Source organism: Dyadobacter sp. AC419, assembly GCF_979253085.1.
Genome location: NZ_CEEDCD010000015.1, coordinates 282,672 through 398,014, shown reverse-complemented (window position 1 = coordinate 398,014; position 115,343 = coordinate 282,672). Strand labels below are relative to the sequence as shown.

General features: G+C 45.1%; 108 protein-coding genes, 5 pseudogenes and 1 riboswitch (2 of these 114 cut by a window edge). Of the genes and pseudogenes, 67 read left to right on the top strand and 46 right to left on the bottom strand.

The genetic code is table 11. The features are described from left to right. Nucleotides 1-487, top strand: the 3' portion of a protein-coding gene (locus AC0IYG_RS09285) for an RraA family protein (RefSeq protein WP_471710809.1). The gene continues 446 nt to the left of window position 1, outside the view; the window shows 487 of its 933 coding nt (coding positions 447-933); the start codon falls outside the window, past its left edge; it ends in the stop codon at nt 485-487. Between the two features lie 65 nt (nt 488-552). Beyond that, nucleotides 553-1,659, top strand: a complete 1,107-nt coding sequence (locus tag AC0IYG_RS09280) for a bile acid:sodium symporter family protein (protein ID WP_026629970.1) — start codon at nt 553-555, stop codon at nt 1,657-1,659. A gap of 1,024 nt (nt 1,660-2,683) precedes the next feature. Here the strand turns inward: AC0IYG_RS09280 and AC0IYG_RS09275 are convergent. After that, nucleotides 2,684-3,187, bottom strand: coding sequence for a GNAT family N-acetyltransferase (locus AC0IYG_RS09275; protein ID WP_026629968.1), 504 nt, complete (start codon nt 3,185-3,187; stop codon nt 2,684-2,686). A gap of 143 nt (nt 3,188-3,330) precedes the next feature. Beyond that, nucleotides 3,331-3,426, top strand: a riboswitch (TPP riboswitch). Between AC0IYG_RS09275 and thiS the strand changes: the two genes are divergently transcribed. The 10 genes and pseudogenes from thiS (at nt 3,386) to AC0IYG_RS09225 (ending at nt 14,371) form a co-directional block, all read left to right on the top strand. Beyond that, nucleotides 3,386-3,700, top strand: a complete 315-nt coding sequence (gene thiS / locus AC0IYG_RS09270; RefSeq protein WP_471710808.1) for a sulfur carrier protein ThiS — start codon at nt 3,386-3,388, stop codon at nt 3,698-3,700. Its footprint overlaps the riboswitch before it by 41 nt. Before the next feature lie 41 nt (nt 3,701-3,741). Continuing rightward, a complete protein-coding gene (gene thiC, locus AC0IYG_RS09265) occupies nt 3,742-5,622 on the top strand; it encodes a phosphomethylpyrimidine synthase ThiC (protein WP_471710807.1) in 1,881 nt (626 codons plus the stop codon). 1 nt (nt 5,623) lies between these two features. Next, on the top strand, nt 5,624-6,913 hold the full coding sequence (locus tag AC0IYG_RS09260; RefSeq protein WP_471710806.1) for a thiamine phosphate synthase: 1,290 nt from the start codon (nt 5,624-5,626) through the stop codon (nt 6,911-6,913). Beyond that, nucleotides 6,907-7,677, top strand: coding sequence for a HisA/HisF-related TIM barrel protein (locus AC0IYG_RS09255; protein ID WP_471710805.1), 771 nt, complete (start codon nt 6,907-6,909; stop codon nt 7,675-7,677). The genes AC0IYG_RS09260 and AC0IYG_RS09255 overlap by 7 nt, the downstream gene beginning before the upstream one ends. Then, nucleotides 7,667-8,779, top strand: a complete 1,113-nt coding sequence (gene thiH / locus AC0IYG_RS09250; protein WP_471710804.1) for a 2-iminoacetate synthase ThiH — start codon at nt 7,667-7,669, stop codon at nt 8,777-8,779. Before AC0IYG_RS09255 ends, thiH begins: the two co-directional genes overlap by 11 nt. Nucleotides 8,780-8,793: 14 nt before the next feature. Then, nucleotides 8,794-9,849 carry a molybdopterin-synthase adenylyltransferase MoeB gene (gene moeB, locus AC0IYG_RS09245; RefSeq protein WP_471710803.1) on the top strand — a complete coding sequence of 352 codons (1,056 nt, stop codon included), beginning with the start codon at nt 8,794-8,796 and terminating at the stop codon, nt 9,847-9,849. 105 nt (nt 9,850-9,954) lie between these two features. Continuing rightward, nucleotides 9,955-11,094: an ATP-binding protein gene (locus tag AC0IYG_RS09240; protein WP_471710802.1), complete on the top strand. Its 1,140-nt coding sequence runs from the start codon at nt 9,955-9,957 to the stop codon at nt 11,092-11,094. 28 nt (nt 11,095-11,122) lie between these two features. Further along, nucleotides 11,123-12,823, top strand: coding sequence for a GH39 family glycosyl hydrolase (locus AC0IYG_RS09235; RefSeq protein WP_471710801.1), 1,701 nt, complete (start codon nt 11,123-11,125; stop codon nt 12,821-12,823). 106 nt (nt 12,824-12,929) lie between these two features. Then, nucleotides 12,930-13,811, top strand: coding sequence for a sulfite exporter TauE/SafE family protein (locus AC0IYG_RS09230; RefSeq protein WP_471710800.1), 882 nt, complete (start codon nt 12,930-12,932; stop codon nt 13,809-13,811). Between the two features lie 90 nt (nt 13,812-13,901). Next, a pseudogene (locus AC0IYG_RS09225) lies at nt 13,902-14,371 on the top strand (NADH-quinone oxidoreductase subunit A). A gap of 28 nt (nt 14,372-14,399) precedes the next feature. On the opposite strand, the gene AC0IYG_RS09220 reads toward AC0IYG_RS09225, so the two are convergent. The 5 genes from AC0IYG_RS09220 to AC0IYG_RS09200 form a co-directional block, all read right to left on the bottom strand. Further along, entirely contained in the window at nt 14,400-14,747 is a 348-nt protein-coding gene (locus tag AC0IYG_RS09220) for a hypothetical protein (RefSeq protein WP_471710799.1), read from the bottom strand. Between the two features lie 125 nt (nt 14,748-14,872). Next, the gene (locus AC0IYG_RS09215) at nt 14,873-15,394 is read right to left on the bottom strand and encodes a hypothetical protein (RefSeq protein ID WP_471710798.1); all 522 of its coding nucleotides are present in this window, start codon (nt 15,392-15,394) and stop codon (nt 14,873-14,875) included. A gap of 132 nt (nt 15,395-15,526) precedes the next feature. Beyond that, complete coding sequence (locus tag AC0IYG_RS09210) at nt 15,527-15,988, bottom strand: hypothetical protein (RefSeq protein ID WP_471710797.1); 462 nt, start codon at nt 15,986-15,988, stop codon at nt 15,527-15,529. Between the two features lie 20 nt (nt 15,989-16,008). Continuing rightward, entirely contained in the window at nt 16,009-16,464 is a 456-nt protein-coding gene (locus tag AC0IYG_RS09205) for a hypothetical protein (protein ID WP_471710796.1), read from the bottom strand. Nucleotides 16,465-16,504: 40 nt separating this feature from the next. Further along, on the bottom strand, nt 16,505-17,749 hold the full coding sequence (locus tag AC0IYG_RS09200) for a Spi family protease inhibitor (protein WP_471710795.1): 1,245 nt from the start codon (nt 17,747-17,749) through the stop codon (nt 16,505-16,507). Nucleotides 17,750-17,988: 239 nt separating this feature from the next. Here AC0IYG_RS09200 and AC0IYG_RS09195 point away from each other — a divergent pair, with 239 nt between their 5' ends. Next, entirely contained in the window at nt 17,989-18,321 is a 333-nt protein-coding gene (locus tag AC0IYG_RS09195; protein WP_471710794.1) for a helix-turn-helix domain-containing protein, read from the top strand. Here AC0IYG_RS09195 and AC0IYG_RS09190 read toward each other — a convergent pair. Then, entirely contained in the window at nt 18,318-19,076 is a 759-nt protein-coding gene (locus tag AC0IYG_RS09190; protein WP_471710793.1) for a hypothetical protein, read from the bottom strand. The two genes, AC0IYG_RS09195 and AC0IYG_RS09190, sit on opposite strands and share 4 nt — an antisense overlap. 135 nt (nt 19,077-19,211) lie before the next feature. On the opposite strand from AC0IYG_RS09190, the gene nuoB reads away from it, so the two are divergent. The 5 genes from nuoB (at nt 19,212) to carB (ending at nt 26,992) form a co-directional block, all read left to right on the top strand. After that, nucleotides 19,212-19,736 (top strand): NADH-quinone oxidoreductase subunit NuoB, encoded by a 525-nt coding sequence (gene nuoB / locus AC0IYG_RS09185; RefSeq protein WP_471710888.1) that lies wholly within the window; start codon nt 19,212-19,214, stop codon nt 19,734-19,736. Between the two features lie 17 nt (nt 19,737-19,753). Further along, entirely contained in the window at nt 19,754-20,296 is a 543-nt protein-coding gene (locus AC0IYG_RS09180) for an NADH-quinone oxidoreductase subunit C (RefSeq protein ID WP_471710792.1), read from the top strand. Nucleotides 20,297-20,330: 34 nt separating this feature from the next. Continuing rightward, nucleotides 20,331-22,007, top strand: coding sequence for a hypothetical protein (locus AC0IYG_RS09175; RefSeq protein WP_471710791.1), 1,677 nt, complete (start codon nt 20,331-20,333; stop codon nt 22,005-22,007). A 104-nt stretch (nt 22,008-22,111) separates the two neighbouring features. Beyond that, nucleotides 22,112-23,953, top strand: a complete 1,842-nt coding sequence (locus AC0IYG_RS09170; RefSeq protein ID WP_471710790.1) for a BamA/TamA family outer membrane protein — start codon at nt 22,112-22,114, stop codon at nt 23,951-23,953. A 195-nt stretch (nt 23,954-24,148) separates the two neighbouring features. Continuing rightward, a complete protein-coding gene (carB, locus tag AC0IYG_RS09165; RefSeq protein ID WP_471710789.1) occupies nt 24,149-26,992 on the top strand; it encodes a carbamoyl-phosphate synthase large subunit in 2,844 nt (947 codons plus the stop codon). Between the two features lie 75 nt (nt 26,993-27,067). On the opposite strand, the gene AC0IYG_RS09160 is transcribed toward carB, so the two are convergent. From AC0IYG_RS09160 to bshA, 4 genes and pseudogenes are all read right to left on the bottom strand, one after another. Then, nucleotides 27,068-27,493, bottom strand: a complete 426-nt coding sequence (locus tag AC0IYG_RS09160) for a hypothetical protein (RefSeq protein ID WP_471710788.1) — start codon at nt 27,491-27,493, stop codon at nt 27,068-27,070. Between the two features lie 497 nt (nt 27,494-27,990). Next, on the bottom strand, nt 27,991-28,236 hold the full coding sequence (locus AC0IYG_RS09155; protein ID WP_471710787.1) for a DUF4834 domain-containing protein: 246 nt from the start codon (nt 28,234-28,236) through the stop codon (nt 27,991-27,993). A gap of 122 nt (nt 28,237-28,358) precedes the next feature. Further along, a complete protein-coding gene (locus AC0IYG_RS09150) occupies nt 28,359-29,690 on the bottom strand; it encodes an NAD(P)/FAD-dependent oxidoreductase (protein ID WP_471710786.1) in 1,332 nt (443 codons plus the stop codon). A gap of 49 nt (nt 29,691-29,739) precedes the next feature. Then, nucleotides 29,740-30,880 (bottom strand): annotated as a pseudogene (gene bshA, locus AC0IYG_RS09145) (N-acetyl-alpha-D-glucosaminyl L-malate synthase BshA). Nucleotides 30,881-31,061: 181 nt separating this feature from the next. Between bshA and AC0IYG_RS09140 the strand changes: the two are divergent. The 12 genes and pseudogenes from AC0IYG_RS09140 to AC0IYG_RS09085 all read left to right on the top strand — a co-directional run bounded on the left by AC0IYG_RS09140 (nt 31,062) and on the right by AC0IYG_RS09085 (nt 43,178). Then, nucleotides 31,062-31,943 (top strand): geranylgeranylglycerol-phosphate geranylgeranyltransferase, encoded by an 882-nt coding sequence (locus AC0IYG_RS09140; protein WP_471710785.1) that lies wholly within the window; start codon nt 31,062-31,064, stop codon nt 31,941-31,943. A gap of 101 nt (nt 31,944-32,044) precedes the next feature. Continuing rightward, complete coding sequence (locus AC0IYG_RS09135; protein ID WP_471710784.1) at nt 32,045-32,740, top strand: TapB family protein; 696 nt, start codon at nt 32,045-32,047, stop codon at nt 32,738-32,740. A gap of 127 nt (nt 32,741-32,867) precedes the next feature. Beyond that, nucleotides 32,868-33,440 (top strand): phosphoribosylglycinamide formyltransferase, encoded by a 573-nt coding sequence (purN, locus tag AC0IYG_RS09130; RefSeq protein ID WP_471710783.1) that lies wholly within the window; start codon nt 32,868-32,870, stop codon nt 33,438-33,440. 10 nt (nt 33,441-33,450) lie between these two features. Beyond that, entirely contained in the window at nt 33,451-34,368 is a 918-nt protein-coding gene (locus AC0IYG_RS09125) for a hypothetical protein (protein WP_471710782.1), read from the top strand. Nucleotides 34,369-34,397: 29 nt separating this feature from the next. Beyond that, a complete protein-coding gene (locus AC0IYG_RS09120) occupies nt 34,398-35,477 on the top strand; it encodes a hypothetical protein (RefSeq protein ID WP_471710781.1) in 1,080 nt (359 codons plus the stop codon). A gap of 187 nt (nt 35,478-35,664) precedes the next feature. Beyond that, a complete protein-coding gene (locus tag AC0IYG_RS09115; RefSeq protein WP_471710780.1) occupies nt 35,665-36,006 on the top strand; it encodes an outer membrane beta-barrel protein in 342 nt (113 codons plus the stop codon). A gap of 26 nt (nt 36,007-36,032) precedes the next feature. Next, a complete protein-coding gene (locus AC0IYG_RS09110; RefSeq protein ID WP_471710779.1) occupies nt 36,033-36,305 on the top strand; it encodes an outer membrane beta-barrel protein in 273 nt (90 codons plus the stop codon). A 144-nt stretch (nt 36,306-36,449) separates the two neighbouring features. Then, nucleotides 36,450-37,777, top strand: a pseudogene (locus tag AC0IYG_RS09105) (DEAD/DEAH box helicase). A 60-nt stretch (nt 37,778-37,837) separates the two neighbouring features. Continuing rightward, nucleotides 37,838-39,622 (top strand): ABC transporter ATP-binding protein, encoded by a 1,785-nt coding sequence (locus tag AC0IYG_RS09100; RefSeq protein WP_471710778.1) that lies wholly within the window; start codon nt 37,838-37,840, stop codon nt 39,620-39,622. A 141-nt stretch (nt 39,623-39,763) separates the two neighbouring features. After that, a complete protein-coding gene (locus tag AC0IYG_RS09095; RefSeq protein WP_471710777.1) occupies nt 39,764-41,344 on the top strand; it encodes a DUF4394 domain-containing protein in 1,581 nt (526 codons plus the stop codon). A 295-nt stretch (nt 41,345-41,639) separates the two neighbouring features. Continuing rightward, entirely contained in the window at nt 41,640-42,338 is a 699-nt protein-coding gene (locus tag AC0IYG_RS09090) for a ferritin-like domain-containing protein (protein ID WP_471710776.1), read from the top strand. 108 nt (nt 42,339-42,446) lie between these two features. Beyond that, the gene (locus tag AC0IYG_RS09085) at nt 42,447-43,178 is read left to right on the top strand and encodes a ferritin-like domain-containing protein (protein ID WP_471710775.1); all 732 of its coding nucleotides are present in this window, start codon (nt 42,447-42,449) and stop codon (nt 43,176-43,178) included. 95 nt (nt 43,179-43,273) lie between these two features. Here AC0IYG_RS09085 and hemA read toward each other — a convergent pair whose 3' ends face one another. Further along, nucleotides 43,274-44,533 carry a glutamyl-tRNA reductase gene (hemA, locus tag AC0IYG_RS09080; RefSeq protein ID WP_471710774.1) on the bottom strand — a complete coding sequence of 420 codons (1,260 nt, stop codon included), beginning with the start codon at nt 44,531-44,533 and terminating at the stop codon, nt 43,274-43,276. A gap of 205 nt (nt 44,534-44,738) precedes the next feature. Here hemA and AC0IYG_RS09075 point away from each other — a divergent pair, with 205 nt between their 5' ends. Continuing rightward, nucleotides 44,739-46,016, top strand: coding sequence for a sensor histidine kinase (locus tag AC0IYG_RS09075; RefSeq protein WP_471710773.1), 1,278 nt, complete (start codon nt 44,739-44,741; stop codon nt 46,014-46,016). Between the two features lie 79 nt (nt 46,017-46,095). On the opposite strand, the gene AC0IYG_RS09070 is transcribed toward AC0IYG_RS09075, so the two are convergent. Together AC0IYG_RS09070 and AC0IYG_RS09065 are read right to left on the bottom strand one after the other, a co-directional pair. Beyond that, nucleotides 46,096-46,557, bottom strand: a complete 462-nt coding sequence (locus AC0IYG_RS09070) for a hypothetical protein (RefSeq protein WP_471710772.1) — start codon at nt 46,555-46,557, stop codon at nt 46,096-46,098. Between the two features lie 29 nt (nt 46,558-46,586). Beyond that, entirely contained in the window at nt 46,587-47,114 is a 528-nt protein-coding gene (locus tag AC0IYG_RS09065) for a hypothetical protein (RefSeq protein WP_471710771.1), read from the bottom strand. Nucleotides 47,115-47,153: 39 nt separating this feature from the next. Between AC0IYG_RS09065 and AC0IYG_RS09060 the strand changes: the two are divergent. The 5 genes and pseudogenes from AC0IYG_RS09060 to gloA2 all read left to right on the top strand — a co-directional run bounded on the left by AC0IYG_RS09060 (nt 47,154) and on the right by gloA2 (nt 52,557). Next, nucleotides 47,154-48,210 (top strand): annotated as a pseudogene (locus tag AC0IYG_RS09060) (LuxE/PaaK family acyltransferase). Nucleotides 48,211-48,449: 239 nt separating this feature from the next. After that, nucleotides 48,450-49,049 (top strand): gluconate 2-dehydrogenase subunit 3 family protein, encoded by a 600-nt coding sequence (locus AC0IYG_RS09055; protein WP_471710770.1) that lies wholly within the window; start codon nt 48,450-48,452, stop codon nt 49,047-49,049. Nucleotides 49,050-49,118: 69 nt separating this feature from the next. Next, nucleotides 49,119-50,837: a GMC family oxidoreductase gene (locus AC0IYG_RS09050; RefSeq protein WP_471710769.1), complete on the top strand. Its 1,719-nt coding sequence runs from the start codon at nt 49,119-49,121 to the stop codon at nt 50,835-50,837. Nucleotides 50,838-50,938: 101 nt separating this feature from the next. Then, nucleotides 50,939-52,126 carry an acyltransferase family protein gene (locus AC0IYG_RS09045; protein WP_471710768.1) on the top strand — a complete coding sequence of 396 codons (1,188 nt, stop codon included), beginning with the start codon at nt 50,939-50,941 and terminating at the stop codon, nt 52,124-52,126. A 41-nt stretch (nt 52,127-52,167) separates the two neighbouring features. Continuing rightward, nucleotides 52,168-52,557, top strand: coding sequence for an SMU1112c/YaeR family gloxylase I-like metalloprotein (gloA2, locus tag AC0IYG_RS09040; protein WP_471710767.1), 390 nt, complete (start codon nt 52,168-52,170; stop codon nt 52,555-52,557). Nucleotides 52,558-52,566: 9 nt separating this feature from the next. On the opposite strand, the gene AC0IYG_RS09035 is transcribed toward gloA2, so the two are convergent. Continuing rightward, entirely contained in the window at nt 52,567-53,049 is a 483-nt protein-coding gene (locus AC0IYG_RS09035) for a hypothetical protein (RefSeq protein ID WP_471710766.1), read from the bottom strand. Between the two features lie 350 nt (nt 53,050-53,399). Here AC0IYG_RS09035 and AC0IYG_RS09030 point away from each other — a divergent pair, with 350 nt between their 5' ends. The 5 genes from AC0IYG_RS09030 (at nt 53,400) to AC0IYG_RS09010 (ending at nt 59,763) form a co-directional block, all read left to right on the top strand. After that, a complete protein-coding gene (locus tag AC0IYG_RS09030; protein WP_471710765.1) occupies nt 53,400-54,200 on the top strand; it encodes a peptidylprolyl isomerase in 801 nt (266 codons plus the stop codon). Further along, the gene (locus AC0IYG_RS09025) at nt 54,115-55,695 is read left to right on the top strand and encodes a peptidylprolyl isomerase (protein ID WP_471710764.1); all 1,581 of its coding nucleotides are present in this window, start codon (nt 54,115-54,117) and stop codon (nt 55,693-55,695) included. The genes AC0IYG_RS09030 and AC0IYG_RS09025 overlap by 86 nt, the downstream gene beginning before the upstream one ends. Nucleotides 55,696-55,768: 73 nt before the next feature. Next, the gene (locus tag AC0IYG_RS09020; RefSeq protein WP_471710763.1) at nt 55,769-57,142 is read left to right on the top strand and encodes a peptidylprolyl isomerase; all 1,374 of its coding nucleotides are present in this window, start codon (nt 55,769-55,771) and stop codon (nt 57,140-57,142) included. Between the two features lie 52 nt (nt 57,143-57,194). Continuing rightward, complete coding sequence (locus AC0IYG_RS09015; RefSeq protein WP_471710762.1) at nt 57,195-58,157, top strand: AAA family ATPase; 963 nt, start codon at nt 57,195-57,197, stop codon at nt 58,155-58,157. A 13-nt stretch (nt 58,158-58,170) separates the two neighbouring features. Beyond that, nucleotides 58,171-59,763: an aldehyde dehydrogenase (NADP(+)) gene (locus AC0IYG_RS09010; protein WP_471710761.1), complete on the top strand. Its 1,593-nt coding sequence runs from the start codon at nt 58,171-58,173 to the stop codon at nt 59,761-59,763. On the opposite strand, the gene truA is transcribed toward AC0IYG_RS09010, so the two are convergent. Next, nucleotides 59,720-60,493, bottom strand: coding sequence for a tRNA pseudouridine(38-40) synthase TruA (gene truA, locus AC0IYG_RS09005; protein WP_471710760.1), 774 nt, complete (start codon nt 60,491-60,493; stop codon nt 59,720-59,722). The two genes, AC0IYG_RS09010 and truA, sit on opposite strands and share 44 nt — an antisense overlap. Before the next feature lie 107 nt (nt 60,494-60,600). On the opposite strand from truA, the gene AC0IYG_RS09000 reads away from it, so the two are divergent. Next, complete coding sequence (locus AC0IYG_RS09000; RefSeq protein WP_471710759.1) at nt 60,601-62,268, top strand: glutamine--tRNA ligase/YqeY domain fusion protein; 1,668 nt, start codon at nt 60,601-60,603, stop codon at nt 62,266-62,268. Nucleotides 62,269-62,402: 134 nt separating this feature from the next. Here AC0IYG_RS09000 and AC0IYG_RS08995 read toward each other — a convergent pair whose 3' ends face one another. After that, nucleotides 62,403-62,723 (bottom strand): hypothetical protein, encoded by a 321-nt coding sequence (locus AC0IYG_RS08995; RefSeq protein WP_471710758.1) that lies wholly within the window; start codon nt 62,721-62,723, stop codon nt 62,403-62,405. Nucleotides 62,724-62,863: 140 nt separating this feature from the next. On the opposite strand from AC0IYG_RS08995, the gene AC0IYG_RS08990 reads away from it, so the two are divergent. Then, nucleotides 62,864-63,388, top strand: a complete 525-nt coding sequence (locus AC0IYG_RS08990) for a ferritin (protein ID WP_471710757.1) — start codon at nt 62,864-62,866, stop codon at nt 63,386-63,388. A 53-nt stretch (nt 63,389-63,441) separates the two neighbouring features. On the opposite strand, the gene AC0IYG_RS08985 is transcribed toward AC0IYG_RS08990, so the two are convergent. Beyond that, nucleotides 63,442-63,999, bottom strand: coding sequence for a GNAT family N-acetyltransferase (locus tag AC0IYG_RS08985; protein ID WP_471710756.1), 558 nt, complete (start codon nt 63,997-63,999; stop codon nt 63,442-63,444). Between the two features lie 191 nt (nt 64,000-64,190). Here AC0IYG_RS08985 and AC0IYG_RS08980 point away from each other — a divergent pair, with 191 nt between their 5' ends. The 4 genes from AC0IYG_RS08980 to AC0IYG_RS08965 all read left to right on the top strand — a co-directional run bounded on the left by AC0IYG_RS08980 (nt 64,191) and on the right by AC0IYG_RS08965 (nt 69,649). Beyond that, nucleotides 64,191-65,270 (top strand): T9SS type A sorting domain-containing protein, encoded by a 1,080-nt coding sequence (locus tag AC0IYG_RS08980; RefSeq protein WP_471710755.1) that lies wholly within the window; start codon nt 64,191-64,193, stop codon nt 65,268-65,270. A gap of 179 nt (nt 65,271-65,449) precedes the next feature. Next, nucleotides 65,450-67,690 (top strand): FUSC family protein, encoded by a 2,241-nt coding sequence (locus tag AC0IYG_RS08975; protein WP_471710754.1) that lies wholly within the window; start codon nt 65,450-65,452, stop codon nt 67,688-67,690. Between the two features lie 6 nt (nt 67,691-67,696). Beyond that, the gene (namA, locus tag AC0IYG_RS08970) at nt 67,697-68,770 is read left to right on the top strand and encodes an NADPH dehydrogenase NamA (RefSeq protein ID WP_471710753.1); all 1,074 of its coding nucleotides are present in this window, start codon (nt 67,697-67,699) and stop codon (nt 68,768-68,770) included. Nucleotides 68,771-68,776: 6 nt separating this feature from the next. After that, nucleotides 68,777-69,649 (top strand): DMT family transporter, encoded by an 873-nt coding sequence (locus AC0IYG_RS08965; protein ID WP_471710752.1) that lies wholly within the window; start codon nt 68,777-68,779, stop codon nt 69,647-69,649. A gap of 42 nt (nt 69,650-69,691) precedes the next feature. Here AC0IYG_RS08965 and AC0IYG_RS08960 read toward each other — a convergent pair whose 3' ends face one another. The 7 genes from AC0IYG_RS08960 to AC0IYG_RS08930 form a co-directional block, all read right to left on the bottom strand. Beyond that, nucleotides 69,692-70,867 (bottom strand): sensor histidine kinase, encoded by a 1,176-nt coding sequence (locus tag AC0IYG_RS08960; protein ID WP_471710751.1) that lies wholly within the window; start codon nt 70,865-70,867, stop codon nt 69,692-69,694. Then, complete coding sequence (locus tag AC0IYG_RS08955; RefSeq protein WP_471710750.1) at nt 70,822-71,754, bottom strand: PAS domain-containing protein; 933 nt, start codon at nt 71,752-71,754, stop codon at nt 70,822-70,824. Before AC0IYG_RS08955 ends, AC0IYG_RS08960 begins: the two co-directional genes overlap by 46 nt. 54 nt (nt 71,755-71,808) lie before the next feature. Next, on the bottom strand, nt 71,809-72,117 hold the full coding sequence (locus tag AC0IYG_RS08950) for a response regulator (protein WP_471710749.1): 309 nt from the start codon (nt 72,115-72,117) through the stop codon (nt 71,809-71,811). 9 nt (nt 72,118-72,126) lie between these two features. Further along, a complete protein-coding gene (locus AC0IYG_RS08945) occupies nt 72,127-72,261 on the bottom strand; it encodes a hypothetical protein (RefSeq protein WP_471710748.1) in 135 nt (44 codons plus the stop codon). 146 nt (nt 72,262-72,407) lie between these two features. Further along, nucleotides 72,408-72,683, bottom strand: coding sequence for an outer membrane beta-barrel protein (locus AC0IYG_RS08940; RefSeq protein WP_471710747.1), 276 nt, complete (start codon nt 72,681-72,683; stop codon nt 72,408-72,410). Further along, nucleotides 72,610-73,848 (bottom strand): outer membrane beta-barrel family protein, encoded by a 1,239-nt coding sequence (locus AC0IYG_RS08935; protein ID WP_471710887.1) that lies wholly within the window; start codon nt 73,846-73,848, stop codon nt 72,610-72,612. The genes AC0IYG_RS08940 and AC0IYG_RS08935 overlap by 74 nt, the downstream gene beginning before the upstream one ends. Beyond that, nucleotides 73,845-74,879 carry a TonB-dependent receptor gene (locus AC0IYG_RS08930; RefSeq protein WP_471710746.1) on the bottom strand — a complete coding sequence of 345 codons (1,035 nt, stop codon included), beginning with the start codon at nt 74,877-74,879 and terminating at the stop codon, nt 73,845-73,847. The genes AC0IYG_RS08935 and AC0IYG_RS08930 overlap by 4 nt, the downstream gene beginning before the upstream one ends. Before the next feature lie 224 nt (nt 74,880-75,103). Here AC0IYG_RS08930 and AC0IYG_RS08925 point away from each other — a divergent pair, with 224 nt between their 5' ends. Further along, the gene (locus AC0IYG_RS08925) at nt 75,104-76,432 is read left to right on the top strand and encodes an MATE family efflux transporter (RefSeq protein WP_471710745.1); all 1,329 of its coding nucleotides are present in this window, start codon (nt 75,104-75,106) and stop codon (nt 76,430-76,432) included. A 151-nt stretch (nt 76,433-76,583) separates the two neighbouring features. After that, nucleotides 76,584-78,210, top strand: a pseudogene (locus tag AC0IYG_RS08920) (NADP-dependent glyceraldehyde-3-phosphate dehydrogenase). A 91-nt stretch (nt 78,211-78,301) separates the two neighbouring features. On the opposite strand, the gene AC0IYG_RS08915 reads toward AC0IYG_RS08920, so the two are convergent. Further along, nucleotides 78,302-78,985 (bottom strand): HAD family hydrolase, encoded by a 684-nt coding sequence (locus AC0IYG_RS08915; protein ID WP_471710744.1) that lies wholly within the window; start codon nt 78,983-78,985, stop codon nt 78,302-78,304. A gap of 288 nt (nt 78,986-79,273) precedes the next feature. Here AC0IYG_RS08915 and AC0IYG_RS08910 point away from each other — a divergent pair, with 288 nt between their 5' ends. Both AC0IYG_RS08910 and AC0IYG_RS08905 read left to right on the top strand, forming a co-directional pair. Next, a complete protein-coding gene (locus AC0IYG_RS08910; RefSeq protein WP_471710743.1) occupies nt 79,274-80,425 on the top strand; it encodes a PAS domain-containing protein in 1,152 nt (383 codons plus the stop codon). Continuing rightward, nucleotides 80,394-81,875, top strand: coding sequence for a response regulator (locus tag AC0IYG_RS08905; protein ID WP_471710886.1), 1,482 nt, complete (start codon nt 80,394-80,396; stop codon nt 81,873-81,875). Before AC0IYG_RS08910 ends, AC0IYG_RS08905 begins: the two co-directional genes overlap by 32 nt. A 19-nt stretch (nt 81,876-81,894) precedes the next feature. Here AC0IYG_RS08905 and AC0IYG_RS08900 read toward each other — a convergent pair whose 3' ends face one another. The 3 genes from AC0IYG_RS08900 to AC0IYG_RS08890 all read right to left on the bottom strand — a co-directional run bounded on the left by AC0IYG_RS08900 (nt 81,895) and on the right by AC0IYG_RS08890 (nt 84,020). Next, a complete protein-coding gene (locus tag AC0IYG_RS08900; RefSeq protein WP_471710742.1) occupies nt 81,895-82,251 on the bottom strand; it encodes a hypothetical protein in 357 nt (118 codons plus the stop codon). Nucleotides 82,252-82,402: 151 nt separating this feature from the next. Next, nucleotides 82,403-82,891, bottom strand: coding sequence for a response regulator (locus AC0IYG_RS08895; RefSeq protein ID WP_471710741.1), 489 nt, complete (start codon nt 82,889-82,891; stop codon nt 82,403-82,405). A gap of 145 nt (nt 82,892-83,036) precedes the next feature. Beyond that, complete coding sequence (locus AC0IYG_RS08890) at nt 83,037-84,020, bottom strand: MBL fold metallo-hydrolase (RefSeq protein WP_471710740.1); 984 nt, start codon at nt 84,018-84,020, stop codon at nt 83,037-83,039. Nucleotides 84,021-84,214: 194 nt separating this feature from the next. On the opposite strand from AC0IYG_RS08890, the gene AC0IYG_RS08885 reads away from it, so the two are divergent. The 4 genes from AC0IYG_RS08885 to AC0IYG_RS08870 are packed head-to-tail and all read left to right on the top strand — an operon-like array spanning nt 84,215 to nt 87,682. Continuing rightward, nucleotides 84,215-85,843 carry an alpha-amylase family glycosyl hydrolase gene (locus tag AC0IYG_RS08885; RefSeq protein WP_471710739.1) on the top strand — a complete coding sequence of 543 codons (1,629 nt, stop codon included), beginning with the start codon at nt 84,215-84,217 and terminating at the stop codon, nt 85,841-85,843. 11 nt (nt 85,844-85,854) lie between these two features. Beyond that, entirely contained in the window at nt 85,855-86,370 is a 516-nt protein-coding gene (locus AC0IYG_RS08880; protein ID WP_471710738.1) for a CinA family protein, read from the top strand. Further along, on the top strand, nt 86,363-87,340 hold the full coding sequence (locus AC0IYG_RS08875; protein ID WP_471710737.1) for a TIGR03885 family FMN-dependent LLM class oxidoreductase: 978 nt from the start codon (nt 86,363-86,365) through the stop codon (nt 87,338-87,340). The genes AC0IYG_RS08880 and AC0IYG_RS08875 overlap by 8 nt, the downstream gene beginning before the upstream one ends. A gap of 54 nt (nt 87,341-87,394) precedes the next feature. Continuing rightward, nucleotides 87,395-87,682 (top strand): hypothetical protein, encoded by a 288-nt coding sequence (locus AC0IYG_RS08870; RefSeq protein WP_471710736.1) that lies wholly within the window; start codon nt 87,395-87,397, stop codon nt 87,680-87,682. 106 nt (nt 87,683-87,788) lie between these two features. Here AC0IYG_RS08870 and AC0IYG_RS08865 read toward each other — a convergent pair whose 3' ends face one another. The 8 genes from AC0IYG_RS08865 to AC0IYG_RS08830 form a co-directional block, all read right to left on the bottom strand. Continuing rightward, nucleotides 87,789-88,781: a chemotaxis protein CheB gene (locus AC0IYG_RS08865; protein ID WP_471710735.1), complete on the bottom strand. Its 993-nt coding sequence runs from the start codon at nt 88,779-88,781 to the stop codon at nt 87,789-87,791. A 143-nt stretch (nt 88,782-88,924) separates the two neighbouring features. Next, nucleotides 88,925-89,386 (bottom strand): PA2169 family four-helix-bundle protein, encoded by a 462-nt coding sequence (locus AC0IYG_RS08860; protein ID WP_471710734.1) that lies wholly within the window; start codon nt 89,384-89,386, stop codon nt 88,925-88,927. A 144-nt stretch (nt 89,387-89,530) separates the two neighbouring features. Beyond that, nucleotides 89,531-90,109, bottom strand: coding sequence for a Crp/Fnr family transcriptional regulator (locus tag AC0IYG_RS08855; protein WP_471710733.1), 579 nt, complete (start codon nt 90,107-90,109; stop codon nt 89,531-89,533). An 18-nt stretch (nt 90,110-90,127) separates the two neighbouring features. Further along, nucleotides 90,128-90,433 (bottom strand): response regulator receiver protein, encoded by a 306-nt coding sequence (locus AC0IYG_RS08850; RefSeq protein ID WP_471710732.1) that lies wholly within the window; start codon nt 90,431-90,433, stop codon nt 90,128-90,130. Beyond that, on the bottom strand, nt 90,421-91,143 hold the full coding sequence (locus tag AC0IYG_RS08845; RefSeq protein WP_471710731.1) for a pirin family protein: 723 nt from the start codon (nt 91,141-91,143) through the stop codon (nt 90,421-90,423). Before AC0IYG_RS08845 ends, AC0IYG_RS08850 begins: the two co-directional genes overlap by 13 nt. Nucleotides 91,144-91,168: 25 nt before the next feature. Next, entirely contained in the window at nt 91,169-91,795 is a 627-nt protein-coding gene (locus AC0IYG_RS08840) for an alpha/beta hydrolase (protein WP_471710730.1), read from the bottom strand. A 71-nt stretch (nt 91,796-91,866) separates the two neighbouring features. Further along, nucleotides 91,867-92,805, bottom strand: a complete 939-nt coding sequence (locus AC0IYG_RS08835) for a ring-cleaving dioxygenase (protein WP_471710729.1) — start codon at nt 92,803-92,805, stop codon at nt 91,867-91,869. A gap of 122 nt (nt 92,806-92,927) precedes the next feature. Further along, nucleotides 92,928-93,317 carry a DUF2958 domain-containing protein gene (locus tag AC0IYG_RS08830; RefSeq protein WP_471710728.1) on the bottom strand — a complete coding sequence of 130 codons (390 nt, stop codon included), beginning with the start codon at nt 93,315-93,317 and terminating at the stop codon, nt 92,928-92,930. Between the two features lie 136 nt (nt 93,318-93,453). Here AC0IYG_RS08830 and AC0IYG_RS08825 point away from each other — a divergent pair, with 136 nt between their 5' ends. After that, on the top strand, nt 93,454-95,448 hold the full coding sequence (locus AC0IYG_RS08825; protein WP_471710727.1) for a T9SS type A sorting domain-containing protein: 1,995 nt from the start codon (nt 93,454-93,456) through the stop codon (nt 95,446-95,448). 125 nt (nt 95,449-95,573) lie between these two features. Here the strand turns inward: AC0IYG_RS08825 and AC0IYG_RS08820 are convergent, their stop codons facing one another. Together AC0IYG_RS08820 and AC0IYG_RS08815 are read right to left on the bottom strand one after the other, a co-directional pair. Then, nucleotides 95,574-96,158 carry an aminotransferase class I/II-fold pyridoxal phosphate-dependent enzyme gene (locus AC0IYG_RS08820; protein WP_471710726.1) on the bottom strand — a complete coding sequence of 195 codons (585 nt, stop codon included), beginning with the start codon at nt 96,156-96,158 and terminating at the stop codon, nt 95,574-95,576. Further along, entirely contained in the window at nt 96,091-96,765 is a 675-nt protein-coding gene (locus AC0IYG_RS08815) for an aminotransferase class I/II-fold pyridoxal phosphate-dependent enzyme (RefSeq protein ID WP_471710725.1), read from the bottom strand. The genes AC0IYG_RS08820 and AC0IYG_RS08815 overlap by 68 nt, the downstream gene beginning before the upstream one ends. Nucleotides 96,766-97,134: 369 nt before the next feature. Here AC0IYG_RS08815 and ytxJ point away from each other — a divergent pair, with 369 nt between their 5' ends. Continuing rightward, complete coding sequence (gene ytxJ / locus AC0IYG_RS08810) at nt 97,135-97,467, top strand: bacillithiol system redox-active protein YtxJ (protein ID WP_471710724.1); 333 nt, start codon at nt 97,135-97,137, stop codon at nt 97,465-97,467. A gap of 108 nt (nt 97,468-97,575) precedes the next feature. Next, nucleotides 97,576-97,767 (top strand): hypothetical protein, encoded by a 192-nt coding sequence (locus tag AC0IYG_RS08805; RefSeq protein WP_471710723.1) that lies wholly within the window; start codon nt 97,576-97,578, stop codon nt 97,765-97,767. A 42-nt stretch (nt 97,768-97,809) separates the two neighbouring features. On the opposite strand, the gene AC0IYG_RS08800 is transcribed toward AC0IYG_RS08805, so the two are convergent. Then, entirely contained in the window at nt 97,810-99,420 is a 1,611-nt protein-coding gene (locus tag AC0IYG_RS08800) for an aminotransferase class V-fold PLP-dependent enzyme (RefSeq protein WP_471710722.1), read from the bottom strand. 338 nt (nt 99,421-99,758) lie between these two features. Between AC0IYG_RS08800 and AC0IYG_RS08795 the strand changes: the two genes are divergently transcribed. After that, the gene (locus AC0IYG_RS08795) at nt 99,759-101,150 is read left to right on the top strand and encodes a sensor histidine kinase (RefSeq protein ID WP_471710721.1); all 1,392 of its coding nucleotides are present in this window, start codon (nt 99,759-99,761) and stop codon (nt 101,148-101,150) included. Here AC0IYG_RS08795 and AC0IYG_RS08790 read toward each other — a convergent pair. Further along, on the bottom strand, nt 101,117-101,482 hold the full coding sequence (locus AC0IYG_RS08790; protein WP_471710720.1) for a DUF4406 domain-containing protein: 366 nt from the start codon (nt 101,480-101,482) through the stop codon (nt 101,117-101,119). The two genes, AC0IYG_RS08795 and AC0IYG_RS08790, sit on opposite strands and share 34 nt — an antisense overlap. A gap of 144 nt (nt 101,483-101,626) precedes the next feature. On the opposite strand from AC0IYG_RS08790, the gene AC0IYG_RS08785 reads away from it, so the two are divergent. From AC0IYG_RS08785 to AC0IYG_RS08750, 8 genes are all read left to right on the top strand, one after another. Beyond that, the gene (locus AC0IYG_RS08785) at nt 101,627-102,388 is read left to right on the top strand and encodes a DeoR/GlpR family DNA-binding transcription regulator (protein WP_471710719.1); all 762 of its coding nucleotides are present in this window, start codon (nt 101,627-101,629) and stop codon (nt 102,386-102,388) included. A gap of 244 nt (nt 102,389-102,632) precedes the next feature. After that, complete coding sequence (locus AC0IYG_RS08780) at nt 102,633-103,280, top strand: response regulator (RefSeq protein WP_471710718.1); 648 nt, start codon at nt 102,633-102,635, stop codon at nt 103,278-103,280. Nucleotides 103,281-103,445: 165 nt separating this feature from the next. After that, the gene (locus tag AC0IYG_RS08775) at nt 103,446-103,820 is read left to right on the top strand and encodes a response regulator (protein ID WP_471710717.1); all 375 of its coding nucleotides are present in this window, start codon (nt 103,446-103,448) and stop codon (nt 103,818-103,820) included. Nucleotides 103,821-103,959: 139 nt separating this feature from the next. Then, nucleotides 103,960-105,678: a circadian clock protein KaiC gene (kaiC, locus tag AC0IYG_RS08770; protein WP_471710716.1), complete on the top strand. Its 1,719-nt coding sequence runs from the start codon at nt 103,960-103,962 to the stop codon at nt 105,676-105,678. A gap of 24 nt (nt 105,679-105,702) precedes the next feature. Then, the gene (locus AC0IYG_RS08765; protein WP_471710715.1) at nt 105,703-106,002 is read left to right on the top strand and encodes a circadian clock KaiB family protein; all 300 of its coding nucleotides are present in this window, start codon (nt 105,703-105,705) and stop codon (nt 106,000-106,002) included. After that, the gene (locus AC0IYG_RS08760; RefSeq protein WP_471710714.1) at nt 105,999-106,322 is read left to right on the top strand and encodes a circadian clock KaiB family protein; all 324 of its coding nucleotides are present in this window, start codon (nt 105,999-106,001) and stop codon (nt 106,320-106,322) included. Before AC0IYG_RS08765 ends, AC0IYG_RS08760 begins: the two co-directional genes overlap by 4 nt. After that, nucleotides 106,319-107,608, top strand: coding sequence for a sensor histidine kinase (locus AC0IYG_RS08755; RefSeq protein ID WP_471710713.1), 1,290 nt, complete (start codon nt 106,319-106,321; stop codon nt 107,606-107,608). Before AC0IYG_RS08760 ends, AC0IYG_RS08755 begins: the two co-directional genes overlap by 4 nt. Before the next feature lie 108 nt (nt 107,609-107,716). Next, complete coding sequence (locus tag AC0IYG_RS08750) at nt 107,717-109,054, top strand: MutS-related protein (RefSeq protein WP_471710712.1); 1,338 nt, start codon at nt 107,717-107,719, stop codon at nt 109,052-109,054. A gap of 20 nt (nt 109,055-109,074) precedes the next feature. Here the strand turns inward: AC0IYG_RS08750 and AC0IYG_RS08745 are convergent, their stop codons facing one another. The 5 genes in view from AC0IYG_RS08745 to AC0IYG_RS08725 are tightly spaced (at most 33 nt apart) and all read right to left on the bottom strand, a layout consistent with a single transcriptional unit that may run on beyond the window. Next, nucleotides 109,075-110,748, bottom strand: a complete 1,674-nt coding sequence (locus tag AC0IYG_RS08745; protein ID WP_471710711.1) for a hypothetical protein — start codon at nt 110,746-110,748, stop codon at nt 109,075-109,077. Between the two features lie 33 nt (nt 110,749-110,781). After that, complete coding sequence (locus AC0IYG_RS08740) at nt 110,782-112,998, bottom strand: hypothetical protein (protein WP_471710710.1); 2,217 nt, start codon at nt 112,996-112,998, stop codon at nt 110,782-110,784. Next, nucleotides 112,991-114,112 (bottom strand): BatA domain-containing protein, encoded by a 1,122-nt coding sequence (locus tag AC0IYG_RS08735; RefSeq protein ID WP_471710709.1) that lies wholly within the window; start codon nt 114,110-114,112, stop codon nt 112,991-112,993. The genes AC0IYG_RS08740 and AC0IYG_RS08735 overlap by 8 nt, the downstream gene beginning before the upstream one ends. Next, entirely contained in the window at nt 114,112-115,020 is a 909-nt protein-coding gene (locus AC0IYG_RS08730; RefSeq protein WP_471710708.1) for a DUF58 domain-containing protein, read from the bottom strand. Before AC0IYG_RS08730 ends, AC0IYG_RS08735 begins: the two co-directional genes overlap by 1 nt. A 4-nt stretch (nt 115,021-115,024) precedes the next feature. Then, nucleotides 115,025-115,343, bottom strand: the 3' portion of a protein-coding gene (locus AC0IYG_RS08725) for an AAA family ATPase (protein WP_471710707.1). Its footprint extends 668 nt past the window's final position; the window shows 319 of its 987 coding nt (coding positions 669-987); its start codon lies beyond the right edge, outside the window; it ends in the stop codon at nt 115,025-115,027.

Sequence of the window (115,343 nt, the reverse complement as noted above, 5' to 3'; positions counted from 1 at the left end):
CAGCGGCACATTGATCGGCGACAATCTGGGAACTTCTATTTTTACCAAATCAGGCAACGGCGTCGTCTTCGACGCATCCGTTCGTGACTTGGAAGGACTTTCTAAAATCGAGGGTTTCAATGCATTTGTAAGGGATTTTGACCCATCATTTCTAAAAGACGTTTTCCTGACTGGCATTAATACACCAATCCGCATTGGTCGCGCCATTGTTTTGCCAGGAGACATTGTGCTTGCCAAGAAAGAAGGCGTGATCTTCATTCCCGCGCACATGGCCGAAAAAGTGATTCTAACGGCAGAATTCCTGACATTAAGGGACAAATTCGCCCTTCAAATGCTCAGAGAAGGCAAATTCACCCCAGGCCAGATCGACAACCAATGGACCGACCAACTTAAAGAAGCATTCCTGAAATGGCTGGACAGCAATCCAAAGGAAATACCGATGAAACGCGCCGAACTAGACGAATACATGAAGAAAAGAACCTGGTAACCTCCTTAGTGAAGTGCCAGGGCACTTTTGCGTTCTTTTTTCAATAGCATTATAACTACAATTATATGAATGTTTACAAGCTACTCGCTGGTGTTGCAGGTTTGTGTCTTCTCGTTGCGCTTTTCCTGGCGCTCTCGGGAAACCTGCCGCAAGCCGGTCCCTTCTTTATTGCGTTTTTTCTGGCGCTGGCCGTTAGTTTCAGAGGGTTCGAAAAGCTGAAAGGCTTTACTTACACAACCGTCATTTTCGCCGCAGTAACCACCGCACTTTATTATCCGCAGCATTTCCAAACCGTAAACGGCTTCAAGCTAGCCGCATTAATTACGCCTTTGATCCAGATTATCATGTTCGGAATGGGGACGTCAATGAGCTTCGGGGATTTTGTAGGAGTTGTAAAAATGCCAAAAGGCGTGCTGATTGGCGTAGTAAGCCATTTTATCATCATGCCTACCATTGGTTTTACATTAGCCAACCTAAGCGGCTTCCCACCCGAAATTGCAGCCGGAATTATCCTCATAGGCTGCTCGCCAAACGGAATGGCCTCAAATGTTATTTCCTATCTGGCCAAAGCAAACCTAGCATTATCGATCACCATCACGGCGATCTCCACAATGCTCGCTCCTATTGTGACACCACTGTTAATGAGCGCATTAGCAGGTGCATTCGTTCAAATTGACACCTTGCACATGATGTGGGACATCATTAAAATGGTCATCATCCCAATCGGCGCCGGACTATTATTCAACAAGTTTTTCAGCGGCAAAGCCAAGTGGCTCGACGATGCCATGCCGATCGTTTCCATGGCCGGAATTGCCTTCATCATCGTCATCATCACAGCCGCAGGCCGCGACAGCCTCCTCACCATCGGACCAACATTGCTGCTACTCGTGCTGATTCACAATTTATCGGGATACACATTAGGCTACTGGTCCGGCCGCCTCTTCAAAATGAGCGAACGAGACTGCCGCACCATCGCCATCGAAGTAGGCATGCAAAACGGCGGCTTAGCGTCAGGCATAGCCAAAGAAATGGGAAAAATGGCCACCGTTGGACTTGCGCCAGCGATTTTCGGACCATTAATGAACATTACCGGATCAATTTTAGCATCGTGGTGGCAAGGCAAACCGACCGGCGATGAAGAGACGTACGTGGAGACCGGAAGGGCACATTAAAAGCAAATCCCAGAGGGATGACATATTGGTGCCTGCCGCGCGGTAGGAAAAAAGGGAGATGTGAAAATGTAAATCCCGGAGGGATGTAATATAGGTAGCAAACCACGAACGGATCTAAAAATGTAAATCCCGGAGGGATGTAACAACGTGCATGCTGTTACATCCCTCCGGGATTTACATTTTATAGAAGCCATTCATTTGCTACGGATATGGTGTTCCTCCGGGACCATATAATACTTCATTTATGATGTAGCTCGGCTCTCGTGTTATTATTTGGTTAATCGCTGAACGGCACCACCTTGTGAAGCTGTTCAAATTTAAAGATCAAAATAATTTGTCTCAATTGCACAGTGTCTGTCTGAAAACTTTGCTTGTCAACAATTTTTCGATTTCTCAAAATTTCAACTATACCACTCTTTGACTAATCTTTTGAGTTCATAATCTCTGAAAGCGTTAACAAGTCACTTTTGAATCCAAGCCGGCTATCTCTAATATAAGCTAAACTGTAAGACTGGCCGATAATCACATATGCCGACATAATAACAATCGTCACCAGGACAACTGATAACGTAAAGAAAGCTGCATTCCAAGGGCCCATGTATATAATTGATTAGAATTCAGCATGAGTAACGTCATATGACAACAATTAAATAAAGAGAATTGAAACGAAAGAATTGAGTTTTTAAGAGGTTAATATCAATATATTAACGGTGAAAAAGCTGACTAAGGAATAATAAATGTGTGAGGCGGGAGCGCATTGACAGTCTAGTAAAACGCCAATCTCGGAGGGATACAATATTTGGTAGCCGCAAGGCGGTTAAAAATAATTTACGCCTAGCAAAAAGCAAATCCCGGAGGGATGTAACGACGTGCACGCTGTTACATCCCTCCGGGGTTTTTTATATCGGACATGTTTTCCGATGGCTACCAATATTATATCCCTCCGGGATTTCTATTTTTTGTATCTTTTTGGATTCCTACCGCGCGGCGGCCACCAATGTTACATCGCTCCGCGATTTATTCCTCAATCTTCCTCCAACAACAACTGCATAAACACCAAATCCAACCACTGGTCAAACTTATATCCAACTTCCTTCAAATAACCCTTTTCAACAAACCCATATTTTTTGTGAAATTCAATGCTGCCGCGGTTGGCGGCGTCTATGCCGGCGATCATGCTGTGCAGGCCGGATTCTCGGGCGCGCTGGATTAAACTGCCTAACAGCTTCCCTCCCACGCCAAGTCCTCTTGATTTTTCATCAAGGTAAATCGAATGTTCTACGCTGAATTTGTATCCGATTTTTGGGCGGAAAATGTTATAGGAGCCGTATCCGATCACTTTCCCTTCCCTTTCCGCGACAATTACGGGCATGCCGTCATTGAACATTTTCTCAAACCATTCCCTTTGCTCGTCCAGCGTCCGGGGTTCGTAATCGTAAATGGCGGTGGTGTTGAGAATGGCGTGATTAATAATTTCCAACAGGGAGGGCAAATCCTTGGGAGCAGCGCTTCTGATAATAAGATCCATCAAAATAACGTAGGTTCGATATAATTGGTAAATACGACCTTAAAGTTACCCGATAATTCTTAAAATAAAAGTGATCCCATTTAGCCAATTGCCGCTCTTTTGTACGGTTAATTTTTGAAAATACATTTTTTCAGATAGCTTTGTCCAAACTTTAGGGGTGTCCCGATATGCGGACTGAGATAATACCCTTTGAACCTGATGCAGTTAGTACTGCCGAAGGGAAAAGTAAGAGATACTGCTATTGTATCTCAATGTATCTTTCCAAAAAAAGGTCCATTCCTGAAGTTTTTCTCAAAAACGTTATTCGGAATGGAAATTATCATCAACGGTCAAGCACGCGAATTTTCTGAACCGCTCTCGGTCCAGCAGTTATTATCTGATCTTTTTCCAGCACAGGTCAAAGGAGTTGCAGTCGCTGTAAATCAGTCTGTTATTCCCAAATCTGCATGGGCCGTTCACCCGCTGCAACCGCACGACCAGGTGATGCTGATCACCGCCACACAAGGCGGCTAGCCTCCATTCCGCCCATTTGTTTATCCTTAATCCAACATTTTATGAAGACTGAAAAAACGCCACAGAGCGGCAGTGTGACCACGGATCCATTTCCGAATTCAAGGAAAATTTATGTAAAAGGAAGCCTGCATAATGTGTCCGTGGCCATGCGTGAAATTGCATTGACGGACACGCGTTTGCATGGAAGAGCTGGTCAGGTGGAGAAGAATGCACCTTTGACGGTCTACGATACAAGCGGCCCGTTCACGGATCCGAATGTTGAAATTGATGTAAAAAAAGGACTTCCTGCTTTGCGTGCGGAGTGGATCCAGCCGCGGCAGGATGTGGAGCAACTGGAAAGCATCAGCTCTGATTATGGTCGGCAGCGAATGGCAGATCCGTCGCTCGAACCATTGCGTTTTGCGCACATTACCAAACCGTTCCGTGCCAAGCCGGGTGCGAATGTCTCCCAATTGCATTACGCCAAAAAGGGAATCATCACAGCTGAAATGGAATACATTGCAATCCGTGAAAACCAGCGTATCCAGGAAAATCTGTTGGAATTAAATGGCAAAGCTGGTTCGCTTTCGCATCAGCATCGCGGCCATAGCTTTGGCGCGAATACGCCGGTTAACTTCATCACGCCAGAATTTGTGCGCTCGGAAGTGGCGGCGGGCCGCGCGGTGATCCCGGTTAACATTAACCACCCGGAAAGCGAGCCGATGATCATTGGGCGCAACTTTTTGGTAAAAATCAATGCGAACATTGGTAACTCCGCGGTGTCTTCCACCATTGAGGAAGAAGTCGAAAAAGCCGTTTGGGCCTGCCGCTGGGGCGCTGACACAATCATGGATCTTTCCACTGGCAAGAACATTCACGAAACCCGCGAGTGGATCATCCGCAATTCACCCGTCCCAATCGGCACCGTTCCGATTTACCAGGCTTTGGAAAAAGTGAATGGAAAAGCTGAAGATCTGACCTGGGAACTGTTCCGCGACACGCTCATTGAGCAGGCCGAGCAAGGCGTGGATTATTTCACAATTCACGCTGGCGTGTTGCTGCGTTACATTCCGCTTACTGCCAAAAGGATCACAGGAATTGTTTCCCGAGGTGGTTCTATCATGGCTAAATGGTGCTTGGCGCATCACAAGGAAAACTTCCTTTACACGCATTTTGAGGAGATTTGTGAGATTATGAAGGCTTATGACGTTGCCTTTTCGCTGGGCGATGGCTTGCGTCCGGGCTGCATTGCCGATGCTAATGATGCGGCACAATTTTCAGAGCTGGAAACTTTGGGTGAGCTGACCAAAATCGCCTGGAAGCATGATGTTCAGACCATAATCGAAGGTCCTGGTCACGTGCCCATGCATTTGATAAAGGAAAATATGGAGAAGCAACTGGAACATTGCCAGGAAGCGCCATTTTATACATTAGGGCCTTTAACAACCGACATTGCACCTGGTTATGATCACATTACGTCGGCAATTGGTGCAGCCATGATCGGCTGGTTCGGGACGGCAATGCTTTGTTATGTGACGCCGAAAGAGCATTTGGGACTGCCTAACAAAAAGGACGTTAAGGACGGTGTGATCACTTATAAAATCGCCGCCCACGCCGCTGACCTCGCAAAAGGTCACCCGGGAGCGCAATATCGCGACAATGCATTGAGCAAAGCCCGTTTTGAATTCCGCTGGGAAGATCAATTCAACTTGTCTCTCGATCCGGAAACGGCCAAATCCTTCCACGACGAAACATTACCAGCCGAAGGTGCCAAAATCGCGCATTTCTGCTCCATGTGCGGGCCCAATTTCTGCTCCATGAAAATCACGCAGGACGTGCGCGATTATGCAGATGAGCATGGCTTGAATGAGGACGCAATTGCAGAAGGCATGGAGGAAAAGTCGCGGGAGTTCGCGAGTCTGGGCAGTCAGATTTACTTATAATATGGAACTGATCGCGATTTCGCATCCTGAATTTCTTCCGAACGAAGCCGAGCGTATAAACGCTTTGTTTCGTGCTGGATTAATACGCCTGCATATCAGGAAACTGCATTGTAATGTCGCTGACCTGAGTCAACTAATCGGAGAAATTGGCCCTGCTTTTCATGCCAACATTGCCTTGCATTCACATCATGAACTTGCGGCAGAATTTGGCATCACCAGGCTTCACTTTCCGGAAAAGCTAAGGCAAGAGACGCCGGATTTTATGTTGGGGAAGTTGAGAAATGCTGGCTTCAAGCTTAGCACTTCGATTCATGATATTAATGCGCTTAACGGACTTTCTAAGGCTTTTGATTACACATTCTTCGGGCCGGTTTTTGACAGCATTTCCAAGAAAGATTATCAGCGGGTTATTAATGATGATTTCTATTTGAAAGAAGAACAAAAAACTGTCAAAGTGATCGCTATTGGAGGAATTGATCATTCCAATATCGATAAACTCAAAAAAATGAACTTCGACGGCGCAGCCCTGCTAGGAGCAATCTGGCACTCAGAATCTCCATTTCCAAACTTTGCCGTTGGCTTAAGCCAACGGCAATTGAGATTAGAATCAGATTTGGATTTGAATTCAGATTTAGATTTAGATTTAGATTTCAATTCAGATTTGAAAAAAATTGAAAGGCTGCATTTTATTTCTAATCAAACATTGGAAATGAGCCATTTGGACAGCATTAACCTGGCATTGAAAGCCGGCTGCCGGTGGATCCAATTGCGGGTTAAAGATCAAGAGGAAAATCAAGTTCTTGGCATTGCAAAAGCTGCAAAATTACTTTGTGATAACTATTCTGCAAAGTTGATTATCAACGATTTCCCAAACATTGCGAGGGAAATTCATGCTTATGGCTTGCATCTTGGCCTCAATGACATGCCCATTCCAGAAGCGCGGAAAATCGTTGGTCAAAACATGATCATCGGCGGCACGGCCAATACATTTGAAGACATCCTCTTGCGGGCCAACGAAGGCGCTGATTACATTGGACTAGGGCCGTTTCGATTTACCAAAACCAAGCGAAATCTCAGTCCGATATTAGGTTTGGAAGGTTATCATGAATTGATGCAAAGGTTGGTTGGGGCGAACATTAAAATCCCGATTATCGCCATTGGCGGCATTTTGCATGACGACATTCCTGATCTGGTCGCAACCGGCGTGTATGGTGTTGCCATGTCTTCTGCATTGATCCAATCCAGCGAAAGAAAACAAACCGTCCAAAAAATCGAAGAATTATTATGTTAAAAATCGCAGATAAAACATTTGAGTCGCGGCTTTTTACAGGGACTGGCAAGTTCAGTTCTGCCGCATTAATGGAAGAATCATTGCTGGCCTCAGGCTCTGAACTGGTGACGGTGGCCTTGCGTCGGGTTGATTTGAATGATAGTCAGGACGATATGCTTTTGCATTTGAAACATCCGCACATTCATTTGTTACCGAACACATCCGGGGTCAGGAATGCGAAGGAAGCAGTTTTCGCAGCCCAGTTAGCGCGGGAAGCATTGGAAACAAACTGGCTCAAACTGGAAATCCACCCGGATCCAAAATATCTCCTCCCCGACCCGATTGAAACGCTTAAAGCGGCTGAGGAATTGGCCAAACTTGGATTCGTAATCCTCCCTTACATTCATGCGGATCCCGTATTGTGCAAAAGATTGGAAGAAGCTGGCGTGGCCGCTGTCATGCCACTTGGCTCACCCATTGGCAGCAATAAGGGTTTGAAAACGATTGATTTTCTCGAAATAATCATTGAGCAAAGTAATGTTCCGGTGATTGTGGATGCAGGAATCGGCTCGCCTTCGGATGCTGCAAAAGCCATGGAAATTGGTGCAGATGCGATTTTGGTAAATACAGCCATTGCGGTTGCGGGCGATCCGGTGGCGATGGCGGAAGCATTCAAACTGGCTGTGAAAGCTGGCCGCATGGCTTTTGAAGCGCGTTTGGGAAAACAGAAACATTATGCTGTGGCAAGCAGCCCGTTAACCGCATTTCTGGATTATGAGCTTTAAGGACAAATTCGAAACCTATCATTGGGATGAGGTCAAAGCCAGCATTTATGCCAAGACTTCTGCCGATGTGCAAGCAGCGCTTTGCGCAAGAAAACGGACACTGGAAGATTTCAAAGCGCTGATTTCGCCTGCCGCTGCGGACTTTTTGGAGCGTATGGCGCAGCTCAGCCACAGTTTGACGCAAAAGCGTTTTGGCAAAACCATGCAAATGTATGTGCCGCTGTATTTGTCCAACGAATGCACCAATATTTGCACTTACTGCGGGTTCAGTCTGGATAATAAGGTGCGGCGGAAGACACTTTCAAAGGCGGAGATTTTGCGGGAAGTGGAGGTGATCAAATCTTTGGGTTATGACCATGTTTTGCTGGTAACCGGCGAAGCAAATCAGACGGTGCACACAGCATATTTTAAGGAAGTAATCGAGTTGATACGCCCTTATTTTTCACAGATTTCAATGGAAGTCCAGCCGCTGGAAACCGCAGAATATGAGGAATTGATCACATTGGGGCTATATTCAGTTTTGATTTATCAAGAAACTTATCATAAAGAAGATTACAAAAAGCACCATCCAAAGGGCAAGAAATCAAACTTCAATTATCGCCTCGAAACGCCTGACAGACTTGGAGCTGCCGGAATTCACAAAATGGGATTGGGCGTTTTAATTGGCCTGGAAGACTGGCGCACAGACAGTTTCTTTACCGCCGCGCACCTGCAATATCTCGAACGAACCTACTGGCAAACGCGTTATAGTTTATCTTTTCCAAGGCTTCGGCCGTTTTCCGGTGGACTCGAACCAAAGGTAGAAATGACCGATCGGGAGCTTGTACAGCTGATTTGCGCGTATCGGATCACGAACGAGGAGGTGGAAATTTCGCTATCGACACGCGAATCTGAGAAATTCAGGGATCATTGCATTCAGCTTGGCGTTACGTCAATCAGTGCAGGTTCCAAAACGAATCCGGGGGGTTATGCGGTCGAGCCGGAGTCATTGGAACAGTTCGAGATTTCGGATGAACGGAGTCCGGCGGAGGTCGCGGCAATGATTCGAGCGAGGGGTTATGAGCCGGTTTGGAAGGATTGGGACCAGGTTTTTGTTCAATGATGAAATGAGTAAATATGTTTGAGCAACAGGAACGGAGACGTTATAGCAGACAAATCTTATTGCCAGAAATGGGCCTGATCGGTCAGGAAAGGCTTAAAGCCGCAAAAGTGCTGGTTGTAGGCGCTGGCGGTTTGGGCTGTCCGGTGCTGCAATATCTGGTCGCAGCTGGCGTCGGACACATTGGCATTGTCGACGATGATGCCGTGGATATCAGCAATCTGCACCGCCAGATCCTGTATTCCGCGGCGGACATTGGTAAGAGCAAAGTACTGACGGCCATTGAGAAGTTGCAAGTGCAAAATCCTTTTGTCAAACTGACGCCTTTCAATGTTCGTTTGCAGGAGGATAATGTGAATCAAATCATCCAGGATTACGATGTGATCATTGATGGCTCGGACAATTTCCCGACGCGTTATTTGGTCAATGATGCGTGTGTTGAACTCGATAAACCATTGATTTTCGGCTCTATCCTGCGTTTTGAAGGACAAGTTTCGGTTTTCAATTACAAAGGCGGCCCTACTTACCGTTGCCTTTTTCCTGACGCCGAAGAAGGCGACAACTGCGCAGAAGCTGGCGTGATCGGCATCCTACCCGGAATGATCGGCACTTATATGGCCAACGAGGCAGTCAAAATCATTTGCGAAATCGGCGAACCATTATCCGGAAAATTGTTGGTTATGAATGCATTAACCAACGCAACGAGCATTTTCAAATTTTCAAGATCCGAACAATTCACTTCACCTGAATCAAAAGCAAAGCGAAAACCAGAATCTCTAAGCAATCAGCCAGCCGAGCCAAAAGAACTCACATTCGAAGCATTCGAACGCATCGAAGCTTCCTATCCGGACCAGATTTACCTCGTAGACGTGAGGGAATACAACGAATTCGAAGCCGACAATTTCGGCGGAATCAACGTCCCCCTATCCGAAGTCCCCGACATTCTTCCAACATTGCCTCCAAACAAAACCATCGTATTCTACTGCCAAACCGGAAAACGCAGCGCCCAAGCAGCCAAGTTGCTCGCGCAAAGCGGTTTTGAAGGAGCGAGTTTCTGGGCTGGGAATTGGTAAGCCGATCGGAAAACCAATGAGAAATTATTTCAGATTTCGTTAATTCGTTGAGTTCATTCAGTGAATTTAGCTAAATTCGTTGAGTTCATTCAACGAGTTTACGAGATGGTGTATTCAAGATATATTATCGCTGCACTGCAGGACAAGTTAAAGTCTAACAAAGTCTTGGTGCTTACAGGCGCACGACGGGTCGGAAAAACTTTTCTACTTAATCAGCTGCAATCTGGTTTTGATGGAAAATCCCTTTTCATGAATGGTGAAGACCTTGACGTAATTGAGCTCCTAACCGACCGGAGAGTTGCGTCTTTTCAGCGCTGGGCTGGAAATCTGGATCTGCTTATTCTCGATGAAGCCCAGGTTATTCCTGAAATCGGGAAATCCTTAAAATTGCTTATCGATTCATTTCCGAATTTGACAATTCTTGCCAGCGGTTCATCAGCTTTCGAACTTTCTAATCAAACAGGCGAACCGTTAGTGGGCAGACAAATCAATTTCCAATTATTCCCCTTAGCACATCTTGAATTGGCTCAGAAAGAGAATTTTCTTGAAACACGACAAAATCTGGAAAACAGGCTCATTTTTGGAAGCTATCCTGATGTCGCGCAACTTACTAACTCAGAGGAGCAAACGGATTATTTGAAAGGGCTGGTAAACGCGTATTTATTGAAGGATATTTTAATGTTCGAACAAGTGCGCTATTCACATAAAATGCTTCAACTACTGCAATTGGTGGCTTATCAGATCGGGCAAGAGGTTTCTTTGGAAGAGCTTTCCAAAGCATTGCAGATCGATCGCAATACAGTCGAAAGATATCTCGATTTGTTTTCAAAAGTGTTTATCATTTTTCGCATCGGCGGTTACAGTAAAAATCTCAGAAAGGAGGTTACCAAGTCTTCCAAGTGGTATTTTTTTGATAATGGGATCAGAAATGGGTTAATCAACAACTTCGCCCCTATTATACAGCGTCAGGACGTGGGTGCCCTTTGGGAAAATTATCTGGTTGCTGAACGCGTAAAATACAACACATACACGCGAACATTTCCTTACACTTATTTTTGGCGAACATATGATCAGCAAGAGCTGGACTGGCTCGAATTGAAAAATGAACAACTCGCTGGCTATGAATTTAAATGGAATGACAGTAAAGTGAAGTTTCCTAAGGCTTTCGTTGAAGCATACCCGAAAGCGAAAACCAATTGGATCACACGAGACAATTACACTGATTTTTTAACGGGCATTATCTAGCCATTCTATACTTTTTCCCAGCACTTTCATGACCATTAAACATATCCTGCGTTGCCTCTTTGTGAGTTTGATTATACTTAACATTAAACAAACAGGTCTAGCCCAAACCACCCAAAAACCCGTCACCATCGAAGTCAACCTCAGCGTTGATAAAGGCCCGGCGAAGCCGATTTGGGCTTGGTTTGGTTATGATGAGCCGAATTATACTTACATGAAAGATGGCAAGAAATTGCTGACGGAAATTTCGCAGTTGAGCAAAGTGCCCGTTTATGTGCGGGCGCATAGTATGCTCGTAACGGGCGATGGCGTGGCGGCTTTGAAGTGGGGTTCGACGAATGTTTATACGGAAGACAAGCACGGGAAGCCGGTTTATGACTGGACCATTGTTGATAAAATTTTTGACACATACATTGAACGCGGCATGCGGCCGATTGCCCAAATTGGTTTTATGCCCGAAGCATTATCGTCCAAACCGCAGCCATACAGGCATTTCTGGAAGCCCGGTGACAATTACAACGACATTTACACAGGCTGGGCTTATCCGCCGAATGACTACAAAAAGTTTGCTGAACTCGTATTTCAATGGGTGAAACATTCGATTGAACGTTATGGCAAAAAAGAGGTCGAAACTTGGTATTGGGAGCTTTGGAATGAACCGAACATTGGTTACTGGAAAGGGACGACCGAGGAATATATCAAAATGTATGACTATTCGGCGGACGCTGTGAAACGAGCTTTGCCTACTGCAAAAATCGGCGGACCGGAGGTTACCGGGCCAAATTGGGATGTATCCGCAAAATTTTTCAGGGCATTTCTGGATCACGTTGTGAGCGGCAAAAATTATGTAACGGGCAAAACCGGCTCGCCACTGGACTTCATCACATTCCACGCAAAAGGCAATCCTAAGGTCGTTGATGGCATTGTGCGAATGGATATGGGAACACAATTGCGCGACATTGACAAGGGATTTGAAATCGTCGCCTCCTACCCGAGCCTGAAAAAACTGCCCATTATCATCGGCGAATCCGATCCGGAAGGGTGCGCGGCTTGCTCAGAAGATCTGCATCCGCAAAATGCATATCGCAATGGCACCATGTATTCGAGTTACACAGCTGCGTCTTTTGCCCGGAAACATGAATTGGCTGATGCGCGAGGCGTCAATCTGCTCGGTGCGGTAACCTGGGCTTTTGAATTTGAGGATCAGCCTTGGTTCAGGGGTTTCCGCGATCTTGCGACGAAGGGCGTTGACAAGCCGGTTTTGAATGTGTTCAGAATGTTCGGGATGATGGATGGAAACCGGGTTGAAGTGAAGCAAAATCTGGCTTATAATTTTGAAAAACTGAAAAACGAAAGTGTGCGTGGCGAGCGTGATATCAATGCATTTGCCACAAAGAACGACCGGGAAGCGGCAATAATGGTCTGGAATTATCATGACGACAATAAAATTATCGCCTCATCGCCCGTGACGGTCCAGCTCACTGGTGTGAAGGCAAAGCGCGTTCAGGTGCAGCATTACCGGATCGACCAAGAGCATAGCAATGCTTACGAGGCTTGGAAGAAAATGGGTTCACCGCAAAAACCAACTGCCGAACAAATCGCAACTTTGGAAAGCGCTGGCCAGTTGCAGACACTGACTTCGCCAAAGTGGGTAAATGTTGATAAGGAGAAAATCAAGCTTGATTTTGACCTGCCTGCACAAGGCGTTTCGCTGCTGAAAATCATTTGGTAACCAAAACTTTGCTGAAAATTTTAATAATCTATTAATTACGTAGATTAAATAGTTTTACTACTTTTGTAACTTCCTGTTCATAGGCGAATTCCAAAAACCGACAGTAATGCTCACAAAAGTCCTCTCGCTCAAACTTCCCTCAATATCTGGCTGGTACATTGCTGCTGGGGTTATTGTGCTCATATTATCTGCGATTTTTATTTTTAATGGCTCATTATCAATCAGTCATGAGAATGTAAGTGAATTTATCGGGAGCGATTTTGCATTGTATCTTTTGGTTGGATTGGCTGCACAGCTGGTCGATGGCGCATTGGGAATGGCTTACGGCGTGACTTCAACATCTTTTTTGTTAAGCTTGGGCGTGCCTCCGGCGATCAGCAGCACAAGCGTTCACGTGGCCGAAATGTTCACGACCGGCGCTTCCGCAATCTCCCATTTTCGTTACAAAAACATCAATAAAAAACTTTTCAAAAGCCTGCTGATCCCGGGTGTTTTTGGTGCCGTCACCGGTGCATATCTTCTTTCTGACGTCATCGATGGGGATTTTGTGAAGCCTTACATTGCTGCTTATATGGTTGTGCTGGGTTTGATCATCATCAGGAAAGCCTTGCAAAAGAATCTGGTAAAAAATAAAACCAAGAAAATCGGCATTCTTGCAGCAGCAGGCGGTTTTCTGGATTCCATCGGCGGCGGCGGTTGGGGACCTATTGTGACTTCAACATTGCTTGGACAAGGTCGTGATCCGCGTTACACGATTGGCTCGGTGAATGCTGCGGAATTTGTCATTGCATTTGCAAGCGGCGTTACATTCCTGCTTTTCACCGGCGTTAGCAGCTGGCAGGTTGTCTCTGGACTTATTATTGGCGGCGTTATTGCTGCTCCATTCGGTGCCATGCTGGTTGGTAAAATCAAACGCAAGCCGTTGATGCTGATCATTGGTTGCCTTGTAATCGGACTTAGCATCCGGACAATCTTGCTGAGTTTCTAGCTTGAAAAAGCTTTCTCAACGACATTTCCACTCACTTTTTCTGCCTCAATAATCGAAAATCAGTAGCTTTGCTGAAACGTGTCGCGGATTATGATTTCTGATTTCGGTTATATTTTGCTTTTCATCATTGCTGCCCTTGTGCTGCTTGGCGTAATGCTTACCATTGCCAAATTTCTGCGTCCAAACCGTCCTAATGAAGAAAAACTCACCACTTACGAGTCGGGAGAAGATCCATTGGGCAATGCGAACATTCAATTCAACGTGCGCTTTTATGTTATCGCACTGATTTTTGTGTTGTTTGAAGTTGAGCTGTTGTTCCTTTTCCTTGGGCAATTGTATTTGGCAGCGAAGATCTCATTGCACAAACGAACGGACAATGGGGCTGGTTTGCCATGGCAGAAATGACCGTCTTCATCGGCATCCTCATCCTCGGCTTAGCCTACGCCTGGGCCAAAGGCTACCTCGACTGGGTAAGGCCAAAACCCGAATTACCAGCAATCGACTCACCAGTTCCTGCCGATTTGTATGGACGGGTTAATGAAAAGTATCGGAAGAAATAGACGCTGATATAATGTGGGGAAGTATGTCTTACCAAACCTCGTTATAGAAGAACTTCACAGTGTCAGCTGCCCCACCCAATTCCTTTAAATATGCCGATGCTTCCAGAATTGTTGGCTGGCTGACAGTTTCATGCATTTTGTAGAATCGCTTAAGACCGTATCGATATGTAATAGAGACAGTCATCTCCTTTGTCTTTGAGATAGGTGCAGGGTTAATTCGCCAAACTTCTGTTCCCGTGAGCGTATCGTTTCGAAACGTTGTTTCAATATGACCGTTATCGAAAACTATGACCAATCTTTCGGAAAAGCCAATTTGAGATTCCAGCAATGTCTTTGTCGGCGTTACTATTTTTTCAAGCTTCCAGGTTCCTAGCAAATTCGTAGTTATTGGTTCACCCGCCGTCCAGCCCTCGCGAGGTTAACAAGCACCCGCCATAAAAAAGATTGAAGTAATGGTGATAGAACACTTAAAGAAGTATTTATATAATGATGTTTTCATTTTCAATCAAATTTTGACGTAGGCTCGTAAATAAATCGTAGCGTGTCAAGTTCTGGCTTGTACGTTGCACTATTCATAAGGCCGCTTAACTTTATTTTTGTCGCTATTCCTGCTTCGACGTCGCGATCAATGATTGCCAAAAAGCCAACCGTCTCATCCATTCGATAGTAAAAGGCGCTCTGTTTCGTTTTTCTGGTGTAATCGTAATTATAAAGTATTCCTAAGTAGCGTCCAGTACTATCTACGTTTGCACTATAAAATGTAAACACTCTGTACTCTGTGCCTTCTTTATAAAACGGAACGTTGGCACTATCTCTAACCATGAACCCCACTTTGGTTGTCAACAGTTGTCTTTCTGGAATTGTAAGTAGACTGGAAGTCTTTCCCCTAATCTCATATTTGGAGATTTTCCAATATCCAGTCAAACCATCACCGCCATTCCCTACAACGTCGCCTTGCGGACCGACATTTTTATAACATCCAATCATTAGATTGATGTAAAACATAAGCATTAAGGTTCTCATTTCCTGGCTATTTAGGTTTTACGATGTAGGCTCGGATATGTTATTAATGCAAAAGAGGCAACGACGTCATAAATACAAGATAGCATGATATTGGCTGGCTAATTATGACTTGGATCTTTTCAAGTTGCCAGCCTACCAAACCTCTCTATAAAAGAACTTGACAGTGTCAGCAGCCCCACCCAATTCCTTTAAATATGCTGATGCTTCCAGAATTGTTGGTTGCTTAGTCGATTTTCGAATTTTATAAAATCGCTTCGAACCGCTTCCACGATACGTGACTAGTACGGTCATATTTTTAGTTTTCGACACCGTCCCTGGAACCCTGGTCCATATGTGTTTTGCAAATAGTGTGTCATTTCTATAAATACGCCCAACTTCGTCATCGACTTCATGATAACTTTTTAATATTTCGAAATACCCAATTTGCAAGCCTTCCAGGGACCGTGTAGGAGTTACGACTTTTTCGAGGACCCAAGTTCCTATTAAATCCACTGAAATTGGTGTTCCAGCGAACATACCATTATCCTGGTCGCAGGCATTTGTTGTCAATAGGATTGACATAAACACAATGCTATTTTTAATTGAGCTCTTCATATTCATCTGATGATGATTCATTACCAAACTGCTTCATAAAAAAACTTGACAGTGTCACTGGTGCCTCCTACCTCTGTTAAATAAGCTGAGGCTTCGAGCCTGTCTGGTTTTCCACTTTGCTTCGTTATCTTGTAAAATCTTTTAAGCCCACCCCTGTAAGACATTAAAACCGTTTTGTGTTTGTCACTCGAAATCGGAGCTGGATTTCGGGCCCAGATATGTTTGGCGTAAAGTGTATCATTCCGAATGATACGTTCCACGTCGGTGCCATCTTCATTGTTACTCACCAATTGTTCAGAATAGCCCATTTGCGAACCGGTTAATGTGCGCGTTGGTGTGACGATTTTATCTAAAATCCACGTACCTCCAAGGTGAGTAAACAGCGGTTGTCCGGCAAATAGATCATCTTTCGGGTCACATCCTCCAATGAGCAAAAAGACTGAAAAAATGGCTACAGATTTTTTCAAATGTTTCATATCTCGAAGTCTATTTAGATTCGTTTCTAAACAATGCATATTATGGCCTGATGCCAGTTATCACATGCATATTTCCGTTATAATCTTCCCCCTTAGGATTGTACTGACCAAAAGCATAATCGCCATTAGCCTTTCCCTCCCACCCCCAATTCATTCTTAGATATGTGTAAGACCATTCTTTACATTGTTTTGTTGCGCAATCGAACTCACTATATTCACTCAACTGATAACCCTCACAAACCCAAATATGGTAGTCGTTGAAACAACTTAGACAAGTAGACCCCCAGAATAGGACGGGGTGGTTCCCATTCAACTCACTCTTTATCAATGCAAAGTTGTATACTTCATTGCCAGAACCGCCGGATGAAAAGCCAAAGCTTTTTAATCCGCTTTTCACATCCGCTGGCCAGGTAAAAGTGTTACAAGAGCCCATGTAATTGTAACTCGCCTTAGCTTTGTCACCCATTGTCTTCATTAGCGTACCCAGACTATGCTGGCCAGCGTTAGTTGCATCACATGGCCAATCAGACACCCTCGGTCTAGTCAAGACGGGATGATAAAACTCCTCTAACTGTGCCATTGCTACGGGACCACATCCAGCCAGCCTTCTTCCGCATCCATCACAATCTCCCGCCGTACTCAACTTAGTTGTTGCCAACGCGTTTTGCCCCCATATCGTCGTTATCAGTGGCCCAACAATAGTCATTTTATTTTTACACTGAAACTGTCCGTATTGATACCATTCGATACAATTTGTATCCGTGGCCCTAAGTTTTCTGGATAAGAACTTTTGCCATTCTTTTAGTACAATGCTGTGAGGTTCGCCTCCTTTTTGTCGCGCTTCCCTGACCTTTGTTTTTGCCATGTCAAGCCAAAGGTCTACACCATTGGGAATGTTCTTAGGATCGATCTTTGACTGACTTGAAAATGCGAGAATGGGCATCACACGCAGGTCGGCGGCGACAATCGCAAATCCTTGTCTTTTCTCGAAAATGTAAAGTAATGGCTCACCGGTTGCCGAATCACTCACCGTTTCGCTGCTAATAACATCGTCTGCGCCAGCATCAATTCTGGCTGATGAATCAGCATTCTCTTTTCCGCCAGTTCCATGATATCCTGATGCAACTTCCGTTGCCTCGTGCAGGGAGATTACAGACGGATCCTGATGCATTTCGACCTTTGAATCCGGATTTTTAGGAAGCTCTTCTCTTTTACATTGGTAAAAAACCATTAGTAACAAGCAGAAAACAAATAAACATTTACCCGATAAAGCTACATTCCTCATAACAATAGCATGTGTTACCCAACCCCACTCACCACGCTGGTTGCATGGCTTTGGGGTGTGATGCAAAATTGCTTTGTAATGACACTTGAATCCAACAAGCTGCGCTTATAAGTCGATGGTTTTGGCTTATAACTTTATAACCGGAGCTTATAATTGGAATTTGGGGCTTGGTTGAAATTGAAAAATTACAGACTTTGCGCATCAGATGCCTTCCGTCTGCATTTTATCAACACACTATCATGAATATATTTGCGAGTAACCTCCTTACGAAACGTGAGGAAAAACGATACACACAAGCCTATATGGCGTTTTTGAGCGGCATGTCGCAGCCTAATTACTCTGACATTGAGAGGGGCAAAACGCGCCCCTCTATTAATCAGTTGAAGAAATTTTCAGAAATACTCGGTATTTCGGTGGACGAGCTGATTACCGATCCGAATCAGATTCCCACCACCGTTTTACCTGCATCTACACCAAGCCAGGAGGCATTGCTCAGACGCATTGAAGAAAAAGATATTTACATCAAAATACTGGAAAGCCAGCTTATTAACTTAATGCAAAAGAAGAATTAATCTTTCTTGTGCATTCCCATTCCGCCCCACATTTTACCATTGTTTTTCGGGAAAAACACAAGCCCGATTTGAAGATAGATCTGGTTAAGTTTTAATGATGATAAATCACTGATCGTCACATCTTCACCTTTCCATTTCCGTCGCCCAAGAATTGGTAAATGATAGGTTGCTTTTCCACTCAAATACACTTTATCATGCCATTTCGGAAGAAGGTTCATTTTGTAATCTGCTCCAATCCCGGCGTGTAAATTAATGTTGCCCGTAGCGAGCTTGATCGGCTCAAAGGAAGAAGGATTTTGAATCACCTGACCAATGGTCGCAGATTGGTTACTTTTGATTTTCAGGCGGTAAAGCATTAAATCGAAGCCAATTGGCAGCAGCACATTCCAGCGGCGATTGTTGACCAGCTTGGGCCCGCCGTCTGTTCCAATGCCGATTCCGCCCAAATATGCTTTTCGCATGTCTTTGTCGGTTGTGTAGTTTGTGCTGTTCATAATGATCAGCCTTGCTTCCGAAAACCAACGCTGCGATTCGGTCCGTTTAGCTAACACAATCGATCCCATCATAGAAGTAAATGGTTTGATCTGCAACCGGTCAAGCTGATCTCGCATGGTTTTGTTGTTGGGAAGCAGTCCAAACTCGGCATAAACGGCCATACCGCTTTGGAACATACGTACGGTGGTGTCGGTTTGCGCTTGCGCGGAAACACCGATAATCATGGCTAAAAAAGTTGTTAATAGTAATTTGTTTTTCATAAAGATGTGTTCTGGTGCTCGCTTGGAAGTGTTTGGCGAAACAGATTTTTACTAAATATGGTTACTTTTGCATACATTGATAAAGCTTAACAAGCAATATCTATACCACTGATTTTTTTGAAGGAAGATAAAGAGATGAGCGAGAAAATAAAGACAGGAGACGGGGGCATCATACTCACCAATGCAGAGGATTTAATGAACTGGGCGCGGCTTTCATCACTATGGCCGATGGGCTTTGGATTGGCTTGCTGCGCAATAGAAATGATGGCGGCGTACGCTTCTAACTACGATTTGGAGCGTTTTGGAATTTTGCCAAGACCTTCTCCCCGGCAGTCGGATGTAATGATTGTGGCGGGAACTGTGACGTTTAAAATGGCGGACAGGATCAGGCGATTATACGAACAAATGCCCGAGCCGCGTTACGTGATCTCCATGGGAAGCTGCTCAAACTGTGGCGGGCCTTATTGGGAACACGGCTATCATGTGGTGAAAGGCGTTGACAGGATTATACCGGTTGATGTATACGTTCCGGGATGTCCGCCTCGGCCGGAAGCGCTGATCGGTGGCTTTATGAAGTTGCAGGAAAAGATCAAAGGCGAGCATCCGCTGGCGCCGGAATTGTTTCTCGAAATGGAAGCTGCTGAGACTGCAACTGTCTAACATTTAATCAAGAAAATATGACATTTCAGGAAATTGCGGAAATAGTGACCGGTGCTTTTCCGAATTATAAGATTGACACGGACACCAAAAATCCACAGCCCGTTTTGCACATTCCGGTAGAAAACATTGCTGAAATATGCAATTTTCTCTATCGGGATGAACAGCTGTTCTTTGATTTTTTGGCGTGTGTTTCAGCGATTGATAATGGGCCTGTCCATTCGACAATGGAGCTTGTTTACAACCTCACATCCATTCCTTACGGGCACGATCTGATGCTGAAAGCGATATTCCCGCGCAGCGTGGAGGGTGAGCCTTTGCCCGTTGTGTCTTCGGTTTCCCATATCTGGCGCACTGCGGACTGGCATGAAAGAGAGGCTTTTGACTTAATGGGCATTCATTTTGAAGGTCACCCGGATCTGCGTCGAATATTGCTTCCTGAGGATTGGGAAGGCCACCCTTTGCGAAAAGACTACTCTGTTCAGCACCGTTATCATGGAATTTATGTGCGTTATGAGGATGGGATTTCGGAGCAATTGCCTGCTGATGAAGGCAGGGCTTAATGTTATAAATAGGATAAATCTTTAATGTATGGGCATGCGCTTCATTTGTCTGGTCGTTTTTTTCTCAGGTTTCTTTTCTTTTTCCAATGCCGCAACCGATTCTCTCATTGTTAAAGGGCGCATTCTGAACCTAAATGGGAGGCTTTACCGACAAGCGCCGACCATCACTTTCTCTCGCAACAACATTTTACAGCCGCAATCCGAGCTTAGTAAGCAAACGCCGTTGGAGGCTGACGGCAGTTTCAGAGTTTCGCTCCCTATCCTATTTCCGCAAGAGGAATTTTATCTTGATTACAGCGGAAAGGCATTTACGACGTTTTTGGGTTCTCCCGGGACGGTCGAAATTACGTTTGACGGCGATTCATTGGCAAAGGCTTCCAAGCTTTTCTATTTTGCAGGCGTTAATGCGGATGCCAACAATCAATTTGCACAATACATTGCTACAGAGAATAAGCTTTTAGGGGCTAATAAAGTGTTAGGGGCTGATTTTTTCAAAAATTTCTGGCAAAGCAGTTCTGCATCTGCACGTGATCTGGCGCAAAAACGTGCACAATTAAGACTTTCCGCAGTCCAGGAAGCGGCAAAAAACACGGTTCCGTCACCCGCTTTATTCCAATGGGCAAAGGCGATCACAGACGAAGAGCAGTTGCAGATCCTCTACGAGCATGCGCTTTCCAACCAAATTGATGTTAATAAACCGTTGCTGGACAGCTTGAAACGCCTTTCTGAGGCTCCCTTAACCGGGCAGCGGGTGATTTGGGCAAATCGTTTTGGGAACTATGCCGATATGAAGTTGGCGGAACGCAAGTATACAAATCCCAGCAAAACAAATTCGCTTCCCGTGCGCCTGATGGCAACTTTGATCCGGAATAATACAACGAATCTGACTTCCGAAGAACGCCAGCGTTTGCAGCAAATTACAGATGACGGTCTGACCGATAAGGCTGACCTGGACTTCATGAATAAGCTTTATGCTAAAAATGAGCTCGTGCTTAACCTCCTTTTTAACTACGAAAGAGAAATCCGCATTTACGCTGACCTGTTTGATAGTACGGCCACTGAATTTTTGAAAATACATTATTTGGCCAAAAACCTTTATCAATTCACTTACAAGCAACAAATGCTTCTCAATCAACACATTCAGTCACGAAGTAATCTCCCTGTTTTCCGGGAATCACTGAATGAAATCGTGAATTTGGAAGTGCAGGATAGCAGCAATATCCGCAAAATAGTTGAGTACAAAAATCTTCGCACGGAACCTACGGAAGCTTTGCCGGGCTATTTTCTTACGGCTTCCAACGACCGCGGGACAAGCTGGTTTAACCGGGTTTTGGATCAATATAAGGGCAAAACGGTCTATCTGACCAAATGGAACATTGACGACGCGAGAAGCCGGGAGCAACTGGATTACATTCCGGCATTACAGGCGAGTGTTCCCGAGGATGTCGTTTTTCTTTTTGTGCACTTGCCCGGTGATGAAGTCATTGCATCTGATGCGCTTATGAGACAATACATTGTGCGTCACCGCTTGAAAGGAACGCATTTGTTTATGAATGGTGACCAAATGATGGATTTGCTTTTCCGCCTGAATCCACTGGATTCGGCTACATTTTCCATTATTAAGCCCAATGGCAAGTTTGCCGCGAAGAACGCTTCTGCTCCAAGCGACACCGAAAAAACCGCCAAAGCGATACTGGACGCCGGCAGATAAACGGATCCTTCTAATTTTCAATTTTAATATTCCTTTACAGCATCCATTATATCTATCATTCGTACGTTATCGTTTAGTCTGTTGGTTTGGAATTGAAAGTGCACATGTTTAGATATATTTTGCTGTTCTTATTGCTATCCACTTATGCCTCGGCCCAGAAAAATCCCGACAGCCTGGAAGTGTATAGCAGAGACAGCCTGCGCTACACAAACCTGAAAGCGCGGATGTCTAAAACGAAGTTTTCAAGAGCCGTTTACAGACTTTTGTTTCGCGACGTTTATAACCAGGGTAAGGTTACCGAGGTAAAAGAAATTGAAACCAATCCATTCACTCCTTATGAGGGAATGGTGATCCGGAAAATTTACATCCGGCAGCTTGATATCCTTGGTGAATCGGTTTACGATACGACGCGGGAAGGCAAGCGGCTTGAAAAGTTTTTGAGTAAAAACCTGCATACGAATACGCGGGAGAGCATTATCAGAAAATCTTTCCTGCTGTTTTCAGAAGGTGACGACATTCAGGCCAAAATGCTAAGGGATAATGAGCGTCTGCTCAGAACCAACCGAACAATCACCGATGCGCGGATCATTGTCGTCCCGCGAAAGGACGTAACCTGGATGGCAGATGTGGTTGTGCTGATCCAGGATTCGTGGTCGCTCAATTTCAGGGGCGGCTTTAATTCATTTAATAAGTTTAATCTCGGCGTTGAGAATGTCAACGTGCGTGGGACAACACATTCTCAGCTTACGCGCGTCCGGTGGGACGGCAAGGACATTTATGGTAAAAAATTCCAGTTCCGAACCATTTACACGGTCCCTTACATTGGGAAAACCTTCATTACGGGGCAGGGAAGCTTCATTTATGAACGCGATCTGGAAGAACAATCGATCCGGTTTTTTCGCAGCTTTTTGACTAACGAGACCAAATACGCAGGCTCGGTCGAGGCCGGCAAGCGGATGGTCAGGCAAATCAAAAGAAATCCAACGGACACCGAGATTCCCATTATTTTTCCCACCCGATTCAATTACTACGATATCTGGCTGGGCCGCTCATTCAAATTTCCGTTTCCAGCAAGCCGACTGGCCGAAAACTCCCGGATCGTGGTCGCGGCGCGGCATAATAAATTTCATTTTACGGACCGCCCGGAGGTTTCGCCTTACATTAATAAGGTTTATTGGAACAAAAGCGCAACGCTTCTCAGCTTGGGTTACTCCAACCGAAATTACAAGCGGGACGTCTTGATTTACGGTTTTGGAAGAACAGAGGACGTTCCTGTCGGTAATCTTTTCGCCTTGACCGGCGGACGGGAGGATACGGAATTTGGTGCGAGAGGTTACGCTGGGCTTCAATACGCGACCGGAAAATATCTGCCACATAACCTCGGCTATATGTATGGTTTGCTGAACATTGGCTCCTATATAAAAGAAGCGAAGGCGCAACAAGGCGTGATCAGTGCGCAGCTCAACTACATTAGTAACCTTATTCCCTTCCGATACAGCTTTTTCAGGCAATTTTTCACAGGCCGTTACACCCGTGGGGTCAACCGCGATCCACTTGATTATCTAAACATTAGCGGCGACCAGGGCATCAGGGGCATTAATAGCGAGCAGCTTATCGGCACCACGAGACTTACATTAGGCACTGAAACCGTTTTCTTTTCTGATAAAAGCATCTTGGGCTTTCGTATCGCCTATTTTGTGTTTGCAGACATTGGTTTGGTCAATGGCGCAGAATCGATCTGGAAAAGTCCGTTATATCAGGGTTACGGCCTGGGTCTCAGGCTGCGCAATGAAAATTTGACATTTAATACACTGCAATTGCGCGTTGGTTACTATCCCAACATTCCGGGCAACACGTCGGTGTTCCGGTTCGGGTTGGATGGCAATGTTCCGCTTCGATTACGAGATTTTGACATTTCAGCGCCTGCTATTGCCCCACTGCAATGAGTGCATTTGACTGATAATAAGTCTACTAAATCTGCTGCCTCAAAAAATTACAGTTATTTCCGCCGAGCTTCCGTTCTTTTTCGAATATGTGAATTAACTTTGTGGAATTTTTGGACGTACCCCTGCTGAGATTATCAGGCAATCTGCCAAAAGTTGTTAAAAGATTTTCCTCATTTCTACAAATTACCATTTACTGTGCCCAAAAATACGAATATCAATTCCGTTCTAATTATCGGTTCAGGTCCAATAATCATTGGTCAGGCATGCGAATTTGACTATGCTGGCTCACAGGCTGCCCGTTCGCTCCGCGAAGAAGGGATCGAAGTTGTGCTTATCAACTCCAATCCTGCAACGATCATGACTGATCCGATCAGTGCAGACCATGTTTACCTGCTTCCATTGGAAAAGAAATATATCGTTGAAATTCTTGAAAAGCATAAAGCGATGGGCAAGCCGATCGATGCGGTGCTACCAACGATGGGAGGACAAACTGCGTTAAACCTGGCTATTGATTGCGATAAAGCAGGAGTTTGGAAAAAGTATGATATAGAGATCATCGGTGTTGACATCAAGGCCATTGAAACGACAGAAGACAGAGAGAAATTCAGGTTAAAAATGCTTGAATTGAATGTCAATGTTTGTAAAGGCCGCACAGCAAGATCCTTTTTGGAAGGGAAAGAAATCGCTCAGGAAATCGGATTCCCGCTGGTTATCCGCCCATCTTATACATTGGGAGGAACAGGCGGCGGATTTGTGAACTCGGAAGCCGATTTTGATAAAGCATTGAACAATGGTCTGCACGCATCTCCTGTTCATGAAGTTTTGGTTGAACAAAGTGCAATGGGCTGGAAAGAATACGAGCTCGAATTGCTTCGCGATAGCAAAGGTAACTTCATCATTATTTGCTCGATTGAGAACTTTGACCCGATGGGTGTGCATACAGGCGACAGCATCACAGTTGCGCCAGCGATGACATTGCCCGACACACTTTATCAGCAAATGCGTGACCTCGCTATCAAGATGATGGACGGGATCGGCAAGTTTGCAGGCGGATGTAATGTCCAGTTTTCGGTAAATCCTGCTGATGATCAAATTATTGCGATTGAAATCAACCCACGCGTGTCGCGCTCATCTGCTCTTGCTTCGAAAGCGACGGGTTATCCGATTGCAAAAATTGCCGCCAAAATGGCGATTGGTTATAACCTGGACGAGTTGATAAACCCGATCACAGGCAGCACATCTGCATTTTTCGAACCATCGATTGACTACGTTATTGTAAAAGTTCCGCGTTGGAACTTTGATAAATTCAAAGGCGCTGACCGCTCATTAGGACTCCAAATGAAATCTGTTGGAGAAGCGATGGGAATCGGCCGGAATTTCCAGGAAGCATTGCAAAAAGCTTGTCAGTCGCTGGAAATCAGAAGAAATGGCCTGGGCGCCGATGGCCGCGAGTTACGCGATCAGGAAGCGATCAAGCATAGTTTGAAAAATCCGAGCTGGGATCGTCTGTTCCACATTTATGATGCGTTCAAGATCGGTTTATCATTCAAAACAATTCAGAACCTGACTAAGATTGATGCCTGGTTCCTTCGTCAGATCGAAGAAATGATCGAGCTGGAACATGAGATCGAGAAATTTGACCTGAGCGATCTTCCTAAGGAATTATTGCTTAATGCGAAACAAAAAGGTTATGCTGACCGTCAAATCGCTCATTTGATCGGAACGAAAGAAAGTAAGGTTTACGACAGACGTAAAGAACTTGGAATCAAGCGTGTATACAAATGTGTTGACACTTGTGCAGCGGAATTCGAAGCAAAAACACCTTACTATTACTCTACATTTAATACTTCTCAGGAATATCCGGACAACGAATCCATCGTAAGCGACCGCAAAAAAGTGGTTGTACTAGGTTCTGGTCCAAACCGCATCGGACAAGGGATTGAGTTTGATTACTCCTGCGTACACGGTGTATTGGCGGCAAAAGAAGAAGGTTACGAAACGATCATGATCAACTGTAACCCGGAAACTGTGTCGACTGACCCGGATATTGCGGATAAATTATATTTCGAGCCGGTTTTCTGGGAACACGTTTTTGACATCATTGAACATGAAAAACCGGAAGGTGTGATTGTTCAGCTTGGTGGACAAACTGCCCTTAAAATGGCTGAAAAGCTTGAAAAATACGGCATCAAAATCATTGGAACCAGCTATCAGTCACTTGACTGGGCTGAGGATCGCGGCCGCTTCTCTTCACTTCTGGAAGAGCTGGAAATTCCTTTCCCTAAGTTCGGAACGGTGAGGACTTCTGATGCAGCCGTTGAGCTTTCGCGCACGCTCGGCTTCCCATTGCTGGTTCGTCCAAGTTACGTTTTGGGTGGACAGAGCATGAAGATTGTGATCAACGAGAAGGAAATGGAGCAGCACGTGGTGAAAATCCTGCATGACATTCCGGATAACAACATCTTGCTTGACCACTTTTTAGAAGGTGCTCTGGAAGCAGAAGCTGACGCGATCTGTGACGGCGAAGATGCTTACATTATCGGGGTTATGGAGCACATTGAGCCTGCGGGTATCCACTCTGGCGACTCACACGCAGCGCTTCCTCCATTCGATCTTACCGCTGATGAAATCCGTCAGATTGAAGAGCATACGCGCAAAATCGCCCTTGCAATGAATGTGATCGGTCTGATCAATGTGCAGTTCGCGGTTAAAAACGGCGTTGTTTACGTAATTGAAGCGAATCCAAGAGCTTCGCGCACGGTGCCATTCATCTGCAAAGCATATCAGGAGCCGTATGTAAACTACGCAACGAAGCTTATGCTCGGAACGAAGAAATTGAAGGATTTTACATTCAATCCGGTGAAAAAGGGCTGGGCGATCAAAATCCCGGTTTTCTCTTTCAACAAATTCCCGAACGTAAACAAGGAGCTCGGACCTGAAATGAAATCAACCGGTGAAGCCATTTACTTCATCGACGATTTGCAAGATGATTTCTTCCAGAAAATTTATGGTGAGAGAAATTTGTATCTGAGCCGATAGTGAACTGAATAAGTTTAAAGTAATATACAAAGAGGCTGTTTCTGCATTGAAACAGCCTCTTTTGCGTTTAATGCCTTATAAAAATGTCAGCGTATTTGTTACGAAAGTGGCAATGTTGAGCGATAGGAAAAGCAAATTTATAACGATAAAAAACTGCCTGACATACTGGTTACTAATGGATACGGCCAAAAACAATGGGATGACCCCAAGCATGTAACGCGTTGTTCCATAGACGATTTCATTACTGGTGGACAGCAAAAAATAAATAAGTGTAAACACTAAATAAGAGATTGGCAAACGTCTGTATTGAGAAAACACGGCTCCCAATATCAGCAGCCAGAACCCTGCATTCAAAAATGAAGACCTCCGCCCTATTGTCGTGAAAAGATTAATGAATCCCTGCAATGGATAAGTTTCCGTGCTGCCCCATGCCTTCTGGATTTTGATAAAAGCAAGCGGCTCGCCGCAAGTGGAATGAAGATACAGCATCAGTCCGGCCATTGGCACCAAACCAAGTAATGCACCTGGAATAGAACAACTCCAAGCCAGAAACCGCTGATATCAATCGCATCAGCATTGAATACAAGGGCATAAATCCCCAGGTCTCTTCTACTGAATCATTGAATGGTCTTTGAGGATAGCCGTTGCTAGCGAGATTCACATACCAGCCTGAATCAAATCTGTTCCAGACTTTCTCAAAATCTACATTTTCGTTCCGGTGGTTGACGGTTTTAAGTGCGCCTCTTTCTGGAAAAATAGTCCAGCAAAGAAATCCAATGCTAAATATCAAAATTCTCGTCACAATGAAATTCAGAGAACATTGACGAAAATTTTTGCCCGTAAAATTCAGGTTCATTTGAGGGTGAAGGTTAGAATCTCGAATGTCCAAACTTACCGGATTTTGGATTCAAGTTTTGACCGGCAAATCATTGAGATCAACCACAAAAAAAACCGCCTCAACATTTGAGACGGTTTCTATAAAAAAATTTATCGTGTTGCTATTTCACTTCCTCATAATCCACATACTCGCCTCCCTGGAAGCGGGATGACTGGCTTGCGTCTGGTGGAACATTGTCCACTTTAACACCTGGCTTGGCTCTTTGCTGTTGTTGCGCGCGATATTGCCTTTCCTGCTCTTTAATTAGCTGACGTCCGACCAGCAGGTGAAAAATAAATCTTCTGAAAAACGGAACGAAAGCGATCAGAAGCAGAAATATGAGGAGTATGTTAAATAAGAGTTTCATTTTTCAAAAGTTTATTACATCTGTATATAACGCAAAGTCGGCAAAAATCGCACACGAATATAACGAAAACCTAATGAATGATGCAATCCGACCGGGGAAAGGCAATCTTGTATTATAAGTGGCTAAGCTTCCTGTTTTACCGCATCTTCATTCTTCTCATTCTTGTTGGAAATCTGCTCAATGGTTTTCGGACGCAGGATCAGGCGCAACGACTGGTCGTAAGTGGCGTAATTCCAAACCCAATTTATCAAGATCAAAACGCGGTTTTTAACACCTACAATTGACATTAAATGCACAAACATCCATGTTAACCAAGCCAAAAATCCTTGAAATTTGATAAAGGGAAGATCCACAACAGCGCGGTTACGACCAACGGTTGCCATTGAACCCAGATCTTTATATTTAAACGGAACAGCCTTTTTGCCATCCATAACACGCCACACATTTTTCGCAAGCGCTTCTCCTTGCTGAATCGCAGGTTGCGCCAGCTGCGGATGGCCGTTTTCCCACTCCCCTTCCTGCATTGCCGCGACATCCCCTAATGCAAAGATATTTTCGTAACCCTCCACCCGGTTATACTGGTCAACTTTAATCCTTCCGCCTCTTACGATCACCTCAGGATTCAAACCGTTAAGCGGATTTGCCTTTACGCCCGCAGCCCAAACCAGGTTATCGGCACGAATGCGCATGCCTTGTTTCGTCGTTACGTATTTTCCGTCAAAGCCTGTTACAACTTGTTCAGTGTGAATGTGGACGCCCATTTTTTCAAGATATTCCCTCGACCGCTGCGACGACTCATCCGACATTGCGCCAAGTAATTCTTTCGAACCTTCCAATAAGTGGATTTCCATTGCTTTGAAATCCATTTCAGGATAATCTTTTGGCAAAATAAAATGCTTCATTTCCGCCAGCGTTCCGGACAACTCCACGCCCGTGGGGCCGCCGCCTACTACAACCACACTCATTAAACCAGCTCGCTCATCATCTGAATCCACCGAAAGTGCATCTTCGAAATTTTGTAGAATACGGTTCCGCAAAGCAAGCGCTTCCGAAACCGTTTTCATAGGAATGGCGCGCTCTTCAATTTCCTTCATCCCGAAATAATTGGTGATGGCTCCCGTAGCGATTACTAAATAGTCATAAGTGATTTCACCCAGGTCCGTGCTGATGGATTTGCGGTCCGGATTTACGCTGTGCACCTCCGTGATGCGAATGTGTACGTTCTTTTTGGATTGAAATATTTTCCGGAGTGGAAAAGAAATGGAACTGGGTTCCAGCCCGGCCATCGCGACCTGATAAAAAAGTGGCTGAAACTGATGATAATTATTGCGGTCGATAAGAACAACCTGCAAATCTTCGCGCTTCGCAATTTCTCTCGCAAGCGCAAGTCCGCCAAATCCGGCGCCCACGATCACGACTCTTTTATAATTTGTATATGGAATATTCGGTAGCATAGTCTGGCTTTTTTGGATTCAAAAAAACCAGACTATAAAAATACCATACCTATATCGTCACGGCTTTGCTGTTTTCAACGACTTTCTCGTAATATGCCTCATAATGAGGGAGAATTTTGGCAATATCAAATTCTTTTGCCCTTGCCAGCGCGTTGGCTTTGAATGTCGGAAGGTTGTCGTCATTCAGGATATAAGCTGCGTGCTTAACCATGTCATCGACATCGCCGACATCGCTCAAAAATCCGGTGACACCATGCAAATTCAACTCAGGCAATCCACCTGCATTGGACGTGATCAAGGGCACTTCGCATGCGAGCGCTTCCAATGCTGCCAGACCGAAACTTTCGGATTCGGAAGGCATAAGGAACAAGTCAGCAACAGAAAGCACTTCTTCGATCGCATCGAGTTTTCCTAAAAACCGAACATCAGAAAGCATATCCAAATCCTTGCACATGCGTTCAATACGCTGGCGATCAGGGCCGTCACCAACCAGAAGAAGCTTGCTAGGCAGCAATTTGCGGAGTTTTTCAAAAATCAGTATGACGTCGTCAATCCGCTTCACTTTCCTGAAATTGGAAGTGTGCACGATCAGCTTTTCGTTATTCGGGCAAATGGCCAGTTTGAAATGCTCTTTTTTTCTGACGGTTAAAGCGGTCCAGATCAATGAAGTTTGGAATTACTTCAATGTCTTTTGTGATTGCAAAATGCGCGTAAGTATCTTTTTTCAAAGATTCCGAAACGGCCGTAATGCCATCGGACTGGTTAATGCTGAATGTTACAACCGGCTCGTATGACTCGTCTTTCCCTACCAATGTAATATCCGTTCCATGCAATGTGGTGATCACTGGAATGTGTATGCCTTGCTGCGCTAAAATTTGTTTGGCAAGATAAGCTGACGACGTGTGCGGAATGGCGTAATGCACATGCAGCAGATCGAGATTCGCGCTAGCGGCTACATGCACCATTTCACTGGATAATGCAGACTCGTAAGGCGGATATTGAAACAAAGGATAAGCCGGAATATTTACTTCGTGATAGTAAAGATTTTCATTAAAGAAGTCGAGCCTTTGGGGTTGTGAATATGTAATAAAATGAACCTGATGGCCTACTTTGGCAAGCGCCTTTCCGAGTTCAGTAGCTACCACTCCGCTTCCTCCGAAGGTAGGATAGCATACAATACCAATTTTCATAATCTTGATTAAAAAGTTGAAAGTCGCGTGAGGCGATCTGTTTTTACAACGAATCACTTAGGCTAACAACAAATGCTCGTTTTTTTATCCCTAAAATGGATAAAGATGTTGAGATTTGTCGTTAATGGGATAAAATGAATAATTTTATTGCCTAAACCTTCTATTTCCTGAGTTAGCTTCCATGAACGTGTCTGCACGACCAAAAATCAGCATGTGGGATTACATTACCGGTAGTGCCCGACTGGTCCGTATGACCAATCTGGTGATTGTCGTCGTCACGCAATATCTCACCCGCATCCTGCTGATCGGCCCAAGGCATGAATGGAAAAGCATTATCGCGAATGTGGATATGTTCTTTTTATCATTATCTACGGTTTGTATTGCAGCTGCCGGCTATATTATCAATGATTATTTTGACATTAAAATTGACATTGTAAACAAGCCGGAACGCGTAGTTGTCGGGCGATATTTAAAAAGACGCTGGGCAATGGGCGCTCACCAGATCCTGAATGTGCTGGGTGCAGTATTTGGCTTAGTCGTAAGCCCTTACATTTTCGTGATCAATGTGTTCTCCATCACATTATTGTGGTTTTATTCAGAGCGCTATAAACGACTGCCTTTCATTGGAAACTTCATTGTTTCCTTGTTAACAGGTTTTTCGCTGCTTATCCTGACCGTGCAATTCCCGATGAACCGCCACCTTGTTTTTATTTACGCGGTTTTCTCTTTCTTTATTTCCCTGATCCGGGAAGTCGTAAAGGATATGGAAGACATCAAGGGCGATGAGGCGCATGGCTGCCGCACATTGCCGATTATATGGGGCATTCGGCGGACCAAAAATTTCTTGTATTTCATCGTCTTAATGTTCGTTACGGCATTGTTTGTAATGGCCCGCGCTTTGGACAATAATGTGCTCATTGTTTTGTTCTTCATGCTGCTAATTCCCATCGCCTACATGTGTGCAAGCCTGGCGCGTGCGGATACGCGTCGCGACTTCAAGCAGATAAGCAGCTTGTGCAAGATTATCATGCTCCTCGGATTGATCACAATGATCTGGGCATAACCGCATACCGCAAACTCAATATTTGCACGAACGGTCGCAACTGTGGCCAGGGAAACTATCTTTGTTTTTAACAAACTAATCACTTATACACGTTTCTCTTTATGAAAAAGCTTTTAATATGGAGCCTGTTAATGCTCCTTTTGGTTCAGGCCAAATCGTTTGCACAGGAGTGCGGAGGTGTTACGATGAAGGAAGGCAGTGGTTTTGAAATGGCTAATTACGACGCGAAAGGAAAAGAAAGCGGAAAGATCGTCTACAAAATCAACAAGGTTTCGACGGAGGGTGCTTTCACCGTGTTCGATATTGAGATGGAAGCATTCAGCACCAAAGGCAAATCGGAACTAAAAAACACCTATCAAATGAAGTGCAACGGCGACATTGTGTCGGTTGATGCAAAGTCGATGATCAATCAGGAACAGCTGAAATCATTCCAGAACCTTGAAATGAAATTCACGTATGAGAACATTGAGTTTCCGACAAAATTCACGGTTGGTGACAAGTTGAGAGATGCTTCGCTGAAAGGAAATGGCCAATCTGGTCCAATGGTAGTCACATTTAATATGCAGATTAAGAACAGAAATGTTATCGGACAAGAGAAATTAACAACGCCAGCAGGCAGTTTCGATGCTTATAAGGTCAAATCTGATCTGGCTTTTGAAATGAAAATGGGCTTTCCGGTGAAAATGGAAATGGAAAGCATCTCTTACCGCGCTCCCGGCGTTTTGTGGGATGTGAAGAACGAAACTTACCGCAAGGGCAAGCTGATGGGTTACAGTGAACTCACTAAAATCTATTGACTATCAGCATTATAATTTGTCATCTGCTTTTAAAACGGCTTTCGGCGCATTCCGTAAGCCGTTCTTTTTATAGCTTTGTCAGAGAAATTTGACACAAAAAATTATCATTCACCACATTTAATACAACATGAAACGACTCGCCATCTTCGCTTCCGGCTCAGGAACCAACGCAGAAAAAATTTGTGAATATTTCGCTGAACGGGAGGATGTGGAAGTTTCATTGATCTTCACAAATAATCCGCAGGCAGGCGTGATCAAGCGCGCCTGCAAGCTGCAAATCCCGGTTGTGTTTTTTGATAAAAAGACCTTATATCAAACCAGAAAGGTCCTGCATATATTGCAAAACGAACGCATTGATATCATTGCGCTGGCAGGTTTTATGCTGCTGGTTCCCTCCTTTCTGGTCGAAGCATTTCCAAATCGGATCATTAACATTCATCCGGCTTTGCTTCCTAAATATGGCGGAAAAGGAATGTATGGACATTTCGTGCATGAGGCTGTTGTAAATGCAAAAGAAACCGAATCGGGCATCACCATTCATTACGTTAATGAGCATTACGACGAAGGGAATGTGATTTTCCAGGCAACCTGCAAAGTGGATTCGTCTGACACTTCGGAAGATGTAGCGAATAAAATTCATGCGCTCGAACACGAAAACTATCCGCGCGTGATCGACGAAATCCTATTCTCAAAGCGCTAGAAAGCCGCATATGCTGTATTTTTTGCTATCCGTTCTGTTTACAGTTGCGCTTTATCTGATCATGCGGGCGTTTCCACGCTATCAGGTGGATTCGTTTCATGCTGTTGTTTTCAATTATTATGCTTGTGTTCTGACCGGTTTGGTCCTGACACCAAATCTGCAATTATTCAAAACGGTGGATTGGAGCGCCAATGGAACGCTTCTTACGCTTGCCCTCGGCGCAATGTTCGTCGTCACTTTTATGTTAATCGGGTTGACTGCCCAGAAAGTGAGCGTGACTGCAACATCACTCGCCGGGAATATGTCACTCGTCATTCCCGTTCTTTTCGGATTGTTTGTATTTAAAAATAACAACAAAGAATTCACTGCCATCAATTACGCTGGATTGGTCATTGCGCTTGTCGCATTGGCTTTGGGTGCAATTCAAAATAACAAAAAAGATCAAGCTGGAAATGGAGCGGCCAAAGCACTAGCTAGAAACGCAATGTTAATGCTGCCAATCCTGACATTTCTGGCTGCCGGGACGAATAATACACTGATAAATTTTCTGTCGGTCAAATATTACAAGGCGGGCGAAACCACATTATTCATGATTATAGCATGTTCTGGCGCAATCCTGATCGGCACTGCAATCCTAATTTACAGACTGATTACCACCAATGAGCGTCTCAAATTTCGCAGCGTCATCGGCGGATTTATCCTTGGTGTTCCGAATTTCCTGTCCCTATATTTTCTGCTCCTCGCATTGGCATCGTTTTCAAACAGCGCCGCATTCGTTTTCCCGATCTATAACATTCTGACCATGCTCGTGTCCGCCTGCGCTGCCTGGCTGATTTACCGCGAAAGGCTGAACCATCTCAATAAATTTGGGCTTCTATTGGCAGTCATTGCGATTGTAATGATATCTTATCAAGAACTGGGATTGTAATTTCGAAGTCCCAACCGAAACATTTAACTATGGCAGAAACAGCTATTTTACATATTAATGAGCGTAAAAATGTCTTGAATAAAAGACAGAAAGAGTTCAACCAGTTATCACAACGGATTGAAGAACTGGATCGGCTCATTCCCGAGCTGGAAAGTGCTTATGATCAAATGATCCAGCGCATTCCCACGGATCTGAACCCGCTGATCCGTGAGTATCACGACTTTCAGGAAGAGATCGTCCACATTATGGACCGGACTTACCAGGCTGATCTGTTTCGTAAAATTTATCAGGACAAACTTGCCTATCTGATTACAGAACGCGCTTATGACCTGATCCTACATCATGGCTATGACAATTTAAAGCCGGTTTTCAATAAATATAGTCCTGTCGATATTGAAACATTGCTTGAACAGGAAAAGGCGAAAGATGCGAAAATCACAGATCCGTCTTTCTTGCTGGAGAGCGAAAATGTCGTCGAAACATCTGCATATGAAAACTTCCACGACCTGCCGGAAGAAGAACAGCAAAGGATTAAGGCAGAGCAACGCGAAGAACGCCTGCATAAGCGCATTCAGGAAGCAAAGCAGCTGGTTGAGCAGCAGAAAACGACTAAGTCAGTCCGAACTGTTTACATGGATCTGGTAAAAACCTTCCATCCGGACCTGGAAAAAGATGAAGCAGAGAAGTTGAGAAAAACGGAGATTATGCAGCAGATAACGGAAGCATATCAGGAAAATAACTTGCTTAAACTGCTGAAATTACAGATTGAGCTAGATCGCATTGATCAGGATCAGCTGGAAAATTTGAGCAAAAATCAGCTTAATTATTACAACAAAGTCCTCAGGCAACAGGTTGAAGAACTCGAATTGGTCAAGGAAAGCGTTCAGAAGCGAATTTCGGCAGTTTGTGGATTGCCTTACCAGCACGCTAATTCGCTCACAACCGTGATTGTGAAGTTCAATACGAATGTGAATGAAATGAAGGCGGAGATCAAGAACATTAAGCAGACCATCAAGCAATGGAAAATGCCGTCCCAACTGAAAGCTTATTTGAAGCCGTATCAAATTCCCGGACAGTCATTCCTGGAAGATTCGGATGATGACGATTAACTAGTTCCGATTTTTTTGTCGACAACGTATACAGTTGTAGAGTTATTTCCCCTCTTTCAAGTTTAGAATAAATATAAATATACGAATATCTGCGCTTGTTGTGAACGCTTTACGCTTTTAGCGCTTTCTTCGGCTGGTTGGTACAGGATTTGTTGTTTGGACGCAAATCCACATATAATCCACTCGAATGAAAAATTGCACTATTCTTTTACTAGCGGTTACATTGTTTGTAACGCGGGCACATGCTCAGGAAAATGTTTCCATCGGGCCAATCGCCGGAGTATCCATTGCCAACTTCCGCGGTGACGTTAATGACACGGACTGGAAACCAGGTCTGACCATTGGTGGCTTCTACAATTACAGCTCAGAAAGCGGCTTCGGTTTCAGCGGACAGCTTCTGTTTACGCAGTTGGGCGCAAAGGTGCTTAGCAAAACGAATGAGATCAATATGAACTACATTCAGGCTCCGTTGCTAGCGACTTTCTTCTTTGGCAAATATGGCGATAAGGTTCGTCCAAAGATCTTTTAGGTCCAAACCTGAACTTCCTTGTTGGTGTGAAGGACAAAGACGGAAACAACCTGAATGGCAATTCAGACAACAGGGTTTACAATCCTTTTGACCTGGGTTTAACTTTCGGAGCTGGTCTTAACATTCGTCTTCAAGAAAAAATCTGGCTTAATCTGGACGCACGTTACGGACTGGGCCTGATCGACATCACAAAGGATGGCAACTCAAATGTAAAAAATCAAAATTTCGGCATCAATGCTGGTCTGAGCTTCCCGCTTGGAACATACAACCGCAACACCGGCCGACTTAGAACGAGATAATTAACACACATTATCAGGACGAATAACACACATTATAAAGCTAACAGGAAAGGACAAGAGCCCGGCGCCATTTGGTTCCGGGCTCTTATTTTGTGCCATTTACGTGGATAAGCCGTAACTTTGCACTTTATTTCCAACATTGATATGACTTTCGAAGACTTAAATCTCACCAAGCCTTTACTCAACGCACTCGCAGACCTGAACTATGTAACGCCCACAGCGATCCAGCAGAAGGTTTTCTCAGTGATGATGTCGGGTAAGGATGTGTGTGGGATTGCCCAGACGGGAACTGGAAAAACATTTGCCTATCTCCTGCCGACATTGCGCCAGATCGAATTTTCCAAAGACCGGCTTCCCCAATTGCTGATCCTCGTTCCTACACGCGAGCTTGTGGTGCAAGTGGTCGAAGAAGTGCGCAAACTGAGCGCTTATCTGACGCTTGAAGTTGTGGGCGCTTACGGAGGCGGAAACATTAAGGTGCAGATGGCTGAGTTGAAAAACGGCGCTGATGTCGTCGTTGCCACGCCCGGCAGACTCTTTGATCTTGCCCTAAATGGATCATTGAAAACAAAGGCGATTAAGAAACTCGTAATCGACGAAGTGGACGAAATGCTGAATCTAGGCTTTCGGACGCAGCTTAAAAATATCCTTGACTTATTGCCGCAAAAGCGTCAGAACCTTTTGTTCTCAGCGACTCTTACTCAGGAAGTTGAGGCACTTATGCAAACTTACTTTAACAACCCGGTAAGGATCGAAGCTGCTCCTGTGGGAACGCCGTTAGAGAACATTGAGCAGAAAGCATATAACGTTCCGAACTTTTACACAAAAGTAAACTTGCTGGACCTTTTGCTAGAAGAAAACGAGGACATGAGCAAAGTGCTGGTCTTCGTAGCAACCAAGAAATTAGCAGATCAACTGTTCGGCCAACTGGAAATGGGCTATTTGAACAAGATCGGCGTCATCCATTCCAACAAGGAACAAAATCACAGATTTAACAGTGTTAAACAATTTCACGAAGGCAATTATCGCATTCTGATCGCCACAGACATCATTGCACGTGGATTGGACGTTGCCGAAGTCTCGCACGTTTTCAACTTTGACATCCCTGAAATCCCTGAAAACTACATTCACCGCATTGGACGAACAGGCCGTGCGGATAAAAAGGAGTGGCCATTTCATTTATTACAGAAAGTGAAAAGGAACGTCAGGAGCAGATCGAAGAATTGATGAGTTACCAGATTCCGATCGAGCCTTTGCCCGAAAATTTGAAGATCTCGGAAATCCTCACGCCTGATGAAGAGCCGCATATCTTCATGAAGAACATTGATGTAAAACTGCCCAAAAGAGAAGCAGGCGGCGGTGCGTTTCATGAAAAGATCGACAAAAACAAGAAGGTTAACGTCAGAAGAAATCACGCGCAGGAGAAAATGCAGAAATACGGCCGGCCTATAAAACGCTCCGGGAAAAAGTAAGGGCACGCTTATTGGGACATTTATTGGAAACGAATATTTAAGCATCCTCAACCCAATCTCATGAGTATCTGGCAAATATTCCAGCGCCTGCAACCTTACGTAAAGCCTTATTACAAGCAAATCATTTTTGCGCTTTTCCTCACATTACTGGGCGCAGTAACGGCCCAGGTCAACCCCTGGGTCTTGCGTTACACGGTCGATTCGGTGCAGTCCATGCTCGATAAAAAGTGGGGCATTATCCAGGGAAAGGAATTATTGATCCAGATTTCGTTCATTCTTTTTGTTAAGGAAATTGTCAATTCGCTGATCGTTTTTGGCCAGCGTTATTTTGGTGAAAAAATCCGGATTAAGGTTTCAAGTGATCTTGCGCAGGAGGCTGTCAGCCGCATTTTAACCTATAATTTATCGTTTTACAGCGATAACGACAATCAGAAAGGCAAACTGCAAACCCGCATCGACCGCGGCGTCGAAAGCCTGACAAAACTGATACAAAACTTTTTCATTGACATTCTTCCGCTTTTTGCCAATTCCATAGTGGCATTAGCGATCATGTTCAGCGCTAACTTTTACGTAGGAAGCATTGCGTTAGCGATCCTACCGATCTATTTCTGGATCAGTTACAAGCAAGCCGGTGAGTTGCAAGGCGTGCGCCGAAAGCTCAAACGACAACGCGAAAACAAGAGCAGCGGCCTCATTAATCTGATCGAATCCATTATCGTGATCAAATCCTTTGTCCGGGAAATATTTGAAGGGCAAAAGCAATATCAGACCCAGATGGAGCTCATGGAAACGCAACTCAAAACACGACGGACCAACTTTGCATACGACGGAATCAAGAGTTTTATTGAACAGATCGGCGTTGTATTCATCATTATCCTGACCGCTTATCTGGTGCTGGATCAGCAAATGTCCATTGGCGCCATTATGTTTCACATTCTGCTGTTCAACAATGTCTCTGCTCCTATCCGCCAGCTTCACAGGATTTACGATGAGATGAACGATGCGCTGACTTATTCAGAAGGCTTTTTCGAAATTCTGGACGCTGATAATGCAGTTGAAAAAAGTGGAAAACTGGTTCCTCAAACCATTAAAGGCGATTATGTGCTGGACAATGTCTCATTCGCCTATCCAAATGGCACGAAAGCATTGTTCAATGTGGATGTGAACATTAAGTCCGGCCAGACCACGGCACTTGTCGGCTTATCCGGAGCAGGAAAAAGTACGCTTATCAATCTGCTAATCGGCTTTTATCCACCCGATTCGGGAACGCTTACACTTGATGGCCGACCGATCACTGAATACGATTTGCCTGCATTGCGCAATTCAATCGGCATGGTTCTTCAAAAAAACCACATTTTCAAAGGCTCCATTGCAGAAAACATCCGTTATGGAAAAATGACCGCTTCGGATGAAGAACTGGTCGAAGCCGCGCGCAAGGCTTATTTGCATGAACAGATCATGGAGCTTCCGGCTCAATATGAAACCGATGCACAAATGCTGTCCGGCGGTCAGCAGCAACGCATTGCCATCGCCCGCTTATTCCTAAAAAACCCGCCCGTAATATTTTTGGATGAGCCTACTGCAAGCCTGGACGCAATTGCAACTGAGCAAATTAAAAACAGCCTCGACGCGATTAAGAAAGGCAGAACCGTTGTCATCATTTCGCACAGTCTCTCTCAAATTCTCGATTCGGATCAAATTTATGTAATGAAAAAAGGCCGCATTGCAGAATACGGGACGCATGCAAGCTTATATGAAAAAGAGGGTGTTTACCGCGAGATTTTTGACGCGTCTGCGCGAAGCCTTAACCTCGAAAAAATGATCGGATTGCTCTCCAAAGACTAACATAGGCCACATTGCCGGATTAAAAACCAATTAATTTTACTCCTTTTAGGATTAAATTTTAATTAAAACCATTTGATCTAAACCCATGTAACCAGCGTAAGTGACGTGTCAAACTACTTGTCAAACTCAACTTACATGGTTATGGAAATTTCTAAATCTTTACGGACGGTGGCCGGAAGCGCACTGTTAATGGCTGGACTGGTGTTCATTAACCAGGCTTGTACAGAACAAACGGAGGTCGATCAGCAGCCCGTTCCGCTGGTGAGCCAGCCCAATCAGCTTTTCTATGCGTTAACAAATGACAACAAGATTTATGAATTGAATGTACAAAACCCAAGCACACCCATCCGAACCATCACAATCACGTCAGGATTGGAGCCGGATGAAAAGCTTCTAGGCATTGATTTCCGTCCTGCAACGGGCCAGCTTTATGCAGTAGGAAATAAAAATCACATTTACACGGTTAATTTACGCTCTGATATCGCGCCAGGACGCGTTACGGTGGTTAGCCCTGTTCCTTTTAACCCAGGCATTTCCGGTCCCGAAGTGGTTGGTTTCGACTTCAACCCAACTGTTGACCGCATTCGTCTGGTAACCAACACAGCACAAAACCTTCGCTTAAATCCTGAAAACAACGCATTAGTTGCATTGGATGGTTATTTGAAAGGATACAATGATGTTAAGGTTGCAGCAGCTGCGTATACTAATAATGTTGCAGGCGCAACCACAACCCAGCTTTATGACATTGATCCGGATGTAGACAAACTATTTCTTCAAATGCCTCCTAATGACGGTGTTTTGAAAGAAGTGGGTTCATTGGGTATGAACATTGAAGATATCGGCGGATTTGATATCGCAGCAGAAACAAATTTTGCGATTGCTTCTGTTAAAGTGAACAACATTTGGGAACTGGTTGAAGTAAATCTGGCAACGGGTTCTTTGCTTAAAATCGGAAATCTTCCTGCCGGCAAAATCATTGGCATTGCAATGCCAACAAGCCCTGTTGCTTACGCGGTGGATGCTTCAAACAAATTGCTGACTTTCAATCCTATGAAAGCTGGAACGCGCGTTGAAAAAGCGATCACTGGCTTGCCTATGGGCGTTTCAATCGAAGGAATTGACTTCCGTCCTACAAGCGGTCGTTTGCATGCGCTTGGATCTGATGGAAAACTTTACACCATTGATCTTGCTTCGGCAGCTGCAACAGTTCGCCCTGATTTCCATTATCTGAGCGATCCTAACTTCAAAGTAATGGGAACAAGCTTCGGTTTTGACTTCAACCCGGTTGCGGACAGATTAAGAATTGTTAGTAACACAGGTCAAAACCTGCGCATTGACGTTTCTAACAGCATTACGCTGGTGGATGGACAACTTAACCTGATCCCAGGCCCAGGAACTCCGACAATCAATGCAGCTGCTTACACAAACAGCTTCCCGGGAACAACATCAACTGTGTTGTACGACATTGACAGCGAAACCAATACGCTTTACAAACAAAATCCACCAAACAGCGGCGGACTTGAAAGAATTGGTGCATTGGGTGTGGACCTGGATGCAGCAAATGGTTTCGATATCGGCAGCACCACAGGCATGGCATACGCACTGTTAACTGTGGGCGGAAAGACCGGTTTATATTCGATCAATCTGACTACTGGAGCGGCTACAAAAATCTCGGATTTCGCAGGATCTGTTAAAGGATTTGCGCTTGGATTCGGCTTGTAATCAGCCTTAGATTTTTCTGGATCAAACAAAAAAGTGGTGGCATAACAAATGCCACCACTTTTTTTTGCCTAAAAACGGGTTTTCAAAAAATAATTTTAATCCGAAAAATCCAATGTTAATGCCAAATAACATTCGTTAATATATGTTAAGTGCAAAATTAAAAACTAGTATTCCTAAAAGTTGCAAGATACTTAGACAGTCGTTAAATCCATCGCGAAACTATTACCGTAAGTCTGTCAGAACCCGTCGAAAAAGTAGTAACGGTTCACAATAAACTTCAAAAACTTTTTTTGGTATGAAAAAAACATTAACTCAAATCTCTGAACCTTCTGATGGCGCAATGCTGGCAAAAGTGGGCAGACGTTACTTCCTAAGATCCGCAGGTGTTGCTGCTGCGACAGGAGCTTTTATTCTCGGTGCCTGCACAGAGCAGGATTTGATGGATGATGAAACAGTGAACCTTGGTTCAGGCGACATCGGCATCCTGAACTATGCTTACGCATTGGAGCAACTTGAAGCTGCTTTCTACACACAAGTTATGATGACTCCTTATCTGAATATGACAGATATGGAAAAGTGGATCCTTACTGATATTCGTGATCACGAAATCGTTCACAGAGAGTTTTTCAAAACAGCATTGGCAGGAAACGCTATCAAAGGCCTTACTCCTAACTTCTCACAAATCGACTTTGCAGACCGCACGAGCGTTTTGGGAGCAGCTAAGTTATTTGAAGACACAGGCGTTGCAGCTTACAATGGTGCAGGCAAGTTGATCAAAAGCGTAGATTATTTACTGATTGCCGGTAAAATCGTATCGGTTGAAGCAAGACACGCATCGGCTATCGCTGACTTGATCAATCCTAATGCATTAGAATTTGCAGGTGGCCAGATCAATGAAATGGGCTTGGAGCATGCATATTCCCCATCAGTTATTCTGAGCGGTGTGCAGCCATTTGTAATGGATAAAATCAGTGGAAAAGACCTCCCACGCTAACTCTTTAAAAACTTACTGACATGAATATTTTTAGAATATTAGATAGCATTCAACAAGTACGACGGTGACGCAGCAGGACGCCTGGCGCACTCAACTCGTCGTATGTTTATGAACCGTGTAGGCAGCACACTCGCTTCGGCAGCTGTTCCAACTGTATTTGCTTCCATTGTAAACAAGGCTTATGCCGCTACGCCATCTGTAACAGATATACTTAATTTCGCTCTGACGCTGGAATATCTTGAAGAGACATTCTACTTTCAGGCGAACAGAATGACCAACTTTATTCCTGCGGAATACACATTGGTTTTCTCTCAGATCGAGAGACACGAAACACAACACGTTGAATTTTTGAAAGCTGCTTTGGGCAGTGCAGCCGTTGCACGTCCGGATTTCGACTTCACTTACGGTGGTGCTTTCCCAGATGCATGGACTAACTTCATGACATTCATCACGATTTCATCCGCTTTGGAAGACACAGGAGTTCGTGCTTATAAAGGACAGGCTGGTAACCTGATCAGTGCTCCTCAGATTTTGGAATATGCATTGCAGGTTCACTCGGTTGAAGCACGCCACGCTTCATTAGTAAGAAGAATTATCGGTCATCTGAAAAAAGATCCGATGATGAAAGGCTGGATCACACAAGATAAAGGCTTCCCGCCAGCTGTTTACAAAGGTGCAACACCTGAGTCGAACACAGTTCACGGTGGTCTGGATGCAGCAACACTTTCAGGAATTGGCTCTATCTTAAGAGACAACGTAACAGAAGCATTTGACGAACCTTTGACTATGGAAGAGGTTTTGGCAATAGCAGGACCATTTATCAAGAAAATGGGAATGTAAAAAATACAATTAATTATTGTGGAGGGTAAGGTAATACATAAGAAAGGATGGCAAATGCCATCCTTTCTTTTTGATATTGTATGTGAGCAGGAAGCTTAGTGTTTCTCAGGCTGTTTTTCCAGATTGAACAGATCGTTCAATACATCGATCAGCGTTTCTGCTTCTCCCCTTTTGCAGGCTGCTTTCAATTGAAGCACAGGAAGTTTCAGGATTTTCTGCATCATACTAGAAGTGATGCGTTCTACTTTTTCCAGTTCCGAATCTGTCAGGCTTTTTGTAAAGCGCGTCAGTTCTTCTTTTCTGATTTGTTCCAAAGCGCCTTTCAGTTTTTGAATGGTCGGGGAAACGATCATTTCCTTGGACCAGTCATTGAATTCAAGAACGGCTTCGTCGATGATTTCCCTAACGTGCGGCACAGCCTCTAATCTGCGGTGCAATGCTGCATCTGCCTTAGAACGGATCGAATCGATTGTATAGAGCATTACGCCCGGAATTTCTTCCACTTCGGGAGAAACGCTGCGGGGAACAGAAAGGTCAATGAAATATTTGAAAGACATTCCGCGCAGGCGGACCATCATTTCCTTTGTAAAGAAAGGCTCGTCGCGGGCAATTGAAGACACGATAATGTCGGCGCGAGAAATCTCAGCTTCGATATCTGAAAAGTCTGCAACGCGGAACCCAAGTTCCTCAGCAAGCAGATCCGATTTTTCTCTTGAACGGTTTACGATCGTAACTTCTGAGCTTTGCTTCTGCGCCAAATTACGGGCAACATCAGCGCCGATTTCTCCCAATCCAACAATCAAAACTTTCGGATTGGGCATTAAGCCTTCCAACAATTCAACGGCTGCATAGGAAATAGAAGCAGCGCCATCCCGGAAAAAAGTCTCTTGTGCTACGCGCTTGTTGGCAAAAAATATCGTGTGTAAAAGTCTGTGCAAAAACGGCCCGGCCATATTAAGGTCAGCCGACCATTGATACGCATGCTTGATCTGGTTCGGAATTTGCATGTCACCCACAACCTGAGATTGCAGGCCCGTAGCAACTTGAAACAAATGCTGAACTGCACTGTCACCGTCAGAAAAACGCTCAAAAAACCCTTTAAAAGACTCGATATCCGAGACTCCTTTTTGGATTAAAAGCATTTTGATGATCTCCTCGTTGAAATCAGAGGCAGAAGAATAGTATATTTCCGTACGGTTGCAAGTGGAGACAGCAAGGACATCAGAAACATCGAAAAAATCCTTGAGACGCAGCATAATGTTCTTCGCCTCCGCCTCATTCAATGCAAGCTGCTCTCTGATTGCCAGAGGAGCATTCCGATGTGATAAACTAATTGATTTGAACTGATTGTACATCACTGGTTCTTATTCGACACACAAAAGTACGGCACAAAACTTACAATAGGAAAGTGTGTAAAGCACCGGAAGTTTATTTAGAAATTTTATAAATAGTAAGGCTTGAAATGAGACAATAAACCCATTTAAATCCACTAAGCACAAATATTTTACGTTATTTACAGCATATAACATTAACTCCGGGAAATGCGTGCCCGGCCCTTGAATGATTAGCGAAACTTCGAAGAAAAAGCCCCGTTTCAGGCTGCATCCGGTTGCCATTCTGAATAGCCAGCGCCTGCGCCGGTCTCTGATGGACACCTACGACCAGAAGAGCTTTTATAAATACATTATTGGCATTATCCTGCTGCTGTTGAGCATTGGCTCCCTGTTTTACACGGATAAGCTGGTGGAAGAACTGGAGCAGCGCGAAGAGCGCGAAGTGCAGCTTTATGCGGAAGGCATGCGCTATGTTTTCAACAGTCCTTTTGACGAAAATTTCAATGTGGTTTTTCAGGTGATCCAGGATGCGGTGAATTTTTACCAGATCCCGGTTATATATGTTAATGAAAACAACATTCCCAATCCTAATAAAAACATTGAATTCCCTAAAAACGCGGGGCCTGCCGAACGAGAACGCATCATTCAGGACAAGTTAGCCGATATGAAACTGGAACATCCGCCAATTCCAGTCGAGCTGGGAAAAGGACGCACCGGAAACATTTATTACAGCAACTCATTCCTGCTGACCCAATTACGCTATTATCCTTTTCTGCAACTTTCTGTAATGCTTCTGATCGGCTATCTGGCTTATCTGGCATTCAGCTCGGCCCGTAAGGCAGAACAGAACCGGGTTTGGGTGGGTTTGGCCAAAGAAACTGCGCACCAGCTCGGCACGCCGCTTTCATCACTAATGGCGTGGGTGGAATATTTCAGAAGTGATCCTTCTATTGACCCGTCGATCGCCGAGGAAATTGAAAAAGATGTTATACGATTGGAAATGATCACAACGCGGTTCTCGAACATTGGTTCTGTTCCGACATTGAAAGATGAGCCTGTGACAGAGATTGTTACCAACTTTGTGAGTTACCTTGAAAAGCGTGTTTCCTCGAAAGTTAAATTCTCTGTTTTCAACCAACTTGCCGAAGAACAAACTGCATTGATCAATAAAAATCTCTTTGAATGGGTTATTGAAAATGTTTGTAAAAACGCTGTGGATGCTATGGGCGGGATCGGCGAGATTAATGTGACATTGCAAGCGCCGCCTAATACGAAGGAAATCTGGATTGATATTGCAGACACCGGTAAGGGAATGACAAAAGCCAATATGAACAAAATTTTCAATCCGGGTTTCAGCACGAAAAAACGCGGCTGGGGATTGGGATTAACATTGGCTAAACGGATTATTGAAAATTATCACTCCGGAAAGCTTTTTGTAAAAAGCTCTGAACTTGGCAAAGGAACAACATTCAGAATTTCCCTGAATGCCAATATTATAGAGTAAAGAGTAGGTTAATGCTTATCTGTATCCGGGAACGGTGATCACATCCGTTTCCACCTGATTGCTGTAATGCAACGCCCGGTCACGGATCCTGACTTTGTATTTTTGTTTCCAGGCTCACCATGCTTCTTGCGTAAGGCCTTCTCACATTCAGATCCAGCTTGCCGTTAATCGGTCCGGATTTCCGATCTGATTTTAAAATAGGCATCCATTTCACCGAATCGCCTTGCAGAATTCGCTCATCCCAGGAACCGTCGAGCTTTTTGGTCAATGTTACCAGCTCGTAATTGCCGGTTTTGCCATATGGCGCTTTAAAATTTTCGTCGGAACGTTCATCCGCAGTTGCACCGAGATCGCCTTCGCCATCTTCAAAAGTGACAGTAATCACAACGTGCTCAACAAGATTATTTCCAGCCGCATCCTTTTCCGTAGATTGATCAATTGATGCATATTCAATCCGTGGCACAGAATCCAAATCCGGCACGGGATAACAGCCGGACAAAATTACCAATGAAGCAATGATTACCTGAGGAGCAGCTTTCATGAGCACTTGATTGATATTAAAATGACAAATTAACGGTAACCCGGAACCGGAATGCTATCCGTTTCGATCTGGTCGCTGATATGTAATGCCCGGTCACGAATACGCACCTTGAATTTTACATAAACCGGAATGGTGCTGTTTCCGTAAAGGAAGCTGGTGTTAAGATCGAGCTTGCCTTTGATAGGGCCCGGCTTTCCGTCCGGCTTCAAGATCGGCATCCATTTATATTGGTCTTCTGCCAAAATCGACTCCGTCCACGTTCCGTTTGCATTTCTACGCGCCGTTATCAGCTCATAATTTCCCCAGTTTCCGTACGGCCTTACAAATGATGAATCGGAACGCTCCACATCCGTCGCACCCAGGTCGCCGTCGCCGTCCTCAAAATCAATGGTGATGATCACATTTTCGCGGGTAGGCCTCCCAGTTGAATCGTTTGTCTCAGTAATCTGATCAATGCCGTTATAATATATCTTTGGCGTGTCGCTAAAATCCGGAATATCGACGCAGCCGAGTGTTCCTGCCGCTAAAAGAATGAATAGGGAAACTTTCAATTGCATATTAACTTTGTCTTTATTATTTATACGAAAGTAACAGTATTGGAACTTCAAAACAACAAATCTCAAGCTGAAATAAGGCAGGCGCTCCGCAAGGAAATCCTGGATTTAAAACCTGCTGATTTTGAGCACTTGGCGCTTAAAATCTTTCGCTATCAGGCTGCATTCAACCCGGTTTATAACCATTATATCAGTAATCTCAACATTAAACCAGAACACGTTGAAAAACTGATCGATATTCCTTTTCTGCCCGTTCAGTTCTTTAAAAATCATACGATTCAAACCGGCGACCTGCCTGAGGCTGCTGCGGTTTTTCAAAGCAGCGGGACAACTGGACAGCAAACGAGTCGTCATCACCTCTTCGATCCGGAGCTTTACCAAATCGGTTTCAGCCCGTATTTTTCAGCAACATTTCGGTGCGCTGGACCAGTTCCATATTTTAGCCCTGCTGCCATCATATCTTGAACGAAACAACGCTTCACTGGTGTATATGATCCAACATTTTATTGATGAAAGTAAGTCCGAATACTCAGGCTTTTATCTCAATAATGCGGATGAAATGCTCGAAAGGCTGACATTCCTCGCAGCAAATCCGGATGGGAAGAAAGTGCTGCTGCTAGGCGTAACATTTGCCCTCCTCGACCTCGCCGAAAGTGAGCGTGATCTGTCGGTTCTGGGAAAGATTGCGAACCTTACCATTATGGACACGGGCGGCATGAAAGGAAGGCGCCAGGAGCTCCTCCGCGAAGAAGTCCACGACATGCTGACCAGCAACCTTTTTGTTGACAAAATATATTCGGAATACGGCATGACGGAGATGCTTTCGCAAGGTTATGCGCATGGATATGGGCTTTTTACACCCGGCTACACGATGCGTATCCTGCTGCGCGACATTAATGATCCTTTTGCCAAATTCGACCACAATATCAGCAGTTCGAAAACAGGCGGAATCAATGTAATCGACCTCGCTAATTTAGACAGTTGCGCTTTTATTGAAACACAGGACCTGGGCAGATACGGGACTGAGAACGGTTCCTTTTACGTCATGGGCCGCTTTGATAATTCAGACATCCGCGGTTGCAATTTAATGGTAATATAAACCGTTCCTTACTGCGGTGTCAATTTTCGAAAAAGGCTTTCTACTGTATATTAATGCTTTTTTAATTACTTGCAGCGGACTGGAAATGAGACACATAAGCAGCTCCTCATTTATATAGAATTATTCTAACAGTCCGCAGACAGAGAATATTTCCTAAATTAGCAGACTTTTGAAAATTGCATTTATCAAATGTATTATTACATTATTGGATTGTTAAACTATCATATAAAGTATATCAAATGAAAAGACGTGATGCCCTAGGTCGTGTGGCACTGATAATGGGTGGTGCGCTGTCGGCTCCCACCATGCTGGCTTTTCTGGAAGGCTGCAAAAAGGCAACAGATACTGCTACCGGAATGACCTTTCCGTTTCCTGCGGAAAGACAAGCGCTCGTTTCTGAGGTTGCCGAAATCATTATCCCAAAAACGGATACGCCAGGAGCTAAGGATGCGAAAGTGGGTGAGTTTATTGAAAAAATGCTGAAAGACTGCTATACATCCGCCGATCAGGAGAGCTTCAATAAGGGATTGGAAGAGTTGGAGAAGAAAGATTTCATGAAAGCCACGCCGCAGGAACAAACGGCTATCCTTACTGCAATGGAAAAGTCGGCGAAAGACGAATTGGCAAAAGCGGACACCGAAAAGAAAAAATATACGGAAGCTGGCAAGGAGTATACGGATGCGAGTGTGCCTTTCTTCCGTTTGCTGAAAGAACTGACACTTTTGGGTTATTTCACGTCTGAGCAGGGAGCAACCCAGGCATTGGATTACGTGGCTGTGCCCGGTCGTTATGACGGATGCATTGACCTGAAACCAGGACAAAAATCCTACGCTCTGTAAGCCAGTTGTATTGGGATTTCTTTCAAAAGGCTGTTAAAGCCAGTTCATAAAAATCGAAAAACGTTCATCATGAATTTAAACATAAAAGCAGCGAAACAAACCACATATGATGCCATTGTGGTTGGATCGGGCATTAGCGGCGGCTGGGCTGCCAAAGAATTGACTGAAAAAGGATTGAAGGTGGTCATGCTGGAAAGAGGGCGTGACATTAAGCACATCACTGATTACAAAACGGCAACGCTTGCTCCGTGGGAATTTGAACACAGAGGAAGGGTTACGACCATTGCCAAAGAACAATATTGGGCAGGAATTCGCACGGGTTACACTGCGAATGAAGAATGGGCTTACCTTTTTGAAAACGACAAAGAAAACCCATACGACGAAACCCGCAAGTTTGACTGGATCCGTGCATATCACGTAGGTGGACGCTCATTGCTTTGGGGACGTCAGAGTTACCGGTTAAACCCGATGGATTTTGAAGCCAATGCAAAAGACGGCATTGCAGTCGACTGGCCGATCCGTTATGCTGACATTGCTCCTTGGTATGATTACGTTGAAAAATTTGCCGGGATCAGCGGCGCGAAAGACGGGCTGGATGTATTGCCAGATGGAAATTATTTGCCTCCTATGCAGATGAACTGCGTGGAGAAACATGTAAAAGGCGAAGTAGAAAAGAAATTTGCTGGTCGTCACATCATCATGGGACGTGCAGCGCGCTTAACCCAGCCACAGGCTTTCCATACTGAGCTTGGCCGCGCTGCCTGCCAGTTCCGTAACATGTGTATGCGTGGTTGCCCTTATGGTGCGTATTTCAGCACCCAATCGGCAACGCTTCCTGCTGCACAACGCACCGGAAATCTTACGCTGGTTCCTGATTCCATCGTTTCAGAAGTGATTTACGACGACAAGCTGGGCAAAGTAACCGGTGTGCGCGTGATCAATCAGAATACGCTTGAAACAAAAGAATATTATGCAAAAATCGTCTTCCTGAATGCTTCGGCCATTGCCTCTGCATCCATCTTGATGAATTCAAAATCGAAGCGTTTCCCGAACGGGCTTGGTAATGAAAGCGATCAGCTTGGCCGTAACATTATGGATCACCATTTGGCGGTTGGCGCAAGAGCTGATGTGGACGGTTTTGAAGACAAATATTATTTTGGAAGACGTGCAAATGGAATTTACATTCCACGTTACCGCAACTGGGGAGACGACAAACGCGATTACATCCGCGGTTTTGGTTACCAGGGAGGCGCAAGCCGCGAAAGCTGGGGACGCGGCGTAGGAACAGAAGGCTTTGGTGCCGATTTCAAAAAGTCATTGACCGAGCCCGGCGGGTGGAATATGAACATTCAGGGCTTTGGAGAAATGATCGCTGACGAAAAGAACCGGTTTACATTGCATCCAACCAAAAAAGACAAATGGGGACTTCCGCTTGTTATTTTTGACGCAGCTTATGGTGAAAACGAACGCAAAATGCGTGTGGACATGATGAACGATGCGGCAGAAATGCTTGAAGGCGCCGGTTTGAAAAACGTGGTTCCTTACATTGACGACTCTAAACACCCAGGCATTGGTATTCACGAAATGGGAACAGCCAGAATGGGCAGAGATCCGAAAACATCTGTTTTGAACAAAAACAACCAGGTTTGGGGCGCAGAAAATGTCTACGTTACCGACGGCGCATTCATGACCTCGGCATCTTGCGTGAACCCTTCGCTTACATACATGGCGATGACAGCCCGTGCTGCTGACCATGCGGTGAAAGAGTTGAAAAAGATGAATGTATAGTAATCTTCCCTGATTTTCCGGGTAAAGTTTTGATTGCAAAAGCCTCGCTGGGTAAATCCGGCGGGGCTTTTTCTTTATCCTCTGACTAAACCCATTATCACTTGAAAGATCATATACTGCAGCCGCAGCGCGTTTCCTCCATAGACGCCTATCGGGGATTTGTAATGTTTCTCATGATGGCCGAAGTGCTCAGGCTGAGCAAAGTTGCCGAAGCATTTCCTGAAAGTGCCTTTTGGGCATTTCTGGATTTTCATCAAAGCCACGTTCCCTGGGTGGGCTGCTCGCTCCATGATTTGATCCAGCCTTCATTCTCGTTTTTGGTCGGTGTGGCACTTCCCTACTCCATCGCAAGTCGTGCCAGCAGACAGCAGAACAACACGATAATGTGGCTGCATACAATCAGGCGGTCACTTACGCTGATATTGCTCGGGATTTTCCTGCGCTCCATGCACAGCGAACAGACCAATTTTACTTTCGAGGACACATTAACGCAAATTGGATTGGGCTATCCGGTCCTCTTTGCCCTGGGCTTTACAAGTGAGAAGATTCAATGGAGCGCATTAGGAATTATCCTGCTTACTTATTGGCTAGCATTTGCCTTTTATCCACTTCCCGGCCCTTATTTTGATTGGGCAGAAACCGGCAACACGGCTGACTGGGAACATAATCTTACCGGCTTTGCGGCGCATTGGAATAAAAACACAAACCTCGCGTGGGCATTTGACCGGTGGTTTTTAAACCTCTTTCCAAGGCCTGAAACATTTCGTTTCAACGGCGGCGGTTACAGCACATTGAGCTTTATTCCAACATTAGGAACGATGATCTTAGGCTTAGTCGCAGGAAAATGGCTGAAAAATGCACCATCTTCTGGTTGGTTTCTGAAACGGATGGTGATCACTGCTGCTATCGTTTTCAGCATTGCATTAGTTCTCAATTTCACGGGCATTAATCCAATTGTAAAAAGGATCTGGACGCCGTCCTGGACGCTTTTCAGCGGAGGATGGTGTTTGCTTTTGCTGGCTGGTTTTTACTTCGTTGCAGATGTGAAACAAAGGAAACAATTCTTCTTTCCGCTTGTCGTGATCGGGACAAACTCGATTGTTGCTTATGTGATGGCAGAAACGATTGTCAGCTTTATCGACAGCTCCTTCCGGATCAATGTGAGCCAGTCCTATGATTCGATTTTTGGTCAAAATTATCAGCCGCTGGTGCGCGGTGCCATTATTTTACTGGTCGAATGGGGCATACTTTACTGGCTGTATGTCAGAAAAATATTTATCCGCATTTGAAATCTCCGGTTTATATTTGAGCGTCACCATAACAATCAACAATGCAACTTCTCAAAGCTGTTCATCACATTGCAATCATTTGCACGGATTATGACACGTCAAAATACTTTTACACGGAGATTCTTGGCTTTCAGATCGAACGGGAGGTTTTTCGCTCAGAGCGGAATTCTTACAAGCTGGATCTTTCCCTTGGCGGGCAATACATTATAGAGCTGTTTTCCTTTCCAAATCCACCCAAAAGACCATCCAGACCAGAGTCGGCCGGATTAAGGCACATTGCATTTGAAGTGGATGATATTGAACTGGCGATCGCGGAGTTGAATAAAAAACAGGTCGTCACAGAACCGGTAAGAACCGATGAATTTACAGGAAAGAAGTTTACTTTTTTCGCTGATCCTGACGACCTGCCGATCGAGTTGTATGAAGTGTAAAACCTGCTGTTAAGCAGCGGCGGTGTAACTGATACTTTTGCGCGTTCCAACTTCCATTTTGGAAAGCGCATCGTAGAATTCTGAGATCCTAACCAGGTGTTCGTCAAGCATTAACCTCGCCTCAGAATCTTTGTCAACAAGCGTACGCAACGTCTTATATAACTGCAACGTGCCGGCTTCAATGCGTTTGAGGCAAGTGGCAATCTGCTCTTTTTCCTCAATGTCTTCAAGCATTTTCAATGCTTTGTGAGACGTAATGTGATTGGTGTCTCCTAAATCTTTATCTGTCAAAAAACATTTAAAATAATCGTAGATCCATTTAATCTCCTTTTGAAATAATAATGCGCTCACGTGACCCTGACTCAGGATTCTTCTGCACGACCCCATGCTGTCTTTCTTTAATGCTTCCATGTAAAGAATTTCGCGGTTTTTCTGCTCGTTCCATAATGCCCTGATCATCTGAACGAAATCATTTTTGCTACTTTCTTCCATACCCTTACTTATTTTAATACCGCTGTTGACCAAGTATTTCTATAAAAATTGTGCCTGCACAGGCACAAACAGTGATATAACACCATTATCACAACACTATCCTGCTGGAATGCAAAAACGGAGGAATCCAAAAACTTTAAGGCTTCACTGTCTAAAATATTGAGAAGGCCGATGGGGCGTTTTCACCATATCAATTTTGCGCGTCTGTGGAATTGAAGAGAACAATTTGCATGCCCAAACGTTATATTTTTTGAACTGTTCAGAAAGCGTCTAACTTTGCCGGCTTGAAACGCCCCGACTTGCGGCTGAAAGTGCGCCTGCGGTCTTTACAAATACCATTTTGAAGTAATATGATTGACAAAAAATATAACATTTACCTGCTGGCTTTTTTGGCCGTCAGCTCTTGCAAAACTACCGCTCCTCCTCAACAACAAGTAGTAACTGAAACGCAGCCTTTATTACAAATCGGAGATGAAAAATTCTCGATCGATGATTACCAGGATTCCTACAACAGAAACAAAAATGCTTCGGATTCAACGCGCGAACTAACCCCTGAGGAATATCTTAATTTATATAAGGATTTAAAAATCAAGGTTTTACACGCAAAGCAGGAAGGTAAGGACACCACGCAGGATTACAAAGAAGAAATTGACTCGTATAAAGAGCAGCTTGCGAAAAACCAGTTGGTGGACAAAACGTTAGTCGAAAAACTGTCCAACGAAGCTTATAATCGCCTCAAACAGGAAGTGCGCGCTTCACACATTCTGGTGGGCGTATCTGAAAGCGCTTCCCCCGCAGACACATTGGAAGCTTACCGCGCTGCCATCGCTTTGCGCGGACGGCTGGAAGAAGGATCTGATTTCGGGGACATTGCCTCGCGGTTTTCAAAAGATCCGGTGGCCGCGAAAACACGTGGCGACCTGGGTTACTTCACTGCTTTTCAAACGCTTTATCCAATCGAATCCGCCGCCTATACGCAAGCAGTCGGACGACGTTTCTCAACCCGTTCGGACCAAGGCTGGTTATCATTTAATCAAAGTAACGGACCGCAGAACAAACCGCGGGATGGTGCGGATTGCGCACATTATGGTGCAGGTGGATACGGCTGGCACTGCGGCGCAAAAAGAATCTGCAAAAGCCAGGATCGATGAAGCATATACGTTGCTTGAAAGCGGTGAGAGCTGGGAAATGGTTGTTGAGAATTTCTCGGACGACAGGCAATCGCGCAAGAATAACGGACTGCTGCCCATGTTTGGGATTGGACAAATGGTGCCTGAGATTGAAGAAGCTGCATTCGGGCTTTCCAAGGTTAATGCTTATTCCAAGCCCGTGCTGACGATGTACGGCTGGCATATCATCAAATTGATCGAGAAAAAAGGGCTGGAACCTTATAGCGTCATGGCGCCATCGCTTCGTAAAAAGGTGGTTACGGATTCCCGTGGGAAAATCCTCGAACAAGCCAATGCGAAACGGTTAAGAGAAAAATATAAAGTAGAGGAATTTGCTGATCAGTGGAATGCGGTTTCAGCATTGGGCGATAGCACCATTAAGACAGGAAATTGGGATTATCTCAAAGCCGTCTCAACAGATTGGGCTTCCATTGCGTTATTTAAGATTGAAGAGCAATCTTTCACAGCATTGTCATTTCTGGATTTTGTAAAAAGAAAACAACAGGCGAAAGCAAAAGATGCTTCTCCGCCAATTGTGTTCCGCCGTTATTTCAATGACTATGTTACTGAGTGCCTTACTAATTACGAAAAAGCGCATTTGGAAGAAAATAACGCAGAATTCCGTGGTTTGATCAATGAGATTAAGGAAGGCGTTTTGCTTTCACAGGTGATGGAAGAGAATGTCTGGGGCAAGTCGTTAACAGATTCAACCGGGCAACGCAGCTTTTACGACCGCAATAAAGATCGTTATCAAATGCCTGAGCGCGCTTTAGCAACCATCATTTCAGCCAAGGACACGCAAACGATTAATGCGATTAAGAAGACATTGGCACAAAGTCCTTACAAGCTGGAAAGAAGATCGAAGGAAATTCTGTTTCCTGCTAACGTTGAAGAAGTTGATTTTGCCCAGCTTGACGCGCTGTCGGACGTTTATATTGTAATGGAAAAGAATCCTGATTACATTGTAGAGATTGCCGGTTACCGGTCTGCTGACGAATCAGAGATCACATCGGCTAACAGGATCCGTAATGTGGTTAAATATTTGAATGGACGGAACATTCCGATTCTTCGCATCATCGAAAAAGACTACGGCTCGTTCCGTCAGACGGCCGAGGCTGATCGTAATCGCAGGGTTAGCTTTCAATTTTACAGCCAGTCACGCAGCGATGTTGAAAAAGTTTATAATTCCGAGACTCCCGACGCCGTTATGATCAGGGACGGATTATTTACCAAAGAAAACCCATTATTTGCCCGGTTTAAATTCCAGGAAGGCGAACAAACAGTAACAGATAACGGTTTGATTTACTGGACATCTGTTCAAAAAATAGAACCGGCGAGAGGCAAGACATTTGCGGAAGCGCGGGGAAGTGTCATCAATGATTACCAAAAGGAATTGGAAAAACAATTGGTAAGCAGACTGCAGGAAAAATTCCCGGTGAAAGTGAATGCCCAAGAATTAGAAAAAATTAAGCGTTAGCCGTATTTTAGCATTTCGTAAACCGGGTTAATGTTAATATGGCCCAAAAGCATAAAGAGGAATAAACAATCATATGAAAATAAACAAAGTTATTGCACCCGTCCTGATCGCAGCGCTTTCGCTATGTGTGAGCCTGATCAGTTTCGGACAAGGTCAGCAGGGAGTTAGCATTGACAAGATCATCGCCCGTGTTGACAACCATTACATTTTGAACTCCGAACTGGAGGAAATGTACAATCAATACAAAGCAGAAGGACGCACCGCTCCCGAAAAATGCCAGCTTCTGGAATCGCTAATCATTAACAAAATGCTTCTTGCCAAAGCTGAAATCGACTCCGTAGTGGTGGAAGATAAAGAAGTGGATGGCGAGCTGGATGCTAAAATGGGTTATATGGTTCAACGTTTCGGTTCTGAAAAGAACATTGTTGAAGCTTATGGAAAAACCATAGAAAACCTTAAAAATGAGCTGCGCACGCAGGTTAAGGAGCAAAAAATCGTTGAAAAGATGCAGCACACCATTTCGGGAAATGTAAAGATCACACCGAGTGAAGTGCGTAAGTTTTTTAATTCCATTCCGAAGGACAGTCTTCCTTACATTCCTTCTGAGGTTGAGATTGGCCACATTGTGAAACTCGGAACGGTTACAAGGGAGCAAAAAGATAAGCTGCGCCAGCAACTGCTTGAATTAAAGCAGCGTGCAGAAAAAGGCGAAGACTTTGCTACACTGGCACAGATCTATTCGGAAGATCTTGGTTCTGCGAAAAACGGCGGTGACCTGAATTTTGCAAAACGCGGTGCAATGGTGCCTGAATTTGAAGGCGCTGCATTGGCGTTGAAGCCAGGAGAAATGTCTGATATTATCGAATCGCAATTCGGTTTCCACTTGATTAAGCTGATTGAAACGCGCGGTGCAGAATATCATGCAAGACACATTCTGTTGCGGCCCGATTATAATAAAGGAACTGACATGACTTCCGCAATCCGCGCGCTGGACAGCCTGAGAAATCTGATTGAGATTGACACATTGAAATTCGCGAAAGCAGCGCTTGACAATTCCGAAGACAAACCAACTGCTGAGGCGGGAGGCTTAATTCAGGACAGAAATACAGGTCTTGCGCGTCTTACATTGGATGCTTCCATGGACCCGGCGTTATATTTCGCCATTGACACAATGAAAGTCGGTGAGCTGAGCAAGCCGGTCGCATATCGTACGGAAGACGGCAGAAGTGCAATGCGTATCATTTGGTACAAAAGCAAATCTGAACCACATACAGCGAACCTGCGCGACGATTATGAAAAGTTGGCGCAGATCGTATTGAGCAACAAGCGGAATAATGCATTGGAAGAATGGTTTAAAAAGGCGCAGGGAGACGTTTTCATCAGCATTGAACCCGAGTATAAGGATTGCAAAGTCCTCGGACTCGCGGCCTCTGAAAACGACATTTAGCTTTTTTGAATCAGTTGCGGTTAAAGAATTGAGAATCTTAATCTGACAAATTGTGAAGTATTCATCGGACGTTGAAGCTGCCGAAGCTATGAAAGTAGCTTATGATAAGATCCGGAGTGAAATTGGAAGAGTAATTATCGGACAGGATGAAGTTGTAAAAGGATTGCTAACCGCTATTTTTTGTCAGGGACACTGCCTCCTGGTGGGCGTTCCCGGGTTAGCAAAAACGCTTCTGATCCAAACCATTGCTTCTTCGCTCGACTTAAATTTCAACCGCATTCAGTTTACGCCCGATTTGATGCCTTCCGATATTTTAGGGTCGGAAACATTAGACCAGAACCGCAACTTCAAATTCATTAAAGGACCTGTTTTCGCAAACATTATCCTTGCCGATGAAATTAACCGGACGCCTCCCAAAACGCAGTCCGCGCTTTTGGAGGCGATGCAGGAATATTCAGTAACCATTGCGGGTGCGAAACATACATTGGAGCGCCCGTTCTTTGTTTTGGCTACGCAAAACCCGATCGAACAGGAAGGAACTTATCCCCTGCCCGAGGCCCAGCTTGACCGTTTTATGTTCATGATCCAGCTGGATTATCCTTCGTATGCGGAGGAAGTCAGCATTGTGAAAAATACGACTAATGATGTGCGCTATCAGGTGCAAAAAGTGGTTACTTCGGAAGAAATCATGGATTTTCAGCACTTGGTTCGCCGCGTTCCTGTGACGGATCATGTGATTGAATATGCGGTGAAACTGGTTCATAAAACGAGGCCGGCTGCCGGACTTGCGGTGAAAGACACCAACGATTATCTGGACTGGGGCGCTGGCCCGCGTGCTTCCCAGGCGCTTATATTGGCGGCCAAATGCAATGCGCTGCTTTCCGGAAAATATTCTCCGGACATTGAAGACGTAAAAGCAGTCGCTTTGCCAGTGCTCCGCCACAGAATCATCCGGAACTTTAAGGCTGAGGCAGAAGGAATTTCTGTCGACGATCTGATCGCTCGCCTAGTCTGACAACATTTCAATTATGGAAATTAACGGTAAAAACTACCTTGGCTACAAGCTTTCTAGCCAGGGTGATCATACATTTCAATCCTACATTCCGGTAACGGACTCCTATTTGCCTGAAACGTTTTATGCTGCAACGCCTGAAGAGGTTGATGCGGCGATGGATCTTGCGCAAAGCGCTTTTCCGGTTTATGCTAAAATCCCTGCTCCAAAAAGAGCGGATTTTTTGATTGCTATCACCGAAGAAATTTTGGCATTAGGCGACGCGTTGCTGGAAAGAGCAAACCTCGAAACTGGCTTGCCAATGGCGAGGTTGGAAGGTGAACGCGCCCGCACAATCAATCAGTTGACACAATTCGCAGATTTGCTCCGCGACGGTTCCTGGGTGGAAGCTTCCATTGACACTGCCCTACCCGATCGGTCGCCTGTTCCTAAGCCCGACATTCGCAAAATGCTGATTCCTATTGGGCCGGTAATCGTGTTTGGGTCAAGCAATTTCCCGTTCGCTTATTCAGTTGCGGGCGTAGACACAGGTCCGGCGCTGGCTGCCGGAAATCCCGTTATTGTGAAAGCACACGCCGCGCACCCGGGTGTAAGTGACCTGACTGCGCAAGCAATTGTAAAGGCGGCGCAAAGAACCGGCATGCCTGAGGGTGTCTTCTCAATGTTATATGACGATGGTTTCGAGGTTGGAACTGCATTGGTGAAACATTCGGCAAGCAAGGCCGTCGGTTTTACAGGTTCGATTAAGGGCGGAATGGCGTTGTACAAACTCGCTCAGGAAAGAGAAGAACCCATTTCTGTTTTTGCTGAAATGGGCAGTGTTAATCCGATTGTTATCCTGCCGGAATACCTGGAACACAATGCATTAACACTTGGAAAGACCCTTGCTGGCTCAGTTAGTCTTGGCGCAGGACAATTCTGCACCAATCCCGGACTCGTATTTGTAACCAAAACGCAAGGATTAATTGCATTTACCGACGCTTACAAGAGTGAAATTTTAAAGACAGCTTCTGCAACAATGCTGACGGCTGGCATTTGCAAAAATTATTATAAGCTGCGTGAACATGCATTTGAACAAGCGGATGTGAACACGTTGGCAATCTCAGAGGAAATGTCCGAAGGCGAAAATCAGGCGCAGGCTTCCATAGCAACGGTTTCTGGCAAAAGCTTCATTGCAAATCCTAAAGTGCACGAAGAAGTTTTCGGGCCGTTCTCATTACTCGTGATTTGCGAGGATACAGCTGAAATGCTGACAGCAATTTCAAATCTCAAAGGTCAGCTGACTTGTTCGCTTATGGCTGAGGAAAATGAAGTTGGCAACTATCCGGAAATTGTTGGCAGACTTTCGCAGATATCCGGTCGGTTTATCATGAATGGTGTTCCAACGGGTGTCGAGGTTTGTCCTTCCATGCATCACGGCGGGCCATTCCCTGCTACTGCGGACGCGAGATTTACTTCCGTCGGCAGACATTCGATTCTCAGGTTTGTTCGTCCGCAATCTTACCAGGGCTGGCCGGATGCACTTTTGCCTGACGAATTAAAAAACAGCAATCCGCTGGGCATTTTCAGATTATTAAACAACGAGCTGAGCAAGGATTCGGTTGAATAAAATCATAACCTACTTCAACCAGAAAAAGACCTTCGGCCGGTGCCTGCGCGCCGGCAACTTTTCTGTTTTTTTCTAAAATAATTCTTTCAAAATCGGCAATGCTGGTCTTCCCTTTCCCCACGTCCAGCAACGTTCCGACCAATGCGCGCACCATTCCTCTTAAAAACCGGTTTGCGCGAATGTGGAATGTCAGCATATCAGGAGTTTCGACCCAGCGTGCTTCCGTAATGGTGCAGCGAAAGTTGTTGACTTGCGTGTGGATTTTGCTGAAACTTTCAAAATCATTGTATTTCAAAAGTAGCGCTGCGGCTTCATTCATCAGCACAATATCCAGTTCAGCTTTCGATAGATAAGCGAGATCCGTCAGAAAAGGATTTTTTCTTCTTGTAATGCGATACTCATATTTTCGGTGCGTTGCGGCAAAACGGGAGTTAATGTCGTCGGCAACCGGAAAAACGTTTTTGACGGCAATGTCTCTGGGAATGAGTCCGTTCAGTTTGTAAATCAGCAAATCAATGTTCGCAATGGGTTCTTGCAAATCAAAATGCGCAAATTGTTGTTCTGCATGTACACCCGTATCCGTTCTGCTGCTGCCGGTTAGCTCAACGGGCAACCGCAGGACTTTGGCGAGTGCTTCTTCGAGGACCTGCTGAACGCCCAATGCATTGTTTTGTTTTTGCCAACCATTGTAGGCGGTTCCTTTATAGCTGAATTCTAGAAAATAACGCATTTTGCAAAAATAAAGGAAACAGCCGGATTTGCGATTTGCAGCGGGCAATTGCATGAATTCTTGCGAAGAAGGTTAACTTTGAAAATCGAACAATATTTACAGTTAGTATGCTTACGGACGAGAAAAAAGAAGAGAAAGGCCTGAATTTTATTGAAGAAATTGTGGAGGCGGACTTGCAGGCAGGAAAATATACCCAAATCATCACCCGATTTCCACCCGAACCGAACGGCTATTTACACATTGGCCATGCATCCAGCATTTGCCTGAATTTTGGCTTAACAAAAAAATTTCCGGGTTATACAAATCTACGTTTTGATGACACCAATCCGGTGACAGAGGACACGGAATATGTAGAAAGCATTAAAAACGACATCCGCTGGATGGGTTTTGAGTGGGAAAATGAGCTTTACGCTTCTGATTATTTCGATACACTTTATGATTTTGCAATACAGCTGATCTCAAAAGGATTGGCATATGTCGACGATTCCACTTCCGAAGAAATTGCTTTGCTGAAAGGCACTCCGACTGAGCCTGGAAAGGACAGCCCATACAGAAGTCGCTCGGTTGAAGAGAACCTTGCGCTTTTCGAACAAATGAAAAGCGGCGTTTTTCCGGATGGAAGCCGCACGCTTCGTGCTAAAATCGACATGGCTCATATAAATATGTTAATGCGCGACCCGATTCTTTACCGGATTAAACATGCGCATCACCACCGCACAGGCAACAAATGGTGCATTTATCCGATGTACGACTTTGCCCACGGACAAAGCGATTCCATTGAAACCGTTACGCATTCCATTTGTACGTTGGAATTTGTGCCTCACCGCGAATTATACGATTGGCTGATCCAGCAACTGGGCATTTATCCGTCGCATCAATATGAATTTGCGCGCCGCAATCTGAATTACACGGTTACCAGCAAGAGAAAATTGCTGCAACTTGTTCAGGAAAAGCATGTTAAAGGCTGGGACGATCCGCGTATGCCAACCATTAGCGGGATGCGCAGACGTGGTTATACACCAGAAAGCATTCGTGATTTTTGTGAGCGGATTGGCGTTGCGCGCCGGGAGAATATGGTGGATGTTGGTCTGCTGGAATTCTGTGTTCGTGAAGATCTTAATAAAAAAGCTTTGCGCCGAATGGTTGTTTTGGACCCGCTTAAACTGGTCATTACCAACTTTCCAGAAGGCGTAACCGAAATGTGCCATAGCGAAAACAATCCGGAAGACGTTTCAACCGGCGTTCGGGAGATTCCTTTTTCGAGAGAAGTTTACATTGAAAAAGAAGATTTCATGGAAGTGCCTTCGAAGAAATATTTCCGTTTGGCGCCAGGAAAAATGGTCCGGCTGAAAGGCGCATACATTATTCAATGTGATGATTTTGTAAAAGACGAAAATGGGGAGATCACAGAAGTGCGCTGCTCGTATCTTGAAAACAGCAAAAGTGGTCAGGACACAACAGGCATTAATGTAAAAGGAACCCTGCATTGGGTTTCTGTTCCGCATGCAAAGGAAATCGAGGTGCGACTTTACGACCGACTTTTCTCTGTTGAAGATGCCGCTTCGGAAGAAGGTGATTTCAAAGATTATATCAATCCGGATTCCCTGCACATCATTACCGGATACGCCGAACCAGCATTAACAGAAGCAAACGAAGGAGAATCATTCCAGTTCCTCCGCAAAGGCTACTTCGCGAAAGACCCAGACAGCACCGAAAAACTCGTTTTCAACAGGACGGTGACGTTGAGAGACAACTGGGCGAAGGCTGGGAATTGATTAGCATGCTTAGCAATCTGATTATGGACAGGGAATCCGCTGCCTGTAATTAGATTGCTTACAAATAAACTTGCTTGGAAATTAGTTTGCGGCTATCTTTGTGCAACAAATTCCACGATCCAAACACATTGCCGTCAGTGAATACCCCAAATGAATTGTTCAGCACCGCAAAAGGATTTAGTCTGCAGTGCGATTTGACTTCCAAGATCATGCTTCATTTTGGTGAAATCGAGGCCTCTTTCAGAATACAGGACTTCCTTAACTTTCGCCGGTTCATTAACAACATTGACATTCAAAGCAAAATTTTTGACCTGTCGGACGAGTCTGACTATGAGTTTGTTGAAGCCCCAAAATTGAACATTAACCACAAACTGACGCTCTGCGAACTCATCCAATTGAGAGAGCTTGTCAACGGCACCCACTTCGCCATCGAACTCAATTCCCTGCTCCACCAATTGCTTTTTACCGAATCAGAACTAGTCTAAATAGCTCATTTCGATCATATTAGACCAATTCCAAATTTGTATTCCTGTTTGGAATGATGAACTTTCGCATGATATTTGTACTTATAAATACAAATAAAAGAAAGTAAACCATGAGAGATTTATTAAGACAACGGACATCCCTGAAAGAAGAAATAGAAATACTTTTGAACAATCAGGTGAAAATGGAAGCGGAAGCTTCTGCTAAATATCTCGCCATGGCTTCATGGTGTGACCGTAACGGATTCAAAAACAGCGCAAAATATTTCCTTAAGCAGTCGGACGAAGAGCGTGCGCACATGCTTAAAATATTCAACTACATCATGACAGTGGGCGGAACGGCAGTTTCACCGGAGGTTTCAGCTGTAAAACAAGAGTTTCCAACTTTCAGAAGCATATTTGAAGCAGCATTACAAAGTGAGATCGCTGTTACGCAATCTATCAACCGCATTGTAACGCAAAGCCGTCGTGAAGAAGATTACGGCACAGAAAGCTTCTTGCAATGGTTTGTAAATGAGCAGATTGAAGAAGAAGACAACGCGCGTCGTGCGATAGAATTGTTTGATGTTATCGGCGAAGAAGGCACAGGTCAGTATTTCATTGACAAGGCTATCTTGAAGATTGGATCTGAAAACTAATTTGAAGTTATAAGTTATTATAAGGAGCTGCTTTGCAAAAGGCAGCTCTTTTTTTATGCATTACTGTCAACAAGAAGCGAGTAAATCTCTGTGTCCAGAAAGGCTCCATTCTGGAAATAGCTTTCCTTGAAATAGGCCTCTTTCACGAAACCATGTTTCAGAAGGATCTTCCGCGAAGCGTCATTTTCCGGACTGATCTTGGCTTCAATGCTGTGAAATTGAATGTTGTCAAAGCCAAAAGTCAGCACGGATTGCAAAGCTTCACTCATGATTCCCTTGAACCAATGATCCGGATGAAGCATATAGCCGATCTCCGCACGGTGGTTGAAAAGATCCATTCTGTGGAAACCAATGGTGCCGATAATACCAAAAGCGTCCTTCGACGAAATCCCCCAGGTAATCCCAACTTTCTCTCTCAGATTTTTCTTGTAAGCATCAATCAGCTCGATTGCCTCATCCTCAGATGTTAGCGGCGGTTTACCAATGAACTGCATCGCCTGAGCATTAGACCGCAAGGAAAACATGCTTTCCGAATGCTTCGCCGACATTTCATGAAGCATTAGCCGCTTGGTTTCAAGAACTGGGAATGGATCAAAATTTACGAATAGCATGGGATTGAAGTGATAGGGCTTTCTATATAGCGTAATTGCTGAAATCTAAAAATACAAAATCGAGGCAATTAACTCTGTCTAAGTTTATAAACCGACTTCCTGTCAAACAAGAATAGGTGAGTAAAGAGTGACATCGCTTTGCTTATTGATTAAATTATTTGAATATTTAATTTCATTTTAAGTTTACACACATGATCAAATGTTTACTGATAACCGCGTTCATTTTCGCATCTATTTTCCCATCGATCGCTCAAAACATCCAAGGGTCTCTAAAACGGGGAATTGTTGATACAAAATTGATCATGATGATTAAGAACAACGGGACAACAACCGTCCAGGGTAATATAAATGAAGTCCAGTTTACAATCAATCTCGGTTCCTATCTTGATGCTGGAAAAGAGACATTTTTACCTTCCACACCCGGAGTTAGTCAATCGGTTAGAGATAGTGCATATTGGAACTTTGGAACAAAATCGACATTGATTTGGAGAGGAAGTTTGCCGATTACTCTCGCCCCAGGAGAAACCCTTGACATGATAGACTTTATCGTGACAAACCCTATGACAGGAACTGATGGCCCAAGTAGTGTCGCGATGCTTGCTGGTCGCTTCGAGGGGTTGCACGTTTGGTCAGTAAAAATGGACGGATTGCAGGTTGCTGACCAAGTAAACCGATTTTTTGATTCCGGCCAGCTAAATTATTTCTTTAATGAGGAACTAGGAAGTTGGGCCTCCATCGCATTTCAATTGAGCTCTTTCCCAGTTAAGCTTAGGGCATTTTCTGTTCGAAATGAAGTTAATACTGCTATGTTAAATTGGTCTACAACGGAAGAAGTAAACAGCCGCCATTTTGAAGTCGAAAAAAGTAAAAATGCACTTGATTGGGTAAGAATTGCTACTGTAAACTCTGTCGGGGAAAGCAAAACGAATCAACATTACGCTTTCACTGATCTCAACCCTAGTGCTGGACAAAATTACTATCGCCTGAAAATGGTTGATAAGGATGACACATTTGCTTACAGCAAGGTCGTTATTATGCATCTGCATAGATTGCAGGGCATTTATCCCAATCCAACCAAGGGAATTGTGACTCTAAATGGCATTTCCGCACAATCGGTCGACATCCTTAACGTAGAGGGCCGTGTTGTAAAAAAGAACATTGTAGTAAAAAATAATCAAATTGATTTTGGCAAAGTGCAGCCCGGAATCTACATTTTAAGGGTCATAGCAACCGACGCCATTGAAACCTCCCTACGAGTGGTCGTAGAGTAACCGTTATCGCTTCGTTCAATCGATAACTAAATCTTTGTCTGGCTGGTGAATCCTGGTAGAACAACTTTTTGTTTCTAAATAGGAACAAAACAGACTATATTTATCACCAGCACACCAGTCAAAGATTAATCGCTTGCTAACAATATGTGCAAACAATTGTTAGTAAGAAACAAGTCAGCATGAATTACCTCGACGAATTCAAGAAGTTTATTTCCAGTCATTATCTCTCTACGGGCGTAAGATTAACCCTTGGAGCCGTTGTTCCCAGCCTCATATTTCAGCATTATGGCATACTTGCGGAGATGATCGCCTTTCCGCTTGGCACGTTACTAATCGGCGGAACAGACAATCCAGGCCCATATCACAGAAGGCGAAATTCACTCATCATTGCGATACTAACGTGCTTTGCGGTCGCTTGCATCACGGGTTTTTTGCGACACATCCATTTCATCATTTTTGTTGAGATCATCGTTTTCGGGATGTTCTTTTCGCTGGTTGGCGTTTATGGCAACCGTGTCAATAGCATCGGGCTTATTGCGCTGCTTGTATTTGTGTTTAACATCGACGATCACCTGAGTGGTGACATGGTTTTGCGCACGGCATTGATCTTCTCGGCAGGCGGACTTTGGTATTTCATCTTATTTATGATTTTGCAAAAATTATTGCCTTACAAGCTCATACAGCAGCTTTTGGGTGAAAATTTTGTGGAATTAGGCGAGCTTTTGTCCGTCAAAGCGGGCTATTATTTTGCCAACCCTGATTATGATGAATTGTTTAATAAAATGATCCATCAACAGGTTATCCTTCGCGAAAACCATGAAAATCTGCGTGAAATCCTTTTTAAAACGAGAGAAATTGTAACGGAATCGACCAATAAGAGCCGCATTCTGATGCTGATGTTTCTCGACAGCATTGACCTCTTCGAAAGGATCCTCAACTCGCAGCAAAACTACGCAAATCTGCACCGCGCTTTTGATCATACCAAAGTGCTCAGGCTGTTTGGAACTTACATTACGTGGCTTTCAGCGGAAATTCAGCAGATCGGGATTGCCGTGCAAACGGGCTTTCCATCCCAGCGCAAGCATGACCTTGACGAGGCTTTCAACAAATGTCAGAAAGCATTTGAGAGAATGCGGGAAACGAACATGACGCATGATAACATGGAGGATTTTATCATGTTACGGCAAATTTTAAACTCGCTGCAAGACATTACGGAACGTGTAAAGAAGCTCCATAGGGCGACCACTTACGATACGGAAGTGAGCACAGGTTACAAGCTGAATGTTGAAACCGAGAACTTCATTCCGAAACAGGAATATCATCCGCGCATTCTGCTGGATAATCTTTCGCTCAAATCGAGCCATTTCAGGCATGCGGTGCGGGTTACGATTGCCTTGTTACTGGGTTACATTACTTCGCTTTTTCTGGAAGTCGGGCATGGTTACTGGATTTTACTGACCATTGTGGTGATCCTGAAACCTGCTTTCAGCATTACCAAACAGCGAAATCTCCATCGGATTGGCGGCACTATTGCCGGGGTTGTTTCCAGTTTTCTCCTTTTATATGCCATTCATGACGGCACCGCTCTTTTTATGATTATGATGCTGGCAATGATTCTGGCTTATAGCTTCTTGAAAATCAATTACTTCGTGGCGTCCACGAGCATTACGCTTTACGTGGTGCTGTCGTTCAACTTTTTGAATCCGCAGCACATTACGGCCGTGCTGCATGAGCGCGTGACGGACACCATCATCGGATCAATTATTGCCTATTTGATCTCATCATATGTGCTGCCCGTTTGGGAACACACGCAGATCAATCAATACATTTCAGATGCGCTGCATGCGAACCGGAAATATTTTGACGTCGTTGCGGCCAAATTCACAGGCAAACCACTTGACATCAACGAATTGAAATTGCTGCGCAAAGATGCCATCATTGCCATGGCCAACTTGTCGGACAACTTTCAAAAGATGCTGTCCGAGCCGAAACGCCAGCAACTGAATATGGAGGAATATCATCAGTTCGTCGCTACGAGCCATATGTTGACTTCCTACATTGCGTCCTTGTCCACCTATGCGCAGACGCTGGAATATTCAGATTTTTCGGTTGAATTTGAAGTGATGATCCGGCAGATCGACAGACAATTGAAAGCTGCGGCAGACCTGATTGAAGGCAAAGTGGAAAACACATTTGAGATCGCCCGTGAATCATTGCCGCAAAATCAAAAACTTCTGGAATTGCTGACGAAGCGCAAGAAAGAAATCAAAGAGCTGGGCATCGAGATAGCAGATCAGTCGCCTGCCCGCAGGATGTTGTCTGATTTAAAAACCGTAAATGGCCTTTTTGAATTGATCAGCACCATTACCATTGACGAAATCAAGATTTTACAAAAAATAAAAGCACTAAAAACCCAATAATAACTTATGTCATCGCAACTGTTCACTCCGCTTACCATTAAAAGTATTACGCTTAAAAACAGGATCGTCGTTTCGCCGATGTGCCAATATTCGTCCGTCGACGGTTTTGCCAATGACTGGCATTTGGTGCATTTGGGAAGCAGGGCGGTTGGCGGCGCGGCGCTGGTGATTGCCGAAGCCACATCTGTTTCACCCGAGGCAAGAATTTCACCCGAGGATCTTGGAATTTGGAAAGATGAGCACATTGAAAAACTGAAACAAATCACTGATTTTATCAAAGGGCAAGGAGCCGTTCCAGGCATCCAGCTGAGCCATGCAGGCCGAAAAGCGAGCACTTTTCCAGCGTGGAAAGGCCGTGGGCAAGTTCCGGTTGATCAGGGCGGCTGGCAAACGCTTAGCGCTTCTGACATTCCTTTTAATGAAAAAGAAGCTGCGCCGCTGGCATTAGATGCGGATGGCATCACGAAGGTCGTTTCTGATTTTGCAGCAGCTGCTAAACGTGCATTAAATGCTGGTTTTCAGGTTATTGAGCTGCATGCGGCGCACGGTTATCTTATTCACCAATTTTTGTCTCCACTAAGCAACAAGCGCACAGACGCTTATGGCGGAAGCTTGGAAAACAGAAGCCGTTTATTAATCGAAATCATAGACGCCGTGCAGCAAGTGTGGCCGGCGGATTTGCCTTTGCTTGTCCGTATTTCGGCAACGGACTGGGCTGAAAACGGATGGGACGAAAACCAATCCGTTGCACTGGTTAATGTGTTGAAAACGAAAGGTGTTGATCTGATTGATGTGTCGAGCGGAGGCTTGGCTGCGCATCAAAAAATCACCGTTGGGCCCTCCTATCAAGTTCCTTTTTCGGCAAAAATTAAAAAAGAAACCGGTTCATTAACAGGCGCTGTCGGGATGATTACGGAGGCAAAACAGGCAGAAGAAATTTTGCAAAATGGCGAAGCGGATTTGATCGTTATGGCGCGTGAACTACTTCGCGATCCCTATTTCCCGTTGCATGCTGCACATGAATTGGGCGAGGACATTACGTGGCCAATTCAATATGACCGCGCAAAGCCAGCTCATTAACAGGATATGTTGAATCCACGCGTCAGTCTTTTTGTCGGGTTATTATGCATCAGTATTTTTCCTGTTTTGGTAAAATGGGCTCCGGTTTCCGGCATTACATCTGCTTTTTACCGCATGTTTTTGGGTTTCATTTTCCTGATTCCTTGGATCGCATTCAAACAGAAATTTACCTGGCCCGATAAAAAGCTGCTATTTCCCATTGCACTGTGCGGAATCATATTCGCTACGGACATAGCAGTCTGGAATCTGGCGATACATTATTCCAATGCAACCCAAGCCACGATCCTGACTAACCTGTCACCCGTTTGGGTCGGGATCGGGGCTTTTCTTTTCCTCAACGACCGGCCAAAATCGAGTTTCTGGATCGGCACATTTGTCGCCGTTGCCGGAATGGTCGTGCTCATCGGGCCAAGCTCATTTATGGAAATGCGTTTAGACCGCGGTTTTGCGCTCGCCGTTTTATCCGGGATTTTATATGCTTCCTACATGCTGATCAGCAAGTCGATTTTGGGCAAAATCGACATTATCAGCTTTATGACGATCAGTATGGCCGTGTCCAGCATTTATTTACTGCTGATATGCCTGTATTTCAATGAGCCGCTTTGGAATTTTTCCGGCACGGTTTGGGGCGTGTTTGTAATTGAAGGACTGATTTGTCAGTTGGTAGGCTGGCTTACGATCAGTTATGCGATCAAGAAAATGGATGCTAAAAGCGTTTCGCTGAGCTTATTAAGCCAGGCCGTAGTCACTGGTTTGCTTGCCTGGCTCTTCATCAACGAGGCCATTACGCGCTCCATGATCGTCGGCGGCATCATCATTCTTGCCGGCATAGCCATTACTTTTCAGAAAGATTTCAGTCGCAAGCAGCCCAAAATATAAGGCATATGCTTTCCCGCTTGACTGTTAATGCGACATTCACATTCAGAGTGGCAGATAAATAATGAATGTTGAGCCTATGTCCGGTTTGCCGATGGCGTCGATCACTCCCTTGTGATTTTCAACGATTTTTTTACAAATCGCCAGACCAATGCCTGTGCCTTCATATGCGCTTCTGTTATGCAGGCGCTGGAAAACCTGAAAAATGCGGTCTTTAAATTGCGGTTCAAAGCCAATGCCATTATCTGAAAATGAAATGTATTGGTAATTAATGTGACGGTCAGCGTCATTGACCGGAATCAGTTCGCCCGAAATTTGTCCCGTGCGGATGGTTATAACCGGGTTGACACCAGGTTTGGTGAATTTGATCGCATTAGCAATCAGATTTGTAAAAAGCTGCTCGAATTGATAAACGATCACATCGATTTCAGGAAGGTGTTCGCTTAAAATGGTTGTGTTGGTCTGCTGGATAGAGTCGCTGAGCTGCTCTTTTACATTCTCTAAAACCACATTCAGGTCCGTGTGCTCGTAATGTTTTTCAATGGCATTGGCGCGTGAAAAGGCCAGCAGATCCACAATAAGCTGCTGCATGCGCGTGGAAGACGCTTGCATTCTTCTGAAATAATCCTTGCCCCGTTCCGAAATGTTATCCACTTCCGTTTCAAGAATCCGTGTTGCAAAAGTCTGGATTTTACGCAGCGGCTCCTGCAAATCGTGGCTCGCCACGTAAGCAAACTGCGCGAGTTCCATGTTGGTCTTAACCAATTCACTGTTGGCAATCGTCAATTCCTTTGTCCGGAGCTGAACCTGCGTTTCCAGCTCGTCGGCGAGTGTTCTGTATTTGTCTTCACTGATTTTCAATGCCAGTTCATCTTCCTTTCGATCCGTGATGTCCATCATTGTGCCGAGCATTCTCAGCGGCTGATGATTGGCGTCATAAAGGATTTTACCCTGCGTTCTGATCCAATGTGTTGTGCCGTCAGGATGAATGATGCGTGATTCGTAATAATAGTTGCCCGTTTTCAGCGCCTCCGCAAATGCCTTTTCAACCACATTAACACGGTCATCCGGATGCAGCCGACTGCGCATTTCCGCGTGCGTAAGCGTCTGGTTTTCCGGAACACCAAAAATTGCGGCTAACCTTGCTGAATAAATAACCTGTTTGGTTTGCAGGTTCAAGTCCCAGGTTGCCAGCTGTGTCCCGTCCGTCGCCAGCGACAAGCGCTCAGCCGCTTCAGAAATTTCCTTCGCAGCCTTACTTTGTCGGTCACATCATTGACGGACAGCATAATGCCGGCAGCAGCGTCATCCGTCTCGAAAATAGGCGCATATTGTAAATCAAGATAATATTCCTTTTCCCCATCCGGACCATTAATGATGATTGGCGCTTCATTGGCCCGATGCAGCAAACCGGTTCCGAGCACATCATTCAGGATGCCTGCAAAATTTTGCTGTTCAAGTTCCGGGAAAACGTCAAACAAGCGCTTACCCACAACCTCATGCAATTCCCTGCGCCAGATGTTTTTCAACATTGTTTCATTGGCAATGCTGATCAGGAAATCCGGGCCTTTGAGAATCGCTTTGGCAAAGGGCGATTGTGTTACCAATGTTCTGAACTGGTTTTCACTGCGTTCGAGCCGGTGTTTTGCCAAAACCTGCTGTGTAACCTCAGTAGCAACGACAATGATGCCCGAAATTTCTCCGGACTCCTCAAAAAGCGGCTGATATACAAAGTTGAAGTAACATTGCTGGGGTGCACCAAAGCGAGTGATGGTTACACCGAATTCATTGCCATTATAGGCAACGCCTGTTCGCAAAACATCGTGCAGAATTTGCTCAATGGATGCCTTAACCTCGGGCAGTGACTCAAAAAGTGGCCTGTTAACGAACTCTTCCTCCGTTTTGTGGACGATATCGAGATATGTATCGTTGGCCATTTCAACAAAAAAATCAGGTCCCCGAAGGATTGTTATTCCTACGGGAGCCTGTTTCATTGTGTTCCTGAACTTGCTTTCGCTATCGTTTATACCGATTTGCTTATGAGATGACTGAATGTTTTGTTCAATAACACGCCCGTTTGGGTCCGTGTCTAGCTTTAACTTGTCCACTAGTTTTGCTGATGGATGTCTCCGTCCTGGGATTTCGGAGGTGAACTTTCCGTACTAATATTGATAATAAAAATTTTCTGCGGCCGGTTTCCAGTTGTGCTTAGACCAGTCAATGTCAAGGATTTGTTTGATCGCTTGCTTCAACTTGGGGAATGAGCCTGGCTTTCTGATGAAATAATTGGCGCCCTGCTCATGCACTTTGCGCACCATTTCCTCTTGTCCGGTCGTCGAAAATATTACAACGGGAATGCTTTCCCAGGCTTTCGTTTTTCTGATTTGTTCCAAACATTCAAAACCGTTTTTTCTTGGCATGTTCAGATCCAGAAAAATTACGTCCGGTGGAGGCGGAACGGTCGTTTCCATTAAGTTGAATTACAACCCAACTCCGTCATTGGCCGTCACAAGTTCCGTTGATGTGCTCACCTCTCTCAATGCATCTTCGAACAGCATGCAATCATCTGCATCGTCGTCAGCAAGGAAAATAGATTTATTTGGTTTTGCGCTCATATCCGGGTTATAGGTTCTCTTTTCTACTTTAATTAACGTTAATTATAGATTTTAGTTAGACCCAGCGTGTTTAAATTCCTTAATAATTTTTGCGAAGATATGATACAAGTTATGTAAGATTTGCCGTTTAATAAAATTTTTCTTGATTAAAATTCTCCTTCCGCACCTTCCTTCGTTTTCTTCTTTGCCTGGTGCAACCGGTAGTTTAATGTCAGGTTAATCTGCCGTCTTCTTCCCTGCGAATTATTGATCGTATAAAAGTTAGCGCCCTCGATCACCGAGCGGTATTTACGTGAGTTAAATACATCTATCACGCTGAGTGTCAATGTTCCGTTGTTTTTCAAAATATCACGGCTTGCAGCAAGATCCAATGTCGCCAGTGCCTTGCGCTTGCCTTGCTGGCGTTTGCTGCGGCGCTTCATAATTTCCGCGCAATTGAACATCCGTTGTCTTCCATAATGTGAACCGCGACATCATTCTGACAAACCAGCTGTATGTATCGCTTTGAAAATCTTCGTCCAGCCCGGTGCCGTCCGTAATCGCCCTGAAAAAGTTTAAGCTTCCATCCAGTTTCCACCATTGATAAGGTGTGAAAGAGCTTGTGAATTCAGCGCCGTAAGCATCTTCCCGTTCCCAGGTTTTCCGGACGTCTGTAAGAGCTTCCATCCTCCTGGACGCGGTCCTGATGCTCGTGATTTTCCCGTTGGTATGCCGGTAATAAACAGACGAAGTCAACGAGCCTTTGCTCATGTATTTAATGTGACCAAATTCAAAAACATTGGTAAACTCAGGGTTAAGGTCCGGGTTTCCGCTCCAATAATTACGGTTATCACTATAAGTCGCAAAAGGGCTCAGGTCATTGTATTGCGGCCTGCGCACGCGACGGCTGAAACTCAGCTGAAAAGCATTCTGTTTTGCAAAATCATAAGTCACATGCACACTCGGAAAAAGGTTGGCATAAGTCCGCTTGTTCACTTCCGCCGTTTGTTTAAGTTCCGTTGTCACTCCCGTCCATTCGGCTCGTAAACCCGCCTGATAAGAGAATTTGCCAGTTTTGTTGCCCACAATTCCATATGCCGCATTAATGTTTTCTTCGTATAAAAAGTCGTTCGTCAGGTTTGGCAATGTAATCCACCCTTCGCTTGTTTCCTGCGTCACGGTGTAATCGTTGGTCATATCCCGCGAGCTACTTCTTGCGCCCGCCTCAAATTTCCCGTCTTTACCAAAAGGATGCACATAATCGAGCTGGAACAAAAGCTGCTTTTCCGTCTCGTAATTCACGGCGCGTTGCAGCAATGGCGGAATGCCGGAAGGACTGCCGTTGGGATTGAAAACGTTCTCCCTATAATACTGATCAGAATTTTCCCAGTTATCCAGGTAACGCACATCCGCCGTAAGCTCCTGCCCCTTCCGGTTAAACGTCTTTCTGTAAGTCAGTGAATATTCCGAATTCGGCTCCGTTTCGGTTTCGTCCTGAGTTCTGTTCGTGAAGCTCGTCAGGTTGTTCGTGCTGCCCAGGTAATCCCTGTATTTTAATGTTGAAAAGCGTTTTCCTTTGCTCGTCCGCCAGGTGTAAGAGCCGGTCAGGATGTTTTTGGGTTAAAATAATAATCAATCCCACCGCGCGCACTGTTGTTCATTCCTTTGAGATTGGAAGTCATATCGCGCTCCATAATGAATGTGGAATCGTTGCGGTAAAGCTCTTGATACAAATAATTCTTACCCGGCGTGTTGCGGTAAGACATCGTGTAATTGATAAAGAAATTAAGGTTTTTGCGGCGGTAATTCACATTCGCAGCCGCACCGTAATTCGTTGGATAGCCTGTAATAATGTCAAACGAGCCGTTAATCCCCTCTTTTCTTTCTTTTTTCAACACAATATTGATCACCCCGCCCATTCCTTCCGCCTCATAACGCGCCGATGGATTGGTAATGATCTCAACGCGCTCGATCATGCTGCCTTGCAATTGCTGCAAGCCACTCGCACCCTTAATGCTCACCAAACCCGAAGGCTTGCCGTCGATTAATATACGCACATTGCCACTTCCGCGAAGGCTTACATTGCCCTCCACGTCCACGGCAACAGAAGGCACATTGGTAAGAATGTCCACCGCAGTTCCACCCGCATTTGCAAGATCTTTCCCAACATTAAATATTTTTTTGTCCAGAGACAGTTCCATCGAGCTTTTCTCCGCCTGCACGGTCACTTCATCGAGCGTTCTGGCTGAACCGGAAATTTTTATTGAGCCTAGATCCAATGGCGAGTTGGCATCAGTGAGTTTAATGTTAGGCGTTACATGCGGCTTATAACCAATGAATTCAGACAACGCATAATAGGATCCGGCAGCAATGTCAACCACAAACCCACCGGTTTCGTCCGTGATCGCACCTGCTATGAAAGTGCTGTCGGCCGATTTGAAAAGCCGGATGCTCGCGTAGCCAAGCGGACCATTGTTTTGGGCGTCAATGATTTTTCCGGTTACAGACAGTTTTTTGGCCGATTGTGCAAGCAAATGCTGACCGCAAATAACATTCAATAAAACTCCCAACCCGGTCAACGTGTATCTTATCGCTGCCCTATTGAAGCCTCTTCCAGCAATCCTGCGTTTAATGATCATTATAAAGTTTGTAAGCGTTTTTTCGATAATCTTTTTTTTGTACAAATATAGAAACCTATTTTCTTATCAATTTTACTCTACTAAGTTACTGGACAGTCGCATAAATCCAGTATTAAATTATCGTTCACGAACAATTCTAAAAGAAGCCAGAAGGAAACGAATCAAAGTTAATTCGGATAGGTTACCTAACTTTGCAGTCTTTTTGAGCATTCTATTGGCATTTCATGAAAACCGAAGCTTCACAAACATTAAAATTAGCCTTACCCATCATCATCGGCGAACTCGCCCAAATGGCCCTCCACCTTATCGACAGCGCTATGGTGGGCGCAATCAGTTACAAACAACTTGCCGCGGCAGCACTGGTAATCAATGCAATGAACATTCCCTTTGTACTCGGCATCGGGATGACGATTTCGGTCTCGCAAATGGTTTCGCTGGCCAATGGACGCAGCGATGCAAAATTGGTTTCCCATTATTTGTTCAATGGTTTTTGCCTTTGCGCATTGACCGCCATCATCATATCGCTGACGCTCGTTTTCGGAAAAGATCTGCTGCATCACCTCGGCCAGGATCCGGAAGTGGTGACATTAGCAATCCCTTTTATGAAATTAATGGGCTTGTCGATCATTCCGATGCTGCTTTTCATGACGCTCAAGCAATTCGCGGATGGGTTGGAACACACGCGGACTGCCATGATTCTGTCGCTTTCGGGCATGCCGCTTAACATTTTACTCAACTGGCTGCTCATTTACGGCAATTGGGGATTTCCCCGGCTCGAACTGGAAGGCGCAGGCTGGGCAACGCTCATCACCCGGACCATTATTTTTCTCGCGCTCGCCATCGTCATTCTGAAACACAAAACTTTTTCCAAATACATGGCTGTAAGCAGCAGTCAGTGGAAATTCAAGGCGCAAACCTGGCGTGAATTGCTGCATATTGGTGTTCCGAGCAGCTTGCAGATCGGCATGGAAGCCGGTGCATTTGCGGTTTCGGGGATCATAATCGGAACATTAGGCGCCGTAGCGCAAGCCGCGCATCAGATCGCATTGAGCAGCGCGTCACTTACATTTATGGTTTCCATGGGACTTGCGCAGGCCGGCTCCATCCGCGTCAGCAATGCATTGGGCCGGAAAGACTGGCCTAAAATCTTCGTTATCGGGAAAAGTACATTATATACAGCATTGGCTTACGGGACCATTTGTGCCGTTCTCTTTGCCGCATTCAGAAACCAAATTCCTTCATTTTTCAACAAAAACACCGAGGTGCTTTCGCTTGCCGCTTTGCTGCTGCTTTTCGCGGCCGTGTTTCAGATCTCCGATAGCACCCAGGCCATCGGCGCCGGCTTGCTGCGCGGGATCAAAGATGTAAAGACGCCCACCATTCTGATCGGCATTGCGTATTGGGTTATTGGCATTCCCGTGGGCTATCTCCTCGCCTTTCATTTCAGCATGGGCGCCGTGGGCATGTGGATTGGATTAATCCTCGGATTGACGATGGCTTCCTTATTTTTGATCATGAGATTCTTTAAAATGACAAAAGGGAGCAAAATTTGATCATATCCTGTCAAATTACGAGCCTAAAAAAGTCTGTTGTCAGAATTTTAAACTGAGATAAATTTGTTTCAAAGTAGGGATGTAAGCTTCAAACTTCGTCGTCATCCCAGTGTGTTAGAAATGTTCCGGTTCCACAATAACTATTGATTCAATGGATTTCAATTCCACGTTAAAAAACATCTTTGTCGAAGAAAAAGACATCCCAGCGGAATTTTTGCTCCCATCATTGGTTCACCAGCGCGAGTTTCTCAGCGACGGCGAAATGAAACCCTGGGATGGGCCTGTGCATGAGGTGTATTCACCCGTTTGCATCCGCACCGAAAACGGCCTTCAACGCAAATTGATAGGCAGTTACCCGATTTGCACAGCTCAGGAAGCCGAGACGTCACTTGATGCTGCGGTGGCTGCGTATAACAATGGCCGGGGCGAATGGCCAACGATGAGCGTGGCCGAAAGGATCCATTGCGTGGAGCGGTTCACCGGCGCAATGATCGAGCAGAAGGACATTATCGTGAAGCTTATTATGTGGGAAATCGGCAAGTCATTTGCGGATTCCACCAAGGAATTTGACCGGACAGTCGAATACATTTATGCGACCATTGACTCGCTGAAAAACCTGGACCGCGACTCTTCCGGCTTTGACATTGTGGACGGCATTGCGGCGCAGGTCAGACGTTCACCACTTGGCGTTGTGCTTTGCATGGGGCCATTTAATTACCCGCTTAACGAAACTTTCACTACCCTGCATCCCCGCACTGATCATGGGCAACACCATCCTTTTCAAACCTCCGAAATTTGGAACATTGCTGCATTATCCTTTGCAGGAAGCATTTAAAAACAGTTTTCCAAAAGGCGTGGTCAATGTGATTTACGGACGCGGAAATGCCATTGTGCCCGGATTAATGCAATCGGGAAAAATTAATGTGCTGACGCTGATCGGATCCAGCAAGGTTGCTAATGAGCTTAAAAAATCACATCCGAAAGTGAACCGTCTGCGGGCGGTCTTAGGTTTGGATGCAAAAAATGCAGCGATCGTTACGCCGCATGCAGACATTAACCTGGCTGTAAAAGAGATCATTACGGGGTCACTTTCATTCAATGGACAGCGCTGCACGGCCTTGAAAATAGTTTGGGTTCACAGGAGCATTGCAGACCAGTTTTTGCAAGAGCTGAGTGCTGCCGTTGCAGAATTGAAATTTGGTATGCCGTGGGAAAAAGGCGTTGCATTAACGCCGCTCCCGGAAACCAATAAAATTGAATATCTCAACGACTGCATCGCGGACGCACTCGAACACGGCGCACAGATCATCAATGAAAACGGCGGCAAATCGGAAGGTTCATTCTTCTATCCGGCCGTTGTGTATCCGGTCAATGATAAAATGAAGCTCTATTACGAAGAACAATTCGGTCCGATCGTGCCGGTTGTCGCATTTGATGATTTGGAAGAAACCATTGAATATTTGATCGAATCCACGCACGGGCAGCAGGTTAGTATTTTCAGTAACAATGCCGACGAAGTTGCTGCGCTGATCGATCCGTTGGTTAATCAGGTTAGCCGTGTCAATATCAACAGTCAATGTCAGCGCGGGCCGGATGTGTTTCCATTTACAGGCCGCAAGGACAGCGCAGAAGGAACCTTGTCCGTTGCCGACGCGATCCGTTCTTTCTCAATTCGCTCGCTGGTTGCATTTAAGATGAACGATGCCAATAAGCAGCTGATCAATGAGATCGTGCATGAAGACACTTCTAACTTCCTGAGTACGAAGTTTATTTTCTAGCAGCCAGCATTCAAAAGCTGCTCACCAACACAAAGCCGCCCCGATCAGAACAACTGAACCAGGGCGGCTTTTTTACTTATAAATAAAACGTTTAAACGTGCGACAGAATCTCGTTAATGGTCGAAATGCTCCTGAAATTGGCGTGTTCAACATTATGCTCGATTTTCTCGTGCTCCCAGATAATGTGGTAAGGCACGTGCACCGCGTGACCGCCGATCGCCAGCACTGGCAAAACATCAGATTTGAGCGAATTACCAATCATTAAAAACTCTTCGGGAAGAATGTCCAGGTGCCGGATCAGTTTCAGATAATCAGATTCCTTTTTATCCGACATGATTTCAATGTGGTGAAAAAAGTGCTCCAATCCTGATTTCTTCAACTTGCGCTCCTGGTCAAGCAGATCTCCTTTTGTGGCAACAACCAACCTGAACTTTCCTTTCAATGCATTCAACACATCTTCAACACCTTCCAACAGTTCGATGGGTTTGGCCAAATGCTCTTTGCCATATTCCAATGCTTTTTCAATAACGGCAACATTCAATGTGTTCTCTGTCACTTTCAATGCCGTTTCCACCATGCTTAGCATGAAGCTTTTTACGCCATAACCATAAAGCGGCAGATTTTGAATTTGTATTTTGAATAATTCCTGTGAAACGGAATGCTGCGGCAAATAATCTTCCAGTAACGCGCAGAACTTTTGCTCTGTTTCCTGAAAGTAAGGCTCGTTGGCCCAAAGTGTGTCGTCAGCGTCGAATGCAATAACTTTTATGGACATTGTCTAAATGTTTTCTGATTCAATTCCAAAATTACACTTACCCGGTCGCACTGGCAATTAACCCGGCTGAATTTACTTTGGTAATAACTAAGCGGCGCCAGGCGGAGCGCAATCCATCAAAGTAGTTTTACATTTTGAAGATTCGTTGTGCATTTAAGTAAGTTATTTCTCTTAATTTAGTTGAATAATGCAAAGCATATGAGATGAGTTCAGAGTTTACAATTGAGTCTTTGGAAATGGTGATTTCCGGAATAAACGCCGGAATTTGGGATTGGGACTTTGCTACGGATGACCAGTATCTGGTCAGACCGATTTTTCGAACTGCTTGAATATCAGCCGGGCGAAGTGAGTCCGGGTTATGAGTCTTTTATTGGAAATCTTGTCCATCCGGAAGACAGGAAGATCGTGATCGATGCCGTTAAGGCGCAATTGGAACAAAACATTCCTTATAATGTCCACGTCAGGCTTAAAACGAAACACAGCGGTTACCGTTTCTTCGAATGCCGAGGTAATGCTAAGTTTATTGACGGCAAACCGGCCAGAATGGTGGGCTCCATCACCGACATTCACGAGCGGCACTCGCTAAAAGAACAGCTTTCCAAAAACGAGAATCTTTTACAAGTTGCCAGCCGCCTCGCCCGCATTGGCGCCTGGGAACTGGACATTCCGACCATGACGCCCTCTTGGTCTCCGAAAATATACGAAATCGTGGCGCTCGACAGTGCACATATTCTGGACCTGAAAACGGCGTTTCAATTTTACAAACCGTGGTCGCAGCCGCTGATACAGGAAGCATTTGATCACGCGATCAATATTGGGAAGCCTTTCGATGTGGAGCTTTGGATGGAAACCACGGAAGGCAAAGACATTTGGGCACGCACGATCGGCCAGGCCGAGCTGCAAGATGGAAAACCCGTGAAGCTTTTTGGTGTGTTGCAGGACCTTACCGAAAGCAAGCTGAATGAGGAAAAACTTAGTGTTGTTTTCCAGCATTCAACGGATGCACATTTGCTGATTGACAACCAAGGCATTATTGATTGCAATAAGGCGGCAGTGAAAATGCTGCGCTGCAAGGATAAAAGTCAGCTCCTGTCGATTCACCCGGCCACATTTTCACCAGAGTTTCAGCCCGACGGCCAAAGATCCGAGAATAAGTCGAAGGAAATGGACCGCATTGCGCATGAAACGGGATACAACCGTTTTGAATGGATCCATAGGCGGCTTGATGGTGAAGATTTTCCTGTAGAAGTGACGCTTAATCCTGTCCATATCAACAATAAAAAAGTGTTGCTGGTGGTTTGGCACGATATCAGCCACCGCAAGCACGCCGAAGAAGTGATCCGGCGAAACGAGGCAATGCTTTCGGAATCGCAGCAGTTGACGCACAGCGGAAGCTGGGAAGCAGAGCCTGGTTACGGGGCAAAATTTTTGGTCCGATGAGGCTTTTCGGATTTTCGGGCTTGAACCCGACAGCGCCGGGCCGCATACGGAGCTGTTTTCGAAAATGATCCATCCGGACGACATGCATTTGTACATTTCGCATATTAAAGATGCGGTCAATAATCTCAGTCCCGCGAGCTTCGACTTACGCATTGTGCTGCCCGATGGAAAAATCAAATTTATTCACGCCATAGGAAAGCCTTTCGTTGATCAGACCGGCCGCGTTGTGAAATTATATGGCGCGATCATGGACATTGATGCGCAGAAAAAAAATGAGCAGGAATTGATCAAGGCAAAGGAAGAAGCTGAAATGGCCGCAGTCGCCAAATCGCAGTTCCTGTCCACAATGAGTCATGAAATTCGCACACCGATGAATGCGGTGATCGGTTTTACACATTTGCTGCTGCAACAGGATCCGAGGCCTGAGCAGATGGAATATCTGAATATCCTTAAATTTTCGGCGGAGAATTTATTGGTGCTGATCAACGACATTCTCGATTTCAGTAAGATTGATGCTGGTAAAATTGAGTTTGAAGAAGTCGATTTCAACATTTCATCACTCCTGGAAAATATCAGATCAGGAAACATTCAACGCGCTGACGAAAAAGGGATCCGTTTGCAGGTAAATGTGGCTCCCGAACTGAATATGACCGTCGTGGGCGATCCCGTGCGACTTGGACAGATCCTTACCAACCTGATCAGCAATGCCGTGAAGTTCACGGAAGTTGGTGAAGTGATCGTTACGGCGGCTATCAGAAATCGCGAAAATAATGTGCTCACCATTGACTTTGAAGTGAAAGACACGGGAATAGGAATTCCTGAAAACAAGATCGAAAACATCTTCGACAGCTTTACGCAAGCGACTTCGGATACAACCCGAAAATATGGCGGATCAGGTCTGGGCCTTACGATTACCAAACGTTTGCTGGAACTACAAAAGAGCAGCATTCAACTGGAAAGTAAGCAAGGCGAAGGTTCAAGATTTTATTTCAGCCTCAACTTTAAAGTTAGTGCAAACCAGTCGCATGACGCGGGAAGCCATTCTGTTACCAAAACACAAAGTCTGAAAGGGACAAAACTGCTGATCGTGGAAGACAACACCGTTAACATTTTCCTCATGAAAAACTTCATGAAGCAATGGGAGATTGAATACGATGTCGCAGAAAACGGGCTGATTGCTTACCAATTGGTCCAGCAAAATGATTATGATCTGATCCTGATGGATTTGCAAATGCCCGAAATGGACGGTTATGAAGCAACCGCCCGGATTCGATGCTTACCTGATCGCAAATATGCAGAACTTCCGATTATCGCGCTGACCGCTTCTGCCATGCTGGATATCAAGGATATCGCGTTTCAGGTGGGAATGAATGATTATGTAAGCAAGCCATTTACGCCTAATGAATTGTATGCGAAAATCGCTGCTTACCGGAAAAAAGGAACCGTCTGAATGTGTTGTTAAAAAAGTTTCAGGCAGTTTGAAGGAAAATGACCCGGTTATAATAGGCCGGGTCGTATTTTACAAGCACCTGGCTTCCTTGTTTCATGGCGTCGTATTTGGAATAGGATAAGATCTCCCGCACTTCTGCCACAAAATCGGCGCCTTTTTCGGGCTGTATTTTTACCTTCATCTGATATTCGGGAAGGTTGTTGAGATATTCGCCCGTTGGTTCAATATTTAAAACCGTTGCGTTTGCCTCAATGCCTTCCAGTAATATTTTTTGCTTTTGTTTTGCCTGACGATTTTTTCGGATAACGCTGACAATCCAGAAGATTATCATGCCAAATAAAATGATGGTTGCGCCAATTTCCCTGTTGCTTTCCACGGTGTATATGTGATTGAGTTTTTACCAAAAATAAGCCTATTTGACCTGCTAATGCGGCATTGCGGTTATCAAACGGTGGCTTAACTTATTAAATGGCAAAGCATCACGTAATACTACGCGGTAATTACTAAGCATTAATTGTAAAATCGTGTTACAGGTCCATCGCGGGCGATTTTCCCTCAATTGTTTCAGAGCTGACCATCGGCAATTTGTTATAGTCGAGCCAGTAATGACAGATGGTTTCAAGCATATAACGGAGCTCTTCAAATTCCATTGGTTTCACAAAAAACGAATTGGCTCCGGCCAGGTAACATTTGTTGATTACGTCATTGGAATTGTTGCTGCTCAATATCACCACAGGAAGCGTTTTCCATTGGGTAACCGTGTTATCGGGTGAATTTCTGATCAATTTAAGAAGCGAGAGCCCGTTAATCGAAGGCATGTTCAGATCCATAATGATCAATGCGGGGCGTCTGCCTGCGTAATCAGGTGAGGATTGCAGAATGAGAAACTGATACAACTCATTTCCACCCTGAAAAAATTTCACATGATAATTCGGAAGAAATTTGTTGAAGATACTTCTGACCAGAAACCGATGGTCGGCCGAGTCATCGACGAGGTAAATCTCCTGTTTGTCCATTTTGAAGGCTATGTTTTAGTTACATTTCGATTGTTGAAATTTGAGGTGGGTTACTAAATCACTAATATAAGTGACAAATAATCGTTCCATGCGTTACGAGCCGCATGGAACCGATCGGATTTAAGTTTATTGGGTATGCAGTTATTTAACGGTAACTGCTTTTTGACTTGTATTTGGAAAACAAAGCCCAGCCCAAAGCGGTCACTGCCGTCACAACGCCGATTGTAAAGAGCACTTTGTAAGGTTCTGAGCCTTCCTGCGGAATGGACACGACTCCTTCGCTGTCCGTGATCGCAGGCGTCATTACATACCGACCTCGTTTCGGAACGGCTTTATCTTCAAAATAATAAGCGAGCTCCAACAATTGCTGCTGCATTTCCTGCCCCGACATGGGCTGCCCATGCCCCGTTGCCACCACTTCCGGCAGCAGGGAAGCAAGCTGGTCTACGGAATCCTCCGCTTTTAACCAGTTGCACGTGAAATACTTAGGCGGACCACTTATCACCTTTGTTTGTAACAGCACAGAAACCGCTGATTCCTGTTTCGTGGTCACAAAAGCATCTCCGGCGATAAGCACCTTGTCTTTTTCCCGCCAAAAACTTACATGACCCGGCGCATGCCCAGGCGTATGAAGATAAGTCCATCCGGGCATGAAAGGAATCTCCGGCGTAATGCCCGGAAAAGCTTCCACACGTTCGTGAATATCAATGGGTTCGTTGCTGTAAAGATCGGCCATGTAGGCCATCATGCCGCCGCCCACGCTTGAATCCGCTGGCGGATAAGCCGATTTTCCGGTGAGATAAGGCAGTTCCAGATAATGCGCGTAAACGGGAACATCCCATTCTTCGGCCAGCCTTTTCAATGATCCCACATGATCGAAATGGCCATGTGTGAGGACAATTGCACTTGGCCGCGAGTCGGGTCCAAAGAGCTCACTAACCATCTTCTTGATTTTTGGATAAGCCGTTTTCAGACCTGCATCAACCAAAACCCATGAGTTATCTTCCTCATTTTTAATTATATATACATTAACAAAAATATCCGTTAGGCCCCATATGCCGTCCGCAACCTGGAAATAAGACTTACGCTCAACCACAGGTTTTTCTTCTTGTGTTGCTGTTTGTTCCATATTGAATTCGTATTAAATGTTCTGATTCGTTTGGCGTTCCGCTCTAAAAACTATGCCATCAACGTGCCAATGTCTTTATATTAAAAACCTTTATTGTCCTTTTTTATAGGTAACCCCCTGCCTTTCTTGCGGCCTCAAAAGGCACTCAGGCTCGATTTTTTACTGCGAAAAAACATTGTATCAAACATTGAAACATGGAGCAGACCACGACACCGACATCCGTTATCCCGAACCATCTTTGGTGGCAACAAGGCGTTATATATCAGATTTACCCAAGATCTTTTCAAGATTCAAATGGTGACGGAGTTGGTGATTTGCAAGGAATTATAAGCAGACTTGATTATTTGCAGTGGCTGGGCATCGACTGCGTTTGGCTTTCGCCCATTTTCTCCTCGCCTATGGCCGATTTCGGCTACGATATTTCCGATTACCGCGGCATTCATCCACTTTTCGGGACCATGGAGGATTTTGATCAGCTGCTTAATGAAGTGCATAACCGCGGCATGAAACTCCTGCTCGACCTCGTGCCCAATCACACGAGCGATCAGCATCCCTGGTTTTTAGAAAGCCGCTCCTCGCGGAATAACCCCAAACGTGACTGGTACATTTGGCACGACGGAAAGGAGGACGGCTCTTTGCCTAACAACTGGCTGAGCGTTTTTGGCGGACATGCCTGGGAATGGGATGAAACGACGCAACAATATTATTATCACGCATTTTTAAAGGAGCAGCCAGATTTAAACTGGCGTAATCCGGAAGTGCAGCAAGCCATGCTGGATGTGATGCGATTCTGGTTAGAGAAAGGCATTGACGGTTTCCGGGTGGATGTCATGTGGCACATGATCAAAGATGAGCAGCTGCGTGACAACCCGCCTTTTCCCGGATCGCCTTATAATCCGGAAGATTTGATTTACGATCATTATACACCCGTTTACTCAACCGACCAGCCGGAAGTGCACGAGATTGTTCGCATGATGCGCGCACTTACGGATGAGTTTGATGATCGTGTGCTGATCGGGGAAATCTATTTGCCGATCCATAAACTGGTCACTTATTATGGCCGGGACAACAAAGGTGCACATTTACCTTTCAACTTCCAGCTGCTGACATTGCCCTGGGATGCGCCGCAGATTGCGATGGCCATTGACGAATATGAAGGGGCGCTGCCAGCAGAAGGCTGGCCGAACTGGGTGCTCGGCAATCATGATAAACCCAGAATTTCAAGTCGCGTTGGGCGGTCGCAGGCGAAAATCGGGGCATTAATGCTGCTTACATTACGCGGAACACCAACCATATATTACGGTGACGAAATTGGCATGCGGGATGTCCCCATTCCCATGAACGAGATCGTGGACCCGCAAGGACTCAACATGCCTGACCTGAACATAAGCCGCGACCCGGCCCGGACGCCTATGCAGTGGAGCAGCGAAATCAACGGCGGTTTTTCAAACCATAAGCCGTGGTTGCGCTTGCCCTATAATTCTGGACGCGTGAATGTTGAAAAACAAAAGAATGACGAATATTCAAAGCTGTCGTTCTATCGAAAGCTTATCAAAATCAGGAAAGAAAGCCCCGCGCTTAACATTGGCAAATACAGCCCGGTTTACGCGGATCAGCAACTTATTTCATACATCCGGGAGTGGGAAAATGAGAAATTCCTGATCATTCTGAACCTCACACACCGACCTGCGTATTTCAAACCCCGACAAAAATCCTATCAGGGAACGGTGATTCTGGGAACGGAAATTGAACGCATCGGCATGCAGGTTCAAGACATTATCACACTTGGTGGTGACGAGGGCCTGCTCATTCGCCTAACATAAACTGTAAAATTATGCCTTCACAAATTGTATTGGATTGCAGCAAAGCGCTTGCAGACAAAAAATTAACCGTCGCCTTTGCAGAGAGTGCAACTGCCGGCCGAGCTTCTGCCGAATTTTCATTATGTCCCGACTCCGGGCAGGTTTTGAAAGGCGGGCTTGTGTGTTATGATGCCAATTTGAAGATCGGGATCCTCCGGGTTCCCAAAGAAATGATTGACAAGTTTACACCGGAAAGCGCTGAGGTTACAAAAGAAATCGCGAACCGGTTGCAAACATTTATTCCAGCAGATATCCATGTCGGGATTACGGGCCTCACCACGCCAGGAGGCAGTGAAACGCCGGAGAAACCTGTCGGAACCATATTTATTCATGCTTTTTTGAAAGACAAATCCGTTGCCGTGCGCGAAACATTTGAGGGCACGCCGGAAGCGATCGTCCTGCAATCCATTGACTGGGTGGCCGATCTGCTGCTCAATGAAATTCCTAAAAATACCAAACTCACTGAAACTGACGCAATTCATGAATAGTCCTAAACTTGTAGCAGGTTACCACGCGTCCCACGAGCAGTTCAAACCGAGCGAACTTCTCAACTGGGCGCTAAAGGCGAATGCCGCCGGCTTTAACCATTCACTCTGTTCTGACCATTATTATCCATGGAGCGAAACGCAAGGCGAAAGTGGTTTTGCATGGAGTTGGCTAGGTGCGGCCATGCAGGCAACGAATATGGAGTTCGGTATTGTGAATGCTCCTGTGCAACGTTATAATCCGGCAATTATCGCTCAGGCCGTGGCGACGCTTTGTGAAATGTTCCCTGGAAAATTCTGGATCGCAACCGGAAGCGGTCAATTTCTGAATGAGCACATTAATGGTGAAAAATGGCCTTCGAAAGAGATCCGTAACGAACGTTTGAAAGAATGCGTCGACATTATGCGTGCACTTTGGCGGGGAGAAATGGTTTCTCACAAAGGTCATGTTGTGGTGGAAGAAGCAAAACTTTACACACGTCCTGATTACATGCCAACTGTTATCGGCGCAGCTATTACGACGAAAACGGCGCGCTGGATCGGCGGCTGGGCAGATGGAATGATCACCACTTCAAAGCCATATGATGAGTTGAAAGCGACCATTGATGCATTTCGTGAAGGCGGCGGTGAAGGAAAGCCGGTTTATGTAAAGGTGCAGTTGTCCTATGACAGAACTTATGAAAAAGCACTTCAAGGCGCGCACGAGCAGTGGCGTAACAATGTTTTTTCCTCATCGCTTTTGTCTGATATAAAAATGCCGGAAGCCTTTGATGCAGCAGGCGTGATGATTCAACCGGAAGAAATTCTTCCTTTTGTGCGCGTTTCAGACAGCACCGATCAGCACATTGAATGGCTCAGCCGGGATTATGAGGCAGGCGCATCACACGTTTATTTACACAATGTAAACCGGGAACAGGATCAGTTCATCGACGTTTTTGCTGAAAAAGTGCTGCCCGCTTTAAACCGTCTGTAACGACTTGGTATCATTTTTTAACCACAAAAAGGAATCAACAAATTGAGAATGAATATGAAAGCGATAAAATCGATATTAACGGCGTCTGCATTGGCACTTTGCCTTGGATTAACCTCATGCGGAAAGGTCAATGATTATGAAAAAGGAAGCGAAGGGTCCGGCAGCGCGAGCCAAACAACGCCTAATGATAGCAGCGGCGCGGAAAGCACCAAGGCAATGGGCATTGGTGAAGATAATCAAGACGACAGCCTGGGCTATCCATCGAATCAATCAAACCTGAATGCTGACTCAACAAGACGCAAGCACGATGATAGTTTGAGCAAAAAGCCGACAGGAAAATAATGCTTGGATAGACAAACAAATAGTTATGGCCGGAATGGCCGGAGACATTGAAAATGGGCAGGAATGTGATCCGTAATCTGGATTGTTCCTGCCCATTTTCATGTAATTAATCATCATAAATAAACCTTTGCAGCGACTTAGCCTTCTCACGCGCAACGGCAACTTTTCCCGCGAAGTCCTCCGCACCAGCGGAATCTCCGGACTGCGAAAATTCTTCTTTCGTGTTTTCCAGGATAATGATCGCTTCTTCCAGTCCCCGGAGCGCCTGCCATAATCTTGCGTCAATGGCCTCGGTAAGGTCCGCAAGCAACGAGCTGTAGGTGTAAGCATGCCCGGTGTGGCAACGAAAACGCGTTATTTTTCCTTCCTTAATCTTTATCAAAGTTCCGCTGCATTCGGGACAGGCAATTGGAGCAAGTTCTCCCAGATCAAGCACTTTTTTATCCAGATCATTAGTCTGAGCTGCGAAGTCGATCTCCGTTTTCATCCTGCTCAATTCCGGAACTTCTGGTGCTTCCGTCTCCTCGATTTTCTTGCCTTGAACCAGTTCTGTCAGCAATGATGCGATTTCAGCAAGCGGAACAGAATAATCCACATCCACATATTCCAGCACACTTTGCGGCATGCTGGGATACATAGCATCATCAGGTTGCTGCACAATCCCAATGCCGCCAAGCCGCTTCACAGACCACATCCCGGAAGTGCCGTCATCCAGCATGCCGGTAAGGATCAACCCGATCACCCGCGGTCCATAATTGTAAGCCGCCGACCGGAAAAGTGCGTCAATAGAAGGTCGGAAGCGATTTTCCTTCGGGCCTCTTTTGACAAGAATTCTGTCTTTTTCAATCAATAAATGGCAATCCGGGGGAGCCAGGTAAATGTGCCCTTTTTGAAACACTTCGCCGTCATACGGATGCTTTGCAGGCAGAGAACTTTTTGTACTTAATATCTTTGGCAAAAAACTATGTGCGTGTGGTGAGATATGCTGAACAATGAAAATGGGTGCATTGAAATCAGCGGGTAACATATTAACAAGTTCCTGTAATGCAGTTACTCCCCCAGCGGAGGAGCCTATTACAACAATATCCAGTTTTTCCATAAAGTCCGTTTAACGTTAAACAAGCATGGCTGATAGACGATTTGAATTTTAAAATTTTATGCCATTCAATTTTATCCCATTTTTTATCACGAAAAAGGGCCGACATAAGCCGGCCCTGATCCTAGTTTATCGATGAGAATAAATTAGTGTGCAACTTTCGCTGAATCGCGCAGACGTTTGATTGTATCATGTCCGTCTTTTAATATCGCCTTTTGTCTCATGATCAATGCCCGCAAGTCAGGCGCAAGCTCATCAGATTTAAGTGCTGTTTCATAAGCTTTTTGAGCAGCATCTTCACCGAACTCTGAATTTTCCAATGAAGTTTTTCTGCCGTCGTTGGAGAATGCTGATTTCACATCCATCCATGTCCTGTATAATTTGCCGGAAATCATTGTTCCTGTCGCGGCCTCGCCTCCCAGCGAAGTCACTTGGCCCGAAAGTTCCGATACATTGGAACGGCTATGGTCTGCAAGATTTGAATATAATGATCTCAGGTCTGTATCCGAAGCGTCGGTTTCGTCTGACGCTTTCTTGTATCCTTCAATGCGGTCGTTGTTGATAAGGATCAAGTCATTAAGTATTTCAATTACTTCTGAATTAGCCATGACTGTGAAATTTTGGTTATGACGATCCATGTGAAATAATTGTTCCAACGCACCGGATGCATTTAGAAGACAGGCGTCGTTTTATTTTGTAGAGGTTTTTTCACCGTATATACGCGGCAAGCAATTTTTGAATAAAAACAGACATTACTTCTCGCTCAGCTTTTTCCTTACTTTACTCAGAAATTCAGGAGAAAAGCCCAGGTAAGATGCGATGTAATGTTGCGCAACACGTTGTGGAATGGCGGGGTAACGGTTAAGAAAATCCAGATATTTTTCAACCGCTGTTGTGGAAATCGTCCGGAACAGTCGTTCCTGTAACTGGGCGAGATTTCGCTGCACCATAAGCCTGAACATACGCTCGAAGCCAGGCACTTTTTCAAGCAAGATCTCTTTTGTTTCGGGTGTCAGGATCAGTAATTCGCAATCTTCAAGCGTTTCAATGTAAACCAAGCCGGGCGTCTGGTTCTGGAAGCTGGTAATGTCGCTTACCCACCAGTCTTCCACGGCAAATTGCAATGTAACCTCAGCGCCCGCATTATCAATGTGGTAAGTGCGGATACAGCCTTTCAATATGTAAGCTTCAAATTGACAAACCTCCCCTTCCTGCAAAAGGAATGTCTTTTTAGGATATTTTTTAAACTGAAGCAATGAGTCGAAAAATTCCAGGTCCGCCAGGGAGAACTGCATGCACCGCAGTGCATAATCATTTATTTTATCAAACATGCTTCAATCAGGATTCGGTTAATGTCGGGCAAGCGCGTGCGAAATTTCGGAGTAAAGCAAGCCGCTTCCGCCTCCAAAATGGCGCATACAAACGATCGCGGGATCAATGGAATGGCATAATGCAAGCACCTGCGACTCCGTTTCTGCATCCACGCCCACGCCTAAAAGTACTAAATCAAAATTACTTTTTTGAAACGCTTCCTTCGCTTGCTCGAAGCTGGCAACGCCCGTTCCGTTCCAATCCTTATTTTTATTAATGAGCCGGATGATCGTTTCCAGAATTTCCGAATGTTCTGCTAAAACCAGGATATTTACATTTGCCATTTTTCAGGGATTTCCATGATTAAAATTTCCGCCTCGTCGATTGCTTTGATCTTGACAGCATTTTCCGGCCAAATGCCATATCCGTCCCTTGTGCTCAATGCCTGCCCGTCCGCATCCACATTTCCTTTAATGATAAAAATATAGAGCCCGTTGGAAGCGTCCTTTAATGTGTGGCTTGTTTCAAAACCTGCATCAAACTTGCCAATGTGAAACCACGCCTGCTGGTTAATCCACACGCCCTCATCTTCGGAGTCCGGTGACAGGATTTGTAAAAACCGGTTGTGACTGTCGCCGTGACTGTAATCGCGCTGGTCATAACGGGGTGCAATGTTAAGCTTGTCAGGATAAAGCCAGATTTGCAAAAACGTCACCGGTTCGTCTGCATTTTTATTAAACTCAGTGTGGTAAATGCCCGTCCCCGCGCTCATAGCCTGGATTTCACCCGGACTTATCACCGCAACATTGCCCATGCTATCCTGGTGTTCGAGCGTGCCTTCCAATGGAATTGAGATGATTTCCATGTTGTCGTGCGGGTGCCTTCCGAACCCTTTTCCACCATTGACAATGTCATCATTCAAAACCCGCAAAGCCCCGAATTGGAGCCTTTGCGGATCATAATGATCATGAAAACTGAATGTCTGCGCACTTTTGAGCCAACCGTGGTCTGCTGTGAAACGCGAGTCGGCTTTGTGTAAGATGCTGTTTTTCATAATGTTTTATAAAAAACTGAGTGTTTTAAATGCTCAGTATATTTTTGTTGGCAAGCTGAATTTCCGCAGATGAAATGGTGTGCTGTCTGCCTGGATAAATAGCGAAAGTCACAAATGCATCCAATCTTTCAAGGATCGCAATGCTTTCTTTTACGCGGGAAACGGGAACGTGCGGATCCGGATCACCTGTGGAGATAAAAACCGGCGTGCCCGCAAAGTCACCCTGATAATGCGCTTCATTCAATTCCTCACCGATTAAGCCGCCCGTGAAAGCGATGATGCCACCGTATCTTTTTGCATTGCGGGTTGTGTATTCCAGCGTCAGGCAAGCTCCTTGCGAAAACCCTGCAAAGTAGATATTCTCAGCCGCAATCCCATCTGCTTCAATGTCCTTAACAACCTGATCTATAACTTCCAAAGCCGAATCCAATGCAGGCTGGTTCTGGATCGAGGGTGCCATGAAACTGTATGGATACCAGCTGTTGTTGGTTGCTTTCGGCGCATAAATCGCCATTTCACTAATATCGAGAACGCGCTTCAAGGAAATGATATCTTCCGCAGAGCCGCCTCTTCCGTGCAGCATGACGATGGCTTTTATCGCGTCCGCAGCAGGCTTTCCATCTTTTACGATTTGGTTATTATGCGTATACATGACATTGATTTTTAAGTAAAACCAACGCCAGCCATGCGTTTACATGGCCAGCGTTAATCAAATGCAGTGATTTAGACCAATTTTGGAAGCACAGATTCGATTTGTGCACGGCGTGGCTCGTATTGAGGTGGAAGCATTAAGCCGCTTCCCAATTCTTCAACCGTTTCATCCGTTGCAAATCCTGGGTTGTCACTTGCAATCTCAAATAACACACCGCCCGGTTCACGGAAATAAAGTGAATAAAAGTAATTCCGGTCGATTTTATCCGTGATCTGATGTCCGGCTTCAACCACTTTTTTGCGGAATTGCATTAATATATCATCATTCGCAACGCGGAATGCAACATGGTGAACCGAACCGCCAGCCACATGACCTGCTCTTTCGCCAGGCGCTTCCACCAAGTCAACGATGGCTGCATTATCAACGGCATCGGTAATAAATCTGTAACGGTTCACATGTTGTTCCAACAAGCGGTAACCAAAGATATCCGTCAGAATTTTGGCTGTTTCCTCAATTTTATTGCTGGTAATGGTGATGCTGTGGAATCCGCGGGTCGCATTTTCAGCAGTGACTTCCGCAGTTTCAAAAGGTGTTCTGTTATCCCCAGTTTTAGAAACAGTAAGCTCGAATTTAAGACCATCCGGATCCAGGAATGTCAGATATTGCTCACCAAATTTTTCAGCAACTTTATTATATGTGACATGATTGGCGTCCAATCTTTTTAACCAAAAATCAAGACTCCCTTCCGGAACTGAATAACCGATCTCGGTAACCTGCCGCGTTCCTCTCCTTCCCGCTGGGATCTGATTGCCCCATGGAAAGAATGTCAGGATCGTTCCGGGTGTTCCTTCTTTGTCTCCGTAATAAAAGTGATATGTATTTGGGTCATCGAAATTGACCGTTTTCTTAACCATTCGTAAACCAAGGATCCTTGTGTAGAAGTCGTAATTCTTTTTTGGATCGCTTGCAATGGCTGTGATGTGGTGAATTCCGTTGATTGTATTTTCCATGATTTCCAAAAGTTTAGTTCTCTTCGTTTTTGTTGATACAAAGATACCCTGGGCCATAGGGCCAAAGCATTGAACTAGGACAAGAAAAACTGGAAGTGGAAAATAAAATACGGAACGCCCGATTAGTTGGACGAGCGGAGCGCCACTTGCAGCAGTGCGTCATCCTCTGTAACCCGCTTGTTCAGCTTAGCGGCGGCCAGATAAACACTCATGGCATATTTTCCGTCAAAAGCAGGGTCTATTTCAACCATAGGGACTTTAAGCCTGGCATGTTTGATACTTTCGAGGTCTGTAATGGACACGTAGCTCAATTCCGGCTTTCCCTTTCCCAGATCGCACAGACCATAAGCAATGTTATTGGTTGCATCCAGCTCCGAAAGCAGCCAGATCGCCTTGCCATATTTGGAATGCAGCTTTACCACTGGTGCGTGGTCCTTTGCGAGGTCGTTTTGCACTTCCTGCGCATTGTGAATCATGATTTCTCTTAAATTATCGGGGATCATTTTTACCATAGGGCAAAAATAAGTGGTTGCACGCTAAATAAATAATCAGCTTATAAAGCCACGCGAAGGCTGCCATTTACCAAGTGCTTGAAGACGGATTGCGTCAATTCGCGTATTTTTATGGTATAAAATCAACCTCCATATCATGAAAAAAACTTTACTCATCGTAAGTTGTTACCTCCTCTTTTGTGCCCATCAATTCGTTAACGCACAGATTTCCATCACATTCCCCACAGAACGGGCCGTTTTCCAGCGAAACAATTCCAATGAAGCCAACGTATACATTGGCGGGTTTGTGACCGAATCATTCCAGCAGATCGAAGCACGTTTTGTCCCGCGCATTACGGGCGAAGGCGAAGCTGCTCCCGCCGATGGCAACTGGACGGTTATTGACAATTCATTGTCAGCCGGTCACTTTTATGGTTTTATGCCGGTTAAAGGTGGCTGGTACAAACTTGAAGTCCGTGGGATCAGGGCTGGCAGTGAACCGAAGCAATCTGTGATCGAGCGTGTTGGCGTGGGCGAAGTTTTTCTGGTTGCAGGCCAGTCTAATGCCACCGGCGGCGATGCTAATCCCAACGGCCCCGGCGCTGCGAATGACCAAGTCAACAGTGTCGATTTTCAGAATGTAAATGGCGGAGCGGTTACGGAATACAACAGCATTCAGCTTCCTTGTCCGAATTTTGTCCACCTCGACGCAAGCGTAAAAACGGCTCCATTCGGCAATTATGCATGGTGCTGGGGTTCTTTCGGGGATAAAGTTTATGAAAAGCTGCGCGTGCCCGTCATGATTTTTAATGCAGGCTGGTCAAGCACAGGCATTGAAGAATGGCGGCAGACCATTGATCCCAATGCCATCACGACCGGACCATTCGGATATACTTTTCCGAGAGGATTACCCTTTGGGCATTTGCGGCTTGCACTCAACAATTACATTGCACAGCTGGGCATCAGGGCGGTGATCTGGCATCAAGGCGAAACGGACAATTTCATTGAAGCCTCGCTTACCGAAAATCCAAAAGACCGTTACCGCGACAAATTATGGGAAGTGATTAATGCGAGCCGCAATCTTTCCGGCAAAAGCAATCTTGCCTGGATCGTTGCGCGCGCCTCGCGATTCACATTTGACGGCGCCTCGCAGGTTTCGGCAAATGTTATAGCAGCTCAAAATGAACTCATTGACAGCGACGCCACTTACGCAAACGTCTTCCAGGGCCCCGACACAGACCCCTATTACAGCCTTGAATACCGGAGTGATGAAGTCCATTTTCGGGGCGACGGCGTTACGGCTTCACCGGATGGAAATGTTTATTCAGGTTTGATTTCGCTCGCAGGATTTTGGAACGACCACATTACCAATGATTTTCTGACGCAATCCACACCGTATCCCGCACTCGCACCCGCCGAGGTTACGGCCGCGCGCATGCCCGGAAGCATTGATCTTACTTTTACGGGACCGGCGATTCCCGAGGGTTCGCAATATAACTGGCTCATTGCCGGCGATTGTAATCAGGTTCAGAGCACTGGCCAGCAATGGACTGTCGGCGCAGGCACTTATAAGTTAAAAATTGTGGATGCACATAAGAATACGATTTTCTCACCGGCGCTTAATGTTTCCGGCTCTGCATTGCCCGTTGTGTGGAAATATTTCAATGTCCGCATAGAAAACGCCCGTCCTTCGCTGGAATGGGCCACTTCGGAGGAGGTGAACGCCTCGCATTTTGAGCTCGAACGCAGCAGTAATGCTGTTGATTTCGCAAACATTAAAACCGTTGAAGCAGCCGGAGATGCAAAGGAGACAAATCGATATGCTTATCGTGAAGAATTCTTGCCCGCAGGAGTTTACTATTACCGCATTAAGCAAGTCGATCTGGACGGAAAATTTGATTATACAAGAGTTATCAGCGCCAGCATTGAAGCTAACAACACGCTAAATGTATATCCAAACCCAGTTACAGAATTCCTGAACATCGAATCCGAAAAGGGCCTGGGCACGCTGGAAATCTTCAACATCGCCGGCAAAAAACTGCACGTAACAAATCAAAATTCCAACACAACCGTGCTAGACATGACCAAATTCCCAACAGGATTATACACCGTGACAGCAAATGGGAAAGCTTTTAAAGTGGTTAAGAAGTAGGCTGGACTTACTTGGCCTTGTTGGTTGAGACGAAGGATTAGAAAATGAAGGTCACGCCAACCAAAACAAAAAGAGCCGGGCGGTCATCCAGACCGTCCGGCTTCATATTTTCTGAGTGCTGTTGCTTAGCTTATTTCTTGCAGGGCGGTGACGAAGAGTTTCATTTCGTCTTTTGTGCCGATGCTTACGCGGCACCAGGGTTTTTCCTGGATGTCCATGGCTTTGATGACGATGCCTTTATCAACCATTTTTTTCAGGAATTCTTTTCCGGGCATGTTGATGGGGAAAATAACGAAGTTGGTGAACGACGGCACGTATTTGTAACCCATGGCCGTCAGATTTTCGTATAGATAAGTCTTCGCTTCCGTGTTCAGTTTTCTGGTGCTGTTTTGAAATTCCACATCGTCCATAGCAGCCGAAGCCGCGTAAACAGACGTGCACGCAATGCCTGAGCCGCCACCTTTTGTTTCTTTTTTGATCATATCAAGCGTGGCTGGCATTGCAGCAATGTAACCGACCCGCAGTCCGGCCATGCCCATGATTTTGGAGAATGTGCGCGCAATAATCACGTTCTTATTTTCTTTCAACAACGACACCATACTCTTGTTATCAGCGCCTTCGACCAGCTCAATGTAAGCCTCATCAATGAAAATAGGCACTTTTTGAGAAACCCGGCTGCAAAAATCCAGTAACGCCTTCGTGGAAGTCACCGCACCCACGGGATTGTTTGGATTGACAGATATAAACCAGCTTTGTGTCCTTATCAATGGCCTTTTCCATTGCATCCAGGTCATGCGACCAGTCGGATTTGCAGGGAACCGGCTTCCAGGTTGCACCGATGGATTCGGCCACGCGGATCAATGACATATAAGTTGGATCAGCAGAAACCAGATTGCCGCCATCTTTGAACACAGCCAGCGCCGTTTTTTCCAGCAAATCGCCCGACCCGTTTCCCATCATTATATATTCCGCAGACACGCCTTCCTTCGTCGCAATTTTGTCTGTGAGCGATTTCAGTTCGGTCCGGGCATAACGGTTACCCTTTTCAATGGAATCGGCGATGGCTTTTCTGGCCATTGGCGGCGGGCCATAAGGATTTTCATTGGAACCAATGCGTGCGACCATTTTTGTCAGGTCCGGCTCTTTGTCCAGATAATGACCTCTCACCATGGGGCTGTAAAAAATGCGGTTCGACTTGTCCAAGCGCAGCGGCGTGCTCGCAAAAGCGCCTTCGGTTAAAAATGGTGCAACTGCCAGTGCACCCATTGACGCAAATCCGGATTTCAATAAACTGCGACGGTTGATTTTCTGTACCATTGGTTAAAATGTTAGTGGTTGAAATGTGATTTTTGGTTACAGGGTTAATTGCAATTCAACAGAATTGTGAAAATTGCATAACACGGGCAGTGCGGCTACCGAATTATTTTTGCTTGCGGCGAGATTGACAAACTATCTTTCGACATTTGACAACATTTAAATATAATCATTTGACTTTCACTGAGAAAGCAGTTTCAGCAGTTAATGCCGGCTCGGACAAAAATTTAAATTTTAGTTCTTTTTTTTATTTAAAAAATACTAATCAGAACTGATTCGGAACGCTTTTTTAGACTTAGATGGAATGAAAAAAGGTTGTTTCTTTGTTGTCAAAGTAATTGCCAGGACAATAGTTAATTTATTATTTGAGTTATGAATTGGATTACAATCAATAGCACGGAAGAGGTTGAGCAGATTTCGAAATCAGATGCGTATGCATTAATCTACAAGCACAGCCCCCGCTGCATGACCAGCCTGATGGCCTATCGCCAGCTGAAATCGGATGTGAGTGCGGCGCAACATATTGACATTCCGTTATACATTGTGGATGTGGTCAACAACCGGCCGGAATCCATGTCCATCGCAAATACATTTAATGTAACCCACGAATCGCCACAATTGCTTGTCGTGAAAAATGGAGAATGTATTTTCGATGCTTCTCATGAAGACATCTCATTAAAGGACTCCCTAGATTATATAAAGTAAAATTGTAGCATTCAGCAGGTTGTGAATTTGAGTAAATCTTTTTTATGGATTATTTCCACATAATTGGAATTAATCCATACATTTGAACATCAACTCAATGGAACTCCTATGCAAACCCTGAATTACGCAATCGTATCTGAAGACATGGTCTGGCTCTGGTATTATGACCAGTTTGGAAGCAAACATTTCAAAGAATTGCTGGCTGAAGAAGCCACCAATTTCATTAAGGAGATTGCGCTTAGGAAGAAGTCTGCGGAAAAAATGGAGTTGGAAAACGAAAGAGATCATTCGGAACGATAGACTGTGCCAAATAATCTCTTTGTAAATTATTATCTGGAAAACCTAGGTTGCCAAAGGCGGTCCGGATGGGATCATGATCTTCTCACGTTTCATCTTGAATTTAAGCTTTTTAGCAGTAAACTTGGCTGTCATGTATTCGCCCATGTAAATGGAGCCATTCATGACATCATCCTTTACTGTTCCTGAAAACATAAATGTAATGGCGTCACCAGGCTGACGGTCTGTGCTGCGCATTTTAAATTCATTGCCTTCCACGGTTCCCTGCAATTCCCTCACGCTGAACTCGCCTTTGTGAGAACCTTCCAGCCAGTTTCCGTCCTGCTCAATGATCAGCGTATGCTTGCTTGTGGACGAGAAAAACGCAACTTCCGCTTCCCAATGTCCTTTCAGCGCAACAGAAGCAGCCGCCATATCCACTTTTTGCGGAGCGCGCTTTTGAGACAACACTTCGTATAAGCGGTCCGAAACGACCTTATCGTCGCCAAGTTGCATCTGTCCGGTTGTGATCGACACAAATGTAGCGCCGTCGCGGCTTCCGCCACCGAGTGCGATCCGTGGTTTTGTACGGCCAAAAAGCTCGGCAATTTCTTCTCCGGTAATGTTCAGTTTGGCAGGATCCCAGGAAATGCGCAGTTGCGGCGTTCTGTTGGAAAGCTCCTTAGGCTCAATAACGGTTGTCTTAACCGAATCAATCGTAGACACTTTTTTAGAAATATTATCAAGCCACGAAAGCCATCTTTTCCACTCGCCCGCGTGGTCGCGCTTGGTCCATGCTTCCACGGCCGCCACCATGCCCATTGTTTCTTCACGCCCGACTTTATTGTCGCGACCCGGGCCATGATGCGGCGCGCTGGCCTGCCATGCAGACATCAGCAAATCCTTCCTGCCCAACACCAGACCGGCACATTGTGGTCCGCAAATCGCTTTTCCACCGCTATAAATCACCACATCTGCACCCATTTTCAAGTGCACATTGGGAATGGTAAGGTCTTCCGCAGCTGCATCGACCATAACCGGAACATTCTTCTTTTTTGCAATTTTCGAGATCGCTTCAAGTGACATTGAGCCAGCCATGGACTCCTCGCCAGCCATCAGGTAAATCATCGCCGTCCGTGAACTGATCGCATTGGACAGCTCTTCGATAGAGTCAACCGTGATCAGCGTTACACCGACATTACGCAATGCGTGGTCATATACATTGCGGGAATATCTCGGAACAATAACTTCCGTCTTTTCAAAACCTTCCAGATTGGGCACGCGGATCAGCTTTTCAGGATTTCCGCCCGTCACACAAGCCACAGTCACATGCTTCATCCCGGCAGCGCAGCCAGCAGAAACCAGCCCCCACTCCGCGCCTGTAAGCTCGGCCAATCGCTTGCCTGCACCGAAAGCAAGCTCATCATATTGCACAAAAACCTGCGCAGCAGCATCCATGGCAGCACGCACTTCGGGACGCTCGATGGAGCCGCCGATGATGGTGAATGTGCCGCGGCAATTGATGATCGGCTCAACGCCTATCGCCTGGTAAATCTCTTTGCTAGCCGCAACTTCTGCCTTTCTTACGGCGATTTCGTCGGGCTTATTTTTGGGAAGCATAATGCTTCCTGCAAGCGGAAGCATGGATAAATCTTTGATTACATCTCTTCTTTTCATTACTTTTTTCAAACAGGTTAAGGAATATGATAGGATTTAAGCGGGACAATGAGCGGTAAAGTATAAGATTTTGTATAAATATTAGAAGCCTGTGGTTTTGTACTGCATTCGCAAGCTATTGCGGGACGAGTTTAATACTAAAACAATTCTTTACCAAATATTAATAAAGCGCATTCGGGTAGGTTACCGGCCGCTGGATGTTAAATAAATTTGGCAAAAGAGGCATTTTTTGCAATAAAACTTGGCTTTTAAACCTGCCTGCATAATCATCGATAATAATATTTATCGATCTTTACAGATTGATTAAACCCCTCCGTCGACTTATAATAGAGATAGTTTTGCGTATCAAATCAAGGCTTTACAATTTTTGGAATAAAATGTCGGGTTCACCGGCAGAATTTCCCCTTAACGCCCGCATCTTTCACTCAGTCTGCCTGATCTCGATCGTTGCGCTCGTATATAATGTTCCCTTCAATTATCTTATTGGCCTGCCGGACATTGCGCTTGCGAGCATGGTGGTTTTGGTCATCACCTGTCTGCTTTATTACAATTCCAGGTTCAGGAAAAAGGTTGAGATTTCAGTGCTGACAACAAACATTGTCGGCCCGGCGCTGTTCACGACCAATTATTTTCTAAACTCCGGATTAAGCGGCCCTACTGCCTTATTTTACCTGCTTTTCTTGCTTCTGAGCATTGGAATAAGTCCCAAAAACCAATATAAGGTCTGGATTCCGGTCAACATTTGCCTCGTGCTGTCGATGAATGCCATCGAGTATTTTTATCCCGAAACGGTCCCTTACACTTACACTACCCGAGCCAACGCGTTTATAGACCAAATGTCTGCTTACGTTGTGGTGGCTGTGCTGGCCTACATTACGATGGACTATATCCGGCGCAGCTATGAAAGTGAAAGGACAGCGGTGCTCGAACAATCGCAGTTTATTAATGAGAAAAATGAGCAGATCCTGAAACAGAATATTGAACTGGAACGGATCAATGCAGAAAAGAACAAGCTGATGTCCATTGTGGCGCACGACCTCAGATCACCGCTTGCCAGCATTCAAAATTTCCTTGAACTGCTGAATCAATATGACCTGGACGAAGTGCAGAAAGCTGACATTAAGAAAGATCTGTTGCACGCCACAAACGACACGATGGCGTTACTTTCAAAACTGCTGAACTGGTCTAAGTCGCAGATCAATGGTGTGTCTGCCAAGAAAGAAGCGCTCAGTTTGCGGGAACTTCTTGACACGACGCTCAGCCTTGAGAAAAACGGCGCGGCCAGAAAAAACATCACGATCGACTATCATGTTGACCCTTCGATAAGCATTTTCGCGGATGGGGATATGATGCAGGTGATATTCAGAAACCTGATCGGCAACGCAATCAAATTCACTCCGGAAGATGGTCAGATCAGCATTAGTTCGGTTATTGCTGGGAAGAATTGCGTTATCGCGATCAAAGACAATGGCATCGGCATTCCGGCGGAACGGCAGGCTGCTATCTTTTCTTTGAATGTGCAATCCACTTATGGAACAAAAAATGAGAAAGGCGTAGGCCTGGGCCTTTTATTGACCCAGGAGTTCGTGTTAGCGCAGGAGGGGAAAATCTGGTTTGAAGCAGTTCCGTCAGGTGGGACCTGCTTTTTCGTTTCCATTCCGATGTCGGGCAAACTGAGCAAAACGATCACAAATGATCAATTGCAGTTAGGCACCTCGGACAGATTATAGAAGATCTGCAAACCCCTTTCCCGGCCGATGCGAACGTCCTCGTCCGCTCCTTTTGAAGCGCCTTCCAGTCGCAGAATCGCGTCGCATTTGTACAGAAGGCGCTCAGCAACCGGGTAAAGGATTTCTTCATAAGGCGCATCTCCCGGAACTTTGGAACCAGCCAAATGCAGTAACGGCAAAGCCACCCACTCCCCGATCACCGGCAAATGTCCCGCGCGGAACAAGTCCAGCGTGACGGCTTCCAATTTTGACAAATTCTGCTGCATTAATGCAGGATCATCATTAGTCCCTGACCGATAAGGCCCGGCTACAAGAATCATTAAACCTTTCATAGCATTGCTGTTAAGTGATTTTCCCAAATCCTGCATTGCTTCACACGGATTACGTTAAATTTGACGCAAGAGTTTGATACAAGGATCAAGAATTATCATTTTTGATTAAAATTGATTAATTTTGATCAAATGTAAATATTAACAATGAACTTCCAAGAGAGAAAGAAAAAAATACTAGCTGAGATTGAGGATGCGGGCAGCCTATCCGTTTTTGAACTGGCTGAACGGCTTGCTATGTCGCCTGCAACAATCCGCCGCGACTTGCATGACATTGCTAATGAAGGGCTTGTGCTGCGGACGCATGGAGGCGCGATGAAAATGGAAAATCAGGTCCTGACCAGTTTTGCTGCGAAATCAGGAGCGAATGAGGCGCATAAAGAGAAGATAGCCGCCCTGGCGTCGGAATCCGTAACGGATGGCGACATTATTTTTCTGGATTGCGGAAGCACTGTTTTCAGAATGTGTAAATATTTGAAGAAGAAAAACCGGATCAAAGTCATCACCAATTCGCTGCCGATCATGGCCGAACTGATCGACACGCCTGCCATTAGCCTGAACCTGATCGGCGGGGAAATTGATAAGCAGCGCAAAGCAGTGCACGGCCACAAAGCCATTGACCACATTAACAGCTATCACGCGCACAAAGCATTCATTGGCGTTGACGGAATTTCAGCGCAGAACGGACTTACCGCGCATAGCGAGCATGAGTCGTCCATTACAACAGCATTTATCAAAAACGCTTCGCAGGTGTTTGTACTATGCGATTCGTCCAAAGTTGGAAAAGACAGCCATATTAGATTCGGAAACCTCTCCGCGATTACAAAACTTTTTACCGACGTAGATCTAAATAATGCAACAAAGAAAGGACTCATTGAGAAGGGGTTGCAAGTAATTACCGCTTCATAACTTAACTTGCTGATTGCCTTCGCGTGTAAACCAAACCGTTACCCTTCGGAACCAATTATTGATCAGTTTAATGCGTTTGGAAAAGGCACATTAAGCTTTTAACAAACCTGCTTCAAGTAGAATATTTTCTACAAAATACCCCACATTTTGGAAAAATACTATTACTTTTGTAACCTGGATTGTCGTTATTGCAACCTGATCCGAAATTACTTGGTGTCCCTGAGCAACTGATCTGACAGCGAGAATGAAACAAATACTATTAGTCGAAGACCACTCTATTGTCAGACTTGCAACGCGTTTCCTGATCAACGATCTGATTGAAACGGTAAGCGTTTCCGAGGCTGCCAGTTTCAAGGATACACTCACTCGAGTTGCTGCAACCCGCTTTGACCTCATTATGCTGGACATTGACATTCCGGGTGGCGAGGGTTTCAACATGATCCCAAAAATCAGAAGATTGCAGCCGCAAGTTTATATCCTGGTGTTCTCGGGGATGGACGAAGCGCTTTATGGAATGCATTATCTGAAAGCCGGGGCCAATGGATTTCTTGCCAAAAACGCCCCGCAGCAAAATGTAAAAACTGCAATTTTATCGGTTTTGGAACACGGCAGATATGTAAGCGACGTGGTGCAGCAGCAAATGATGCGCAACACATTCGAGCCGAATCCAATCAGCTGCAATCCCCTTGAAAATCTTTCTTTGCGCGAACTGGAAGTCATGGATTTGCTGCTGGACGGCAAGTGGACCAAGGAAATCGCCACGCAGCTGAGCATCACAGGAAGCTCTATAAGCACCTACAAATCGAGGATTTTTGAAAAACTGGGCGTTTCGACGATCATTGAAATGTTCGTAAAAGTGGAACATTATAAAAATCGGGTCCCCCGCGCGTAACATTTCCCTTGCAAAAAGTTATTGACTTTCCATTTTCAGATTAACTTTACGGTGAAGTTTCTTTGTGCCGCTTCTTAAATCATATCAAAGAGTGATGAAAGGCCACAGCAGAGGAATTTAGCTGTAATTTCATACTCATTCATGACGGGAACTAAGATAATATATTTGGCGGACGATGATCAAGACGACCGTTTTTTCCTAAGACAAGCCATTGAAGCCGCAAATGCCTCCACACAAATCATCGAAGTCGAAAACGGACTCGAACTATTGAGCCTTATCAAAGAGCAAAATACGCCTCCCGCCTCGCTTATATTGATGGATATGAACATGCCCAAAATGAATGGGTTAGAAACAATTACCGCGATACGGTCCGACGCAGGCCTGTCCGCTATTCCTGTCGTGATGATCTCCACATCATCCAATGTCGGGCTTATTGAAAAAGCATATGAAGCAGGTGCAAACAGTTTTATTACAAAACCGAGCACTTTCGATGAGTTCAATGAGCTGGGCGTAAGGATCGCCGTACAATTCCTATCTTAAAATACTCACTTTGGGTGTATACGCACTTTCCGATTTTCGCTAAAAGCACTGACTATCAGTTACAAAAACACCTGGTATGGTATTTGCAAATGCGGTTTTCAGGACGTAAACTATCGCCAAATCAGAACAGATTACAGCAATGAACATGGATTCCTCCGAATACAAAAATAATCTTCACGCACTAAAAAAAGCTCCCACTGGCATTACAGGTCTGGACGAAATTACCCTTGGCGGTTTCCCGCAAGGCAGGCCTACGCTCATTTGCGGCAGTGCTGGCTGCGGAAAAACACTTTTCTCCATTGAATTTCTTGTTCACGGCGCATTGGAATACAATGAGCCGGGCGTGTTCATGGCGTTTGAGGAAAAAAGTGAAGAACTGACCGTCAATGTAGCTTCTCTTGGCTTTGATCTCGATCAAATGCAAAAGGATAAGCTTATTAAGCTCGACCATGTTCGTATTGAGCGGAGTGAGATTGAAGAAACGGGGGAATATGATCTGGACGGATTGTTTATAAGACTTGGTCACGCAATTGACAGCATTGGCGCAAAACGCGTTGTGCTGGATACGATCGAAAGTCTGTTCTCGGGGCTTAATAATCAGGCAATTATTCGTGCTGAGCTGAGAAGATTGTTTGAATGGCTGAAAGAAAAGAAGGTTACGACCATTATCACAGGTGAAAAAGGCGAAGGCACACTAACACGTCAGGGACTCGAAGAATATGTTTCAGACTGCGTTATTTTGCTGGATCACCGCGTTGCAAACAAGATTTCTACACGACTTTTAAGAATTGTAAAATATAGAGGTTCCGTACACGGAACAAACGAATATCCGTTCCTGATTGATGAGGACGGCATTTCGGTGTTGCCTGTCACTTCGCTGACATTATCACACGAAGCTTCTACTGAACGCATTTCGACCGGCATTCCCGGTTTGAATAAAATGTTAGGCGGAGAAGGATTTTTCAGAGGCAGCAGCGTGCTGGTTTCAGGGACCGCTGGAACGGGGAAAACGAGCATTGCGGGATCATTTGCAAATGAGACATGCCTCAACGGCGAGCGTTGCATTTATTTTGCTTTTGAAGAATCCCCAAAGCAGATCATCCGTAACATGTCGTCGATCGGCATTGATATGCAAAAGCATGTGGACAGCGGATTATTGAAATTTCATGCGTCGAGGCCTACATTGAATGGTCTGGAAATGCATTTATTATCGATCAATAAAATGATCAACCAGTTTAAGCCAACCACCGTTATTCTTGACCCGATCACAAACCTGATCACGGTCGGCACGGTAAGCGAAGTTAAAAGCGTGTTGATCAGACTAATAGACTTTTTGCAGGCACAACGCATTACGGTCATGTTCACTGCGCTTTCGCTGAATGACAACATTTCGGAACAAACGGATGAAAGTGTTTCATCGCTTGTTGACGCGTGGTTGCTGGTGAGGGACATTGAATTCAATGGCGAGCGCAACCGCGGTCTTTATGTTATGAAATCAAGAGGAATGAAGCATTCCAATCAGGTGCGGGAGTTCGTCATCAGTGATGAAGGCCTTGATCTGGTGGATGTGTTCTTGGGACCAGAAGGCGTGCTAACGGGTTCAGCGAGAGAAGCACAGCAGCTTTTGGAAAAAACCGGCATTGTGCTGAAAGATCATGCTGTTTCGAGAAAAGACAGGGAAATCGTGCGGAAAAAGGCGGTTCTGGAATCTAAAATTGCTAGCCTGAAAGAAGAGTTTGAATCCATCCAGGAAGAACTCAATAAGACTTACATTGAAGATGAACTGAGAAGAGAGGTGATCGAAAGCAACCGGCAGGAAATATCCCGACTGAGAGATCACGGCAAAGCAACAGAGTAAAGGAATCGCATCAAAAACATATAAATGGAAGAAAAAGAAGAAATCTGGGAGCTTAGACTCTATGTCGCCGGTAAAACTGAAAAGTCCGTAACCGCCCTCTCGAATCTGAAAAGATATTGTGAAGAATATTTGAAGGATAAATATGTCATTGAAGTAATCGATCTTCTTTTGCAGCCACAATTGGCCGAAGGGGACCAAATCCTGGCAATTCCGACATTGGTAAAAAAAGTGCCCGAGCCGATCCGTAAGATCATCGGAGACCTTTCCAATGAAGAAAAAGTGCTCGTAGGATTAAATATACGCCCTGCAAAAAGATTAGAATGAGTGAACCCACAGATATAGAGCCGATTGATCAAGACGCGAATGACCCTCGTTACGTGCTTCGGCTGTTCATTACAGGCGCGTCCTTCAATTCCAGAAGGGCGGTTGTTAATGTAAAAGAAATCTGTGAACAGTATTTGAAGGGCGATTATTCGTTAGAAATTATTGACGTTTACCAACAAAAAACCATTGCTGAAAAAGAACAGATCATTGCCTTACCTCTATTAATCAAAAGTAAGCCGCTTCCAGTAAGAAGGTTGATCGGAGACATGTCCGATACGGAAAAAGTACTTAAAGGTCTGGGAATTTCGACTGCAAAATGAACAATCAAAAGACATACGAAGAGTTGGTTAGGGAAAATGAGGAGCTGCTTGCACAATTGGAAGAAGCCACTGAAACCATTCATGCCATACGATCCGGGCAGGTTGACGCGCTTGTTGTCAAAAATCCGGACGGCGGCCATCAGTTGTTCACGCTGAAAACCGCTGACCAGACTTACCGTGTTTTTATTGAAAAAATGAATGAGGGCGCTGTGACGCTGAATCACCAGGGCCTTATTCTGTATTGCAATTCAATGTTCGCCTCGATGATTGATATGCCGCTTTCCAAAGTGGTGGGCTTGCATTTCAGTGATTTCATCCCCGAACCATTCAAGGCAATTTATCTCGACCTTTTTAATAATGGCTGGGAAGAAGACAGCAAAACTGAGCTTTGCATCAGCAGGAATGGCGCCATGGTGCCCTGTCAGCTTTCCGTTACCATGCTGCAACTCGATGAAGGCCCGGCGTTAAGCGTGATTTTAACAGACCTTTCGTTCCAGAAAGAAATTCAGCAATTGCTTAAAATGAACAATTTGCGATTGGAAGAGATTAACGCGGAGCTCGAAACCAGCAACCACGACTTGCAGCAATTCGCTTCTGTGGCATCGCATGATTTGCAGGAACCACTTCGCAAGATCCTGATATTTTCGACCATGCTCAGAAACAAACTTATCCATGAGCTGACGGACGAGAATGTTAATTATCTGGACAAAATAATTGCTTCCTCGCTCAGAATGCGGAATATGATCACGGACATTCTGAGTTATTCAAGGCTTTCGACGCACTTGCACAATTTCTCGGTGACCAATTTGAATGATGTCGTAAACGAAGTGCTGGAAGATTATGAAATCTTGATCCAGGAAAGAAATGCGGACATTCAAGTCGATGATCTGCCGCAAGTTGAAGTTAACCGCGGGCAGATCAAGCAGGTTTTCCAAAACCTGATCAGCAATTCTATCAAGTTTTCAAAACCAGGTCAAAGGCCGGTTATTCGCATTTCGGGTGGATTAAGCGAGCAAAATGGCTCCGCATTGAAGGACGACGCCGCGCAACCAAACACTTGTTTTATCACGATTTCGGATAATGGAATTGGTTTTGATGAGCTGTATAACGAACGAATATTCTCACTATTCGAGCGGCTCAATACAAAGGACAAATATGAAGGATCAGGAATCGGGCTTGCCATTACGAAAAAGATCATTGACAAACACAACGGCAGCATCAGCGTGACCAGCAAAGAAGGACAAGGCGCAAGCTTTGAACTGACATTGCCTGTTTCCCAAGGCTAGCAGTTGACTTACAATCATTTTAAATGGCTGGTTACAAGGCGTTTTAACTCTTTTTAAGACTTTCACCTTCCCGGTAATGCATATTTTTGAGCTCAAACTCGATATGCAATGCAGCCCACCGACATTCAAACGCTTCAAGAATTACAGATTATTTCGAGGCATGCTAACGAAGCTAGCATACTCAACTGCTTTGACCACACAGCAACGCAAGGCGGGCGTGATGCGTTGAAAACGATGCTTTTAGCTCCAAAAGCCACAATTAGTGAGGCGCTACTAACGCAAGATTTGCTAAAAATCCTCGTCGCTGATATGCATTTGTTCAGCATTGAGGTTTCCCGAACTTATATCGCGGCTTCGGAAGCATATTATGATTCGAGCATTGCGTATTCGATGTCGCAGGACGTCTTTCAGCATTGGTTGGATACGATGATTTTCGCTTGGCGAAATCCTTCCGAATTCTATCTCGTTCGCAGCGGACTCATCGCAACTTTCCGCATTTTCAGGGCCGTCCAGGACATGGTTTTGCGCATTGATAATGTCGAAATCCCGATGCTGCTGCAAGATCACATCGACTTTTTGAGGAAGTTTTTCAAGACTTCGGGCTTCGCGTCTATTCTGAAAACAAAAGAAACTAAGCTTTCTCAAAGTTCGATTTTCCTGTGGGATTACCGCTTGCGGATTGCGCAGAAGAAGGATTTTCGCAAGTTGCTGGACTGCTGTTATTTGCTGGATGCCTATCATTCCATTGCAAAGACAGCTAAAATGCACAATCTGCATTTCCCTGAATTGGTAATAATGAAAAATGAACCGGTTTTCGAAGTGAAGAACATATGGCATCCGCTGATCGAAAAAGCAGTTCCGAACAGCATCCAACTTACGCAGCAAACGCCTGTGTGCATACTCACGGGCGCGAATACGAGCGGCAAAACGACTTTCCTGAAAACGGCAGGCGTGGTGGTTTATCTTGCTCATCTCGGCTGGCCCGTTCCCGCAGAGTCGGCGCGCATCTCGTTTGTTGACAGGATTTTCACTTCCATTCATTTGATGGACAATATCAGCTTGGGGCACAGCCATTTTTACGGTGAAGTAATCAGGATCAAGGATATAGCCACTGCATTATCAGCGCACGAATCGTGTTTTGTTATTATTGACGAGCTTTTTCGGGGCACGAATCAGGAAGATTCCTTTCATTGTTCTAAGACCGTAATCGACGGATTTACATTGCATAAGGGCTCCTTATTCTTGGTTTCAACGCATCTTTTGAATCTGATCCAGCATTATGTGAATGCTCCAACGATCTCATTCCGCTGTTTCAGGACGAAGATCATTGGCAATGATTTTGAAAATACATTTCAGATTGAAGATGGCATTTCGACCGAAAAACTGGGTCAGGTCATTTTAAGAAAAGCCGGCGTAGAAGCACTTTTGCATGCTCCGAAAGATTAATATTAAGTCCAAAACGAACATTAGAATTTGCTTTCAACCCAAACCGACAGCAGGCAGCAAATAATTAAACCAAACCAGATCCACGCTGAAAACTTCTTTCTTACGCCTTGATTTTCCCCTGAGATAGCAGCGGGTGTAACGACCTTCTCCCTGAATGCATTGTAGGATTTAACGAAATCTTTAACAAGTTCTGCATTATAAAGCTGCGCATTAACCCCTTGATCCTGAACAAATAACTCAACATTTATCGAATCATTCGCAGCAAGCCACCCAGCTTTTATTGGTTTGAAAATGGCTTTTGCAGATTTTGCATTCAATGCTGAGTATGCGGGATAGAGCGTGTCCGCAACTATTTCAAATGACTTTATCGGGTTTCGAAAATTGTTGAAATTAATTTCCGCTTTTATTCCAGCCAGGATCGGCACTGTCACTTCGATATTAGATTTAGACAAAGGCCGCATCGGCGCCAATATCGCGTTCCAAATGCGCTGATAAGCAACCGAATCTCCCGACAATTGCAGCGGAAAAGTTTCATTCAACAAGCTTATGCCAATGTTACCCATCGTTTTTTGAACGGCGAAAGGATAACCGGCAATCTGAAAATAACGGTTGGATGGCGCAAATTGATAAGGCAATGCGGTTAAGCCCGGCTGCACCGAAACGAACTCATCGGCAGAAGATTTCCGAACCTGAAAACGGGTCCCCAATTCAGCGTTAACCGCAGCAATCTCATCCGGAGCGTTTGTCAGATTCAGGAAAAGCACACTTTTTCCATCCGCTATAAACTTCTTAACTAATGCATTACGCGCATTTCCTGCATCCGTGACGATCAAATCCGGATCTTTGGATTTAATGTTGATCGTCAGCTTGCTTTCAACGTCTTTGGATAATGTAGCCGTGTAATTTACTGAGTTTCCCATTTTACCAAGCCAATTCGCCAGTGCGCGGCTTTCGAAATCAGGATTATCCAGAATAAACTGAACAGCAATGGGCTCAGCGGGTCGCGAGAAAAAATGCAGCGTGTCGGTAACGACATTATTTACAGTCAATTCGACTAATGTGCGTCCTAATGTAAAACCCGGAAATTGCAGTTTGTAATGTTGCTGTCCGGCATCCACCAATGTGCTGTCCAGCGTCTGGTTTCCATATTTTATTTTAATGAGCTGCTTTTCTGATGACTTAATATGGCCGTGCAAAACTTGCATTTCACCATTGCGAATGATTCCTTTCCATTGCAAATCATAAGGAATATCCTTTGCAAAATACGGGAACCAACTGATCGCATCCGGCAGCCGCTGCGACTGCATAATGGCGGGAAATAGCGTCGTATCAAAGTCTTGTCCAGCTAGAATCAATGTATCAATATTGCCTCCCTTCAAATCCTCCAAAACAATTTCACCTGATTTAGAAAGACTGTCTTTCAATTCATTAGCAAAGTCGCCGGGCACATCTTTTCCTATAACCAGCCCCGTGACCGTTTTTGGTTTTCTAACCACATAAGGCTGAACAATCAATGCCATTACGGCCAGCCATAGCAGCACATTTAATCCGGTTCGGAGCCAGAATCGCTGTGCCGAAACTTCCGCATTGCGTCGCGAAAACAGGAGCCACAATAGCATTGGCAACAGCGCGACAGCAAGTGCAAACACTAGCAGACTAAGCGGTTCGGACCAATTAAAATCAAATTCAATCATGCGTAAAAGATAAGCGGGCAGGCATTTTTGTGATCATTGCATTTTTTTCCGGAACGCTTGTTCCAATTTCTTTTCGCTGGAATAACTGCGCTTAATTTGCTCGGAGCGGTCCATGTATTTTACCAAATCGGTTTTTAAATGCTCCTTTTCTTTTGCAGAAAGCGCTTTTCCACTGACCAGCTTTTGTAAGGAAGCGATCATTTCCCAGTTGCCCATTCCACCGTTAAATGGTCCGCTGTTGATGAGCCGGTCCGAAAGCGCAGCGCCGGATTGTTGTAATGTAAGCTGCTGATCCTTAGTCAGTTTACCAATGTCAAGAAAGCCTGAAACAGCAGCTGCCAGTTGCGCTGTCGTTTTATTTTTAAACAAAACCACGTGAGTAAGGTCGCTGCTAATCTCCTTCATTTCCCCACTGAGGCGCTTTTCCTTTTCTTTAATCGGCGGCGGATCGTATCCACTTTTCTTAACATACGTGCGGGCCTTATGCTGCGCAGATTTTAAAAATTCAAGTGCCTTATGCTCAAACGGCAATGCCTTTTCGGGCTCATACATGCGCAAATGAAGTTCTGATTGCCACATTTGCTCCAACGCCATTTTCAACAAACTCCTCGTCGATTGCTCGTAAAAAGTGTTGGTTTCAGCATCGTCATGCGCGTGCACATACTGCTCCATCAAGGCCGCAAGCGGATCCTTTTCACCAGCCTCGCCCTCCTTTCCATGATCATGTCCTTCGTGCTCGTCCAGATGCCCAGGCTCGGAAGCACGACGTTCGGCAGCTTCTCCTTCTCCGTCGGACTTATGCGTAAATGCATCAAGCATATTGCCTCCATCCGCACCCGGCGGCGGCGCGCCTCCTCCGCCAATGCTTGTTTCAAATTCTTCACCCAAATATTGCCCGTAGCGCAATCGAAGCACTTTTTGGTCAAAACCAATTTCATTAGAAACCGATGCAAATTCTTTTTGAGGCAATTTTTTGCGCTTGGCAATCAGCTTTTCCGTGTCAATAATGATTTGCCGCTGACTCCGGAAATATTCAGGCATAATGTTCACCGCCATCGTCGCCAGTTCCGCCTCTTCCACCTGCGCTGTGTCTTTAAAAACGAGGAAATAAGTGTCTGATTTACTGAAATTGGCTTGCGGAGACTTATTATCAACTGCCGCCCAGTAATAATAAAGCTCATCCCCAGGCGCAAAATTAAGCTCGCTTAGGTTGATCTCTTTTTGCAAATTAGCTTGCTTAAAATCGGTTGGCGACAATGGAAATTTCACCTCGCGAAACTTAACATTCTCACCCGATCCTCTTGCCAAAGTCGCCACAATGAACGCTTGCTTTACGAGAAAGTCATCCGAGATTTTGGCCGAAACCTGAATGGTCTTTTTATCTTTTAGAAAATGATATTTGTAAAGCTCCTTGGAAGCGGGCTCAATTTTCGGAGGCAGATCAGGGATTGCTTCGAGCCGGTAAAATGCTGATTGATAGACCAGTGAATCCTTCCAGTAACCTTTAATGGCATACAAACCCGAGCCTGTAATGCGGTCAGCATGGGTGAAAACGTTATTTTTCCTGCGAAACGGAATCTCCTCTCCCCGATTATTGGTCAGCCGGATTTCGAGGTTTTTTGTATGACTAAATGTAATTGTCCACTCCAATGTTGAACCTGATATGGTGCTCACATTAAGGTCATTGGATTCTCGCTTGGGCAACTTTGTGTAAGCGGGAGGCATTATCGAAACCTTTGCAGATTCGAACTCCGGGGCCATCAACGGATTGGAATTTTTTGAAATTTCAGGTTCTTGAAAAGCTTCTTGCTCCTGGTTGCGATCGAAGTTTATTTTTGGATAAATAAAGTGGAATGCAATAGCGAATAACAGCAAACCCACATAAATGCCTAAGCCGCGATAGAGCTTCAAAAACGGAAAATCGAAATGCCGGTTTGCGATCCGGTCAACCTGCAACTGCTCCGCAATGTTCAGTTCGGGCTTTTCCAGCAAATGCAGACTATGCTCTGTGTCGCCAACATATTGATGAATGAGCAGAATTGCGGTCGATTTTTTGTTTTGATAAATACGCGTCAAAGCAATGCCGAACGCTAACCCCGCGAACCCTGCCAGAACACTCACAACATTTTCTGAACCCGCAAAAACCGACACAAAAAGATAGGCCGAAACAGCCAGTAACACGCAACGCAAAACCGCGCTGACATAAAGCTGGCTGGTCACTGCACCGATCAATTTTCTGAGTTCATGCATGGCTTTTACGAATGTTTTTGTGCAACGTAATCCATCGCTCTGCCATCAGCGTTAACACGAAAAAAAGTAAAAGCCATACATCATTAGGGCTCTTTTCGTCCATGTTCTTAGGTTTTATGGTTTCAAAGTTGGCGCGCAATTGGCCTTCACTCCATTGATTTTCATCTTTAATTAAACCAAAATGCGCGATCATTAGTCCGCCCAACCATTCGGGCAGCTCGCCGTTTCTCACAACATCCGATGTCGCAAGTCGCAAGGAATCCGTTACTTCGACAATGTTGCCAGCAACATTCAAATTATGCTGTTTCGGAATGACGTAAAGTATCTTCTGGTCATATTTTTCAATGAGGCTGTCTGTCAAAACCCAGTTGTATTTCACTCCTGCCCTATTTTCCCGATCAATTGCAAACGGAATCTTGTAAACATCCGCTAATGCTGCCAGTCCAGCCTCCACCGTCCGTTGCTCATCCTGATTTTTATAAGTTACAAGCACATTGAGCGCATTAGCGCCATTTTTTCCCTTCATTCCGGCAAAAGGATTGGTTTCCTTCTTGACCGAATCGGCAACAATATGAATGTTAAAAGCGCCTGGAAGGTAATATTTCCCGAAACTTTTCAGATCCTGAACATTGCTGATATAAATCTGAAAATCAGATTCCTGACCACCAAGAACATTGATCGTTTGCTGCAAAAAAGTCAGATCATCATCCTTGGGAACCGCAGTAATGTCCTGAATTTCCTGCTGCGATGCTCCAATCCAATAGACCTTTTCCCCCTTTTTCATCGCCGTTTCCAGCTCAAACCGGAAATTATCCGCTACTTTGGAATTGCCCTGCACCAAATGAATACGCTGCTTAACATTGCTATTTTTCAGCCAGTTAAGAACAGGCTTACTCAGAATGAGCGACAACAATATCACCAGCAAACAACGCAGCAGCAGCAAAGGAATTTCATCGAGACGAATGCCTCGGTGTTTTAATGAAGTCTTATCAGTAAGCCATTGCGAAGCTGCCCAAGCGATCATTTTACCCTTTTTCTGATACCAAAAATGGATCATCACCGGCAGCGCGACAGCGAGCATTCCCCAAAGCAAATATGGATTCAGGAACTCCATTAGCCTTTTCTTTTGGTTAAAAATGCTTTTAACACCATTCCAATGGGATCGCTCATGCGCGCGCGCACCAGCTGCACGTGCGGAATTTGAAGAGATTCTGTCAACTGCTGTAAATACAGATCAGCCGATTTTCGAAACCTTTCACGCACCGAAGCGGCATCCAGTTCCACTTCTTTTCCCGTTTCCAGATCTTTAAACCGATAAAATCCTTCCAGATTGAAGTCTGTTTCCTGGTCACCCAAAATCTGGAAAATAACGATTTCACGATGTGCATTGGCCAGCGATTTGATCAGTTGCAGCCATTCGTCCCCGGCTTGCAGAAAGTCGCTGACGAAGATCAGCTGCTCTTTTTTCTTCGATTGCAGTTCCGGAAAGTTAATTCCGTTGGCCTCTTCGCCTGCCGTTCGCCACGGCCCTTCTGCCGCAGTTTTCTCCAACCCGACCAATATTTTTTGAAAAGCCTGCCTGCCCGACGATGCCGCGCCTGTGGCCGAAATCGTTTGTATTGAGCTATTTTTCAATGTATACAAACTCATCTGATCGTTTTGAATGTAACACAAATAGCTTAGCGAGGCGAGCAAAATTTGTGCATAATGCAGGCGCGAGACACCATTTTCCGTGTAATTCATGGAGCCGGACAGGTCCAGCACAAACCGGACTTGCTTGTCACTTTCAGTGGAAGATTCGCGGACCAAATGCTTATCCGTGCGCGCAAAAAGCTTCCAGTCAATGCGTTTGGGATCGTCTCCCGGCACATAATGTCGATATTGCTCAAACTCCACCCCTATCCCCGACCGCTTGCTGGCGTGAATCCCGAGCATCAGTTCTTCGCTAACCAGCTTGCCAACAAGTTGCAAATTTTTCAGCTTGATCAGTTCAGATGCGAGAAGGCCGCTGGTTTTTGTCATGCTATCAACCTTTAATGGTCTTTAACAATTGATCAATGACCTGATCGGTGCCGATGTTTTCGGCTTCGGCGCGGAAATTCATGGCGATTCTGTGCCGCAAAACAGGATATGCCAATGTTTGAATGTCTTCGGGAATTACAGAAAAGCGTTCGTTCAGGACGGCGCGGGCTTTGGCGCATAACACGAGTGCCTGCCCCGCGCGCGGCCCCGCCCCCCAATCGCACCATTCTTTCACATATTCCGACGGACTTCCTTCCGGGCGCGTTGCGCGCACGAGCCGGTTAATCCACAAAATAAGCTCGTCGCTAATGTGAACCTGACGC

Excerpts from the sequence above, each read along its gene's own strand:
- moeB (WP_471710803.1), top strand. The coding sequence starts at position 8,794 with ATGTTTGAGCAACAGGAACGGAGACGTTATAGCAGACAAATCTTATTG.
- AC0IYG_RS09075 (WP_471710773.1), top strand. The coding sequence starts at position 44,739 with ATGATTAGCGAAACTTCGAAGAAAAAGCCCCGTTTCAGGCTGCATCCG.
- nuoB (WP_471710888.1), top strand. The coding sequence starts at position 19,212 with ATGAGCGAGAAAATAAAGACAGGAGACGGGGGCATCATACTCACCAAT.
- AC0IYG_RS08800 (WP_471710722.1), bottom strand. The coding sequence starts at position 99,420 with ATGAAAAGAAGAGATGTAATCAAAGATTTATCCATGCTTCCGCTTGCA.
- AC0IYG_RS09010 (WP_471710761.1), top strand. The coding sequence starts at position 58,171 with ATGGAAATTAACGGTAAAAACTACCTTGGCTACAAGCTTTCTAGCCAG.
- AC0IYG_RS09275 (WP_026629968.1), bottom strand. The coding sequence starts at position 3,187 with ATGGATCTTATTATCAGAAGCGCTGCTCCCAAGGATTTGCCCTCCCTG.
- AC0IYG_RS09140 (WP_471710785.1), top strand. The coding sequence starts at position 31,062 with ATGAACGTGTCTGCACGACCAAAAATCAGCATGTGGGATTACATTACC.
- AC0IYG_RS08875 (WP_471710737.1), top strand. The coding sequence starts at position 86,363 with ATGAATAGTCCTAAACTTGTAGCAGGTTACCACGCGTCCCACGAGCAG.
- AC0IYG_RS09255 (WP_471710805.1), top strand. The coding sequence starts at position 6,907 with ATGTTAAAAATCGCAGATAAAACATTTGAGTCGCGGCTTTTTACAGGG.
- AC0IYG_RS08755 (WP_471710713.1), top strand. The coding sequence starts at position 106,319 with ATGAACAATCAAAAGACATACGAAGAGTTGGTTAGGGAAAATGAGGAG.
- thiC (WP_471710807.1), top strand. The coding sequence starts at position 3,742 with ATGAAGACTGAAAAAACGCCACAGAGCGGCAGTGTGACCACGGATCCA.
- AC0IYG_RS08745 (WP_471710711.1), bottom strand. The coding sequence starts at position 110,748 with ATGATTGAATTTGATTTTAATTGGTCCGAACCGCTTAGTCTGCTAGTG.
- AC0IYG_RS09020 (WP_471710763.1), top strand. The coding sequence starts at position 55,769 with ATGAAAATAAACAAAGTTATTGCACCCGTCCTGATCGCAGCGCTTTCG.
- AC0IYG_RS08760 (WP_471710714.1), top strand. The coding sequence starts at position 105,999 with ATGAGTGAACCCACAGATATAGAGCCGATTGATCAAGACGCGAATGAC.
- AC0IYG_RS08975 (WP_471710754.1), top strand. The coding sequence starts at position 65,450 with ATGAATTACCTCGACGAATTCAAGAAGTTTATTTCCAGTCATTATCTC.
- AC0IYG_RS08985 (WP_471710756.1), bottom strand. The coding sequence starts at position 63,999 with ATGCTATTCGTAAATTTTGATCCATTCCCAGTTCTTGAAACCAAGCGG.
- AC0IYG_RS08880 (WP_471710738.1), top strand. The coding sequence starts at position 85,855 with ATGCCTTCACAAATTGTATTGGATTGCAGCAAAGCGCTTGCAGACAAA.
- AC0IYG_RS08890 (WP_471710740.1), bottom strand. The coding sequence starts at position 84,020 with ATGGAACAAACAGCAACACAAGAAGAAAAACCTGTGGTTGAGCGTAAG.
- kaiC (WP_471710716.1), top strand. The coding sequence starts at position 103,960 with ATGAACATGGATTCCTCCGAATACAAAAATAATCTTCACGCACTAAAA.
- AC0IYG_RS09000 (WP_471710759.1), top strand. The coding sequence starts at position 60,601 with ATGCTTACGGACGAGAAAAAAGAAGAGAAAGGCCTGAATTTTATTGAA.
- namA (WP_471710753.1), top strand. The coding sequence starts at position 67,697 with ATGTCATCGCAACTGTTCACTCCGCTTACCATTAAAAGTATTACGCTT.
- purN (WP_471710783.1), top strand. The coding sequence starts at position 32,868 with ATGAAACGACTCGCCATCTTCGCTTCCGGCTCAGGAACCAACGCAGAA.
- AC0IYG_RS09030 (WP_471710765.1), top strand. The coding sequence starts at position 53,400 with ATGATTGACAAAAAATATAACATTTACCTGCTGGCTTTTTTGGCCGTC.
- AC0IYG_RS08790 (WP_471710720.1), bottom strand. The coding sequence starts at position 101,482 with ATGAAAGGTTTAATGATTCTTGTAGCCGGGCCTTATCGGTCAGGGACT.
- AC0IYG_RS08950 (WP_471710749.1), bottom strand. The coding sequence starts at position 72,117 with ATGGAAACGACCGTTCCGCCTCCACCGGACGTAATTTTTCTGGATCTG.
- AC0IYG_RS08925 (WP_471710745.1), top strand. The coding sequence starts at position 75,104 with ATGAAAACCGAAGCTTCACAAACATTAAAATTAGCCTTACCCATCATC.
- AC0IYG_RS09205 (WP_471710796.1), bottom strand. The coding sequence starts at position 16,464 with ATGAAACATTTGAAAAAATCTGTAGCCATTTTTTCAGTCTTTTTGCTC.
- AC0IYG_RS08980 (WP_471710755.1), top strand. The coding sequence starts at position 64,191 with ATGATCAAATGTTTACTGATAACCGCGTTCATTTTCGCATCTATTTTC.
- AC0IYG_RS08870 (WP_471710736.1), top strand. The coding sequence starts at position 87,395 with ATGAAAGCGATAAAATCGATATTAACGGCGTCTGCATTGGCACTTTGC.
- AC0IYG_RS09215 (WP_471710798.1), bottom strand. The coding sequence starts at position 15,394 with ATGAGAACCTTAATGCTTATGTTTTACATCAATCTAATGATTGGATGT.
- AC0IYG_RS09085 (WP_471710775.1), top strand. The coding sequence starts at position 42,447 with ATGAACCGTGTAGGCAGCACACTCGCTTCGGCAGCTGTTCCAACTGTA.
- AC0IYG_RS08835 (WP_471710729.1), bottom strand. The coding sequence starts at position 92,805 with ATGGAAAATACAATCAACGGAATTCACCACATCACAGCCATTGCAAGC.
- AC0IYG_RS08735 (WP_471710709.1), bottom strand. The coding sequence starts at position 114,112 with ATGGAGTTCCTGAATCCATATTTGCTTTGGGGAATGCTCGCTGTCGCG.
- AC0IYG_RS09230 (WP_471710800.1), top strand. The coding sequence starts at position 12,930 with ATGCTCACAAAAGTCCTCTCGCTCAAACTTCCCTCAATATCTGGCTGG.
- AC0IYG_RS09115 (WP_471710780.1), top strand. The coding sequence starts at position 35,665 with ATGAAAAATTGCACTATTCTTTTACTAGCGGTTACATTGTTTGTAACG.
- AC0IYG_RS09120 (WP_471710781.1), top strand. The coding sequence starts at position 34,398 with ATGGCAGAAACAGCTATTTTACATATTAATGAGCGTAAAAATGTCTTG.
- AC0IYG_RS09125 (WP_471710782.1), top strand. The coding sequence starts at position 33,451 with ATGCTGTATTTTTTGCTATCCGTTCTGTTTACAGTTGCGCTTTATCTG.
- AC0IYG_RS08860 (WP_471710734.1), bottom strand. The coding sequence starts at position 89,386 with ATGGCTAATTCAGAAGTAATTGAAATACTTAATGACTTGATCCTTATC.
- AC0IYG_RS09065 (WP_471710771.1), bottom strand. The coding sequence starts at position 47,114 with ATGCAATTGAAAGTTTCCCTATTCATTCTTTTAGCGGCAGGAACACTC.
- AC0IYG_RS08940 (WP_471710747.1), bottom strand. The coding sequence starts at position 72,683 with ATGAAGCGCCGCAGCAAACGCCAGCAAGGCAAGCGCAAGGCACTGGCG.
- AC0IYG_RS08830 (WP_471710728.1), bottom strand. The coding sequence starts at position 93,317 with ATGGTAAAAATGATCCCCGATAATTTAAGAGAAATCATGATTCACAAT.
- AC0IYG_RS09050 (WP_471710769.1), top strand. The coding sequence starts at position 49,119 with ATGAATTTAAACATAAAAGCAGCGAAACAAACCACATATGATGCCATT.
- AC0IYG_RS08990 (WP_471710757.1), top strand. The coding sequence starts at position 62,864 with ATGAGAGATTTATTAAGACAACGGACATCCCTGAAAGAAGAAATAGAA.
- AC0IYG_RS08765 (WP_471710715.1), top strand. The coding sequence starts at position 105,703 with ATGGAAGAAAAAGAAGAAATCTGGGAGCTTAGACTCTATGTCGCCGGT.
- thiS (WP_471710808.1), top strand. The coding sequence starts at position 3,386 with ATGCAGTTAGTACTGCCGAAGGGAAAAGTAAGAGATACTGCTATTGTA.
- AC0IYG_RS08885 (WP_471710739.1), top strand. The coding sequence starts at position 84,215 with ATGGAGCAGACCACGACACCGACATCCGTTATCCCGAACCATCTTTGG.
- AC0IYG_RS09035 (WP_471710766.1), bottom strand. The coding sequence starts at position 53,049 with ATGGAAGAAAGTAGCAAAAATGATTTCGTTCAGATGATCAGGGCATTA.
- AC0IYG_RS09135 (WP_471710784.1), top strand. The coding sequence starts at position 32,045 with ATGAAAAAGCTTTTAATATGGAGCCTGTTAATGCTCCTTTTGGTTCAG.
- truA (WP_471710760.1), bottom strand. The coding sequence starts at position 60,493 with ATGCGTTATTTTCTAGAATTCAGCTATAAAGGAACCGCCTACAATGGT.
- AC0IYG_RS09280 (WP_026629970.1), top strand. The coding sequence starts at position 553 with ATGAATGTTTACAAGCTACTCGCTGGTGTTGCAGGTTTGTGTCTTCTC.
- gloA2 (WP_471710767.1), top strand. The coding sequence starts at position 52,168 with ATGCAACTTCTCAAAGCTGTTCATCACATTGCAATCATTTGCACGGAT.
- AC0IYG_RS09180 (WP_471710792.1), top strand. The coding sequence starts at position 19,754 with ATGACATTTCAGGAAATTGCGGAAATAGTGACCGGTGCTTTTCCGAAT.
- AC0IYG_RS08930 (WP_471710746.1), bottom strand. The coding sequence starts at position 74,879 with ATGATCATTAAACGCAGGATTGCTGGAAGAGGCTTCAATAGGGCAGCG.
- AC0IYG_RS08915 (WP_471710744.1), bottom strand. The coding sequence starts at position 78,985 with ATGTCCATAAAAGTTATTGCATTCGACGCTGACGACACACTTTGGGCC.
- AC0IYG_RS08965 (WP_471710752.1), top strand. The coding sequence starts at position 68,777 with ATGTTGAATCCACGCGTCAGTCTTTTTGTCGGGTTATTATGCATCAGT.
- AC0IYG_RS09095 (WP_471710777.1), top strand. The coding sequence starts at position 39,764 with ATGGAAATTTCTAAATCTTTACGGACGGTGGCCGGAAGCGCACTGTTA.
- AC0IYG_RS08910 (WP_471710743.1), top strand. The coding sequence starts at position 79,274 with ATGACCAGTATCTGGTCAGACCGATTTTTCGAACTGCTTGAATATCAG.
- AC0IYG_RS08805 (WP_471710723.1), top strand. The coding sequence starts at position 97,576 with ATGCAAACCCTGAATTACGCAATCGTATCTGAAGACATGGTCTGGCTC.
- AC0IYG_RS09190 (WP_471710793.1), bottom strand. The coding sequence starts at position 19,076 with ATGAAAAACAAATTACTATTAACAACTTTTTTAGCCATGATTATCGGT.
- AC0IYG_RS08845 (WP_471710731.1), bottom strand. The coding sequence starts at position 91,143 with ATGAAAAACAGCATCTTACACAAAGCCGACTCGCGTTTCACAGCAGAC.
- AC0IYG_RS09235 (WP_471710801.1), top strand. The coding sequence starts at position 11,123 with ATGACCATTAAACATATCCTGCGTTGCCTCTTTGTGAGTTTGATTATA.
- AC0IYG_RS09195 (WP_471710794.1), top strand. The coding sequence starts at position 17,989 with ATGAATATATTTGCGAGTAACCTCCTTACGAAACGTGAGGAAAAACGA.
- thiH (WP_471710804.1), top strand. The coding sequence starts at position 7,667 with ATGAGCTTTAAGGACAAATTCGAAACCTATCATTGGGATGAGGTCAAA.
- AC0IYG_RS09200 (WP_471710795.1), bottom strand. The coding sequence starts at position 17,749 with ATGAGGAATGTAGCTTTATCGGGTAAATGTTTATTTGTTTTCTGCTTG.
- AC0IYG_RS08780 (WP_471710718.1), top strand. The coding sequence starts at position 102,633 with ATGAAACAAATACTATTAGTCGAAGACCACTCTATTGTCAGACTTGCA.
- AC0IYG_RS09090 (WP_471710776.1), top strand. The coding sequence starts at position 41,640 with ATGAAAAAAACATTAACTCAAATCTCTGAACCTTCTGATGGCGCAATG.
- AC0IYG_RS09070 (WP_471710772.1), bottom strand. The coding sequence starts at position 46,557 with ATGAAAGCTGCTCCTCAGGTAATCATTGCTTCATTGGTAATTTTGTCC.
- AC0IYG_RS08850 (WP_471710732.1), bottom strand. The coding sequence starts at position 90,433 with ATGGCAAATGTAAATATCCTGGTTTTAGCAGAACATTCGGAAATTCTG.
- AC0IYG_RS09240 (WP_471710802.1), top strand. The coding sequence starts at position 9,955 with ATGGTGTATTCAAGATATATTATCGCTGCACTGCAGGACAAGTTAAAG.
- hemA (WP_471710774.1), bottom strand. The coding sequence starts at position 44,533 with ATGTACAATCAGTTCAAATCAATTAGTTTATCACATCGGAATGCTCCT.
- AC0IYG_RS09150 (WP_471710786.1), bottom strand. The coding sequence starts at position 29,690 with ATGCTACCGAATATTCCATATACAAATTATAAAAGAGTCGTGATCGTG.
- AC0IYG_RS09155 (WP_471710787.1), bottom strand. The coding sequence starts at position 28,236 with ATGAAACTCTTATTTAACATACTCCTCATATTTCTGCTTCTGATCGCT.
- AC0IYG_RS09100 (WP_471710778.1), top strand. The coding sequence starts at position 37,838 with ATGAGTATCTGGCAAATATTCCAGCGCCTGCAACCTTACGTAAAGCCT.
- AC0IYG_RS09025 (WP_471710764.1), top strand. The coding sequence starts at position 54,115 with ATGGTGCGGATTGCGCACATTATGGTGCAGGTGGATACGGCTGGCACT.
- AC0IYG_RS08730 (WP_471710708.1), bottom strand. The coding sequence starts at position 115,020 with ATGACAAAAACCAGCGGCCTTCTCGCATCTGAACTGATCAAGCTGAAA.
- AC0IYG_RS08855 (WP_471710733.1), bottom strand. The coding sequence starts at position 90,109 with ATGTTTGATAAAATAAATGATTATGCACTGCGGTGCATGCAGTTCTCC.
- AC0IYG_RS08750 (WP_471710712.1), top strand. The coding sequence starts at position 107,717 with ATGCAGCCCACCGACATTCAAACGCTTCAAGAATTACAGATTATTTCG.
- ytxJ (WP_471710724.1), top strand. The coding sequence starts at position 97,135 with ATGAATTGGATTACAATCAATAGCACGGAAGAGGTTGAGCAGATTTCG.
- AC0IYG_RS08865 (WP_471710735.1), bottom strand. The coding sequence starts at position 88,781 with ATGGAAAAACTGGATATTGTTGTAATAGGCTCCTCCGCTGGGGGAGTA.
- AC0IYG_RS08840 (WP_471710730.1), bottom strand. The coding sequence starts at position 91,795 with ATGTATACGCATAATAACCAAATCGTAAAAGATGGAAAGCCTGCTGCG.
- AC0IYG_RS09210 (WP_471710797.1), bottom strand. The coding sequence starts at position 15,988 with ATGAAGAGCTCAATTAAAAATAGCATTGTGTTTATGTCAATCCTATTG.
- AC0IYG_RS08785 (WP_471710719.1), top strand. The coding sequence starts at position 101,627 with ATGAACTTCCAAGAGAGAAAGAAAAAAATACTAGCTGAGATTGAGGAT.
- AC0IYG_RS08740 (WP_471710710.1), bottom strand. The coding sequence starts at position 112,998 with ATGCATGAACTCAGAAAATTGATCGGTGCAGTGACCAGCCAGCTTTAT.
- AC0IYG_RS08895 (WP_471710741.1), bottom strand. The coding sequence starts at position 82,891 with ATGGACAAACAGGAGATTTACCTCGTCGATGACTCGGCCGACCATCGG.
- AC0IYG_RS09175 (WP_471710791.1), top strand. The coding sequence starts at position 20,331 with ATGCGCTTCATTTGTCTGGTCGTTTTTTTCTCAGGTTTCTTTTCTTTT.
- AC0IYG_RS09055 (WP_471710770.1), top strand. The coding sequence starts at position 48,450 with ATGAAAAGACGTGATGCCCTAGGTCGTGTGGCACTGATAATGGGTGGT.
- AC0IYG_RS09260 (WP_471710806.1), top strand. The coding sequence starts at position 5,624 with ATGGAACTGATCGCGATTTCGCATCCTGAATTTCTTCCGAACGAAGCC.
- AC0IYG_RS09170 (WP_471710790.1), top strand. The coding sequence starts at position 22,112 with ATGTTTAGATATATTTTGCTGTTCTTATTGCTATCCACTTATGCCTCG.
- AC0IYG_RS09160 (WP_471710788.1), bottom strand. The coding sequence starts at position 27,493 with ATGGCCGGACTGATGCTGTATCTTCATTCCACTTGCGGCGAGCCGCTT.
- AC0IYG_RS08825 (WP_471710727.1), top strand. The coding sequence starts at position 93,454 with ATGAAAAAAACTTTACTCATCGTAAGTTGTTACCTCCTCTTTTGTGCC.
- AC0IYG_RS08945 (WP_471710748.1), bottom strand. The coding sequence starts at position 72,261 with ATGAGCGCAAAACCAAATAAATCTATTTTCCTTGCTGACGACGATGCA.
- AC0IYG_RS08815 (WP_471710725.1), bottom strand. The coding sequence starts at position 96,765 with ATGGTACAGAAAATCAACCGTCGCAGTTTATTGAAATCCGGATTTGCG.